At 45.2% G+C, this 115,343-nt stretch carries 113 protein-coding genes, 5 pseudogenes and 1 riboswitch (2 of these 119 cut by a window edge); of the genes and pseudogenes, 80 read left to right on the top strand and 38 right to left on the bottom strand.

What is annotated here, in order from left to right:
* The 11 genes from mrdA to AC08OG_RS11535 form a co-directional block, all read left to right on the top strand.
* Positions 1-1,354: the 3' portion of a penicillin-binding protein 2 gene (mrdA, locus tag AC08OG_RS11585; protein ID WP_482929577.1), read on the top strand. It extends 515 nt beyond the left edge of the window; 1,354 of the gene's 1,869 nt are visible here — the last part of the coding sequence; the start codon falls outside the window, past its left edge; its stop codon occupies positions 1,352-1,354.
* A 22-nt stretch (positions 1,355-1,376) separates the two neighbouring features.
* Entirely contained in the window at positions 1,377-2,507 is a 1,131-nt protein-coding gene (gene rodA / locus AC08OG_RS11580) for a rod shape-determining protein RodA (RefSeq protein WP_292354105.1), read from the top strand.
* Entirely contained in the window at positions 2,504-3,484 is a 981-nt protein-coding gene (mltB, locus tag AC08OG_RS11575) for a lytic murein transglycosylase B (protein WP_482929576.1), read from the top strand. Before rodA ends, mltB begins: the two co-directional genes overlap by 4 nt.
* The gene (locus tag AC08OG_RS11570) at positions 3,481-4,329 is read left to right on the top strand and encodes a septal ring lytic transglycosylase RlpA family protein (protein WP_292353768.1); all 849 of its coding nucleotides are present in this window, start codon (positions 3,481-3,483) and stop codon (positions 4,327-4,329) included. Before mltB ends, AC08OG_RS11570 begins: the two co-directional genes overlap by 4 nt.
* 24 nt (positions 4,330-4,353) lie before the next feature.
* Complete coding sequence (locus AC08OG_RS11565) at positions 4,354-5,502, top strand: D-alanyl-D-alanine carboxypeptidase family protein (RefSeq protein ID WP_292399979.1); 1,149 nt, start codon at positions 4,354-4,356, stop codon at positions 5,500-5,502.
* Between the two features lie 6 nt (positions 5,503-5,508).
* Positions 5,509-6,354, top strand: coding sequence for a D-amino-acid transaminase (gene dat, locus AC08OG_RS11560; RefSeq protein ID WP_482929575.1), 846 nt, complete (start codon positions 5,509-5,511; stop codon positions 6,352-6,354).
* Positions 6,354-6,629, top strand: coding sequence for an HP0495 family protein (locus AC08OG_RS11555; RefSeq protein ID WP_292353773.1), 276 nt, complete (start codon positions 6,354-6,356; stop codon positions 6,627-6,629). Before dat ends, AC08OG_RS11555 begins: the two co-directional genes overlap by 1 nt.
* Positions 6,629-7,243, top strand: coding sequence for a lipoyl(octanoyl) transferase LipB (gene lipB, locus AC08OG_RS11550; protein WP_482929574.1), 615 nt, complete (start codon positions 6,629-6,631; stop codon positions 7,241-7,243). The genes AC08OG_RS11555 and lipB overlap by 1 nt, the downstream gene beginning before the upstream one ends.
* Positions 7,240-8,199 (top strand): lipoyl synthase, encoded by a 960-nt coding sequence (gene lipA / locus AC08OG_RS11545; RefSeq protein ID WP_482929573.1) that lies wholly within the window; start codon positions 7,240-7,242, stop codon positions 8,197-8,199. Before lipB ends, lipA begins: the two co-directional genes overlap by 4 nt.
* Positions 8,200-8,231: 32 nt before the next feature.
* Positions 8,232-9,503 (top strand): FCSD flavin-binding domain-containing protein, encoded by a 1,272-nt coding sequence (locus AC08OG_RS11540; protein ID WP_482929572.1) that lies wholly within the window; start codon positions 8,232-8,234, stop codon positions 9,501-9,503.
* A gap of 112 nt (positions 9,504-9,615) precedes the next feature.
* Complete coding sequence (locus AC08OG_RS11535) at positions 9,616-10,791, top strand: citrate synthase (RefSeq protein WP_292399967.1); 1,176 nt, start codon at positions 9,616-9,618, stop codon at positions 10,789-10,791.
* Here the strand turns inward: AC08OG_RS11535 and epmB are convergent.
* Positions 10,781-11,788 carry an EF-P beta-lysylation protein EpmB gene (epmB, locus tag AC08OG_RS11530; RefSeq protein ID WP_482929571.1) on the bottom strand — a complete coding sequence of 336 codons (1,008 nt, stop codon included), beginning with the start codon at positions 11,786-11,788 and terminating at the stop codon, positions 10,781-10,783. The two genes, AC08OG_RS11535 and epmB, sit on opposite strands and share 11 nt — an antisense overlap.
* Positions 11,789-11,841: 53 nt before the next feature.
* Here epmB and efp point away from each other — a divergent pair, with 53 nt between their 5' ends.
* Together efp and epmA are read left to right on the top strand one after the other, a co-directional pair.
* On the top strand, positions 11,842-12,414 hold the full coding sequence (gene efp, locus AC08OG_RS11525) for an elongation factor P (protein ID WP_041354687.1): 573 nt from the start codon (positions 11,842-11,844) through the stop codon (positions 12,412-12,414).
* A gap of 89 nt (positions 12,415-12,503) precedes the next feature.
* Positions 12,504-13,451, top strand: coding sequence for an EF-P lysine aminoacylase EpmA (gene epmA, locus AC08OG_RS11520; protein ID WP_482930551.1), 948 nt, complete (start codon positions 12,504-12,506; stop codon positions 13,449-13,451).
* 56 nt (positions 13,452-13,507) lie between these two features.
* Here epmA and AC08OG_RS11515 read toward each other — a convergent pair whose 3' ends face one another.
* The 3 genes from AC08OG_RS11515 to AC08OG_RS11505 all read right to left on the bottom strand — a co-directional run bounded on the left by AC08OG_RS11515 (position 13,508) and on the right by AC08OG_RS11505 (position 16,575).
* Positions 13,508-14,611 (bottom strand): choice-of-anchor A family protein, encoded by a 1,104-nt coding sequence (locus tag AC08OG_RS11515; RefSeq protein WP_482929570.1) that lies wholly within the window; start codon positions 14,609-14,611, stop codon positions 13,508-13,510.
* 132 nt (positions 14,612-14,743) lie between these two features.
* Positions 14,744-16,048, bottom strand: coding sequence for a TRAP transporter large permease (locus AC08OG_RS11510; protein WP_292399956.1), 1,305 nt, complete (start codon positions 16,046-16,048; stop codon positions 14,744-14,746).
* Positions 16,048-16,575: a TRAP transporter small permease subunit gene (locus AC08OG_RS11505; protein ID WP_292399953.1), complete on the bottom strand. Its 528-nt coding sequence runs from the start codon at positions 16,573-16,575 to the stop codon at positions 16,048-16,050. The genes AC08OG_RS11510 and AC08OG_RS11505 overlap by 1 nt, the downstream gene beginning before the upstream one ends.
* Positions 16,576-16,742: 167 nt before the next feature.
* Between AC08OG_RS11505 and AC08OG_RS11500 the strand changes: the two genes are divergently transcribed.
* From AC08OG_RS11500 to ccoG, 7 genes are all read left to right on the top strand, one after another.
* Entirely contained in the window at positions 16,743-17,108 is a 366-nt protein-coding gene (locus AC08OG_RS11500; protein WP_292399950.1) for a DUF4389 domain-containing protein, read from the top strand.
* Between the two features lie 28 nt (positions 17,109-17,136).
* The gene (yaaA, locus tag AC08OG_RS11495) at positions 17,137-17,907 is read left to right on the top strand and encodes a peroxide stress protein YaaA (protein WP_292399947.1); all 771 of its coding nucleotides are present in this window, start codon (positions 17,137-17,139) and stop codon (positions 17,905-17,907) included.
* Positions 17,908-17,941: 34 nt separating this feature from the next.
* Entirely contained in the window at positions 17,942-19,351 is a 1,410-nt protein-coding gene (locus tag AC08OG_RS11490) for a diguanylate cyclase (protein WP_482929569.1), read from the top strand.
* A 1-nt stretch (position 19,352) separates the two neighbouring features.
* Positions 19,353-19,901 (top strand): RNA 2',3'-cyclic phosphodiesterase, encoded by a 549-nt coding sequence (gene thpR / locus AC08OG_RS11485; RefSeq protein WP_318989398.1) that lies wholly within the window; start codon positions 19,353-19,355, stop codon positions 19,899-19,901.
* A gap of 73 nt (positions 19,902-19,974) precedes the next feature.
* The gene (locus AC08OG_RS11480) at positions 19,975-22,569 is read left to right on the top strand and encodes an EAL domain-containing protein (RefSeq protein ID WP_482929568.1); all 2,595 of its coding nucleotides are present in this window, start codon (positions 19,975-19,977) and stop codon (positions 22,567-22,569) included.
* Positions 22,570-22,867: 298 nt separating this feature from the next.
* The gene (locus tag AC08OG_RS11475; RefSeq protein WP_482929567.1) at positions 22,868-24,259 is read left to right on the top strand and encodes an aminotransferase-like domain-containing protein; all 1,392 of its coding nucleotides are present in this window, start codon (positions 22,868-22,870) and stop codon (positions 24,257-24,259) included.
* Between the two features lie 19 nt (positions 24,260-24,278).
* Complete coding sequence (gene ccoG, locus AC08OG_RS11470; protein WP_482929566.1) at positions 24,279-25,700, top strand: cytochrome c oxidase accessory protein CcoG; 1,422 nt, start codon at positions 24,279-24,281, stop codon at positions 25,698-25,700.
* Positions 25,701-25,718: 18 nt separating this feature from the next.
* Here ccoG and AC08OG_RS11465 read toward each other — a convergent pair whose 3' ends face one another.
* Positions 25,719-27,248 (bottom strand): bifunctional GNAT family N-acetyltransferase/carbon-nitrogen hydrolase family protein, encoded by a 1,530-nt coding sequence (locus AC08OG_RS11465; RefSeq protein WP_292353805.1) that lies wholly within the window; start codon positions 27,246-27,248, stop codon positions 25,719-25,721.
* A 159-nt stretch (positions 27,249-27,407) separates the two neighbouring features.
* Between AC08OG_RS11465 and AC08OG_RS11460 the strand changes: the two genes are divergently transcribed.
* The 5 genes and pseudogenes from AC08OG_RS11460 (at position 27,408) to AC08OG_RS11440 (ending at position 34,279) form a co-directional block, all read left to right on the top strand.
* Positions 27,408-29,213 carry an SLC13 family permease gene (locus tag AC08OG_RS11460; protein WP_292399933.1) on the top strand — a complete coding sequence of 602 codons (1,806 nt, stop codon included), beginning with the start codon at positions 27,408-27,410 and terminating at the stop codon, positions 29,211-29,213.
* 49 nt (positions 29,214-29,262) lie between these two features.
* Positions 29,263-31,475 (top strand): annotated as a pseudogene (locus AC08OG_RS11455) (heavy metal translocating P-type ATPase).
* A gap of 248 nt (positions 31,476-31,723) precedes the next feature.
* The gene (locus AC08OG_RS11450; protein WP_482929565.1) at positions 31,724-33,307 is read left to right on the top strand and encodes a GGDEF domain-containing protein; all 1,584 of its coding nucleotides are present in this window, start codon (positions 31,724-31,726) and stop codon (positions 33,305-33,307) included.
* A gap of 33 nt (positions 33,308-33,340) precedes the next feature.
* Positions 33,341-33,745, top strand: coding sequence for a lysozyme inhibitor LprI family protein (locus AC08OG_RS11445; protein ID WP_292353812.1), 405 nt, complete (start codon positions 33,341-33,343; stop codon positions 33,743-33,745).
* A gap of 24 nt (positions 33,746-33,769) precedes the next feature.
* A complete protein-coding gene (locus tag AC08OG_RS11440) occupies positions 33,770-34,279 on the top strand; it encodes a hypothetical protein (protein ID WP_292353814.1) in 510 nt (169 codons plus the stop codon).
* 9 nt (positions 34,280-34,288) lie between these two features.
* On the opposite strand, the gene gluQRS is transcribed toward AC08OG_RS11440, so the two are convergent.
* Positions 34,289-35,218 (bottom strand): tRNA glutamyl-Q(34) synthetase GluQRS, encoded by a 930-nt coding sequence (gene gluQRS, locus AC08OG_RS11435; protein ID WP_482929564.1) that lies wholly within the window; start codon positions 35,216-35,218, stop codon positions 34,289-34,291.
* Between the two features lie 67 nt (positions 35,219-35,285).
* Between gluQRS and AC08OG_RS11430 the strand changes: the two genes are divergently transcribed.
* The 3 genes from AC08OG_RS11430 to AC08OG_RS11420 all read left to right on the top strand — a co-directional run bounded on the left by AC08OG_RS11430 (position 35,286) and on the right by AC08OG_RS11420 (position 36,688).
* The gene (locus AC08OG_RS11430; protein ID WP_292353818.1) at positions 35,286-35,678 is read left to right on the top strand and encodes a gamma-glutamylcyclotransferase family protein; all 393 of its coding nucleotides are present in this window, start codon (positions 35,286-35,288) and stop codon (positions 35,676-35,678) included.
* 88 nt (positions 35,679-35,766) lie between these two features.
* The gene (locus AC08OG_RS11425) at positions 35,767-36,090 is read left to right on the top strand and encodes a hypothetical protein (RefSeq protein WP_482929563.1); all 324 of its coding nucleotides are present in this window, start codon (positions 35,767-35,769) and stop codon (positions 36,088-36,090) included.
* Positions 36,091-36,139: 49 nt separating this feature from the next.
* On the top strand, positions 36,140-36,688 hold the full coding sequence (locus tag AC08OG_RS11420; protein ID WP_292353822.1) for a hypothetical protein: 549 nt from the start codon (positions 36,140-36,142) through the stop codon (positions 36,686-36,688).
* A gap of 134 nt (positions 36,689-36,822) precedes the next feature.
* Here AC08OG_RS11420 and AC08OG_RS11415 read toward each other — a convergent pair whose 3' ends face one another.
* Together AC08OG_RS11415 and AC08OG_RS11410 are read right to left on the bottom strand one after the other, a co-directional pair.
* Positions 36,823-36,972: a DUF3096 domain-containing protein gene (locus AC08OG_RS11415; protein ID WP_014707945.1), complete on the bottom strand. Its 150-nt coding sequence runs from the start codon at positions 36,970-36,972 to the stop codon at positions 36,823-36,825.
* Between the two features lie 84 nt (positions 36,973-37,056).
* Entirely contained in the window at positions 37,057-37,599 is a 543-nt protein-coding gene (locus AC08OG_RS11410) for an SgcJ/EcaC family oxidoreductase (RefSeq protein ID WP_292399914.1), read from the bottom strand.
* Between the two features lie 236 nt (positions 37,600-37,835).
* Here AC08OG_RS11410 and AC08OG_RS11405 point away from each other — a divergent pair, with 236 nt between their 5' ends.
* Positions 37,836-38,534 carry a glutamine amidotransferase-related protein gene (locus AC08OG_RS11405; RefSeq protein ID WP_292399910.1) on the top strand — a complete coding sequence of 233 codons (699 nt, stop codon included), beginning with the start codon at positions 37,836-37,838 and terminating at the stop codon, positions 38,532-38,534.
* Positions 38,535-38,549: 15 nt separating this feature from the next.
* Positions 38,550-38,999 carry a thioesterase domain-containing protein gene (locus AC08OG_RS11400; protein WP_318989402.1) on the top strand — a complete coding sequence of 150 codons (450 nt, stop codon included), beginning with the start codon at positions 38,550-38,552 and terminating at the stop codon, positions 38,997-38,999.
* A gap of 31 nt (positions 39,000-39,030) precedes the next feature.
* Here the strand turns inward: AC08OG_RS11400 and AC08OG_RS11395 are convergent, their stop codons facing one another.
* The 3 genes from AC08OG_RS11395 to AC08OG_RS11385 form a co-directional block, all read right to left on the bottom strand.
* The gene (locus AC08OG_RS11395) at positions 39,031-39,360 is read right to left on the bottom strand and encodes a cold shock domain-containing protein (RefSeq protein WP_292353831.1); all 330 of its coding nucleotides are present in this window, start codon (positions 39,358-39,360) and stop codon (positions 39,031-39,033) included.
* 118 nt (positions 39,361-39,478) lie between these two features.
* The gene (locus AC08OG_RS11390) at positions 39,479-40,030 is read right to left on the bottom strand and encodes a DUF421 domain-containing protein (RefSeq protein ID WP_439503908.1); all 552 of its coding nucleotides are present in this window, start codon (positions 40,028-40,030) and stop codon (positions 39,479-39,481) included.
* Positions 40,031-40,142: 112 nt separating this feature from the next.
* Positions 40,143-41,054 carry a cation diffusion facilitator family transporter gene (locus AC08OG_RS11385; protein WP_482929562.1) on the bottom strand — a complete coding sequence of 304 codons (912 nt, stop codon included), beginning with the start codon at positions 41,052-41,054 and terminating at the stop codon, positions 40,143-40,145.
* A 181-nt stretch (positions 41,055-41,235) separates the two neighbouring features.
* Here AC08OG_RS11385 and AC08OG_RS11380 point away from each other — a divergent pair, with 181 nt between their 5' ends.
* The 5 genes from AC08OG_RS11380 (at position 41,236) to AC08OG_RS11360 (ending at position 45,035) form a co-directional block, all read left to right on the top strand.
* Positions 41,236-41,583, top strand: a complete 348-nt coding sequence (locus AC08OG_RS11380; RefSeq protein WP_292353837.1) for a winged helix-turn-helix domain-containing protein — start codon at positions 41,236-41,238, stop codon at positions 41,581-41,583.
* A gap of 80 nt (positions 41,584-41,663) precedes the next feature.
* Positions 41,664-42,419: a hypothetical protein gene (locus AC08OG_RS11375; RefSeq protein WP_482929561.1), complete on the top strand. Its 756-nt coding sequence runs from the start codon at positions 41,664-41,666 to the stop codon at positions 42,417-42,419.
* The gene (locus AC08OG_RS11370) at positions 42,376-42,936 is read left to right on the top strand and encodes a hypothetical protein (protein WP_482929560.1); all 561 of its coding nucleotides are present in this window, start codon (positions 42,376-42,378) and stop codon (positions 42,934-42,936) included. The genes AC08OG_RS11375 and AC08OG_RS11370 overlap by 44 nt, the downstream gene beginning before the upstream one ends.
* A gap of 15 nt (positions 42,937-42,951) precedes the next feature.
* The gene (locus tag AC08OG_RS11365; RefSeq protein ID WP_482929559.1) at positions 42,952-43,560 is read left to right on the top strand and encodes a TonB-dependent receptor; all 609 of its coding nucleotides are present in this window, start codon (positions 42,952-42,954) and stop codon (positions 43,558-43,560) included.
* Positions 43,557-45,035 carry a TonB-dependent receptor domain-containing protein gene (locus AC08OG_RS11360; protein ID WP_482929558.1) on the top strand — a complete coding sequence of 493 codons (1,479 nt, stop codon included), beginning with the start codon at positions 43,557-43,559 and terminating at the stop codon, positions 45,033-45,035. Before AC08OG_RS11365 ends, AC08OG_RS11360 begins: the two co-directional genes overlap by 4 nt.
* 48 nt (positions 45,036-45,083) lie before the next feature.
* Here the strand turns inward: AC08OG_RS11360 and AC08OG_RS11355 are convergent, their stop codons facing one another.
* The 4 genes from AC08OG_RS11355 to AC08OG_RS11340 all read right to left on the bottom strand — a co-directional run bounded on the left by AC08OG_RS11355 (position 45,084) and on the right by AC08OG_RS11340 (position 49,144).
* Complete coding sequence (locus tag AC08OG_RS11355; RefSeq protein WP_292353845.1) at positions 45,084-46,394, bottom strand: MFS transporter; 1,311 nt, start codon at positions 46,392-46,394, stop codon at positions 45,084-45,086.
* Between the two features lie 255 nt (positions 46,395-46,649).
* On the bottom strand, positions 46,650-47,585 hold the full coding sequence (locus AC08OG_RS11350) for a sodium-dependent bicarbonate transport family permease (protein WP_482929557.1): 936 nt from the start codon (positions 47,583-47,585) through the stop codon (positions 46,650-46,652).
* Between the two features lie 108 nt (positions 47,586-47,693).
* On the bottom strand, positions 47,694-48,446 hold the full coding sequence (locus AC08OG_RS11345) for an endonuclease/exonuclease/phosphatase family protein (protein ID WP_292399882.1): 753 nt from the start codon (positions 48,444-48,446) through the stop codon (positions 47,694-47,696).
* 155 nt (positions 48,447-48,601) lie between these two features.
* Positions 48,602-49,144, bottom strand: a complete 543-nt coding sequence (locus AC08OG_RS11340; protein ID WP_482929556.1) for an ATP-dependent zinc protease family protein — start codon at positions 49,142-49,144, stop codon at positions 48,602-48,604.
* Positions 49,145-49,356: 212 nt separating this feature from the next.
* Between AC08OG_RS11340 and htpG the strand changes: the two genes are divergently transcribed.
* From htpG to AC08OG_RS11325, 3 genes are all read left to right on the top strand, one after another.
* Entirely contained in the window at positions 49,357-51,264 is a 1,908-nt protein-coding gene (gene htpG / locus AC08OG_RS11335) for a molecular chaperone HtpG (RefSeq protein WP_482930550.1), read from the top strand.
* 480 nt (positions 51,265-51,744) lie between these two features.
* Entirely contained in the window at positions 51,745-52,641 is an 897-nt protein-coding gene (gene hslO, locus AC08OG_RS11330) for an Hsp33 family molecular chaperone HslO (protein ID WP_292399875.1), read from the top strand.
* Positions 52,642-52,653: 12 nt separating this feature from the next.
* A complete protein-coding gene (locus AC08OG_RS11325) occupies positions 52,654-53,925 on the top strand; it encodes an NAD(P)/FAD-dependent oxidoreductase (protein ID WP_482929555.1) in 1,272 nt (423 codons plus the stop codon).
* Between the two features lie 25 nt (positions 53,926-53,950).
* Here the strand turns inward: AC08OG_RS11325 and AC08OG_RS11320 are convergent, their stop codons facing one another.
* Complete coding sequence (locus tag AC08OG_RS11320; RefSeq protein WP_292399869.1) at positions 53,951-54,850, bottom strand: mechanosensitive ion channel family protein; 900 nt, start codon at positions 54,848-54,850, stop codon at positions 53,951-53,953.
* A gap of 207 nt (positions 54,851-55,057) precedes the next feature.
* Between AC08OG_RS11320 and AC08OG_RS11315 the strand changes: the two genes are divergently transcribed.
* Positions 55,058-55,462, top strand: a complete 405-nt coding sequence (locus AC08OG_RS11315) for a phosphate-starvation-inducible PsiE family protein (RefSeq protein ID WP_292353860.1) — start codon at positions 55,058-55,060, stop codon at positions 55,460-55,462.
* Positions 55,463-55,476: 14 nt separating this feature from the next.
* Here AC08OG_RS11315 and AC08OG_RS11310 read toward each other — a convergent pair whose 3' ends face one another.
* From AC08OG_RS11310 to AC08OG_RS11300, 3 genes are read right to left on the bottom strand one after another with little or no spacing between them, the layout of a single operon-like run.
* Positions 55,477-55,812: a DUF3325 domain-containing protein gene (locus AC08OG_RS11310; protein WP_292353862.1), complete on the bottom strand. Its 336-nt coding sequence runs from the start codon at positions 55,810-55,812 to the stop codon at positions 55,477-55,479.
* A complete protein-coding gene (locus tag AC08OG_RS11305) occupies positions 55,805-57,505 on the bottom strand; it encodes a PepSY-associated TM helix domain-containing protein (protein WP_482929554.1) in 1,701 nt (566 codons plus the stop codon). The genes AC08OG_RS11310 and AC08OG_RS11305 overlap by 8 nt, the downstream gene beginning before the upstream one ends.
* 3 nt (positions 57,506-57,508) lie before the next feature.
* Positions 57,509-57,814 (bottom strand): iron uptake protein, encoded by a 306-nt coding sequence (locus AC08OG_RS11300; protein WP_292353866.1) that lies wholly within the window; start codon positions 57,812-57,814, stop codon positions 57,509-57,511.
* Positions 57,815-58,080: 266 nt separating this feature from the next.
* Between AC08OG_RS11300 and AC08OG_RS11295 the strand changes: the two genes are divergently transcribed.
* The 6 genes from AC08OG_RS11295 (at position 58,081) to AC08OG_RS11270 (ending at position 62,674) form a co-directional block, all read left to right on the top strand.
* Positions 58,081-59,013 (top strand): aldo/keto reductase, encoded by a 933-nt coding sequence (locus AC08OG_RS11295; RefSeq protein WP_482929553.1) that lies wholly within the window; start codon positions 58,081-58,083, stop codon positions 59,011-59,013.
* Entirely contained in the window at positions 59,010-59,681 is a 672-nt protein-coding gene (locus AC08OG_RS11290) for a DUF6064 family protein (RefSeq protein WP_482929552.1), read from the top strand. The genes AC08OG_RS11295 and AC08OG_RS11290 overlap by 4 nt, the downstream gene beginning before the upstream one ends.
* 16 nt (positions 59,682-59,697) lie before the next feature.
* Positions 59,698-60,168: a GNAT family N-acetyltransferase gene (locus tag AC08OG_RS11285; protein ID WP_482929551.1), complete on the top strand. Its 471-nt coding sequence runs from the start codon at positions 59,698-59,700 to the stop codon at positions 60,166-60,168.
* Positions 60,169-60,577: 409 nt separating this feature from the next.
* Entirely contained in the window at positions 60,578-61,759 is a 1,182-nt protein-coding gene (locus tag AC08OG_RS11280; RefSeq protein ID WP_482929550.1) for a hypothetical protein, read from the top strand.
* A complete protein-coding gene (locus tag AC08OG_RS11275) occupies positions 61,750-62,454 on the top strand; it encodes an EamA family transporter (RefSeq protein ID WP_482929549.1) in 705 nt (234 codons plus the stop codon). Before AC08OG_RS11280 ends, AC08OG_RS11275 begins: the two co-directional genes overlap by 10 nt.
* On the top strand, positions 62,438-62,674 hold the full coding sequence (locus AC08OG_RS11270) for a hypothetical protein (RefSeq protein WP_482930549.1): 237 nt from the start codon (positions 62,438-62,440) through the stop codon (positions 62,672-62,674). Before AC08OG_RS11275 ends, AC08OG_RS11270 begins: the two co-directional genes overlap by 17 nt.
* A gap of 163 nt (positions 62,675-62,837) precedes the next feature.
* Here the strand turns inward: AC08OG_RS11270 and AC08OG_RS11265 are convergent, their stop codons facing one another.
* Positions 62,838-63,785: a PRC-barrel domain-containing protein gene (locus AC08OG_RS11265; RefSeq protein WP_482929548.1), complete on the bottom strand. Its 948-nt coding sequence runs from the start codon at positions 63,783-63,785 to the stop codon at positions 62,838-62,840.
* 352 nt (positions 63,786-64,137) lie between these two features.
* On the opposite strand from AC08OG_RS11265, the gene trhA reads away from it, so the two are divergent.
* The 11 genes from trhA to AC08OG_RS11210 all read left to right on the top strand — a co-directional run bounded on the left by trhA (position 64,138) and on the right by AC08OG_RS11210 (position 75,829).
* Complete coding sequence (gene trhA / locus AC08OG_RS11260; RefSeq protein ID WP_292399851.1) at positions 64,138-64,794, top strand: PAQR family membrane homeostasis protein TrhA; 657 nt, start codon at positions 64,138-64,140, stop codon at positions 64,792-64,794.
* Between the two features lie 225 nt (positions 64,795-65,019).
* Positions 65,020-66,750: a DUF4153 domain-containing protein gene (locus AC08OG_RS11255; RefSeq protein WP_482929547.1), complete on the top strand. Its 1,731-nt coding sequence runs from the start codon at positions 65,020-65,022 to the stop codon at positions 66,748-66,750.
* Between the two features lie 255 nt (positions 66,751-67,005).
* Positions 67,006-67,908 (top strand): lipid kinase, encoded by a 903-nt coding sequence (locus AC08OG_RS11250; RefSeq protein WP_482929546.1) that lies wholly within the window; start codon positions 67,006-67,008, stop codon positions 67,906-67,908.
* A gap of 1 nt (position 67,909) precedes the next feature.
* A complete protein-coding gene (locus tag AC08OG_RS11245) occupies positions 67,910-68,344 on the top strand; it encodes a hypothetical protein (RefSeq protein WP_482929544.1) in 435 nt (144 codons plus the stop codon).
* Between the two features lie 367 nt (positions 68,345-68,711).
* Positions 68,712-69,071, top strand: a complete 360-nt coding sequence (locus AC08OG_RS11240) for a DoxX family protein (RefSeq protein ID WP_482929543.1) — start codon at positions 68,712-68,714, stop codon at positions 69,069-69,071.
* A gap of 102 nt (positions 69,072-69,173) precedes the next feature.
* Positions 69,174-69,878, top strand: a complete 705-nt coding sequence (locus AC08OG_RS11235; RefSeq protein WP_482929542.1) for a M90 family metallopeptidase — start codon at positions 69,174-69,176, stop codon at positions 69,876-69,878.
* Between the two features lie 319 nt (positions 69,879-70,197).
* The gene (locus AC08OG_RS11230) at positions 70,198-70,731 is read left to right on the top strand and encodes a YqhA family protein (protein WP_292399835.1); all 534 of its coding nucleotides are present in this window, start codon (positions 70,198-70,200) and stop codon (positions 70,729-70,731) included.
* A gap of 265 nt (positions 70,732-70,996) precedes the next feature.
* Positions 70,997-71,983 carry a GGDEF domain-containing protein gene (locus AC08OG_RS11225; protein ID WP_482929541.1) on the top strand — a complete coding sequence of 329 codons (987 nt, stop codon included), beginning with the start codon at positions 70,997-70,999 and terminating at the stop codon, positions 71,981-71,983.
* 436 nt (positions 71,984-72,419) lie between these two features.
* Positions 72,420-72,893 carry a hypothetical protein gene (locus AC08OG_RS11220; protein ID WP_482929540.1) on the top strand — a complete coding sequence of 158 codons (474 nt, stop codon included), beginning with the start codon at positions 72,420-72,422 and terminating at the stop codon, positions 72,891-72,893.
* A gap of 191 nt (positions 72,894-73,084) precedes the next feature.
* On the top strand, positions 73,085-75,085 hold the full coding sequence (locus AC08OG_RS11215) for a primary-amine oxidase (protein WP_482929539.1): 2,001 nt from the start codon (positions 73,085-73,087) through the stop codon (positions 75,083-75,085).
* Between the two features lie 6 nt (positions 75,086-75,091).
* Complete coding sequence (locus AC08OG_RS11210) at positions 75,092-75,829, top strand: cytochrome c oxidase assembly protein (protein ID WP_482929538.1); 738 nt, start codon at positions 75,092-75,094, stop codon at positions 75,827-75,829.
* On the opposite strand, the gene AC08OG_RS11205 is transcribed toward AC08OG_RS11210, so the two are convergent.
* The 5 genes and pseudogenes from AC08OG_RS11205 to AC08OG_RS11185 form a co-directional block, all read right to left on the bottom strand.
* Entirely contained in the window at positions 75,785-76,741 is a 957-nt protein-coding gene (locus tag AC08OG_RS11205; RefSeq protein ID WP_482929537.1) for a helix-turn-helix domain-containing protein, read from the bottom strand. The two genes, AC08OG_RS11210 and AC08OG_RS11205, sit on opposite strands and share 45 nt — an antisense overlap.
* A 299-nt stretch (positions 76,742-77,040) precedes the next feature.
* Positions 77,041-77,769: pseudogene (locus tag AC08OG_RS11200) on the bottom strand (copper resistance protein B).
* Positions 77,756-78,454, bottom strand: coding sequence for a multicopper oxidase domain-containing protein (locus AC08OG_RS11195; protein ID WP_482930548.1), 699 nt, complete (start codon positions 78,452-78,454; stop codon positions 77,756-77,758). The pseudogene AC08OG_RS11200 and the gene AC08OG_RS11195 overlap by 14 nt, the downstream one beginning before the upstream one ends.
* Positions 78,455-78,574: 120 nt before the next feature.
* Positions 78,575-79,452, bottom strand: a pseudogene (locus tag AC08OG_RS11190) (multicopper oxidase domain-containing protein); the annotation flags it as partial.
* A 60-nt stretch (positions 79,453-79,512) separates the two neighbouring features.
* Entirely contained in the window at positions 79,513-79,863 is a 351-nt protein-coding gene (locus AC08OG_RS11185) for a hypothetical protein (protein ID WP_482929536.1), read from the bottom strand.
* A gap of 102 nt (positions 79,864-79,965) precedes the next feature.
* Here AC08OG_RS11185 and AC08OG_RS11180 point away from each other — a divergent pair, with 102 nt between their 5' ends.
* From AC08OG_RS11180 to AC08OG_RS11145, 8 genes are all read left to right on the top strand, one after another.
* A complete protein-coding gene (locus AC08OG_RS11180; protein WP_482929535.1) occupies positions 79,966-80,286 on the top strand; it encodes a type II toxin-antitoxin system RelE/ParE family toxin in 321 nt (106 codons plus the stop codon).
* On the top strand, positions 80,286-80,579 hold the full coding sequence (locus tag AC08OG_RS11175; RefSeq protein WP_439503884.1) for a HigA family addiction module antitoxin: 294 nt from the start codon (positions 80,286-80,288) through the stop codon (positions 80,577-80,579). The genes AC08OG_RS11180 and AC08OG_RS11175 overlap by 1 nt, the downstream gene beginning before the upstream one ends.
* Positions 80,580-80,736: 157 nt before the next feature.
* Positions 80,737-81,423 carry a hypothetical protein gene (locus tag AC08OG_RS11170; protein WP_482929534.1) on the top strand — a complete coding sequence of 229 codons (687 nt, stop codon included), beginning with the start codon at positions 80,737-80,739 and terminating at the stop codon, positions 81,421-81,423.
* A complete protein-coding gene (locus AC08OG_RS11165; protein WP_482929533.1) occupies positions 81,390-81,824 on the top strand; it encodes a M23 family metallopeptidase in 435 nt (144 codons plus the stop codon). Before AC08OG_RS11170 ends, AC08OG_RS11165 begins: the two co-directional genes overlap by 34 nt.
* A 154-nt stretch (positions 81,825-81,978) precedes the next feature.
* The gene (locus tag AC08OG_RS11160; RefSeq protein ID WP_482929532.1) at positions 81,979-82,311 is read left to right on the top strand and encodes a YobI family P-loop NTPase; all 333 of its coding nucleotides are present in this window, start codon (positions 81,979-81,981) and stop codon (positions 82,309-82,311) included.
* Positions 82,308-85,589 carry a YobI family P-loop NTPase gene (locus AC08OG_RS11155; protein WP_482929531.1) on the top strand — a complete coding sequence of 1,094 codons (3,282 nt, stop codon included), beginning with the start codon at positions 82,308-82,310 and terminating at the stop codon, positions 85,587-85,589. Before AC08OG_RS11160 ends, AC08OG_RS11155 begins: the two co-directional genes overlap by 4 nt.
* Before the next feature lie 238 nt (positions 85,590-85,827).
* Complete coding sequence (locus AC08OG_RS11150) at positions 85,828-86,532, top strand: NYN domain-containing protein (protein WP_439503876.1); 705 nt, start codon at positions 85,828-85,830, stop codon at positions 86,530-86,532.
* A 67-nt stretch (positions 86,533-86,599) separates the two neighbouring features.
* On the top strand, positions 86,600-87,487 hold the full coding sequence (locus AC08OG_RS11145) for an MBL fold metallo-hydrolase (protein WP_482929530.1): 888 nt from the start codon (positions 86,600-86,602) through the stop codon (positions 87,485-87,487).
* A 146-nt stretch (positions 87,488-87,633) separates the two neighbouring features.
* On the opposite strand, the gene AC08OG_RS11140 is transcribed toward AC08OG_RS11145, so the two are convergent.
* Together AC08OG_RS11140 and AC08OG_RS11135 are read right to left on the bottom strand one after the other, a co-directional pair.
* A complete protein-coding gene (locus AC08OG_RS11140) occupies positions 87,634-89,016 on the bottom strand; it encodes a hypothetical protein (RefSeq protein ID WP_482929529.1) in 1,383 nt (460 codons plus the stop codon).
* Between the two features lie 18 nt (positions 89,017-89,034).
* A riboswitch (cyclic di-GMP riboswitch) is annotated at positions 89,035-89,118 on the bottom strand.
* Positions 89,119-89,398: 280 nt separating this feature from the next.
* Positions 89,399-90,370 (bottom strand): helix-turn-helix domain-containing protein, encoded by a 972-nt coding sequence (locus AC08OG_RS11135; protein ID WP_482929528.1) that lies wholly within the window; start codon positions 90,368-90,370, stop codon positions 89,399-89,401.
* 310 nt (positions 90,371-90,680) lie between these two features.
* Between AC08OG_RS11135 and AC08OG_RS11130 the strand changes: the two genes are divergently transcribed.
* The 4 genes from AC08OG_RS11130 (at position 90,681) to AC08OG_RS11115 (ending at position 93,368) form a co-directional block, all read left to right on the top strand.
* Positions 90,681-91,256, top strand: coding sequence for an antibiotic biosynthesis monooxygenase (locus AC08OG_RS11130; protein WP_292399787.1), 576 nt, complete (start codon positions 90,681-90,683; stop codon positions 91,254-91,256).
* Between the two features lie 74 nt (positions 91,257-91,330).
* Positions 91,331-91,840: a DUF6653 family protein gene (locus AC08OG_RS11125; RefSeq protein ID WP_482929527.1), complete on the top strand. Its 510-nt coding sequence runs from the start codon at positions 91,331-91,333 to the stop codon at positions 91,838-91,840.
* 409 nt (positions 91,841-92,249) lie between these two features.
* Complete coding sequence (locus tag AC08OG_RS11120) at positions 92,250-92,450, top strand: hypothetical protein (protein WP_482929526.1); 201 nt, start codon at positions 92,250-92,252, stop codon at positions 92,448-92,450.
* 48 nt (positions 92,451-92,498) lie between these two features.
* Positions 92,499-93,368, top strand: a complete 870-nt coding sequence (locus AC08OG_RS11115) for a phosphoribulokinase (protein ID WP_292399778.1) — start codon at positions 92,499-92,501, stop codon at positions 93,366-93,368.
* 84 nt (positions 93,369-93,452) lie between these two features.
* Here the strand turns inward: AC08OG_RS11115 and AC08OG_RS11110 are convergent.
* The 3 genes and pseudogenes from AC08OG_RS11110 to AC08OG_RS11100 form a co-directional block, all read right to left on the bottom strand.
* Positions 93,453-94,381, bottom strand: a pseudogene (locus tag AC08OG_RS11110) (5-oxoprolinase subunit C family protein).
* The gene (pxpB, locus tag AC08OG_RS11105; RefSeq protein WP_482929525.1) at positions 94,378-95,070 is read right to left on the bottom strand and encodes a 5-oxoprolinase subunit PxpB; all 693 of its coding nucleotides are present in this window, start codon (positions 95,068-95,070) and stop codon (positions 94,378-94,380) included. Before pxpB ends, AC08OG_RS11110 begins: the two are co-directional and overlap by 4 nt.
* The gene (locus tag AC08OG_RS11100) at positions 95,070-95,843 is read right to left on the bottom strand and encodes a 5-oxoprolinase subunit PxpA (protein WP_292399768.1); all 774 of its coding nucleotides are present in this window, start codon (positions 95,841-95,843) and stop codon (positions 95,070-95,072) included. Before AC08OG_RS11100 ends, pxpB begins: the two co-directional genes overlap by 1 nt.
* Positions 95,844-96,201: 358 nt before the next feature.
* On the opposite strand from AC08OG_RS11100, the gene AC08OG_RS11095 reads away from it, so the two are divergent.
* Both AC08OG_RS11095 and AC08OG_RS11090 read left to right on the top strand, forming a co-directional pair.
* Positions 96,202-96,762: a hypothetical protein gene (locus AC08OG_RS11095; protein WP_292399765.1), complete on the top strand. Its 561-nt coding sequence runs from the start codon at positions 96,202-96,204 to the stop codon at positions 96,760-96,762.
* Positions 96,763-96,791: 29 nt separating this feature from the next.
* Positions 96,792-97,334: a cytochrome b gene (locus tag AC08OG_RS11090; protein ID WP_292399762.1), complete on the top strand. Its 543-nt coding sequence runs from the start codon at positions 96,792-96,794 to the stop codon at positions 97,332-97,334.
* Positions 97,335-97,403: 69 nt separating this feature from the next.
* Here AC08OG_RS11090 and AC08OG_RS11085 read toward each other — a convergent pair whose 3' ends face one another.
* The 3 genes from AC08OG_RS11085 to AC08OG_RS11075 all read right to left on the bottom strand — a co-directional run bounded on the left by AC08OG_RS11085 (position 97,404) and on the right by AC08OG_RS11075 (position 99,996).
* Entirely contained in the window at positions 97,404-98,396 is a 993-nt protein-coding gene (locus tag AC08OG_RS11085) for an alpha/beta fold hydrolase (RefSeq protein ID WP_292399759.1), read from the bottom strand.
* A 70-nt stretch (positions 98,397-98,466) separates the two neighbouring features.
* On the bottom strand, positions 98,467-98,922 hold the full coding sequence (locus AC08OG_RS11080) for a DUF4112 domain-containing protein (RefSeq protein WP_439503865.1): 456 nt from the start codon (positions 98,920-98,922) through the stop codon (positions 98,467-98,469).
* Between the two features lie 279 nt (positions 98,923-99,201).
* On the bottom strand, positions 99,202-99,996 hold the full coding sequence (locus AC08OG_RS11075; protein WP_292399753.1) for a metallophosphoesterase family protein: 795 nt from the start codon (positions 99,994-99,996) through the stop codon (positions 99,202-99,204).
* A gap of 199 nt (positions 99,997-100,195) precedes the next feature.
* Here AC08OG_RS11075 and AC08OG_RS11070 point away from each other — a divergent pair, with 199 nt between their 5' ends.
* Both AC08OG_RS11070 and AC08OG_RS11065 read left to right on the top strand, forming a co-directional pair.
* Positions 100,196-100,978, top strand: a complete 783-nt coding sequence (locus AC08OG_RS11070) for a hypothetical protein (RefSeq protein ID WP_482929524.1) — start codon at positions 100,196-100,198, stop codon at positions 100,976-100,978.
* 11 nt (positions 100,979-100,989) lie between these two features.
* Positions 100,990-101,280 carry a hypothetical protein gene (locus AC08OG_RS11065; RefSeq protein WP_292399748.1) on the top strand — a complete coding sequence of 97 codons (291 nt, stop codon included), beginning with the start codon at positions 100,990-100,992 and terminating at the stop codon, positions 101,278-101,280.
* A gap of 183 nt (positions 101,281-101,463) precedes the next feature.
* Here the strand turns inward: AC08OG_RS11065 and AC08OG_RS11060 are convergent, their stop codons facing one another.
* The 4 genes and pseudogenes from AC08OG_RS11060 to AC08OG_RS11045 all read right to left on the bottom strand — a co-directional run bounded on the left by AC08OG_RS11060 (position 101,464) and on the right by AC08OG_RS11045 (position 107,163).
* Entirely contained in the window at positions 101,464-101,745 is a 282-nt protein-coding gene (locus AC08OG_RS11060) for a DUF3240 family protein (protein WP_482929523.1), read from the bottom strand.
* A gap of 43 nt (positions 101,746-101,788) precedes the next feature.
* Positions 101,789-104,874: pseudogene (locus AC08OG_RS11055) on the bottom strand (efflux RND transporter permease subunit).
* Entirely contained in the window at positions 104,874-105,935 is a 1,062-nt protein-coding gene (locus AC08OG_RS11050) for an efflux RND transporter periplasmic adaptor subunit (protein WP_482929522.1), read from the bottom strand. Before AC08OG_RS11050 ends, AC08OG_RS11055 begins: the two are co-directional and overlap by 1 nt.
* 25 nt (positions 105,936-105,960) lie before the next feature.
* Positions 105,961-107,163, bottom strand: a complete 1,203-nt coding sequence (locus tag AC08OG_RS11045; RefSeq protein ID WP_482929521.1) for a TolC family protein — start codon at positions 107,161-107,163, stop codon at positions 105,961-105,963.
* Between the two features lie 195 nt (positions 107,164-107,358).
* Between AC08OG_RS11045 and AC08OG_RS11040 the strand changes: the two genes are divergently transcribed.
* Positions 107,359-108,042 carry a response regulator transcription factor gene (locus AC08OG_RS11040; RefSeq protein WP_482929520.1) on the top strand — a complete coding sequence of 228 codons (684 nt, stop codon included), beginning with the start codon at positions 107,359-107,361 and terminating at the stop codon, positions 108,040-108,042.
* 86 nt (positions 108,043-108,128) lie between these two features.
* Positions 108,129-109,322, top strand: a complete 1,194-nt coding sequence (locus tag AC08OG_RS11035) for a sensor histidine kinase (protein WP_482929519.1) — start codon at positions 108,129-108,131, stop codon at positions 109,320-109,322.
* A gap of 89 nt (positions 109,323-109,411) precedes the next feature.
* On the opposite strand, the gene AC08OG_RS11030 is transcribed toward AC08OG_RS11035, so the two are convergent.
* On the bottom strand, positions 109,412-110,053 hold the full coding sequence (locus AC08OG_RS11030; RefSeq protein ID WP_482929518.1) for a VIT1/CCC1 transporter family protein: 642 nt from the start codon (positions 110,051-110,053) through the stop codon (positions 109,412-109,414).
* Between the two features lie 229 nt (positions 110,054-110,282).
* Here AC08OG_RS11030 and AC08OG_RS11025 point away from each other — a divergent pair, with 229 nt between their 5' ends.
* The 6 genes from AC08OG_RS11025 to recC all read left to right on the top strand — a co-directional run.
* A complete protein-coding gene (locus tag AC08OG_RS11025; protein ID WP_482929517.1) occupies positions 110,283-110,972 on the top strand; it encodes a class I SAM-dependent methyltransferase in 690 nt (229 codons plus the stop codon).
* Positions 110,966-111,568, top strand: coding sequence for a lipopolysaccharide kinase InaA family protein (locus AC08OG_RS11020; protein WP_482929516.1), 603 nt, complete (start codon positions 110,966-110,968; stop codon positions 111,566-111,568). Before AC08OG_RS11025 ends, AC08OG_RS11020 begins: the two co-directional genes overlap by 7 nt.
* A 471-nt stretch (positions 111,569-112,039) precedes the next feature.
* Complete coding sequence (gene blaOXA, locus AC08OG_RS11015) at positions 112,040-112,843, top strand: class D beta-lactamase (protein WP_482929515.1); 804 nt, start codon at positions 112,040-112,042, stop codon at positions 112,841-112,843.
* An 11-nt stretch (positions 112,844-112,854) separates the two neighbouring features.
* Positions 112,855-113,457 (top strand): HD domain-containing protein, encoded by a 603-nt coding sequence (locus AC08OG_RS11010; RefSeq protein ID WP_482929514.1) that lies wholly within the window; start codon positions 112,855-112,857, stop codon positions 113,455-113,457.
* A gap of 65 nt (positions 113,458-113,522) precedes the next feature.
* Positions 113,523-114,110 (top strand): DUF2238 domain-containing protein, encoded by a 588-nt coding sequence (locus AC08OG_RS11005; protein ID WP_482930547.1) that lies wholly within the window; start codon positions 113,523-113,525, stop codon positions 114,108-114,110.
* Between the two features lie 90 nt (positions 114,111-114,200).
* Positions 114,201-115,343, top strand: the 5' portion of a protein-coding gene (gene recC / locus AC08OG_RS11000; protein WP_482929513.1) for an exodeoxyribonuclease V subunit gamma. 2,061 nt of this gene lie beyond the right edge of the window; the window shows 1,143 of its 3,204 coding nt (coding positions 1-1,143); it begins with the start codon at positions 114,201-114,203; its stop codon lies off the right edge, out of view.

The following is a 115,343-nucleotide window of genomic DNA, read 5'->3' as shown; positions in this document are numbered from 1 at the left end:
TTTTGCTCATGCGGTGGGTTATGTCGGTCGTATCAATCAGCAGGAAACACAGGTTATTGATCGACAAAATTACAAAGGTACACTGCAGATAGGTAAAACCGGTGTTGAAAAACAATACGAAGATTTTCTGCATGGCACAGTAGGGTATCGTCAGGTTGAAACCAATGTGCAGGGGCGCACCGTTAGAGAACTTTTCAGTGAACCGGCCACTGCAGGACAGGATCTGTATTTGCATCTTGATATTAACCTGCAGCAGGCGGCCGCAGAAGCATTGGGTGAATATAATGGCTCTGTTGTCGTACTCGATACAAAAAACGGTGGTGTGTTAGCCTTGGTCAGCAAACCGGATTACGATCCAAACTCTTTCGTGAACGGCATTAGCGTCAAAGAGTATGCAGAATTGCGTGACTCCATCGATCAACCCCTGTTTAATCGTGCATTGCGCGGTCATTATCCCCCGGGATCGACATTCAAACCCTTTGTTGCTCTGGCGGGTTTGGAGTTAAATGTCGTGACCCAACAAAGCCGAACATTTTGCCCTGGTTTTTATTCATTACCAGGCAATTCTCATCGGTACCGCTGCTGGAAACGCATAGGACATGGTCACGTTGATCTGAAAAGTGCGATGGCCGAATCCTGTGACGTGTATTTTTATGATTTAGCACATGCAATTGGGATTGATCGGTTACATGGCTTTCTGGATTTGTTTGGTTTTGGTCATCAGACAGGTGTCGATATTCCTGGTGAGAGTAAAGGTTTGTCTCCTTCCAGAGAGTGGAAGCGTAATCAGCGCAATCAGGCCTGGTATCCCGGTGAAACGCTGATATCGGGGATAGGGCAGGGATTTAATCAGATGACGCCAATTCAACTGGCTCATGCAACCGCAACGCTTGGAATGATGGGAACGGTTTATACCCCCCAACTGGTTCGCGCTACCAAAGCGGATAATGACGAAGGTATGCAGTTGTTGGGTGTGCAACAGGCTGACAGTTTACCGATACAAAATTCCAGTCATTGGCAGTCGGTAATCGAAGCGATGGTTGAAGTGGTCCACGGCAAACGTGGTACGGCAAGACATATTGGAACAGATTTACCATTCCAGATTGCAGGGAAAACAGGCACAGCACAAGTATTCGGAATAGCCCAGGATGCTAAGTATGATGCGGAGTTACTGGCCAAAAAATTACATGATCATGCGCTTTTTGTGGCTTTTGCCCCGGCGGATGATCCTGAAATAGCGATTGCAGTAGTCGTAGAAAATGGGGGAAGTGGCAGTGCCACAGCCGCTCCAATTGCACGTAAGCTTATCGATGTATATTTTGGAATTGAGACTGATGAGCCAGTTACGGAATGAGGTAAGACAGTCGCCCAGAGCGATGAGCGGTTTGCTGCAGGACAGACGACGGGTGCCCGGATTTCAGTGGCGCTCAGGATTGCAACGTGTGCACCTGGATGGCTTATTAATATTGGGCATCCTGACGCTGCTGCTGTTCAGTTCTGTCGTGCTATATAGCAGTGGCGGTGAAGACATTGGTTTATTGCTACGTCAGGGAGTCAGAATGGCAATCGCCATAACGGTGATGATTCTTCTGGCGCAGATACATCCCGATCGATTCAAAGATGTTGCGTTTTGGATTTATGCAGTCGGACTGCTAATGCTGATTGCTGTTTTATTGTTTGGCACGATAGGAAAAGGCGCTCAGCGTTGGCTTGATTTGGGTTTTTTCCGCTTTCAACCATCTGAGATTATGAAGCTGGCGGTGCCTTTGGTAGTAGCCGTTTATCTGGCAGATAGACCATTACCGCCCAGCTTTGTCAGAATGTTTTTTGCACTGGTGATGATTGCTGTTCCAGCCTTGTTAATTGCCAAACAGCCAGATCTGGGAACGGCATTGTTAATTGCCAGTTCGGGGTTGATAGTGGTTTTTCTGTCGGGTGTTTCCTGGCGATTGATCATGAGTTTTCTGGCTCTGGCCGCTGCAGCTGCGCCGGTATTATGGTACTTCATGCATGACTATCAGCGACGCCGGGTGATGACCTTATTTAACCCTGAGTCGGACCCACTAGGTGCCGGCTATCATATTATTCAATCGAAGATTGCGATTGGATCGGGTGGGTTACAAGGTCGTGGCTGGCTACAGGGGACGCAGTCGCATCTGGAGTTTTTACCGGAACGCTCCACCGATTTTATTTTTGCGGTGATTGCAGAAGAATTTGGTCTGATTGGTTTGACACTGTTGATTACAGTTTATCTGTTAATTACTGCGAGAGGCCTCTATATAGCTGCTCAAGCGCAATTGAGTTACATGAAATTATTGGCGGGCAGTATTGCCATTACATTTCTGGTCTATGTTTTTGTAAATGTAGGAATGGTTACTGGTCTTTTACCTGTTGTCGGGGTGCCGCTGCCACTGATCAGCTATGGAGGTACATCCATGGTGACCTTGCTGGCAGGCTTCGGTATCCTGATGTCCATACACACTCATCGGAGGATGATGTCACCGTGAAGAAACACATTACCGCTACACTGTTAAGCCTGATAATGACGCCAGCATTTGCCAATCCTGAACTACCGGATGTGGATAAATTTATTGATGAAATGGTTGAAGAACATGCGTTTGACAGAGCCGAACTGGAAAACCTGTTTGCTGAGGTTGAAGTCAAAGATAGCATTCTTAAAGCTATTTCCAGACCTGCTGAGAAAAGTAAGCCGTGGTATGAATATCGCGAGATTTTCCTCGATCAGGCACGTATTAATGCGGGTGTAGCTTATTGGAAAAAACATGCCGATACGTTAGAAAGAGCTGAAAAAGAATTGGGTGTACCTGCTGAAATAATCCTGGCTATTCTCGGTGTAGAAACCCGTTTTGGCGGCAACATGGGCAGTTTCCGGGTTCTGGATGCCTTATCTACTCTGGCCTTTCGTTACCCTCCGCGTAGCACTTTTTTCCGCTCGGAATTGAAAAACTTTTTAATCCTGACTCGCGAAGAGGAGATGTCTCAACTGGAACCGATTGGTTCTTATGCCGGGGCCATGGGGCTGGGACAATTTATGCCTAGCAGTTTTCGTGAATATGCTGTCGATTTTGATAATGATGGCCACCGTGATATCTGGAATAATCCAACGGATGCTATCGGCAGTATCGCGAATTATCTGCGTCGTCACGGCTGGCAGCCAGGCGAAAGCATTGTGCATGCTACAAAGTACGAAGGTAATGATCTGCCACAGGATTTGATTGATCGCGGATTGAAGCCTACCGTAACGCGTGAAGAGTTAAGAAAATCCGGTTTGAGCACCGATAAATTACCCGAGGGTGAAGATGCGATTACCGTTTTCAGCCTGACCCAGCCCGATGGTGAAGAGCTATGGTTAGGCCGGCAAAATTTTTATGCGATAACCCGTTACAATCACAGCCGTATGTATGCCATGGCTGTTATCCAATTGGCAGAAGCGATTCGTGATGGTTATGAGTCTGTAAAATGAAACAGCGTGTAGTTAAGTATTTAACTTTATCGATAATGCTGACGGGGCTTTGGTCCTGTGGAACCGTGACTGAACAACAGGATTCTGCACCAAAAGTAAAACCGGATGTTTCGAAAATCCCGGATGCAGTCCCACGTGATGAACCAAGAAGTAAATATGGTAATCCAGCTTCATATGAAGTGTTCGGCAGAAGATATTACACACTTGCCAGTAGTGAAAATTATGTAGAGCGTGGCAAAGCATCCTGGTACGGTACAAAGTTTCATGGCAGACGCACCTCCAGTGGTGAGCCTTACGATATGTATGCGATGACGGCTGCTCATAAAACATTACCTTTACCAAGTTATGCTGAAGTCATCAACCTGGAGAATGGACGCAAGGTCGTGGTAAAAATTAATGATCGTGGACCGTTTCATGATGATCGATTGATAGATTTATCCTATAGCGCCGCAACCAAGCTGGGTATTATTGATAAAGGTACTGGCCAGGTTGAAGTAAGGGCAATCAGCAGTAAGAATGTCGTTGCGTCTACTACCGCTAAAAAAGATGTAGTCGCCAATGTAACACCCACAGCAAATGCTGTTTCAACCCAAACCACAACAATGGGGAAAGTCGGACTGTTTCTGCAAATAGGAGCATTCAGCACATTAAGCAGGGCAGAACAGATAAAGCAACAAGTTCAACAACAGATTCAAGAGCGAGTTCATATTTCATCTGTTGAACGTGTTCAAACTCCCTTATACCGGGTTCGGATTGGCCCACTTGAAAGTGTTGAATATAGCGATAGGATCGCTAATCAACTAATGGGATTAGGTTTTTCTGATACCCGGCTTATCAAGGAATAACTGTTTTTTATTGAGAGTAACTAAATGATTAAAATTTTCAAAATGAGCCTGGCAGGGCTACTTTTCAGTGTCGCCACTATCAGTTCGGCGGGAATGATCACGCCGAATCCTACAGCACCCTCAATTGCGGGTACTGCCCATATTTTGCAGGATTACGATAGCGGACATATTTTAATGTCCGAAAATGCAGATGAGCGTCTGCCACCGGCCAGCATTACCAAATTAATGACCTCTTATGTGGTTTCCCAGGAAATCCACGATGGCAATATTAAACTTGATGATGAAGTATTAATCAGTGAAAAAGCCTGGCGCATGATTGGCTCACGCAGCTTTATTGAGGTGAACACTAAGGTAACCGTGGAAGCCCTGTTGCGAGGCATGATCGTGCAATCAGGTAATGATGCTGCTGTAGCGCTGGCTGAACATGTTGCGGGTAGCGAAGAAGTGTTTGCCCAGATGATGAATCAATATGCTCAGAAACTGGGTATGGTCAATACCAACTATCAAAATGCCACCGGTTTGCCGGGACCAGAGCATTACACCACGGCGCATGATATTGCGATCCTTTCAGCAGCCTTAATCCGGGATTTTCCCGAACATTACCAATGGTATGCAGAAAAGGAATATACCTACAACGGTATTACTCAGCACAATCGTAATAAATTGTTATGGCGTGATAATACGGTTGATGGATTGAAAACCGGTCACACCGAAGAGGCTGGATACTGCTTATCTGCATCAGCAAAGCGTGATGGTATGCGCCTGATTGCTGTGGTTCTTGGCACGGCAAGTGAAAATGCACGAGCCCAGGAAATCCAAAAAATGTTTAATTTTGGTTTCCGTTTCTTTGAAACGCATCAGCTTTATGCGGCAGATGAGGCGATTACTCAAACCAAGGTTTGGAAGGGGCAAACTGATCAGTTGAATCTGGGTCTGGCACAGCCATTATCTATTACGGTTCCTCGCGGACGTTATAAAGACTTGCAGGCCTCAACCAATATCCAACAGCCTGTTGTCGCTCCAGTTGCCAAAGGCACTGAGCTGGGAGAGGTGGAAATCCGTTTGGGCGATGAAGTGGTTGCCACTCGTAAACTGGTGGCTGTGGAAGAGGTTGAAAAAGGCAGCTGGTGGAGACGAATCCTCGACAGTTTGTTGATGCTTATCTGGGGTTAATGTTTCGTGGCAATAGTTTATCTTAACGGCGAATTTATCCCCGCTGATAAAGCTCAGGTCTCTGTGTATGACCGCGGATATTTATTAGGTGATGGCATTTATGAAGTGATTCCGGTGTATGCCGGAAGCGCTTTTTTACTCGATAGGCACCTGCAGCGATTGCAGAATAGTCTGGACGGCGTACGGATCGAAAACCCGTTTTCAGATGCGCAATGGACCGGCATTATTAATGATTTGATCGCCCGGAATAATGCGGGCGATCAGTCGTTGTATTTGCAGGTCACCCGGGGCGTAGCACCAAGAGATCATATCTTTCCGATTGGTGTGGCACCTAGTGTGTTTCTGATGAGTAATCCGCTGCATCCGGTTGCCGATAGCTGGAAGACGGATGGTATCAAGGCCATTACCACAGCCGATATTCGCTGGATGCGTTGCGATATTAAAGCAATTACCTTGCTGGCAAACAGTCTGATGAAACAGTTGGCGCAGGATGCTGGTGCACAGGAAGCGTTATTGCTCCGCGATAATTATCTGACCGAGGGTTCAGCCAGTAATGCGTATGTGGTCATCGACGGTGTCATCTTTACTGCGCCAAAAGATGAAAAAGTATTGCCTGGCATTACCCGTGATCTGATTATTGAGCTGGCGGCGCAAAATGATATGCCGCTACATGAAAGAGCCGTCAGTGAATCAGCTCTGCGAAATGCGGATGAGATCTGGATCAGCAGTTCAACCAAAGAAGTGGTGCCAGTGACCTTATTGGATGGTGAAATCGTTGGTAATGGTAAACCCGGCCCCGTGTGGCAACAAATGGACATCTTGTTTCAGCGCTATAAACAAGAGGTAATCTGATGAGTGAATCAAACGGCGAAGAGACGTTACTGGAATTTCCCTGTGAATATCCGGTAAAGGCAATGGGAGAAACCCACCCGCAGTTGGATAATATTGTGGTGGAAATCGTCCGCAAGCATGCTGGTGATATTACTGAAGGAGCTGTCACCAGTAGACAGAGCTCAGGGGGCAAATATACTTCCATCACCGTGGTTATTGAGGCGACCAGTAAAAAACAACTGGACGCTATCTATCAGGAACTCAGTAGTCACGATGCCGTTAAATACGTGCTCTGATGAAGATACAGGATCTCGGCCTACGGGATTATCAACCAACCCTGCTAGCCATGCAGCAGTTCACGCAGCAACGTGATAATCACACCGAAGATGAACTGTGGTTATTAGAACATTATCCTGTTTACACTCAGGGGTTTAATGGTCAGGACGGTCATCTGCTGAGACAAAATACAATTCCGATGGTACGAACTGATCGTGGTGGTCAAATAACCTACCATGGTCCGGGACAATTAATCGTTTATCCATTAATTGATTTACGTCGTTTCGGCATGGGCGTACGCAATATGATCAGTTGTATGGAAAACACGGTTATTGCCATGCTGGACGAGCATAAGATTGACGCATATGCTCGTAAAGATGCCCCTGGAGTGTACTGTGGCGAAGCGAAAATTGCTTCACTGGGATTACGGGTCAAACGCGGCGCCTGTTATCATGGCCTGAGTTTAAACATTGATATGGATTTACAGCCATTTGCCGATATCAATCCCTGTGGTTACGCAGGCATGCAAATGACCGATATGAAAACATTAGGTGCAACGGTCGATATGGCCTCAGTAAAACAACAATTTGTGTCTGTTTTTCTCGCACACATGCAACAAGGTAGCAACACATGACTGACACGGTTGAACCGGTAAAACGTGATGTAAAAGCGCTTAAAGGTGCCTCTAAAGTCGCGCGTATTCCCATAAAAATCGTTCCTAGTGATCCTAAGCGCAAACCGGAATGGATTCGTGCCAAATCACAAGGTGCACCTGAAGTACAGCGCATCAAACAAATGTTGCGTGATCATGATTTGCACACCGTGTGTGAAGAAGCGTCCTGTCCAAATCTTGGGGAGTGTTTTGCCCACGGTACGGCGACATTTCTGATCATGGGCAATATTTGTACCCGACGTTGCCCTTTCTGTGATGTGGCGCATGGCCGTCCTGATGCATTAGATGATAATGAACCGAATCATCTGGCAAAAACCATTGCCGCCATGCAGCTCAAACATGTAGTGGTGACCTCGGTCGATCGTGATGATTTACGTGATGGTGGCGCTGCCCATTTCAGCCGCTGCATCAGTGAAATTCGTCAGCAATCGCCACAAACCCGTATTGAAGTGCTGGTGCCTGATTTTCGTGGTCGTATGGATGTGGCGCTGGAGATACTGGCGGATAATCCACCGGATATTTTTAATCACAATCTGGAAAGTATCCCCAGACTCTACAAAGCCGTTCGACCTGGCTCGGATTATCAATGGTCATTAGATCTGATTCAGCGCTTTCAGCAAATGCATCCTGAAGTGCCCACTAAATCTGGCCTGATGCTCGGTTTGGGTGAAAGCATCGATGAAGTTAAACAGGTGATGCAGGATTTACGCGATCATGGTTGTCGGATGCTGACGCTGGGTCAGTATCTGCAACCTAGCAGGCATCATCTGGCAGTTGAGCGTTTTGTCACTCCAGCAGAGTTCGACGAGCTGGCAGTAGCAGGTAAGGAAATGGGCTTTGAACATGTGGCCAGTGGACCAATGGTGCGATCGTCTTATCATGCCGATCTGCAGGCTCAGGGTGAAAAAGTCTCTTGAGTCAATAATTATTAACAGCTGAGTGCTCTGATATGACTATCAAGCGTCGACAAGTGTTAAAAAATGCAGCTTATTTATCGGCTATGGCAGCCCTGCCATTGGGATTATCTACTGCTTGTTTTCGTAATCAAAAACAGAAAGTCGTAGTTATTGGTGGTGGGTTTGCTGGAGCCACTGCAGCGCGATATCTGGCAATGTGGGCGCCAGAACTTGAAATCACATTGATAGAAAAAAACAGTCAGTTTATATCCTGTCCACAGAGTAATCTGGTGCTTAGCGGCAATCGCAGTCTGTCACAGCTTACTCGCAAGTACACTGCTTTACAGACAGATAAAGCTATTCGCTTTGTACAATCGGAAGTTATTGCTGTTGATACTGAAAACCGTCAACTGTGGCTTGCAGATAAAAGTCGAGTTGACTATGACCGGTTGATTATTGCCCCGGGCGTCAGTTTCATTTATGACCAGTTGCCTATCCTTGCTACGGCTGAAGCTCAGGAACATGTTCCCCATGCCTGGAAAGCAGGTGAGCAGACTTTGTTATTAGCCAATCAGCTTAAGTCGATGCGGCAGGGTGGAGTCGTGATAATGACTGTCCCGGCTGCACCTTTTCGCTGTCCTCCTGGGCCTTATGAACGTGCTTGTCAGATCGCATTGCATCTTAAACAACACAATCCCACTGGTAAACTACTGATATTAGATGCCAACCCGGATATTGTCTCTAAAAAAGCCTTATTTACCGAAGCGTGGCAACAGCAATATGCTGGTTTAATCGAGTATCAGCCAATGAACCCAATTGAATCGGTCAATGTCGCCAATCTGGAGGTTGAAAGTTTTTTTGATCACTACCAAGCCGATGTTTTAAACGTCATTCCTCCGCAAAAGGCCGGGGCGGTGGCTGCAATGGCTGGCGTGGTTAATGTAGATAATCGCTGGTGTGATGTAGACTTTCTGACCTATGAGTCGACAGCAGTTGAACGAGTGCATGTGATAGGGGATTCGGTGGCGGCGAAGGTGCCCAAATCTGCTCATATAGCTAACCAGCAAGCCAAGGTCTGTGCTGCTGCGGTCATCGCTCTATTGCGTGAAGAAATACCTGAGCAGCAACCCATTTTCAGCAATACCTGTTACAGTTTTGTCGATGGACAACAGGCAGGGCATGTTGCCGCGGTTTATCGTTATGATAAAAGCAGTCAGGATATGGTTCCTCACCCCAGTGGTGGGGTTTCCGAGACGGCAAGTGAAGAGGAAGGTCGCTATGCTCAGGGCTGGGCCGAAAACATCTGGGCTGATTCGTTAGGCTGATTTTCAACTTTCTTTACGCTGGTCTGCTCGGGGTTTCGGTCTTTCCCCATTGCAGTATAATGACCCCCAATTTCAATAACTCCACCAGCTGGATTTAAACACGAGGTAGTAGATGAGCGATTTTTTACCCGGCCTGGAAGGTGTGCCTGCCACGAAGTCAGCCATTTCATTTATTGATGGCGAAAAAGGCATCCTTAGTTACCGTGGTTATCCACTGGAAACACTGGCAACCAACAGTACTTTTGAAGAAACTACGCTATTGCTACTGGATGGCGAATTACCCACTAAAGCTGCATTAAATCGCTTTTCCAAACAGCTGCGCAGCAGTTATCGTATTAAATATCATATTCGTGAAATGATGCGTCATTTCCCACATACCGGTCATCCGATGGATATGTTGCAAACAGCGGTTTGCAGTTTAGGTATGTTCTATCCGGGCACCGAATGTCTGACCGATGCTGAAAGTTGTAAAGATATCGACTATGTCCGCAATATGACGGTCAATATTATCGCGCAGATGGCACCTTTGGTCGCGATGTGGGAACACATGCGTCAGGGCTATGATCCGATCAATCCACGTGATGATTTGTCAGTTGCGGAAAATCTGTTGTATATGTTTACCGGTAAAGAACCGGATAGTCTGATGGCGCGCATTATGGATGTTTGCCTGATTCTGCATGCCGAACATACCCTGAACGCCTCAACGTTTGCAGCTTTGGTTGCCGGTTCAACATTAGCATCGCCTTACAGCGTTATCTCAGCAGCAATTGGAACCTTATCTGGTCCATTACATGGTGGTGCTAACCAACGTGTGGTAGGCATGCTGCAGGAAATCGGTTCACCCGATAATGTTGAAGCCTGGGTTGACAAGAAACTGGCCAACAAAGAAGTTATCTGGGGCATGGGACATCGTGAATATAAGGTCAAAGACCCTCGAGCCACTATCCTGCATAAGCTGGTGACCAAGCTGGTGGAAGAACGTGGTGGTTCACTGGATAAAATGTTTGCCACGGCGATGAAGCTGGAAGAAGTCTGTGTCGATCGTCTGGGACATAAAGGCGTTTATCCGAATGTGGATTTCTATTCGGGTATTTTGTATTCCGAAATGGGCATTCCGGAAGATCAATTCACCGCGTTGTTTGCAGTAGCACGCTCAGCGGGTTGGCTGGCACATTGGCGTGAACAGATTTCCAATAACCGTATTTATCGTCCGACACAGATTTATGTCGGTCATGAACAGCGTGAATATATTCCGATGTCGGAACGGAAAAAAGCGCCTAAGCAATAATGGTTTTACTGGCTTCACCTTGTTGCTCGCGTACTAGGCGCGGCACAAGGTAGCCAGGTAATTCGCGACGCATGGCAGCAATGAGCTCTATTCCTTGCTGTTCATCCACATCAAAATGACTGGCGCCTTTTACTTTATCGAGTAAATGCAGGTAATAAGGCACTACCTGAACCTCGCTTAATCTCTCACTAAGAGCGATTAAGCTGTCCGCATCATCATTAACTCCCCGTAACAACACAGCCTGGTTCAATAACTCACATCCAGCATTACGTAACTCTGATAGCGTCTCAGCAGTTTCAGCATCAATTTCATTGGCATGATTGGCATGGATGACCATCACCACCCGTAAGGAAGTGCTGCTGATCCAGTTCAATAAGCTGTTGCAAATCCGTTTTGGCAGCACTAATGGCAGCCGTGTATGAATTCGCAAACGTTTGATATGTGCGATTTTTTGTAAGTCCTCTACCATGGCGGCTAATTTTGTATCGGTTAATGCCAATGGATCGCCGCCACTGAAAATTACTTCACGAATACTGTTATCACTTTGCAGTGCAGCTACCGATTGTTGCCACTGACTCGCTAATGGATTGCTTTCGCTATAAGGGAAATGTCGGCGAAAACAATAACGACAATGAATGGCACAGGCACCGGTGGTCAGCAATAATGCACGGCCCTGATATTTATGCAAAATGCCGGGTGAGCTGATCGCCAAATGATCCCCCACAGGATCCGCTGAAAAACCTTCGACCTCAATAGTTTCATCAATCAGCGGGAAAACCTGACGTAAAAGCGGATCGCTGGCGTCGCCATAATGCATTTTATTAATGTAACTTTGCGTTACTCGCAGCGGGAATTTTTTTAAGCTCTCCGCATCAATCGTTTGCAGATGATTCTCCAGTCCGAGCATTTGCAGCAAGACTGTTGGGTTTTTAATGGCATGACTTAATTCATCCTGCCAATCAGCAAAGATTACGTCAGCTTGCGATTGCGGTATCATAGTGGGCTTTGATTTTGTGAACAGGCGACGATCGTCCCCCAAAAGAGGTAAGCATGGCAAGTTATAGTACAAATGAGTTTAAAGCCGGACTGAAATTCATGATGGATGGCGATCCTTGCAGCATCATCGAAAATGAATTTGTGAAACCAGGTAAAGGTCAGGCATTTAACCGCGTTAAATTCCGTAACCTTAAAACCGGTCGCGTTAATGAACGTACTTTCAAAACTAACGAATCTGTAGAAAGCGCTGACGTTGTCGAAATCGATCTGGAATTTTCCTACAGTGACGGTGAATTCTGGCACTTTATGGATCCCAGTAGTTTTGAACAATATGCTGCCGATGCCAATGCGATTGCTGACAGTAAAGACTGGCTGAAAGAACAATATGTTTATACAGTCACACTATGGAATGGCACACCACTGCTGGTGACGCCACCTAATTTCGTTAATCTGGCAGTAGTTGAAACTGATCCGGGGGTGCGTGGTGATACTTCTGGTGGTGGTGGTAAACCGGCAACGCTGGAAACTGGTGCAGTAGTGCGAGTCCCGTTATTTATCGAAATTGGTGAAGTGTTGCGTGTTGATACTCGTTCAGCATCATACGTCGAACGTGCTAAAAAAGATTAAACTCATTATCAGTTTTTGTGTTTTTAGTGGTGCATGTAGCAAGCTTACATGCCTTAAACCTAAGTCTGAATAATGCTTCACAATGAGCAATTACAGAACATATTAAAACGGCGGGCAAAGCTTCTGGCAAATGTCCGCCGTTTTTTTCAGTCCGCAATGTTCTGGAAGTGAATACTCCCATTTTATCTTCGGCAGCACCTACCGCGCCTTATCTTGACAATTTCTCTACCCGGTTCGAGGCTGGCAGCGACTCCAAAGTCCTGTATTTGCATACTTCACCTGAATTTGCGATGAAACGCTTGCTGGCGGCTGGTAGCGGCGCGATTTATCAAATTGCCACGGTGTTTCGTAATGGTGAGTTGGGTCGCCAGCATGCGCCCGAATTTTCCATGCTGGAGTGGTATCGACCAGGGTTTTCACTGACAGAGTTAATGGCAGAAGTCGATGCTTTGATGCAACAGGTGATCGGCTTACCTGCTGCAATCATTTTTCCTTATCGTGATTTATTCGCGAAATATCTGCAGCTGGATATTTATCAGGCTGATGATGTTTTGTTGAAGCAAATTGCATTGGATCGCATACCCGGGCTTACTGCTGATTGGCAAACTGATCGGGATGGCTGGCTGGAAATGCTGATGAGCGAAGTAATTGAACCACAGCTTAAAGCGCTGGAAATGCCGGTGATGGTTACAGAGTTTCCTGCTTCTCAGGCGCAGTTGGCGAAAATCAAAATAAATGCTGAAGGATATCAGGTCGCCAGTCGTTTTGAGTTATATGCTGGTGGAATAGAGCTGGCCAATGGCTATGACGAATTGTGTGATGCCACCGAATTACGTCAACGTTTTGAACACGATAATCAATTGCGTCTGCAACAAGGCAAACCTCAAATGCCGATAGATGAAAACCTGCTGACAGCGATGCAGTCTGGTTTACCGCAATGCAGTGGCGTGGCATTGGGGCTGGATCGTTTAATGATGTTAGAGCTTGATGAGAATAATATCAGCCAGGTACAAGGCATTGCATTTATTGAAAGCTGAGAAATCTAGAAGCCACCAACGATGTCGTTGGTGGCTTTTTGGTTTTATAACTTAAATTAAAGTGATTTTTTGCGATTACGACGAAGTGAGAAAAATCCAATCAAACCACTCAGAAACAAGGGCAATGCGGCTGGGACAGGAACTGCTGCCGGTGGGACGAAATTAGTAGGTTGAGAATGAATCTCACCATATTGTGTCAGGCTTTTAGCGGCTAGCGTGCCCTCAATATTATTACTATTCGTCACAGCTGCATTCAATGCCAGAATACTACCGCCGAATTGGCTGGCCAGATTGAGCTCGGTAGCATCAACAAAATTCCATAAAAACATCGAGCCGTAAAGGGTCGCTGCACTGGCCAGGAAGTTCGCTTTGATATCAAACTCGGTATTACCCCCACCAAATACATTAAACAGAATGCTTTGCGTGTTGGTCATGCTGAAATCAAACTCAAAGGCTTTATCGAAAAAACTACTTGCATCCGTGATGCTGAAGATTGCCAGCCCACTATTGTTACCGACGGCGTTAAAAGTGACTTTTCCCCCATTAATTCTATAGCCACTGTTTGCGTCAAGCCCGGATAACTGGTTAGAAAAATTGCTTAATACATTCATCGCATTTAAAGCTTGAGTTGCAGGTTCGAAGGGTGCGGTAACCGGTTGGTTTGATACGGTTCCGCCGCCATTGGCATTTGCCGAACCTGTCAGATTTCCGCCATAAATCGTATTACCGCCATTGGTGTTTACATTACCTGAAATATCACCAACAACTGAGGTGGAGCCGCTGCCGTTTGCATTATTTTGTAAGGATCCAGATACCGAACCAACAAAGGCATCGCCACCATCATTCAGTGTGACATTCCCGGCAATATTTCCACCTACATTAAGGCCTTTGCCTTTGGTTTGAACGTTGCCACTAACGTTTCCACCCACCGTCAGTGAGGGCACAGCAGCATTTGATGATTGATGCATGTTGTAAAGGCCGCCATTTACATTGCCCCCAATAAGAGCGTTTCCTTCGACCTCTGAGGTACTTGAGACATTGCCTGAAGTAATGAGGTTATATTGGTTGAGTAATGAAGTGGCGTCGACAGGGCTGGCATTTGCCATCTGACTGAAACTGATAAAAAAGAGACTGGCAAGGGTTAATTTAGAGACATGCACTTGGCTTATTCCTTTAAAGGATACATGGGAGTCGATTGTATGATATGGATATACAAAAAAATAAACAATTGGACTTTGGTACACCCTTAAAAGAGATAGCGTGAAAGATCAACAGGCCCTAGCAGTCAGGCTTTACCCCATCAAGTTTGGCAACCAAAGTGAGATGGCCGGGAAACTGATAAGCAGTGCAAGCACAATAATCTGAATACCGACAAACGGCATGATGCCTCTATAGATATCCATCAATTTCAAGGTGGGTGGTGCACTGGCTTTCAGATAAAACAGTGAAAAACCAAACGGCGGTGTCAGAAATGATGTTTGCAGGTTAATTGCAATTAGCAGAGCAAACCACAATGGGTCAATATTCAAATGGATTGCTACCGGTGCAATGATTGGCACCACAATAAAGCAGATTTCAATAAAATCGAGAAAAAAGCCCAGTATGAATATCAGTAACATACTGAGAACTAAAAACGTCCATTTACCTCCCGGCAGACCTGAAAAAATATCCAGAATCAATCCATCCCCACCCATGCCGACGAACACCAGCCCAAAAGCGGTGGCACCAATAAAGATTAAGAACACCATGCTGGTCAGACGAGCTGTTTTCTCCATAGCATCGCGAAGATTAGGCAGCGTCAATCGACGATGCAGAGCAGCCAGTATCAATGACCCCAGTGCACCCACCGCAGCGGATTCTGTGGGGGAGGCAATACCATAAAAAATGGAACCTAATACCGCTATTATGAGCAATAAGGGGGGTAGCAGACTCTTTAATACACTGATCCACAGCGCGGCCAGTTCCGGGTTATCATCCCGTACCGCTGGTGCCAGGTGTGGATGGCGCCATGCGACATAGACTATATATAAAATGTAAGCCAGAATCAGCATTATGCCTGGCACTACCGCACCGATAAATAATTCACCCACCGGTACGCCGATAACATCACCTAACAGGATCAGAATGATACTGGGCGGAATAATTTGTCCTAAGGTGCCGGAAGCGGCAATAGTGCCACTGGCTAAAGACGGGGCATAACCTCGTTTCAGCATCGATGGCAAAGCAATGACGGTCATGGTGACTACTGATGCGCCTACTACCCCGGTGGTAGCGGCTAACAAAGCACCCACCATGACAACGGATATTGCCAGCCCTCCGCGGATTCTCCCAAACACCCGGCCCATGGTATCGAGTAGTTCTTCTGCCACCCCGGATTTTTCCAGTATTACTCCCATAAAGACAAACAATGGCACCGCCAACAAGGTGAAGTTGGTCATGATGCCCCAGATGCGAAATGGCAACAGCTGGAAGAAGTCAAAACCCAGATAAATACTACCAAATAACAGCGAGATGGCACCGAGCACAAAGGCGACCGGATAGCCGGTCAGCAGTAACAGGATCAACAAGCCAAACATCAGTAATGCAATATATTCCATTACTTTTGCTCCTGATGATGTTGAATAATGCGGATATTACGAATTAACTCCGCCACAGCCTGAATCATTATCAATAGAAACCCCAGTAACAAAGCTGCTTTGAGAAGAAAACGATAGGGCAGGCCGCCTGGGTCAGGCGACCCCTCCTGATAGAGATAGGCATTGTAGGCAAATGGCCAGCTGCTGATCAGAATCAGCAGACAAAACGGCATCAGAAATAATATGATGCCTATGACATCAATCCAGGCGCGATGTATATCACTAAGCCGTTGACTGCGATAAAGGATATCTACCCGCACATGCGCATCGTGTTTGAGCGTATAAGCGCTACCAAGCAGGAATATCAATGCAAACAGATGCCATTCCAGTTCCTGTAAACCGACCGATCCCTGTTGAAACAGATAACGCATCATTACGTCGTAGCAGGTTAACAATACCAGCAGCAAAACCAACCAGCTGCAAAGTTTGCCAGTGTATTCAGTAAAACAGTTTATCGATGTTTCCAACGAGGCAAAGAATCGGTCCATGGTAGTCTGTCATCAACAAAATAAACGTTGAAGTTTCCCATAAAGCGGCCAATTGCTCCAGTAATTCGGCATTTGCAACATTAATTGAAATTTATTGCTCGACTTTCCGCAACAAGTTATGGAAGTGTTAAAGTGATATTGACCTATCCTCTACCAGGAGAAATGAAATGGATAATACGGAATTTAAAAACAGTGATGAAAAAAACCAACTGATACGCCTTTTATATATGTTGCTTTACGGTTTTGTGCTCTATCTGACGATGTCAGTATTAGCGATTGTGGTTATTGTACAGTTTGTCTTTGCATTATTTAGTGGCAGCGCCAATGATGCTATTCGAGGGTTTTCAAAAGACTTGTCACGCTTTATACAGCAAATTGTTTTATTCCTGACATACAATGATGAGAAAAAACCGTTCCCATTCAACCCACTATATGACGAGGTGGAAGTTGAAGCGGTGTATGATAACGACGATTATATTGCTGACTATGAAGACATCACTGACCGTGATGATCCTGATGCCCCTAAAAAATAAAATTGATTGATGGAATACTGAATTTCTTATGCTGACTGTAATTTCTCCGGCCAAGACACTTGATTTTGATACGCCTGTGTCTACTAATAAATACTCTGAACCTCGCTTTCTGGATCAATCACAACAATTGATTGAGCAACTGAAAAAGCTGTCTTCTCAGGAAATTGCCAATTTGATGAAGATCAGCGACAAACTTGCCGGTTTGAATATGGCGCGGTTTCAGCAATGGCAAACACCCTTTACCGAAGAAAATGCCAAACAGGCGATTCTGGCATTTAAAGGCGATGTATATACTGGACTGGCTGCTGAGACCCTGGATGAAAAGGGGCTGGACTTTGCACAGCAGCATTTACGAATACTCTCTGGTTTATATGGGGTGTTAAGACCCCTGGATTTAATGCAACCCTATCGTCTGGAAATGGGAACCCCGTTTCAGAATGATGCCGGCAGGGATCTTTACAGTTTTTGGGGAGATCAAATACGTCACTCTCTGGAGGCTGAACCAGCACTGAAAGATGGCGTGTTGATCAATTTAGCGTCAAATGAATACTTTAAGGCCGTCGATGCCAAAAAGCTCAAGGCGACTATTATTACCCCGGTTTTTAAAGATTGGAAAAACGGGCAGTACAAAATCATCAGTTTTTATGCCAAAAAGGCGCGTGGACTGATGAGTCGTTTTATTATTGACCAGCAAATTAACTCTCCGGAAAAACTCAAGCAATTTGACTCGGATGGCTATCGTTACAGTGAAGAAATGAGTCAAAAAAATGATTGGGTGTTTATCCGGGATAATAATTAACTAAAGTGAACTAAGGTCGGCAATGAAGCCAGGGATGGTTAAGAGAAACATACATACAATACTGATCTTGATTGGCTTTATGGCGGGGCATATTTCAGCCAACGCAGAAGTCGTTTTGACGAAAGCAGAACAGGCTTATCTCACCCAAAAACAAGTCATCAAGCTGTGTGTTGATCCTGACTGGCTGCCTTATGAAGGCATTGATGAGCGCGATAAGTTCACCGGTATCATGTCTGACTTTTATGCTTTATGGTCTGACAAAATCAATATGCCCATCCAACTGGTCAACACGGAAAGCTGGGAGCAATCCTTGCAATTTATACAGGATGGCAATTGCGATATTCTTGCCAGCGCGCAGGATGTGCCCAGTCGACGTGACTGGCTCAATGTCAGCAATCCCTTTATTTTTTATCCATTGGCTGTAGCCACTCAGCCCGATCATCAGTTTGTGGTGAAGTTTGAACAAATCCAACATCGTGATTTTGTGATGGTGGGGGGTTATGCGGGGGTCGAATTGTTGCGTAATCGTTATCCAGATATCAATATCACCACCGTAAGCACCTCACGAGAAGGGCTGAAAATGGTCGAAACCGGTAATGCCTATGGATTTATCGATACGGTACCGACCATTAATTATCAGATGCTTCGCTGGGGAATATCGCATCTGAAGATCAGCAATGTGCTGGATCTGCAATATGCAATGTCGGTGGGAGTGAGCACCCGTGAACCCCAGTTACTCGAAATTTTCAACAAGGCCATTGATGATACTTCAGAAGTTGAACGACAGCGTGTATTGAACAATTGGTTATCAATAGAGTTTCAGCAACATAATACGGCGTTATTCTGGCAATTACTGGTGGGCGTGTCGTTAGTGTTGTTAGTATTGGTTTATCGTTATCGGCAGGTCCATCACCATAATCGAAACCTGCGTAATCTGAATAATCAGTTAGAACAAATCTCGCGCCACGATCACCTGACCGGGTTAGCGAACCGTTATGCGTTACATGAACGGTTTAACGTGGAAATGGAAACTTCCAGCCAGACCAGACAGGTCTTTTCAATCATTTTGCTGGACGTTGATTTTTTTAAAACCATTAATGACGAGTACGGTCATGATATAGGCGATGAGGTTATCAAACAATTTGCTTCTCTGTTAATGTCCATGGTGCGTGAGAACGATATCGTTGGTCGTTGGGGCGGCGAGGAATTTCTCATTCTCTGCTCACAAACAACCAAAAATGGCGCTTTTCAGTTAGCTGATCAGATGCGGCATCAGGTGCAAAATTACAATTTCCCGGTAAATCAGCAAATTACTGCCAGTTTTGGATTAAGTGAGTATAGTCATGGCGAAACTATTGGTGATACGATTAAGCGAGCTGATGATGCGTTATATGATGCCAAGAAAAATGGTCGAAATCAGATTGTAATGGCGGACTCTGATTAATATGAATTCACAACAAAACACCCCGTTAACACCAGGCAGATATTTTTTCGCCTTGTCTCCAGATACTAGTTCACGGATGCAGATTCAGCACATTATGAAACGTCTGCCGGAAGATCCCTCGCTGAAATTACAAACCACCGCCAATTTACATCAGACATTGTTATTTCTCGGCCAACTAGACCAACAACAATTAGATGCACTGTTAAAACAGACTGACTCAATACGTTTCCCGGCAATAGATATGCAGTTTGATCACCTGTCATACTGGGATGGTCCAAAGATATTTTGCCTGACTAGTCGTGCTCCAAGCAGTGAATTGTATAACCTGGTGAACCAACTGGAGCATATCGCCAGTCAGGCAGATATTAAAGTCGATGTAAAACCTTACCTACCCCATATTACATTGGCGCGAAAAGCCAGTGAATCTCTAGACGTGCCCATTGCCCCAGTTAATTTTAAAGCAGAACAGCTGGTATTAATGAAATCAGTTTCCACCGATCATGGGCCGCAATACCAACCCGTAATGCATTGGCCTGTCACTGCAGATTGATTAATTATATTTGCTCAATGAGAGCACTATAATCTGGTATAAATGGTGCTCTATCCCGGCGGCTATTCCCATAATGAGTTCAAACACAAAACTAGCCAATTTATTCAGGTTTTTGGTGGTGTTATCTGCCATCCTATCCAGCGGCAAATTGTGGGCTGAGGAAACTGTTTTACGGGTGGGTGTTTATGAAAACCCACCCAAATTGGTGATGGACCCAAACGGACAGGTGAGTGGCATTCTGGGGGATCTTTTACAGGTTATTGCGTTAGAGGAAAACTGGAAGCTGGTTGCTGTACCCTGCTACTGGAATGATTGTCTGGAGCTTCTTGCTAAAGGGGAAATTGATTTATTACCTGATGTGGCAACCAGCTCAGAGCGAACTGAGTTTTATGATTTTCATAATACGGCTGCATTACTCAGCTGGTCGCAGATCTACGTAAATCGTGAACATAACCTCAGCAGTCTGTTGGAACTGGATGGTAAACGCCTGGCACTGCTCAAGGGCTCCATTCAATACGATTACCTTAGACAATTAGCTGAAAATTTCAATATTGATGTCACCTTTGTTGTTGTTGATACCCAACAGGCAGCATTCGCTGCTTTATCGGATGGCATTGCCGATGCTGTCACCGCTAATAATTTTATCAGTGAGCTTAAAGCGGCAGAACTGAATTTAAGACCAACGCCAGTGGTATTTCAACCGAGTCGATTATTTTTTGCTGTCCCCAAAAATAAACATGGAGAGGTGTTAAAAGCAATTGATAGCTACTTACAACAATGGCAGGCAGATGCCAATTCGCCGTACTTTACGGTCTTAAAAAAATGGAACAGCTCTACTAGCAAGATGACGATTCCAAAAGAAATCTGGTGGTTGCTTATTGCTTTGGTAGTCGGTTTTCTCAGTGCTTTAATGTTTTTGCTGTTGATGCGTCGCCGTGTAAAGGAAAAAAATATTTCTCTGCGTCAGACCCAACAAAATCTCAACGTGATTCTTGATAGTGTGGATGCTCATATTTACATCAAAGATCTGCAGTTACGCTATCAATATGTAAATAAAAATGTCTGCAAACTGATTGGGCTGGACGAAAAAGAGATTCTGGGTAAAACCGATGCCATTCTATTTGATCGGGATACCTGTAAAACGTTGCAGGAACATGATTTAAGGGTTATCAAACAAGGCGAACGGATTGTTGAAGAAGAAATAAATACCGTCCTTGGTTCAGATAAGCCCCAAACATTTTTATCGGTCAAACTACCATTGCGTCAGGAAGATGGCAGTATTTACGCTTTATGTGGGATTTCCACTGATATTACCGATTATCTGTTAATTCAAAAACAGCTTCGTAAACTGGCGTTATATGATTCTCTGACCGGTCTGGCCAACCGCCGATTGTTAATGGAGTTTCTGGAGGATTCGCTGGCAGAAGGCCACCAATCGGAAATGGAAGGTGCTTTACTAATTGTCGATCTGGACTCATTTAAAACCCTGAATGATACCTTGGGACATCACGCTGGAGATTTATTATTACAAGGCGTCGCAAAACGACTTCAGTCTCGATTATTGCCACATGATCTGGCTGCTCGATTGGGGTCGGATGAGTTTGTAATCGTCAAACCTAAAATGGGTAAAGCGCGGGGAGAAGTAGAAGCGCTTGTACAACAATACGCCGAGGAAATTCTGCTGGATTTTGTCATGCCATTTGCACTTGAACAAACTCAGTACATTGCTTCCGCAAGTCTGGGTATAGCATTGTTCTCCGATGCCGAGGGAGATGTTGAGCGTCTTTTACAGGAAGCTGATATGGCTTTGTACCGAGCCAAAGCCTCGGGCCGAAACAGTCTGAGATTCTTTGATCCGGTTATGCAGATGGAAGTTAATCGTCGCAGTCAATTGGAACGCAAATTAAGAGAAGCCATTGCTTCTCAGCAACTTGAATTGTATGTACAGCCTCAAATCAGCAGTGACCAGCAGTATGTTGGCATGGAGGCCCTACTTCGCTGGCATGATCCGGTTGAGGGCTTTATTTCACCGGTCGACTTTATCCCGGTTGCCGAATCCAGCGGCCTGATAATTCCTCTGGGCGCCTGGGTGTTAAGAGAGGCTTGTCAGATTTTGGCGCAGTGGGCGAAGCTACCTGAAATGCAAAATCTTACTTTATCGGTCAATATCAGCCCACGGCAGTTCCGACATATGCAGTTTATTGACTATATCGACAGTTGTCTGAAAGAGTTAGATGTCAATCCAAATCATTTGGAGCTTGAAATCACCGAGAGCCTTTTAATTGAAGATATTGATCAGACAATCGAGAGGATGAATGCCTTGCGCCAACGTGGTTTGCGTTTTGCACTTGATGATTTTGGCACCGGCTATGCGTCGTTAAGTTATCTAAAATTACTGCCACTGAATAAACTGAAAATCGATCAGTCATTTGTCCGGGATGTGCTGACCGATCCAAACGATGAAGCAATTGTCAGCACCATCATTGCGTTGGGACAAAGCCTGGATTTGGCGGTGATCGCTGAAGGAGTGGAAACCGAAGAGCAGGCAGTTCTGTTGGAAAAATTTGGCTGCCATGTTTATCAGGGCTATCACTTTGGCAGGCCTGCACCAGTGGCCGAGTGGCAACAAACTATTTCCGAAAAGCGTTTGGCCCTTAAACCTCATTAACTTTTTTAATCAATTGAGTTTCTTGCGCAACGCAAACTTATAAAATTCAAATCCGCTAACGGTGTTGTAAAAAATTGTATGGGTATTTTCGACAAATTTAGCGTTAACACGCTATTTTTCCATACAATATCATTTTTCCGTTCAATATTCCCATACATTGTCTTTTTTTGTATGTAAATAAAATTGTTTTTGTCCGGGAAAGTGCTTAGCCTGTAGCTTAAATGTTAGGGGCTGTTTATCTTTCATAGCCTCCAGCAGTGGTGGTGATGAAAGATAAATAGCCCCTAGGAATTTACCTATGCACTTGTGGAAAGCCCGAATCGAAACCGATGCTAAATCCAAATATCTTGGTATTGTGGAAGCGTTGGAAGCCGATATCTATTCTGGTTATGTCAAAGCCGGTGATCGTTTACCACCGCAACGCGCTGTGGCCGAAAGCTTAAATGTGGATCTGACCACCGTCACCCGTGCATTTAACGAAGCGCGCCGGCGTGGATTGATTGATGCGACCACCGGGCGTGGCAGTTATGTTCGACAGCATGTCGAAAGCAAACTTATTTCCCATATCTCTGAGTCTCGTCCATTGCTGGATTTGAGCATGAATAATCCCCCGCAGCCTGAGTCAGCCGGTTTACAGCAACATATTCCACAAGGTATTGCCCAGCTGATTTCCGGAGCCGACCGGGTATTACAGATGCATTATCAGGATAGTGCCGGGAACCCACATGATCGAAGTGCTGCCTCGGGCTGGCTAAATCAAACCATAACGAATGTCTCGGCAGAACGCACACTGATCACCGGTGGAGCACAGTCAGCTTTGTATGCCATTTTGCATTGTATGGCAAAACCCGGTGATATCATTGCTTGTGGTGAGTTTGTCTATCCCGGCCTGAAATCGGCTGCTGAACAGCTTGAACTGGTATTGCAGCCTTTAGCTATGGATGAACAAGGGGTACTTCCAGCGTCATTTGAAAAGGCATGTCGGGATCACAGAATCAAGGCAATTTATCTGGTGCCGACGATGGATAACCCGACAACTGCCACCATGTCATTAACCCGTCGGCAGCAAATCGTTGCCGTTGCCAACGAATATGACATCACGATTATTGAAGATGATCCTTATTCGCCGCTGCAGACGGAGGCCGTTAAAGCCTTAGTCGATTTAGCAGCTGATCGTACCTGGTATGTACGGACACTTTCCAAATGTATCACGCCCGCTTTGCGGCTGGCCTATGTGATTGCTCCCAGTAACTCACAGGCACTGGGCCTCGCTAATGTATTAAGAGCGATTAGCGTTATGGCATCTCCATTGATGGCTGCGCTGGTGACACGTTGGATTTACGATGGACGTATTAACCGGTTTGCTGAAGCCATTCGGGAAGAAAACCGTCTGCGTCAACAGATTGCCAGCCAATTATTAGCGGGAATGGACTTTTACAGTCATCAGGAAGGCCATCATATCTGGCTACAGCTCCCCAGTTGCTGGCAGGCCCAGGCCTTTGCTGAACAAGCCACCGTGCTGGGCGTATCGGTGGTGGCATGTAACAGTTTTGGTTTCACTGACAATCAGCGACAGGCCGTGCGCCTGTCGCTGGGATTGTCGCCGGATCATGCGACTTTGTCACAGGCATTAAGTATCTTGCGCGGATTATTAATTCAGCCCGCCACCACATCACATCACATCATTTGACCCCAGAGGTGAAATAATTATGACTGAACAACCTATTCACTTTATGGAAAAAAATGGCGATATCTATGAGGAAATGGCCGATTGGGATGTGAATGCCGGCGGCGAGAAAATTGTCGCAAAACGTATGTCAGGCCGGTTTCGTAACCTGAAATGGTTTGGTATGTCGGTTTGGCTGTTTTATTTTCTGGTGCCGTATATCCGCTGGGATGATAAACAGGCGGTATTACTGGATATTCCCAATCGTCAGTTTCATTTTTTTGAGCTGACGATTTTTCCGCAGGATATCTGGATGCTCTCACTGACGTTGTTGTTTTTTGCCATTTTGCTGGCGGCAGTTACCAGCGTTGCCGGACGGGTTTTCTGTGGTTACTTTTGTTTCCAGACAGTGTGGACCGATATCTATACATGGATTGAAGGCAAACTCGAAGGCAATACTCCTCAAAAACAATTACGTTTCAAACAAGCGCCATGGTCGGTCAGTAAACTACTGAGAAAAATCAGTAAACACACGCTATGGTTGGCTATCGCCTTGTTAACCGGGCTGACTTTTTCAGCCTGGTTCACTGATGCGTTTGAGTTGTGGCGTGATGTATTTAGTTTCCAGGCGCATATTGCGGTGTGGATTGCGATGGCAATCTTTACCACTTTTACCTATGTTTTTGCCGGGTTTATGCGTGAGCAGGTTTGTTTCTGGTTGTGTCCTTATGCCCGTTTACAGGGGGTTATGTATGACCAGAATACAATTTTGCCCGCTTATGATGCTGAGCGGGGCGAGCCACGAGGCAAACTGAAAAAAGGTGAGACCGACCCGAGTAAAGGCAGCTGCATAGATTGCAAACTTTGTGTCAATGTCTGTCCGACCGGCATTGATATTCGTAAAGGTCAGCAGGAAGGTTGTATTACCTGTGGTTTGTGTATTGATGCCTGCGATTCGGTAATGGATAAGATTAATGAACCCCGTGGTTTGATTCGTTATGCTTCCTATGCCGAGCTGCAAGGTCACAGCAAACCACAACCCTTGTACAAGCGTCCACGGGTGATTATTTACAGCTTGATCCTGCTGGCGTCACTGGGCGGTATAGCCTACGGCTTTTTATCCTTATCGGCCACCGACTTCAGTGTCAGACCGGACCGTCAGCCTTTATTTGTGCGCCTCAGTGATGGCTCGATACAGAACCGCTATACGGTGAAATTGCTCAACAAGCAGAATGTGCCGATTGAAGTGCAATATCAGATTGAAGGTCTGGAGGGGGCCAGTCTGCATGGGGTGCATGACTCTTATGTTTTAGAGCCCGCCAAAGTACTAACCGTGACTGCGCTGGTCCGGGTGCCGGAATCAGAGCTGCAAAGCGGCATCAGCCCGTTGACTTTTAATGTCGAGGTTATCGACGGACCGCAGTCCGATATTTCTTACCAGACTATCTTTATCGCACCCAAATAAAAGGGTGCGATAAGGTATTTAATCTTTTGGTTTGATAAACAGTTCGTAAAGATCGGCCCGGCGATCTTTCAGATTATTGACGGCACCTTCATTGCGTACCAGTTTGAGTTTTTCCAGATCCAGATCGGAAAACATGATCATCTCACTGTTAGGCGTGGTTTCAGCCATTATTGCATCATGGGGGAAGGCGAAGTCAGACGGTGAGAATACCGAGGATTGGGCATATTGGACATCCAGGTTTTCCACTTTCGGTAAGTTGCCAACACTACCGGTAATCGCAACATAACATTCATTTTCAATCGCTCTGGCGCGTGCACAATGGCGAACCCGCAAATAACTGTTTTTGGTATCAGTCCAGAATGGAACAAAAATAATATCAACTTCCTGATCAGCAGCAATACGGCCCAGTTCAGGAAATTCAATGTCATAGCAGATCATGATGGCAACACGACCGGCATCGGTTTCAAAAACCTGAAATTTATTGCCTCCTTCAATTACCCAGTCACGGCGCTCATGCGGGGTAATGTGAATTTTACGCTGTTCATCGACCCGGCCATCACGATGGCAAAGATAAGACACATTGTAGACCCGATCATTTTCCAGTAATGGCATTGAGCCGGTAATGATATTAATGTTGTAGCTGACCGCCATTTCCGACATTTCGTCGCGGAACTGTTCGGTAAAACTCGCCAGGTATCGGATTGCCCGAGTCTGATCCATTTGATCGGTCAGTCCCATTAATGGGGCATTGAAAAACTCGGGAAACAGGGCAAAGTCGCTTTTGTAATCCGACAATGCATCAACAAAGTATTCAACCTGTTTAAGCACTTCCTCAACCGAATGAAACTCACGCATCTGCCACTGCACGGCGCCCAGACGAACCTGAGTTTTTTTGACATCCAATAACGAAGTGGGTGGGGTGTAAAGAATATTGTTCCAATCCAGCAATGTGGCATGGCCCAGAGATTTCTCATCTTCCGGCAGATACTTATGCATCAACCGCATGACCTGAAAATCATTGGATAACTGGAAAGTCAGGATCGGATCATAAATCTCTTTTCGTGAAACTTGATCGATGTACTCTGCAGGTGAAAGCTTGTCAGCAAATTTATGGTAATTAGGGATCCGTCCACCGGCCAGAATAGCGCGTAAATTCATTGAACGGCATAATTCCTTACGCGCTTCATATAAACGACGCCCTAACCGATAACCCCGATATTCCGGATGAATAAATACATCCAGACCATACAACGAATCTCCTTTCGGGTTATGCCAGATTTTGTCATTTTTCAAGATTAAATCATCGTAGGTATGCGGATTGCTGAATCGCTCATAACTGACCATAACGGTTAATGCCACAGCAATCAGTTCACCCGAATCTTCAATGCAGATCTGTCCATCCTGAAACTGATTAATTAATCCTTCAATCGTGGGTTGCGGCCAGGCACCGCCGATGTCGTCGTATACTGTGTCCATCAGAATTTTGAGCTGATCGTAATCCTCCAGGGTCAGATTACGTAAATTCAGGTGCAGCTCTTCATGGGCCATAAATGCTCCGGGGTTCAATTTGTTTCAATGATGAAATATCGCATTGAGTCTAGCAGATGCAGACAGGCATGATCAGGGCTTAAGACTTTATTTTTACATTAACCCGTACTAACGTCGTTCTCGGCACAAGCTGTTATATTGCGGTTTAAAAGGAATCTTATGACCACTGATCAAATCATTATTTTTGCCGTGCTGGCAGCAACACTGGGCCTGTTTATCTGGGATAAGCTGCGCTATGACGTGGTGGCGGTGTTGGCCCTGTTAGCTGTTGCGTTAACCGGTCTGATTCCCGCAGATGATGTCTTTTCCGGCTTAGGACATCCAGCGGTGGTGACGGTGGCTGCGGTATTAATTCTTGGTCAGGCACTGGTTAATGCCGGTGTGGTCGATGTCATTGCTCGCCAGTTGACCCGAGTGGGCAGTCATCCAACCATTCAGATGGCCGCGCTTACCGTGACCGTGGCAGTTTGCTCCGGATTTATGAATAACGTCGGTGCATTGGCCTTACTAATGCCCGTGGCGATCTGGATGTCCCGGCAGAGCGGACATTCGCCATCAATGTTTTTGATGCCTCTGGCGTTTGGTTCGTTATTGGGTGGTTGTTTGACCCTGATTGGTACACCACCGAATATTATTATTGCCAGTTATCGTGCTCAAACAGATTCACCCGCATTCGGCATGTTTGATTTTTTACCTGTTGGCGCAGCAGTTACGATTGTCGGCGTGATTTTTTTGGTGCTATTTGGCCGTTTACTGACGCCTAAGCGTGAGGCCAGTAACAGTGAAGAAGAATTATTCGAGATCAGCAGTTATCTCTCAGAACTCACCGTGCCGGAACAATCTGATTATAGCGGACGCAGTCTGATGGATTTGGTCGCTGCAGTAGAAGATGAGGCTGATATCACGGTGTTGGCATTATTACGTGGTGAAGAGCGCTTTAATACACCTTCCATGTATAAAGTGTTACAGCAGGACGATGTGTTGTTGGTTGAAGCGGATTCCGACAGCCTGAAAGCGCTTACCGATGTCACGGGACTGAAGCTTATCGGCGATAAAACCAATGAGCAAACTGAAGAGCAAGCCGACGAGGCAGATTCGAGCAAAACCAAAGCTCTGGATTTGGCCGAAGCTATTCTGGCGCATGATTCGATTTTGGTTGGAAATACCTTAAGCAGTCTGTCAATCCGCCAACGTTACGGCGTCAATATTCTTGCTGTGGCACGTCGAGGTCATCAGCTCAAACAACGTTTGCATCAAATCCGCTTTGTCGCTGGCGATATTTTGCTGATGCAAGGTAATGAGGACGTGCTCAAATCAGTTATGGGAGAGCTGGGTTGTCTGCCCTTGGCATCGCGAGGCTTACGTCTTGGGCAACCGCGGAAAGTGGCCATAGCTTCGCTCATTTTTATCGGCGTAATTCTGTTGATTATGTTTGATGCTGTTTCCACTGCAACGGCAATGGTGGCAGGGGTGGTGGCGATGTTTTTTGCGGGTTTATTGCCGATTGCAAAGTTATACAAAAGTCTGGATTTGCCGGTGATTGTGCTGCTGGCGGCGATGTTGCCAGTGGGTCAGGCATTGGAAACAACGGGGGGATCAGAGTTAATTGCCACTTTATTACTTAATATGTCGGAGTCCACGCCACCGGCAATGACGTTGGTGATCCTGATGGTGGCAACAATGTTACTGTCGAATATTATCAATAATGCCGCGGCGGCGATATTGGCCGCACCAATTGCCTTGAGTGTGGCCAGCGGCATGGATGTTTCGGCAGACCCGTTATTGATGGCCGTGGCGATTGGTGCCTCTTGTGCTTTTTTGACTCCGATTGCTCATCAATCCAACACATTGGTCATGGAGCCCGGTGGTTATAACTTTACTGACTACTGGAAGCTTGGTTTACCGTTATCTATTTTGGTGATTCTGACAGCCTTACCGGTAATATTGTGGGTTTGGCCCCTGTAAACTTGTTTTAATAGAACGCTCCACTAATTTTTCAGCAACAGGACATTAAATGGCTCAGCAAATTGTGCAATTGCAACTCAGCGGCATGCGGTGTGCTGCCTGTGCGAACACCATCGAAAAAGCCCTGAAAAAAACGCCTTCGGTGAAGTCGGCGCAGGTGAATTACGCCAATGAAAAGGCCACGATTCGTGGCGAACAGCTTGAAGCAGATGTGTTGATAAAAGCCATTGAACAAGCCGGTTATCAAGCGCAATTAATTGATATTGAGCACCAGCAGGATAATCGGCAGGATTTGCAGAAAATCCAGCTATATAAATTTATTGCCGCAGCAATTTTATCTCTGCCGCTGCTTTACAGCATGATCGGTCATTTCAGTTGGACCCGTGATCTGCCGATTCCAACAGTTTTGATGAATGCATGGGTACAAATGGCCTTGGCCACGCCAGTGCAGTTTATTATCGGCTGGCAATTTTATCGTGGTAGTTATTACGCTTTAAAAAATCTCAGTGCCAATATGGATGTGTTGGTAGCGTTGGGCACATCAGCTGCCTATTTTTACAGTGTCTGGCTTACCTTCAAATTTGGTGCGATAGCAGCGCATGATGGTCTGTATTTTGAAACCAGTGCGGTATTGATCACGTTAATTTTATTAGGCAAATGGTTTGAAGCAAGAGCCAAAGGCCATACTTCTGAGGCTATTCGCAAACTATTAAAACTGCAGCCTCAACAGGCATCACGCGAATCACCAGATGGTCAGACCTTATTGGTTTCGGTAAAAGAGTTGCAACAGGGCGATATTGTGCAGATTAAACCCGGTCAACAGATCCCCGTTGATGGAGTGATAGTCGAAGGTCAGTCGGCTGTAGATGAATCCATGTTGACCGGTGAAAGCATGCCAGTGGAAAAAAACGTCAATGACAAAGTGGTGGGTGCCACCTTTAACAAAAATGGTTTTTTACGGGTTCGCGCTACCCATTTGGGCGAAGAAGCGGCACTGGCCCGAATTGTTCGGGTAGTTGAACAGGCTCAGGGCTCCAAAGCGCCGATACAGCGTCTGGCGGATAAAGTTTCGGGTGTATTTGTTCCGGTGGTTGTGGTGATAGCTCTGATTACATTTTTACTGTGGTGGTTTTGGTTTACCCCCGGTGATAGTGGCAGAGCTTTGGAAACCATGGTGGCCGTGCTGGTTATCGCCTGTCCGTGTGCTTTGGGGCTGGCTACACCAACCTCGATTATGGCCGGGTCAGGGCGGGCGGCTGAAGCTGGCATTTTATTCAAACAAGCCGACACGCTCGAATTAACTCAATCATTGACAGCGATTGTTTTTGATAAAACGGGTACGTTGACCCAGGGCAAACCGGCATTAACGGATTTTTTGTTGGCAGAAGATTATGAAAAATCGGTTATCGCTGGCATCGTCATCGCTATTGAAAGCAAATCAGAACATCCGCTGGCACAGGCTATTGTTGATGGGTTAAAACCCCAAAAAACTCAGAGTGTATTGATTGAGAACTTTACCGCCCTGAGTGGTCATGGGGTGATGGGTAATGCTGAGGTGAACGGCAAAACTTCCCAGATCCGTTTGGGAACCAAAAAACTGATGCAGGATCACGATATCGATATGGGTGATTGGCAAACTCAGCAACAGCAACTGGAAAAACAGGGGAAAACCGCCATGCTGATTGCAGTAGATCAGCAGGTAATCGGCTTACTGGCTGTGGCTGATACGATTCGGGATTCCGCCAAATCAGCTGTTACCGCTTTAAAAAACGCGGTTTACAGATCATTATGTTGACCGGAGATAATCAGCTTACAGCGGATGCCATTGCTCTTGAGCTGGGTATTGATAAGGTAATTGCCGAAGTCTTGCCAGAACACAAAGCCGATAAAATCCGTGAATTACGTCAGCAGGGACAAGTCGTGGCAATGGTGGGGGATGGTATCAATGATGCCCCGGCAATGGCTGAAGCAGATGTTGGTATTGCAATGGGAAGTGGTACCGATGTGGCGATTGAAACAGCGGATATCGCGTTGATGCGGGCTGATTTGAATACCGTTGATACTGCCATTCAGTTAAGTCATCTGACCGTGCGAAATATTCGACAAAACCTGTTTTGGGCATTTGGCTACAATTCTTTGGGTATTCCTATTGCAGCAGCAGGTTTACTGGCCCCGTGGCTGGCTGGTGCAGCAATGGCGTTCAGTTCTATTTCTGTTGTGTTAAATGCATTAAGGCTGCAACGGGTTAAAAATATCCACTAGGGTTTGATGAGCTCTCATCTCCACTTTGTCAGACACAAAAATAACCTCCTGCAGTGGTGGATATGAACGACACAACAGATTCTGGTTCATTACATGGGATAGTCATTATCAATATTTCTCAGCTTGATGCTGTTTCAGGGCTCTCAAACTTGTTAAAGCGTTCTTGGCTTGCATCACATTGCGGAAAATTATGAGTTCAGATCCATGCACAGCTGATGTAAGATTCCTGAAAAGGAATAAATCCTACATTGCCTATAACAAAGGTCGGACCAATGGCGGCAGAAGAGCTGGAAAGTAAACTCGAACAATGGAAGCACAAATATCTCGAGCTGCTTGCACGTGAAGAAAAACAGACAACTTATACCGAACTTCTGGAACGCAGTCTTGGACGACTTGCCCTGGTCTCTGAAGGGATTAATCCTGTCCTGGATAAACAGCTGCATTCACTGCGAAAGGAATTACGCAGTAATAAAGATGTTGGTCGGATCAGCGATATCCTCGAAAAAATACAGCAATTTATCAACCAAATGGATGAAAGTCCGCAGAGTTCCGATGCTTCAGAATTATTACGTCATCTGCTGTTATCGTTAACCATACCAGCAGAATCAAAGCCAGCTGTTGATAATCTGCTAATTCAGCTGAAAGATGCTACCAACCAACAAACCCGTGAATTGTTACCGGATTTTGTGTCTTTACTGGAAGCGATTAACGTTAAGGTATCTGCTTCACCGGACCAGGAAAAACCTCGTTCAGGGCTGTTGCAGAAAATCGGCTTTAAGAAACGTACTATTGAAGTCACTCAGTTGCTGTGCAGTATGATTGATAATCTGCAGTTGCCAGAAATGTTCAACGAACAACTCCGTGAGATCCATGCGCAATTGCAATCCCAGCCGGATAAAAAGAACTTACCGCAAATTATTGATGCCCTGACTGCGCTGATTAATTCGCTGGGAGCTCAAGCTCAGCTTCAACAACTTGAATACCGGGCTTTTCTTGCCACGTTAAGTGAGCGCATTAATGAGCTTGATGATTTGCTGCGGGTGACAGTGAAAGACGAAGAAGAAGCCTTTAATCAACGACAGAAAATTGGTCAAAAGGTTGATGCCGGACTGGATGATATTTACAAACAAATTGATGTTGCCAGTGAACCGCGTGAGTTGAAGACGATTATTCGTGAACGTTTGACAGCACTGAGCGGAGCGGTAGATGAATATCGAAACGCTGATCAGACACGCTATTATCAATCACAATTAGAAATCAAAAAGCTGACAGATCGGTTACAGGAACTGGAATCTGAGACCAAATCCTTACAGGATGGTATTCGCAAAGCCCATGAAATGGTACGCAAAGATACGTTGACTGGGATCGGTAATCGTCAGGCTCTGATGGATGCTTTGGAAACAGAATACATTCGCTGGCAGCGTTACAAACATCCGCTTAGCCTGGTGGTCTGGGACATTGATAACTTCAAACAGATAAATGACAATCTTGGCCATCTGGCAGGCGATAAGATATTAATTCGTATTGCCGAGATTTTATCGACTTCTACCCGTGAAATTGATTTTGTTGCTCGATTTGGTGGAGAGGAATTTGTCGGGATATTTCCTGCGACCGCATTAGCTGAAACCATGGTTCTGGCCAATAAAATTCGCGAAGAAATCAGCAACACACGTTTTCTATATGATGGCAAACCTGTGCCCATTACCGTTTCTGCTGGCGTAGCTACTTTTCATCAGGGTGATAATACCGAAAAAGTATTTAAACGTGCTGATGCTGCGATGTTTAAAGCCAAAAAGCAGGGGCGTAATGTCTGTGTTGTTGAAGAGATATAAGTTTTTTTTTGCCTGATTCACCCAGGAGTCGTGATGAGAATCATTGGGTTGTTTTTATTGTGTGTTTCAGCTCCTGTAGTAGCTGCAGAAAATTGCCAAAATGCCAACACAACCTATGAGATTGGTGTTTGCATGGCTGAGCAATTAGAGCAGCAAGAGGTTGAAATGCAACATTATCTTGCCGAAGCCAGAGCCCGTTATGCTGATGATATAGTGATTGTAGAATCGATTGAAAAGGCCCAGCAAAATTGGCTCGGCTATCGTCAGGAACAATGCGGTTCCATCTATAATATTTGGAGAGATGGGACTATCCGTAGCATCATGGGATTAAGCTGTTCTATTCGGATGACAAAATTACGAACGCATCAGATATGGCACAGTTACCTTACTTATATGGAAAATAGTCCACCACTTTTGCCTGAGCCAAAGATAGAGTGAATAACGGATTCTGGATGAGTCTCCATGAACAACAGTATTCAGGAAAAAATTCATCTGGAACATGAAGCAGCTAAATTGTTTATGCGGTTGTACGAAAAACAATTTGCTGTACCGATGCGACATATCTGGCATAACCTGCCGCGCAAACCGGATGTTTCATGTTATCTCAATGGCACACAGCTTGATTTGGAGATTGCGCATATCTACGGTAGTGAACCAGAGGCAAAGTTAATCCTTGGAAGAGCAGCAGAAGACAGGATATTAGCTGCCTTACACCAGCTATCAGAATTACCCATTAACAATCGGTTAATTGCATCGCTGAATGCTGTTCTTACTACTAAATCGCAGAAAAAATACCACAGCCAGAGGGTATGGTTGGTGTTACGCAATATGAATTCATTATGGCAACAAAAGAATTTTGAAAAACATCGCCATCAAATAGTGTTACCGGACAAACATCCTTTCGAACAGATCTGGTTAATTTGTGATGCCAAAGGCGATAGTGGTGTTATACGTTTATTTCCATATGAATAGCGAAACAGATTAATCGTTTTCTGCCGGAATTAACGTCACCTGGCGCCGAATTTTGGGGACCAGCTGAACGTTCCAATGCTGAATGGCCCATTCCCATAAGATATCCAGCGGGACATGGGCTAAATCCGTTGGTGGTTGCATCCCCAGAAAATTCAACACACGACACAACACAGCTCCGCTGTCTCTATGCTTTACCGGTTGTGCCCGGGTTTGCTTACTGAGTTTTTCACCATGAAGATTGGTGGCCACTGGTATATGGGCATATTCCGGGGATTTAACCCCCAGCTGCTGTTGCAGATAAATCTGTCTCGGTGTTGAATCGAGCAAATCTGCACCACGCACAATATGTGTGACCCCTTGCAGCCCATCATCAGCCACCACCGCAAGTTGGTAGGCAAATAAGCCATCTGCCCGTTTCAAGACAAAGTCACCGACTTGCTGACCGAGAATTTGAGATTGTTTGCCTTGAACACGATCTTCATAATCAATACTTTCATTATTTACCCGCAACCGCCAGGAAACTGGTTGCTTCCCTTCTGGCAAACCATGACGACAAAACCCAGGATAAACAGGGCCATCAATACCCATTTGGGCAGCAGCGTTAATTTCTTTACGACTGCAACCGCATGGGTAGGCCAATTGTTGTGAGATTAATTTTTCAAGTGCCCGACGATAGATATCATCACGCTGGCTTTGATAAATTATTTCACCGTCCCATTGAAAACCAAAGCTTATCAGCGTATCAATAATATCCTGAGCTGCACCGGGTACCTCACGAGGTTTATCAAGGTCTTCCATTCGCACCAGCCAACTACCATTATGTGCACGTGCATCCAGATAGCTGGCGGTTGCAGCGACCAAAGAGCCAAAATGCAGTGGGCCAGTGGGAGACGGTGCAAAGCGTCCGATATATTTTAGAGATGTTAAGTCTGAATTCATGTTTAGTTGAGATAATCCACCACGTAGAGTGTAATGAGTTTCTGTTGATCTTTCATAGCCTGAATTTATGACTGAAGATTATCTTTTTGTATACGGTACCTTACGTAAAAACACTGAACGCCATGATTTGTTGCAACGCTGCTGTGATTATATCGATACCGGAATGTTGCAGGCTGTCATGTATCTAATTTCTTATTATCCAGGAGTGATATTGACAGATAATCCGCAGCAGCAAGTTGTCGGGGAGGTGTATCGTATCCATAATCCCCAATTGCTGTTTGCCGAGCTTGATGATTATGAAGAATGTTCTTCAAGTTTTGCAGAGCCTCACGAATATGTGCGGCAGCAGCAAATAATTTGTTTGAGTAATGGAAATAAGCTCTCAGCCTGGGTTTATCTTTATAATCAACCTATATCGGGTAAGAAACGTATCATCTCCGGCGACTTTCTTAACCCGTAAACAACCGACCATCATAAAAACTATTTATTTCTATAACGGTTTTTAAAGATCACATCAGCAGTTAAAGTGCTTGAAAAAAAGAGGTTTTATGTTTCGATCAGATGCTTTTCGCCAGCAAGCTCAAAACTGGCAACAACAATTTCGAAAAGTTCAGTCTGCCGGTTTTTTGCAACGTATTTTTGCTTGGATTTTACTGGGAATGGTGATGATGCTCAGCCTGGCGTTGTTGGTGGTGGTCGTGTTGCTAAGCTGGATTCTGATCCCCCTGATGTTGTACCGGGCGCGTAAACAAATGCGTAGAGCTCAGCAAGCAGGTAACCAGCATCAGCCGTTTTCGCAACGATCTTCTCGACAATCTCGTCATGAGACTCATATCATTGAGGGTGAAATTATCAGCCGTAAAGAGGATTAATTTGCCTGATTAATCGCTGGATTATATCAGTCGAACAAGGAGGCCACGATTGTCAGAGACCATTAGCCCGATAGGCTTTAGCGCCAGCGAAGACTGGACGGTAGAAGATTTTTACCGTTTCTTTCACCAACTAAATATATTGTATAACCGTCTTTATGTTCTGGAAAAGATAAAAAATAAAGGCCAAAGCCGTAATCTCAAAAATGCGTTTTACGGTTCATTATCCTCTGTGAGTGAATCCCACCGCCTGATTATCAAATCCATCGAAGTGCATTCGCCTGGAGATTTTAATCTATTGGGAGTGGATAAAATTATTCAGCAATTGCGTGATTTGTGGAAAGATATTTCCTATCAAAACCGGCTGACCAAACAGCGGGTCACTGAACAAAATCGTCACGATAAACAAATGCATCAGTTGAAAGAAGTCGCTGCAATGCAGAAACTGCTGCAAAATCAGATCAAATTGATGCACCAGCTGGGATATAAAGAAGACGAAATTGCACAAGGAGTGAAAGCGTTGGCCGACCCGCTCGAACAGTTAGTGGAACTGGCTAACAGCCGTAAAATTTCGTTGAAAGAGGTAAAGGGTAAAAATTAAGCCTGAAGTCGTTATGGCATTGATAGTAATCATCAAGCGATCGATGCCATTAAGATACAAACATCATAATAAAATCAAAAAACGACGAAAGTTTATTACAACTCCCGTCGTCATTGGTACGTAATCTATTAAGCCTAAGGCGTAATGTTGAGATTGCCGCCAAAGATACCTACCAAACCGATAATAATCAGATAAATTGCCACGATATAGTTCAGTAATCTTGGTACCACCAGGATCAGAATACCGGCTATCAAAGAAATCAGTGGAGTCAGTGCAATAGTCATTTTTTTCCCTCGCTGTTGTAATTAATTTTATTATTGTGCTCAAAAAGCCTGTCAGAAGACGTGAGCAGGAATGATAATACAGAATTACCCCTGTTCTTTAATCAGAATATTTTTCATTAGCTCTGGTTCATCAACCATATCTTCTGGCATCGCTGATGAATGGTGATTGATGATTAACCATTCACCATCATTCTGACGTTCATATACAAAGTTGTAGCGTGCCTGAACTTCCTGTTCCTGCCCATTTTTTGTCAGGGTGAAGGTATAAATTCCGGCATCAATTGCAATATTGCCATTAATGGTAATGTTACTTTCATCAATCCGGCCATTGGGTTGCAGGGCGAGAAAATATCCGAAATATTCACGTATGCCCTCATGGTCAGTACGAACCTGGTTAGAGAGTGTTGGTAACAGAACCGCATCATTTGCATAATAAGCTGCTACCGCGGCTGCGTCGCCGGTTTGCAAAGCATTATTCCAACGGTCAAACAAGTATTCGATTTCTGCTTCAGTTGCCTGAACGTCTTTTACTTCAGGCTCTGGTGCACAGGCTGTCAGCATTAAGCCCAATGCTAAAGTAAATGTCAGTTTGTGGTGTGGTTTAGATAAAAAAATACTTTTTGTCATAATGATTCTCCCTCGGAAAGCACTTATCATTAACAACATAAGGCGAAATAATAGGCTTCTACCGGCCAAGATACTCCAAAATGCTGTTTGATGTGATCAGTTTCCATTAAACCAGATAATACAGTGCCATGACTTAAGCCAGATTAATCAATGCTTAATTTATTGAGCAAACAGGCAAACTTTAAACAGAACGGGGGATAGTCATAGCCCTTTTCAGTAATTTTTCAGGACTCAGAATGCAGGCACATTATTTTCAGCATGTACCGTTTGAAGGTTTAGGCAGTATTGAAGCCTGGTTTCAAAATCATGGCTATCAAATCAATGCTACCCGGTTTTATCAACAAGCTAATTTGCCAGATATTAATGATGTGGATTTTCTGGTGGTGATGGGCGGGCCAATGAGCGTGAATGATGAAGCTCAGTATCCATGGTTAGCAGCAGAAAAGCAGTTTATCCGGCAATTTATAGAGACCGGTAAACCTGTTCTGGGAATTTGTCTCGGTGCACAACTGATCGCCAGCGCGATGGGTGCCAGAGTCTATCCCAATATAGAAAAAGAAATCGGCTGGTGGCCAATTCAGGCGGTGGCTAACAATAATGCAGCTGCTTTCACTTTTCCTGAAATGGCCATGGTGTTTCACTGGCATGGTGAAACCTTTGATTTACCGAAGAATAGCTTGTGGCTGGCAAAAAGTTTTGGCTGTCATAATCAGGCATTTCAATTGGGCCAATCAGTCATTGGTTTGCAATTTCATTTAGAGACCACCGAAGACTCTGCTCAGGCCATTATTGAACACTGTGCCGATGAATTGGTGCCGGCACCTTATGTGCAGGCTGAAGGTGAAATACTGACCGCCGATCTGCAAAAATATCAAAATATCAATCAGCTGATGAATTCAGTACTGGATTACCTTGATAATGCACAGCAACAATAGTAGTGACTAATAGATATGACACATAATCAACTCGAACGCTATCTGTATAAACACATTCCTTTGTCGGCAGCCATGCAGGTAAGTGTGCAGAACATGACTGCAAAATCATTAACTCTGCAGGCACCGCTGGCCCCCAATATTAACCATCAGGAAACAGTATTTGGTGGCAGTGCATCAACGTTGGCGATTCTATCAGCCTGGTCGTTATTGCATACACGATTGGCGGAGGAGGGGATAGCTTCTCAACTGGTGATTCAGCGAAACGAGATGGCCTATCTCAAACCCATGACCGGAGACTTCACTGCTACGGCTGCGCTAGTGGATGAAAATGATTGGACAAGGTTCCTCAAAATCTTACGTCGTAAAGGAAAAGCCCGTATTCGCGTAGCAGCAGTTTTGTATTCCGGTCAACAGCTGGCGGCTAAGTTTTCAGGGGAATATGTGGCGTTATACGACGAGCACTAAATTATTTAATCGGATTTGGATTGCATTGGCGTTATTGAGTTACGCTCGCCACGATCAACCCAATCACCAACAGCACAATTATTCCGCTGAGAATTTTTGTTTTGTTACCCGGCGTTTTACTGAGTTTAATCGTCGAAGCATGCGTTTGCGTTTTTACTGATCCCCCACGGCTAATATTGATGGCTCTGGTTTTACCATCGGCTGTGGTTTCAATGTCAAAATCAAGCAGTTCACCAACTTTGGGACGGGGACTGCTGGATGGGAAGGCTGAAATATGAACAAATACTTGCTGTTGATTATGCTCACAGAGGATGAATCCAAAACCTCTGTCATCTTTCCATTTGATTAACTTTCCGTGCATTTTCATTCAATCTTAATTTAATTAATAACTTGTCAACATAACAAAGCCAGACGCTTTAAGGAAGTTTAATAACGTTCGCCAGAAGGGATTTATGGATCGCTGACAAATTTATTCATCGTTAATGCAGGTCAGATCCATCGAGTTTGCCTTTACCTGGAACAACGATACCTTGCAGGCTCGTAGTTGCTTGGCTATTTTCTTGCTTTACCACACTAAATGAACCATCGGTTTCCAAAACCACGGCTTTGATATGCTCGAATGTTTGACTACCCGAGGAGCGTACAGCCGAATGAATTTCATCTTCAGTGACTCGTGCACGTTTCAGTGCTGACGATAACAGGTTTCCATCATAGACCAGCAGTGCAGGTTCGCCGGTGACAATTTTTCGAACCCAAGGCACCCTGACACTGGACCAGGTCACCAGATATTGCATGCCGATCAGCAAAGCAAACGCCAGGACTCCCTCTGCCAATGCAACATCTCTATTAAGTAAAATAGTCGCCAAAGTAGAACCTAAAGCTACAGTCACAACCATATCAAACGCATTCATTTTGGATAAAGTTCGTCTGCCTGAAATCCGTAATAAGATGACCAGACTGACGTATGCCAGCACCCCGATAATCAGAGTGCGAAATAAGGTTTCCCAATTATCAAAAAATATCTGGCTCATTTGTTTCTCCTGCTTATCCAACACGCCAACATTTTAAATTGATAGGTTAAATCAGGGTAATCTTCTATCAATTAGGCTTGGTTTACTTCTGTGAGCTCACGATGGAGTATGGTTAATGGCATTCATGACTGCTGTTTAGCAGGCAGTTTTCAGTTTCCATTACTGACTCGATTTGAATGGTGGAATGTACGATCCCAAAATGATCATGCAAATGGTTTTGCAACTGATAGAGCAAGACAGTATTCAGATCGGACTCATCAACGACCAGATGAACGGTCAAAGCTGTTTCATTGGTGCTTAAAGGCCAGACATGCAGGTCATGAAAGTGTCTGACCTGTTCAAAGCTTAACAAATAATGCTGGATCTTTTTTATATCGATATTGGCTGGGACAGCATCCATCGCATAGTTGAGGGATTCATTTAATAATCGCCAGGTGCCTACCAGAATAACAGCAACAATGAGCAGGCTGACCACCGGATCAATCCATAACCACCCTTTAAACAAAATAAACAATCCGGCAATCACTACGCCTAATGAGACAGCAGCATCAGCAGCCATATGCAGGAAAGCCCCACGAATATTCAAATCCTGTTTTTGCCCTTTAAAAAACAACAGTGCCGTGATGGTATTAATGACCACACCAATGCTGGCGACAATAATAACGGTCATACCTTGCACTGGCTGAGGGGTCAGCATCCTGTTGATCGATTCCCAGGCAATCCCACCCAAGGCAATTAACAGCATGACAGAACTGATTAATGCCGCCATCACGGTGGCTTTACGAAAACCATAAGTGCGTTTTTCAGTGGCAGCTTTTTTCGCCAGGATACTGGCTCCCCAGGCGAGTAATAAACTGACTACATCACTCAGGTTATGCCCTGCATCAGCCAGCAAAGCCATTGATCCAGACAGAATGCCGTAACTGGCCTCAATGATGACAAATATAATATTCAGGCTGATGCCTATGGCAAATGCCTGATTGTAATTAGCGACGTCGTGATGATGTGTGTGACTATGAGCCATCAGTTGTTCCGTTAGTGAGGTAAAGCAAGTCCCTTCAGGGTAATAAACAATAACCTGTTTGTCTTGTCTTGATGCTTTTTCATTAAAGCTAAAGTGATAAATACAAACGCAGCTATTCAACTGAGAGTAAGTCGACAATGCTATTATTTACCTGTTTGAAATTACTTCATCAGGGTGCTGCATGTCAGATTCAGTCAGTATAAAAATCAGGTTACATAACCAAGACTCGGTCGCGTTGGGGCCTGGGAAAGCCGATTTACTCGATGCCATTTTACAGCATGGTTCAATCTCTGCTGCCGGGCGTGCGATGGGAATGTCTTACAAACGTGCCTGGGATCTGGTGAATACGATGAATCTGAGCTTTTCCAAACCGCTTGTGGTGACAGCAAAAGGTGGTTCACATGGAGGTGGAGCTGAAGTCACCGAGTTTGGGAAATCCATTTTGACTGCTTACCGTGATCTTGAAAAGAAAGCCTACGTTTCGATTGCTGATGATCTTGAAAAAATGACACAGCTGCTGGGCAGCTGAGTTCAGTAAACAGTATTAAAGAAATATTTACCTTAATCGTTATATATGTTGGAATACGTCGATAACAGGTTAGGAAGATTATGCTACCAACTAAAGCACAGCGCTGGTATATCGGCATTGATGATACAGATAATATTGAAAGCCGTGGCACCGGCTTTCATGCGCGTTCACTTGGCGCTGCGATTAATAAGCAGCAATTGGGTAGATGCCGATTTATAACACGCCATCAATTATTGATGAGTCCGCTGGTGCCATTTACTTCCCATAATAGTGCTGCTTGTCTGGTTATTGAGCAGTTCAATGCTCCCGTTAGGGATATTGAAAAATTGTGTGTTGAGTATCTTTTAAACGAGAGTGCCGAGGGGGCTGATGTTGGTTTGTGCATTGCATCGGAGCAACAGCTTTCCATGGCTATGCTGCAGTTCGGTTTTATCTGTAAACAACGATTGGTGACTCAGCAACAAGCCCGTGATCTTGCAAGGCAACACAACGTTATCCTCCATGGCCTGACGGGAACAGAGGATGGTGTAATTGGCGCGCTGGCAGCGGTTAATCTATGTGGTTCGGGAGTGGATGGACGTTTACTGTGGTTGCCTGGCATGCGTGATCATGTTCAGCAAACCTTAAGCCTTTCGAGTTTGTTGGATTTGACCGACATAACAGTGGTACAGGATCGGCAAGGAAAAGTGTTAACCGATCCTGTTATCCAAATTGCAATGGGAAGCTGGCCACGAGCTATCTGGCTGGGTGGAGAAGCCACCTTGATTGTTGAACCTGATGAGGAAACCCCCAATGAGTGGAAAGTTGCTAAAAAGAGCTATCTCAAACAGTTCTGAGGTCTGGCAATCAGATAAATCCCAGCATGCATGGATTTTTATCGCAGGTGCAATGGCGATGCTAATGCATGAAACCTTCCGTTTCGGACTCGATTTGCCAGGTCGTCAGGGACTGACGTTAATGGCAATATTGATATTTGTACGACTGGTTTCGCCATATCACTATTCTGCCACATTGGCTGGAAGTGGTGGTTTAGTGGCGGCTTTAGTGATACGTGACAATCCTGCTGCTGCGATTATCGTTTTGAGCCAAGGGATAGTCCTTGACCTCGCATTTAAACAACTTTCTGTTTCCAACATTACATTATGGTTATTGCCTTTAGCTGCTGGTCTTGCTCATATGTTAAAACCCCTGTTCAAAATGGGATTTCTAACTTGGGCAGGGGTCGAAACGGATTCATTGCGACATGGTTTGGCGTATCCCTTTATGACTCACTTTATCTTTGGTGCAGTGGGTGGGCTGATTGGCTTTCTGGCCTGGCGAACGCTAAAGACATCGCAAAAAAACAATCACTAAACTCAAGGAGACTTTGTGAGCACTTCACATCATAATGCTGCCAACCGATATATATTAAAGAATATATCCAGGTTGGTTTTCAGTGCACTGATAATTCCTGTTTCAGCACAGATCATGGCTGCCGAAATAACAAATGAAAACTACGAGCTTGCTGAAATTAAGGTTGAAAATAATCCGGTGAACAGTTCACAGGTGTTGATTGATCAGCATGATCTGGAATTGTTAGGTGCGAGAAGCCTGGAAGATGCGTTGCGCTTAGTGCCATCAGTCAATACCAGATATGGGGGTGACGGTACTCCTCGTCTGGATATCCGTGGATTACGAACTAGGCAGGTCAAGCTTCTACTGAACGGTATCCCTTTTAATTCCACGTTTGATGGTCAGTTTGACCCCAGTCTGATTCCGGCTTTTGCTATTGGCAAAATTGATTTGAATATCGGTAGTTCATCGGTTTTGTATGGTGATGGCGGTATGGCTGGTGTGATGGATATTAAAACCCGCAATGCGATGAGCGGGTTTCAGGCCAGTTCCAAACTAGAACGTGGCTCAGATGACTTCTGGCTAGCCAATGGGCAGGTTGGTTATGGGGATGCCGATCAGGATTTTTCTTTGGGTATGGTGTGAGAGAGCGTGATGGCTTTTCATTGTCCAATGATTTCACTTCGCCGCTGGAAACTTCTGCAGATAACTTTCAGGATAATGACCAGCGGCGTAACAGTGATGATCGACGGGAAAACCTGATATTTTCATATAATCGAAATTTAACCGAAAAACTCACCATTGGCATGTTTGCCAGCTATCTTGAGGGCCAGTACGGCAAGCCACCGATTGTCTTTGATAACAATGTAGACGATTTTGCTCAACGTGCCAGGTTTGAGCGTGTTGAGTCTCAGCGAGGCTTTTCTCTTCAACTTGGAGGGGATTATCAACTAGCCGATAACTGGTCAACGCGCTTATGGTTTTTTGAAAACCAACTAGAAGAACGCAGCGCCAGTTACGATGATAATTCTTTCTCAACTATCACCACTAATAATACTTTTGCTAGAACAGAGCAGACTAAAACGCATGGTAGCCACGCCCAACTGACAGGTGTATTTCCCACAACCGGATCCAAAGTGGCATTTAGTTTTGATCAGCGTAAAGAAAGCTATGACGAGGCTGGTCTGGAATGCACCATTTCTGGCGGTGGCGGTGGCGGTGGCGGTGGCGGTGGCGGTGGCGGTGGCGGCGCCCAAACTTGCCCATCACGACCTTTTACCCAAACCAGTTCCGATGAATCGATCAGGGTAAAATCCTATGCAGCTGAGTTAACACAGCCATTGGCATTTGATATTACGGCTGTGCTGGGTATTGCGAGACATGAACTAGATAAGTCGGGAAATACTGATGAGTCAACGCACAGCGGGCAATTTTCACTCACTAAACCTATAACAGAGATATCAACCCTTTATGGAACAATTGCACGTAAAGTGGATGCTCCAACCATCCGTCAATTGTTTGAGCAGGGCTCTGGTAACAGTGAGTTGGGTTTTCAAAGGGCCAAACATTATGAAGTGGGTGTGAAAAATCAATGGCAAAAAGGTGCACTAAATATCGCCTTCTGGCAATCAGATATTAAAGATTTTATTGAAAAGGACAACATCACAGATGTATTTGAAAACCGTGATAAATTGCGTTTTAAGGGAGTTGATATTGATGGCGGATATCAGTTTACGGATAAATTAACCATTAACGCTGGGCTAGGCTTTTTAAGTGCTGAAGATAAGTCATCAGATGCCACTACTGAAAGACTGCAGTATCGCCCTTCACATAAAGCCAGCCTGCAGGCCATCTATCAGTTAACACCACAATGGCAATTGAGCGGGGATATTATTCGTATCGGTTCACAAAATTACTTTAACCGAAAGGATTCAGCTATTCGAGATAAACTCGATAGTTTTGAATTAGTAAATACTCGACTTAAATATACGCTTGCCAATCAGAAGGCCGACTTCTATGTTGGTGTTGAAAACCTTTTGGATGAGGATTACTCCACCAGTTATGGTTACCCCCAGGCAGGCAGGTTTGTTTATACCGGTGTGAATTTACGCTGGAAGTAATTTCAAATAGCAAAATCATAGCTACACTTGACGCTAGCTGCCCTAGCGTCAAGAGCCGCTTTGCCGAAGAGCATTGATGATCCGCTTTTGTTCTTCTTCGGCGTAAAAACTCGGATCATCGAATAAATCACGTTGCTGTTGATCAAACATCATATTAAGTGCCTGGGCACTGGTTTGCACCATCGGTTCAAAGTGGGCATTTTGACCACTAACCAGATCCACCACCCGGCGTCGACGGTAAACGATATAACCGCCAAGTAACAGCAAGACCACTCCGATATAAATCGGTAAGCCATGCGACCCCAGTAATGTCATTAAAGAACCGGACAGCACCGGAGCAAACGCACAGCCGGCTCCATGCAATACCAGCATATCGGATGAACCGGAAACAATTTCATCCGGATGCAGTTGATCGATCAGCTGGGCAACCGAGAGTGGATAAATGGAAAACGCCAGGCCACCCCAGATAAAGAACATACTGAGCAGCAATTTTTGTGAGGACGCTATAATCATCATTATCGATATAGCTGCAGCCAGCATCACCACCCATGTCATGACTTTCGGTCGATCATGCTTGTCCGAATAGCGACCAATTGGAATCTGCAACACCGCACCCCCGATAATGGTCAGGCTCATGATCAAAGCAATACCGCTGATATCGTATCCAAGTTGGGTGGCATAAATAGGTGTCATTGACCAGAAAGCGCCCATAGCCAATCCGGATAAAGACGCCCCGGCAACAGACAGTGGAGCGATTCTTAATAAGTTTTTTAAACTGCTTTTTGGTCTTTCAGTCGCGATGTTGGGTTGATTACGCCTGGTAAGGGTTAACGGTAAAATCGCCCAGCTCACCAGAATCGATACCAAAGCAAATAATAAAAAGCCTTCTGGCGAATCAAGATGCAACAATTGTTGTGCAAGAGCGAGCGCGCCCAGGTTGACTACCATGTAAAAGGCAAAGATGCGTCCACGTTCATGACTGGCCGCCTGACTATTGAGCCAACTTTCAATCACAGTCATCAGCGTGATATAGGCCAATCCATAAAAGAAACGAAAGCCCATCCACGCCCATTGGTCGATGAAGATAATGTGTAAAAGCGTGGTGGTGGCGCAGATAGAAGCACAAAATGCAAAAGTACGAATATGCCCCATACGACGAATCAAGCGTCCACTCACCCAGGTGCCACAGATAAATCCGACGAAATAAGCTGACATGATCATGCCCATTACTGCACTGGAAAACCCTTCACTGGTTCCTCGTAAGGTTAACAGTGTGCTGATAAGTCCATTTCCAAGAAGCAGGAGAGCAACGCTCCACAAAATCGACTGAATAGGTTTTAGCAACGCCAATGATTGCATGCATAGCTCCTTATTCGACTGTCCATTTGGTTATTTTTGAACCATCACGCACCAAAACAAAGCCGTGATGGATTCTGCAATGCAAATGCACCTAGCCTGGAAAATGCCATTAAACCTGCATTACTAAAGGGGATGAGGGTTAGCATTGCTGATCAGCATCTTCGCTGCAATTGATTGCTTAAAGTATTATGCAATTGTTGAACCGCATGAAAGCTTGCTGGAAATACTGGCAGAATCAGCCATTGGGAAAACGAATTAACCAATCAGGCTGTGATATAGCGGAATGCCGACAAGCACATTAAATGGAAACGTCAGGCCTAATGCCGCCAGCATAGCTAAACCAATATCAGCTTGTGGAATGGCCGAACGAACGGCAACCGGTGCAGCAATATACGAAGCACTGGCGGTTAAACTTGCCAGGATCAATACGGAGCCGTCTGGCAGTCCGAGCAATTTACCGACAAACAATCCAGCCAAGGCTAAGATACTGGGTGCAACGATGGCAAATAGTACTACGGGAATTTTATCGCGTGATAATTTACTCAATGCTTCGGCGGCGACCAGACCCATTTCCAAAAGAAACAGTGCGAGGACGCCCATAAATGCCCCGGTATATAAATCAGTTACCCCGGCGCCTTGTCTTGGACCATACATCCAGCCAATCACTACCCCGCCAACCAGCAATATAACGCCTCGGTTGGTCAATGATTCATGCAGAATGCTCAACATGCCACCGGAGGAGGCTTGTTTTACCCCGCTGAAATGCCGGTAAAGTATTAACCCAATAACAATAGCTGGTAATTCCAGTAACACCAGATAAAGTGTTACCTGTCCGCCAATCACCAATTGATTGCTTTCAGCATAAGCGAGCGACACAGCAAATGTACCGGCACTGACAGAGCCGTAATGCGCAGCAAAACTGGCACTGTCGGCCAGATTCAGCCGAACAACTTTCAACAGTAATGGGAATAAAATAAGCGGGATCAAAAAGCCCAAAAAAGCCACGGATATCAGTTCTGGCACCAAATTCCAGCCCATATTGCCATGTAATGCCATACCGCCTTTGAGACCAATTGTCAGCATTAATAACAGGCTTAAAACATCGTATGCGGCTTTGGGAATGGCCAGATCGGATTTCACCAGGCCACCCACCAGGCCAAGCAGGAAAAACATTACAACGATGTCAGGCACAGGCAATCCTTGATTCTATATAACAAACAAGAGGCGATAGTGTAACGTTATTGCCGGCTTGCGCCGAGCAATTCTTCGTTAAAGATGGAGCAGACACTGCGTCTTTAGTTAAAATTCAAATGCGGCAATTAATGGGGCATGATCCGACAGCATCTTCCAGGAGGAATGTGGAGGACATTCACAAAATGTTGGCTCCAGGCCACGATAATAAATGCGATCCATCTTGAAAATCGGCATCCATGAGGGCCAGGTTCGTGCGTGTCTTTTATGCAGCGTTCGAAACGCTTCTTTCAAATCCAACCGTTGGGTGAAATGTTTTTCAGCCTGACCATTCCAGTCATTAAAATCTCCGGCAACAACCAAGGGAGCGTCGTGCGGTACGTGCTGATCAATACGCTCGCATAGTGTTTGCAGTTGACGTTTACGTTCGGTGCCCGTCAGACCAAGATGCAGGCAGACAATATGCAGTTCCTGCTGGGTATCGGGAATGTGAATGACGCCATGTAGCAAGCTGCGGCTTGCCCAGGTGTAGGGGGAAACATTGATATTTTCCCAGCTCTGCAACGCATATTTACTGAGGATGGCATTGCCGTGATGACCCACACTGTAAACGGCGTTTTTGGCATAGGCGAAATGTGGCCACATATCTTCAGCAATAAAATCACAGTGTGGGCAATCCGGCCAATGACTGTGTTTCTGCTGATGGCCAGTGTGCTCACCTTGAATTTCCTGTAACAGCATAATATCGGCATCTGCTTCGCGAAGCGCCTCCCGCATTTCATGCAGGATGAACTGCCGATTGCCGGTATTAAAGCCTTTATGCAGGTTGTAAGTCAGGATTCTAAGTGATTGTTTGGACATTCCATCTCTGAAAAAAGCTTAAAGCAATACAGTAACATCTCTTATGCCTAGAAAATATGACCTATATTAAACCTTTAAATCCTAGCCAAAAAAAACGCCGGTTCAACTATGAGCCGGCGTTCTGTAATGTGGCTTTTATAATAGCTTTTACTGAATCAACGTTGTACTTCGGGAAGTTCTTCCGGATCTTTGTTTGCCAGCTTCACCTCACATTCTGGTGATGCGATCATCTTTTCAGAAGAACTCACCAATAGTGAATTTTCTAAAAAGTTACGCCCAACCAGGATAGGGAAGGTCATACGACTGCGATCAGCAAGCGTAAAACGGGTTTCTTCGTAATGGGTGCCAACACACAGCCCCATTTCAACTACATATCGTGTTTGTTTACCGCTGGCCTGTTTAATCGTGACTTTATCCACGATGGGCCGGGTCAAGATATATTCCTGGTCTTGATGATCGATAAAAGTAAAACGCACCATTTCCTCGCCGTTTTCTTCAATGACCTTTGTATCAACTGCATACATCGAATTGGTTGCAGCCCCGGTATCAATCCGTGCTTTAGTTTGGATTTCACCAGGGAATAACGTGACGATTTCCTGATGACCTAAAACCGATTGTTGTTCGATATCAACTTTGCTTTCATTGGCATGTACTGTGAAGCTGAAGGCCAATAACAAGCTCAAAGTGAGTTTACGCATGGTGTCTCTATCCTTTTCTTAATTATTTGAATTGGGTGGGCATCATGGCCAGCAACAGGCTAACACGGGCTTAATGAATTCAAGCTTAATCAAAGTTAAAGTGCTGATTTATCAAATTTTTAGCCTTTTATAGTGATGCACTCTTGATATCTAATATGAACAACCCCATCTGTGAGCTATCGTTAAAACAGCCAGACGGAGGCAACACAGAAATGGGCGTTGATGCACATAAGGAAACAATGGGTTTCCAGACAGAAGTCAAACAACTTCTCAACCTGATGATTAACTCGCTTTACAGCAACAAAGAGATCTTTCTGCGTGAGCTGATTTCCAACGCAGCAGATGCTGCCGACAAATTGCGTTTTGAAGCGTTATCCGATGATGCGTTATACGAAGAAGATGGCGATCTGAAAATCCGTGTCGATTTTGACAAAGAAGCCCGCACCATCACCATCACTGATAACGGTATTGGTATGACCCGTGAAGAAGTCATCAATAATATCGGCACCATTGCTCGTAGTGGTACCAAAGCATTTTTTGGTCAGTTAACCGGTGATCAGGCGAAAGACTCACAACTCATCGGCCAGTTTGGTGTGGGGTTCTACTCTGCCTTTATCGTGGCGGATAAAGTCACCCTGAAAACTCGTCGTGCTGGCACGACCAAAGAACACGGTGTGTTATGGGAATCGGCTGGTGAAGGTGAGTTCAACATTGAAACCATCGAAAAAGCCACTCGTGGTACCGAAGTTACACTGCATTTACGTGAAGATGAAGATGAATTTCTCAATGGCTGGCGTCTGCGTAATGTGATCCGTAAATATTCTGATCACATCAATCTGCCCATCATCATGCAAAAAGAGCCAGTGCCGGACGAAGAAGGCAAGATCGATGAAAGCATTATCGAAGATGAAACCGTCAATAAAGCCACAGCCTTATGGACTTTATCCAAAAACGACATCACTGATGAGCAATACAAAGAGTTCTACAAGCAGATTGCCCACGACTTTCAGGATCCATTGAGCTGGAGCCATAACAAGGTCGAAGGGAATACCGAATACACTTCACTGCTGTATATCCCATCCAAAGCACCGTTTGATCTGTGGGATCGCGACCGCATGCATGGCATCAAGCTGTATGTGAAACGCGTATTTATCATGGAAGACAGCGAACAGCTGATGCCTCGTTATCTGCGCTTTATCCGTGGTGTGATTGATACCAACGATCTGCCATTGAATGTGTCGCGTGAAATCCTGCAAAGCAGCAAAGTCATTGATACCATCCGTGCTGCTTCAGTGAAGAAAATTCTCTCTGAACTGAACAAAATGGCCAATAACGAACCTGAACAATATGCTGAATTCTGGAAAGAATTCGGTCAGGTGATCAAAGAAGGTCCGGGCGAAGACTTTGCCAACAAAGAAGCCTTGGCCAAATTGCTACGCTTTGCCAGCACCGAAACCGGTAATGCTGATCAAACCGTTTCACTAGAAGACTATGTCAGCCGGATGAAAGACAAGCAGGACAAAATCTTTTATATCACTGCCGAAAGCTATGCCGCTGCGAAAAACAGCCCGCATCTGGAAGTATTCCGTAAGAAAGGCATTGAAGTCCTGTTGCTCACCGACCGTGTCGATGAATGGCTGGTCAATTCTCTGACGGACTTTGACGGCAAACACCTGCAATCCGTTGCCAAAGGCGATCTGGATCTGGGTGAGCTTGAAGATGAAGAAGAGAAAAAAGCGCACGAAGAAGTAGAGAAAAACTTCGAAGATCTGGTTGAACGGGTCAAGAAAACGCTGGATGAAAAGGTCAAGGATGTTCGCATCACCCATCGTCTGACCGATTCACCAGCCTGTCTGGTAGCCGATCATTACGATATGAGCGGTAATCTGGAACGCATGCTCAAAGCTGCAGGCCAACAGGTTTCAGCCAGCAAACCAATTCTGGAACTCAATCCTGAGCATCCAATGGTCGCCAAGCTGAAAGATGAACAGAACGATGAACAGTTCAGTGACTGGACATCCATTATCTTCGATCAGGCTTTATTGGCTGAAGGCGGACAGCTGGAAGATCCGGCTAGCTTCGTCAAAAAACTGAACGCAATGTTATTACAACGCGCTTAAACTGAAATCAGCCCATTACTCCATTTTCTCGGGGTAATGGGCTTTTTCATTTTCCCGGAATGCTTAAACTTAGAGCCTAATCTGCGGATCAACACAACATTTGCTCATGGTAGGTTGGGTTGAGGCATGAAACCCAACAATCCACTTTGTTTTAATCATACTTGCCAAAACCCTGCGACCGAATCACAATCTAATTCCTCGAAAAAATCACCACAGCCATCGCGAGGGACAACGCTGATGAATATCAAACGCTGATGAATATCACTAAAAAAAGCTTGATTCAGCTGTGCAAGAATATTCAGTCGCATTTGCCAGCCGCGCTGAGGGAGTTTTTAGCCGCCCGAAGCCGCTGATAGTTTATGGCTTGATCTTCGCAGGGTTAAACCCCACTTGTAATCAGATACGTTAAAATGTCGCTATCATTCGGCAGCTTCATTTGCCATATAACCACCCGCTATAGATGCAGTGTGAGGATTTATCATGCAAGACGACGCCATTCAGGCAGATCATTTACAACGTTTCATCTTTGATAATGCCGCCATCCGTGGTGAATGGGTGCAACTTAAACAAACCTGGCAAACGGTTAAAGTTCAACGGGAATATCCACCTGCAGTCGCTGGTCTGTTGGGAGAAATGCTGGCAGCCGCAGCATTGTTGGCTGAAACAGTCAAAATGTCCGGACGACTGGTATTGCAATGCCGTTCCGATGGGCCGGTATCGTTATTAATGGTTGAATGCACCAGTGATCACACTCTCCGTGGATTAGCGAACTGGGAAGGCGAAATTGCTGATGATGCCACGATGCAGCAAATGCTCGGCGACGGTAATCTGGCTATTACCATTGAAAATGTTGAAGCCAAACAACCTTATCAGGGCATTGTCAGCGTTCAGGGTGAATCAATTGCCGAGATGCTGGAAATGTATTTTGCCCAATCTGAACAATTGAAAACCCGTATCTGGTTATCTACTGATGAACAGACTGCTGGTGGTTTGATGCTGCAACAATTACCTGATCAGGATCCGGAACAGCATGACGAAAACTGGACGAGAATTAATTTTCTAGCCGATACCGTGACCTATGAAGAACTGCTGAACCTTGATGCAGTCTCTTTGTTATATCGATTATTTAACGAAGAAATGGTAAGACTATTGAGCACAACCGTATTGGAATTTGCCTGTACCTGTTCGCGCCAGCGAGTGGCTGATACTATCAAGTTACTGGGGCGGCAGGAAGCAGAAGACATTATTGCCGAACGAGGCTTTGTTGAGCTGGCCTGTGAGTTTTGCAATACCCATTATCAGTTTGATCCAGTGGATGTGGCAGGCTTATTCAGTGACCCGCTTAACATTCAGAATGACTCGGATACGCTGCATTAATTCAGGATAGATATGGCACATATTGTCATTATCGGAGCAAGTACTGGCGGGTTACCCGCTGCTTATGAATGCCGTGCTGCTCTTGATAAAAAACACCATATCAGCGTCGTTTCCAATACGCCAATATTTCACTTTGTACCCAGCAATCCCTGGGTCGCCGTGGGATGGCGCAAACGTGAAGATATCAGCTTTAAACTGGCCTCAGTTTTATCCAGTAAAAACATCGATTTTTATGATTCCGGTGTGGCCAAAATCAAACCGGCTACCAATCAGGTTTTGTTGGGTGATAACACCATTCTTAATTACGATTTTCTGATTGTGGCAACCGGAGCCAAGCTGGCATTTGATGAGATCGAAGGCTTTGGTCCACATGCCCATACCCATTCCATCTGTACCGTGGATCATGCTGAAGACAGCTACCAGGCCTGGCGTGAATTTCTGAAAAATCCAGGTCCGATTGTGGTGGGTGCTGTTCAGGGTGCTTCCTGTTTCGGTCCTGCCTATGAATTTGCTTTGATTATGAATCGGGCTTTACGTAAGGCTAAAGTCCGTGATCGGGTGCCAATGACCTTTGTCACTCCCGAACCCTATATCGGTCATATGGGATTAGGCGGTGTAGGTGATTCAAAAGGGCTATTCGAGTCCGAGTTTCGCAAAAACGATATTAAATGGATCACCAATGCCCGTGTTAAATCCATCGCAAACGGCAAAATGCTGGTCGAGCAGGTGGACGATAACGCTGAGACTTTCAAAACGCATCAACTTGCATTTGATTACAGTATGTTGATTCCCGCGTTTAAAGGGGTTGATTGTGTCGCCAATTTGAATGAAGAACTGGTTAACCCCCGAGGCTTTCTTAAAGTCGATGAATTCCAGCGTAACCCTGTTTATCCCAATATCTATGGTGTCGGTGTCTGCGTTGCGATTCCTCCAGTTGAAGCAACGCCTTTACCCGTTGGCGTGCCGAAAACCGGTTATATGATTGAAAGCATGGCCAAAGCAGCTGTGGCTAATATTCAAGCTGCTATAGAAAATCGCCCGATTCAAACCCGAGCCAGTTTGAATGCGGTTTGTCTGGCAGATATGGGACATACCGGTGCTGCATTTGTGGCTTTACCACAAATTCCGCCACGCAATCTGGCTTGGATGAAAAAAGGCCGCTGGGTACAACTGGCCAAAATCGCATTTGAAAAGTACTTCCTGTTCCGGATGAAACGCGGCCTGCCAGAATCTTTTTATGAGCGCTGTCTGCTGCGTTGTTTTGGCATCAGTAAAACCAAGTAACGCTGAAATAAAGCCCAGCAACAGTTTATTGTTCAATCGATACGGCCAGTTTTCCTGAGCGAATATGTAAATCACGTTGCGGGAATGGAATTTCGATGTCTTTTGCCCGAAGCTGGGTTTCGATTTCCCATAAAAACAATGCTTTGGTACGAGCCGGTCGACTCATTAATTCATTACCAACCCAAATCACTAATTCAAAATTCAGACTGCTATCCCCAAACTCGGTTAACCATACCTCAGCAAGTTTGCCCGGATCACCCGTTATCGCTCCCGGTACATGAGAGGCTGCCTCAAGTGCGGCTTCCCGAACCAGATCTTTATCCACACCATAAGCCACACCAAATGGAACATGGATTCGGCGCAGTTTCTCGCTAAAACTCCAGTTGGTGACCTGTCCGTTAATAAACTCTGAATTTGGCACCAGAATATCGATATTATCGCGCGTGGTAATACGGGTATAACGAAGGCCAATTTCCTGAACTATCCCGGTAGTGGAGTTGGATATTTCAATAAAGTCACCGACTTTCAGCGACTTTTCCAGGATCAAAATAATGCCGGAAATAAAGTTACTGACAATATTCTGCAGACCGAAACCAATGCCGACACCTATTGCCCCACCGATAAAAGCCAGACCGGTAAGATTAAAGCCTATATAAGACAAGCCAACTAATGTGGCACTGATCCAGATGAAGTAACGAAACAGCCGACTGATAAGATAAAAGGTAGAGTCATCGATATGCCGATAGGACTTTCCCAGCGTCATGCGTTGCAGGATTTTCTCGACTTTGGCTGATGCCCACCAGGCAACAAAGACAATCAATACAAATCCAAGCATATTCGAAATGGTGATACCGGAATCCGATCCCATTATGGGCGTTGTCATCCAACGAATAAAAATATCCCAGTAATAATCAAATTCATTCATAAAGCAATTTCTCAAGTGATGTAGATTTCATTCTGTTTCAATCACTTTCGTATGTCGAGGCCAATGATTTCAGTTAGCTTTCCACAATGGTGAATTTTGACCCACAGTCCAGACACATTCGAAATTTTCGGAATAGCAGACAATAAGCTTTACAAATTTGGCTGCTAGGCTACTATCCGCTCTGAAAAATTTATTGAGATAGTCTACATGTCAGAAAAAATTAAAACGGTAGTGAATCAAGGATTGGCAATTGCCCAGGATATCGGGCTGATCATTGTGGCTATCGCCACCCTGGTCGCTGTGGGAATTGAAATCAATTTCATGGTTGAAAACGGTACAGTACTGCTGACAGATTTATTGTTGTTGTTTATCTATCTGGAAGTGTTGACCATGGTCGCGGTCTATTACAAATCAGGTGAGTTACCTATCAAGTTTCCGTTATACATCGCGATTGTCGCGCTGGCACGGTACCTGATTCTGGATATGAAAAACATTGATACCTGGCGGATTCTTGGGATAACCGTGGCAATTCTCTTGTTAGGCTTATCCATCATTGTGATTCATTACTGCAAAACAAATCTGTTTGAGAAAGACGCCAGAGATGAGAACTAACATTCACTACGTCTTTAGTTAAGTTCACTACGATTAAATAGCCAGAGTATCGGCTTAAGCCAATGCTGACGCCAGGTAAGGATGGTCGCAATGCCTTTTGCCGCTAAACTTAATAACATTACCCAGACTAAAACGGCCATCGTAGGATGATCGGCAGCAAGACACAAAAGCAATGCCACCACCAAACTGGAATAACCCAAAATACGCAGGCTAAGTTGTTCGGAACGTGAGGGGAGACTGGTTTCGATACCGGTAACCTGCCGCCAATGATTTGGCAGGCTGAGTGAAAGCGAGGCCATGCCCAACATAGTGGCAAAAATAGCAGCTATCCAACAAACGATCTCAACCACGGCTAGCCTCCAGGTTTTGTGCAGAAAATTCAATGGCCTTATGCACAGCAACATTTTCACGCCTTTTCAGAAATCTGGCTGCATAAATCGCAATCGCACTGCTGACCAGCAAGCTTAAATCCACCCCAGCTACCGGCCAATAATGAAATGCAGTTTTCAACAGATGGTCGCCAGTGGTAATCCAGTTAAGAATCACCGCAGCAACGGCAAGCACAGCAAATAAAATGCTCTGTTCACGCCAGGCAGGTGAAATACGCATATGACGAACGGCAGAGCTGCGCCAGAAAGCATGCAGTAACATCACGCCCCAGCTTCCCCAGAACACCACCTGTTCCCAGTAACCTTTGCCAACCATTTCGGCTGGTAGTAACCGGTTAGCCACTAACATACTTACCGTGGCCACTAACATGCCAGTCACGGTCGTTACCGCTAAAGCATCAACCACCTGACTCCCAGAGCTACCCTGCAGCGTATGCTGGCGTTTACGTTTTTCAACGAAGAAGATAAAACCGGTAGCAATGCAGATGGCGCCAACCAGACCACCAAACACATACAGCCAACGCAGAAACCAATGTTCAAAATGCTGTAAATGCAAACCGGTTAGAAATTCTTCAGTTTCTGCAATAGCGGAGCGGGGAGGTTCTTCACGGATTAATTCGCCCGTAATGCCATTGAAATGCATGCCTTCACCAACCAGTGCCACCCGATCACTGCCAGCTCGATAAATGCTCACATAACTGTTGGCATCATCCACATGATTAATCTGCAAAAAGCCTACTTCACCTGGCATATCCTTTTCAACCCAACGCTGTTTAGCCTTGGCAACCATCGCATCAATGGAAGCCATCTCTGTGGGAACGCCGGCACGATCATGCGGCAGACCGGTTTCATTGGCCTCAACCATTTCGTGATATTTATGTAACGGTTCGAGCTGGGTATGTGTTACCGGAAAGAAGAAGAAACTGGCAAAAATCAGCAAACCGGTAAAGGTGAAGAAGAAATGAAACGGCAACGCCACCATGCCGGTAAGGTTATGTAAATCCAGTACGCTGCGTTGGGTTTGTTTGGTGGGGCGGAAAGTGAAGAACTCACGAAAACGTTTACGGTGAATAATGACGCCACTAACCAGTGCCGCCATCATAATAAATGCGGCGATACCGACGATATAAATCCCAATTCGATTCCAGTTCCAGTTCAGGCTGAAATGCATTGGATAGAAAAATTTACTACCTATTTTTAACTGATCATCAGGCAGGGCTTTACCGGTACGTGGATCAATGGTGATATTGCCATGAATATGATTGTGGCCTTCCGGATCCAAAGGTTGTGGCACCCGAAAACCAACACCCATAATTAATACCGGATCACGATGCGTGGTGTAGGCCCAGAACTCATCAGCAGGTAATTCGGTGCGAGGCGTCATTGGCCCCTGACTTGTATCATGCAACAGGGGCATGTTGGTGTTGTAGTCTTCTTCATTGGGTTCAACCGAACGCAGAATGGGCAACAACATCTCATCAAATGATGGCATTACCTGTGGTTCAAATCGGGTTTCCGGAATCGACCAGCGATCAATCTCGCGATCAAAAACCGACAGGCTTCCAAAAAAGAAGACCACCATCAGAATAAAGCCTAAGGTCAGGCCAAACCACGTATGCAGCCAAGCCATTGCCTGTCGAAAGCTACTGAACATGGATTAAATTCCTTGTAAAAATGACTGTTGCACAACACTGGCCAGTAGGGTCATAGCCACACCACCGCCAAACAGGATTAGCCACAACCAGATTAATTTATCGGTGGCCATGCCCCACAAAAACAAACTCAAATAGACCAGCAAACCCAGCATCAGCATGCCCATCTCAGCATCATGAAACTCCACACCAAGTGGAATTAACGCCGCGATAACGATGGCAATCAAACCCCAGGTGAACAGGTAGCCACCTACAAGACTGGCAAAAATCCGACTGGCAATTGGCCAGGCAGGAGATGAAAAATTTGGCATGAAAACGGACCTGTTTGAAAAACGAAAAAGCATAACCAAGAGTAAGCAAAACCAATGCTCGTAAACGCTAATGCTAAATGATAATAATTAACATTCACATTGTATAGCGTATAGGGGCGTATTTCAAAGTAGAAAATGCGTCTAAAAATGACAAACCCATTAAATTGTCAGTGAGGTATTTGTGCTGGTATGGTTTGATTAAATATTGAGCAGCAACCATTACATGCTGGCAAAGTGCTGAAATGAAATCACAAGGAGCGCTGACCATGACCAATCGCTTCACCCGCAGACAAAGTCTCAAGTTGATCGGTGCCGGTCTTGTCGTGACTATGCTGCCATCGATGCCGAGCTTTGCGGCAAGCAATGAACTGCTTCAGAAATCTTATTCTGGTAACAAAAAGCTACCGGTCATCGGTATGGGAACCTGGCGAACGTTCAATGTCGGCACCGATCCAAAGTTGCTTGATGCTCGAACCGAAGTGGTAAAAACATTTTTCGAGCTTGGTGGTGGCTTGATTGATTCCTCACCCATGTATGGTTCAGCCCCGGATGTCATGGGCTATGCATTGCAACAGTTGGGTATTCCAGACAGTCTTTTTTCAGCAGAAAAAGTCTGGAGTCCTGCGGGCGGTTCAGCGCGTGAGCAGGTTGCTGATCTGCAAGCACGTTGGACTGTTGAGCAATTTGATTTAGTGCAGATACACAACTTGACAGACTGGCGCGAGCATCTGGCAGCACTGCGGGAAATGAAAGCCGAAGGCAAAATCGGCCATATTGGTATTACCACCTCACACGGCCGTCGCCACCAGGAGTTCGAGCAGATCATGGCTAACGAGGATATCGACTTCATTCAGCTGACATACAATATTGCTCAGCGAGAAGCGGAAAACCGTCTGCTACCACTAGCAGAAGAAAAGGGTATTGCTGTTATCGCCAATCGACCCTTTGATGGCGGTAGTCTGATTAAAGGCATGAAACGTCGCGATGAACCACTGCCGGAATGGGCTGAGGCAGAATGCGGCTGCACGACCTGGGCAGATTTTCTGTTGAAATTTATCGTCAGTCATCCGGCGATTACCTGCGCCATTCCCGCGACCACAAAAGTCGAGCATCTGCGTGAAAATATGCATGCGGGTATGAGCCCTATGCCTTCTGCCAGCACCCGGCAAAAGATGGCAGATTATATCGAGTCGTTATGAACACTTGGTCCAGCTACACGTTGCAGGATTTTATTCCCTTTACTGCTGATATCTATTTCCGCCTTCTTGAACGCATGAGTGAAACCTTCTGGCCGTGGCATCTACTGACGCTGGCGTTAGGCGTTGCAGCAGTTTGGTTGGCACTTAAGAACCGCGCTCGGCTGGTCAGTGTTCTAATCGCATCTGTTTGGGGCTTTGTCGGCTTTGCCTTCTTTATTCAACGTTATGCTGAACTCAACTGGGCGGGAGCCTATATTGGTTACTGCTTTCTTGCTCAAGCAACCCTGTTGCTATTAATAGCACTGACTGGAGTTGGGCTTAACAGTAGACCCCGCAAAAGACCTGCTACGGTTATTGGTATAGTCATCGCCCTTGTTGGATTAATTGGTTTGCCGTTTATCGCACCTTACACTGGCGGATCCTGGTTCCAGGCGGAAGTGTTTGGTATCCATGCCGATCCAACTGCCATAACAACGCTGGGGTTGGTATTGATTATGTTCAGAGGTTGGGCCTTGTGGCTTATTGCTATTATTCCAGTACTCTGGTTGCTGGTCTCGGGCTTAACTTTATTGGTTCTAGACGCAACCGCGGCCATTGTTCTGTTTGCCTTATTGGCAATAGGACTAATCGGCCTGGTTTGGAAGAGTGTTGAGTACAGATCTGCTTAAACAGGAACAAAAAAATATGAAGCTCGAGTTTAAATGGTCTCGATTGGAGTTTTTTGCCGCGCTTGAGCTTTACCAGATCATCATGGCTCGCGAATCCGTTTTTGTTGTCGAACAACACTGTCCCTATCAGGAAACAGATGAGTTGGATCTTTATGCATGGCATCTATCTGCTTTGGTAAATGGTGAACTGGCAGCCTATGCCAGAGTGGTTGATCCGGGGATTAATAACAGCCAGCCTTCGATTGGCCGGGTAATGACCCTAAAAAAATTCAGGGGACAAAAGATTGGCCGTGCTCTGATGGAGGAAGCCATAAATTTCACTGAGCGAAAATATCCAGGCAATGACATCAAAATCTCAGCACAGGTTTATCTGCAAAAATTCTATGAGTCGCTTGGATTTCACTCTTCCGGGGAGCCTTATGATGAAGATGGCATACCGCATATTGAGATGATTAAGTCGAGCCAGACACTTTTCGTAAAGTCATAGACAGGAGTAAAGTCAGCCGTCTGGCCAGAAGGAAGTTTTATATCTTTATGTAGGGATCTGTCAGTGGCTGATCCTTGAAACCATGCCAAAGCAGATGTAACTCTGGTCAAGAAAGGTAGAGAACAACAAGTCTAAAATTTAGGATGTAACTGGTTTTCTTGAATTTAGACAAGCAAATAAAATGGGCTAATGCTCTTTTATAGATCTGTCGCAAAATATGGACAGATTTATCTTTGGAGATTTTTCAACTCGCCAAATGCTTTGAATATTTTCATGGATTCTCTATGGCTTTGATTTTGCCTGTCTGGTGGTGGGAGTCGCTCAGCCCTAAACCCTAATATTACTAGTAAAGAGTTTGGTAGTATCAGGTTTGTGTATTTTCCGCAAACACAGAACAGGAGGTTTGATAATGTCGGACGATGATTACCTGGCCTGGTACTACTTTAACGAAAATCGTTGGCATGGGCCCGTAAGTATTAACAAACTCAAATCATTATATTTTGGAAAAGAAATATTTGAGTCAACCAAGGTGGTTAAGCACTCTGATATCACTGATTTATCCAAGGATAAGGTAAAAGAAAGTGATTCGTTAGTCAGAGACCTTGAGCAATGTGAATTCTATCAGGACACAATTGCCAAATTGAATCTGCTTTACAATGAGGATGTTGCGGTCAGAGACTGGTCATCCAATAGTGCCATAGTCCCCATTCTGGGGTATGCCGTACTGGTTTTCTTTCTGATGTACGTTGTAATTACCACGCTGCCGGAGAGTTTCCTACATTTCGAACTGTCTGCCTCAAGAATTGTTTATTTACTGTCTTTGAGTGTGTACATTGGATTTTGGTTAGCTTATTTCTCATCCAGCAAAAAACTGAGATTCCTCAATGTCGCCACGCTCAGAAGAATACTGACGGCCTCCAGCCTGCAGTGGAAAGGCGAAGAGGGGAATGCAGGCGTTGTGGATGATCCCTTTTCTGTTAAGCACCAGCTTGAAGAATCCTATCGCGAGAAGGCGCGTGCTGCGATGACGGTAATCGCTATTATGATTGCTGGCAGTCTGATTCTTCTTGTACAGACTAACCAGTACCTGGTATCAAGAGCGGACTTCCTGACTTTACCTTTCATTTGGGAAAGCACCTTTTTGGCCTTGTCGGCCTTGTCATCATTTATCGCTTTCATTTCCTTTTTGTTATCAGTGGATGCACTGGACTCTATGTTCAACCGTTACCTGACAGATAGAATCGAACTGAAAATGGTTAGAAAATTCTATAGGTTCACTCTGAACCCTAAGTATATGGGGCTCATATTTCTAATATTAGGTATTACCTCTTTTGCAGCAATACATAATGGGTTGATTGCTTCTATTATGCTGTGGATTACTATGTCGATCGGCTATTATCACTGGTTCCCCTACCATGCCACTCTGAATGATCTTTCCTCAGAAGATTACGCTGAAAATAACCACGGCCTGGGAATGAGAATTCTGTATTCGGGTTTTGCCAGAGAGAGACTCAGGCTAATTATTAGAATTCCATTTTTTGGGGTGTTAACACCCTGCTTAATTTATGCGTACCTGGTTCTATGGAACTAACAGATATTTTTTCAAATTGGCCTAGTTATACTTTGCCCGTTATGAGCGCAGTTTTGTGGGCGTTGTCCGCACCAATTGTTAATCTAGGTTTAGATAAAATTCCCCCAAGACTAGGCAGTCATGGCGTTCTGTTGGGCTTGTTTGTTGCCTTGAGTTCCGCTGCGTTGTGCCTTGCCATTTGGGCTTGGCTGAGCGGCGCAGTGATAAATTTAAATTGGCGTCTGGCAGCAGCTGGGGTGTTCACTTTTCCCGTGGCCACTGGCATGTACTACATTACGGCGGTTGCTTTTAAAGGCCAAGCTGAGGTAGCAGCCCAATTCGCAAAACTCAAACCACTGATCTCGATTATCTTTGCAGCGGTCTTTGTAGGTGAGGCGCTGAACGCCGAGATGGTGTTTCCGATTGTGCTGATAGCTGCGGGTATAAGCATTTTTATTGTCACCGCAATACGCGGAAAAATTACCATGCAGGCGGTGTTTTTGGGAGCACTTACCGCGATGGCCTGGTCTGTAGGTGAAACCTTCATGATTCTGGGCCTGACCGGCGGTTCTCCTCTGACTGATAATTTCGTATCTTTAGTGTTTGGTGCCTTAGCTATAGTGCCGGTTATGCTGGTTTTTAGTAAAAAGTTGTATATTGAAAGACACTCCCTGGGGGGGATGGCTGTTGCCTTTTGCAGTGCATGGCATCATTAGTTTCTGTTTAGCTTATGCGTTATTTTTCGCGGCGCTGGAGTCGGTAGGAATGTTAAAGACAGTAGTTATTAATGCCTTTTGGCCAGTGCTGGCACTGCTTTTTACCTATGTTATTAATCGGGTCCGAAGAGTGAAATACAAGGTTCCCTACTATGCATGGTTAGCCGGAATTCTGCTTTGCAGTGGTAGCGCCGTGCAAATATGGAACATGGCAACTTAAAAGGCATACCTGATTAATATGCTCGAACCTGATAGTTCAGATCGGCCAGCTTGATTCCAGGTATCATCATGGCCCAAAAAAAGCCCGATGAAACATGCGTTCCACCGGGCGAATTATGATCATCAGTTGGCTAAGAGGACAAAAAAGCCAATCAGATTATCAATTATTGACGTAATGCAGTGCTGATGGCTGCATCACCTTCCAGTTCAATATAGTCTTCTGAACCGTAATCATTCATCTCTTTAAGCTGAGACTGTGTTGCTTTAACGTGCAATTCATCATTTGTGCGAGTGAACTTTTCAAGCGGTATCAAAATGGTTTTGCCACCTACGCCGAGCAAACCACCAACTGTAACAACGGCATGAACGTTTTGGTTATCAGGGCTCATAACGATTTTTTCAATACCGCCGATATCTTCGCCATCACTGGTAATGACGTCCATGCCATTCAATTCATTGGCTGACATATCGTACAGTCCACCTCTGTTAGCTGGTGTGCCTGCACCGGTTGGGCCATGAGGTTGTTCATTCATTTCAACATCATTGTTTCTATCCATTTGGCCTTTCATCTCAACATCAGTGTCGGTTTCGATTTCTGTATTACCGATTTCTTCTTCCTCTTCTTCTTCCTCGGTTACATTACTTTGATGCTCGGATAATGGACGATCAGTGTTTGCTGGATCAGCTCTATTGCCTGCGCTAGGGCCTTCATCATCTAGAGTATGGTTAAATTCGGCCTCATCGGCATTTTGACCATCAGATGATTTTTGCTTCTGCTGATCAGCTTTATTGCCCGCACTGGGACCTTCAGCATCGATGGTTTGGTTAAACTCTTCTTCATTGGCATTTGGGCTGTCAGTAGATTGTTGCATCTCTTTATCAGCGCTATTACCTGCTCTGGGCACATCAGCATCAATGGTTTTATTAAACTCATCTTCGTGATTCGGCATTGCTGGATGCGTTGAAGATGAGTCATTCTGTTGCATCTCACCTTGTTTACTCGCATCAGATCCATCGATAGTTTTCGAGTAATCATCTGCTGCAATGGCCCCTGAGCTAAAAATCGCGGTAAGGGCGCTGGCTATTAATGTTTTACGAAAAATAGAATTCATAAAAAGTACTCCTATTCGTACTATGAGCATTTTAAATCTTCGATCCAATCCGGCGGATTGATATCAGACTTGCCATAGCGTGAAGACAGTATTGGCTACATTGAAAGCAGTGTCTGTGCGTTGTCGAACCAAGGGAAGTGAGTTGTAAAATGTAGATATGTCCCCAAAGATTGCCGCAAACAAAGCTTTGCTATACACCGATGATTTTGGACATGGCTCTTAGTCAGGAGTTAACTCAGTCTTTGTTGAAATGTGTGCCATAAGCGCATGAGCTTAGAGTAATTATTTTGGTCATGTTCACAGCTCATAATTTACAGAAAGTTGCTGATCAACATTCCCAGAGGAGGGTCGTATGCAAAAATCACATAGCAGATTCAAGCGGGAGCAATCTGGTGGGGAAGAGATTGCCAATGCGATCAGCCATGGATTCGGGCTTGTGGGTGCACTGATTGGTACGCCTTTTTTAATCACACAAGCTGTTCGTCAAGCTGATACGGCTTTTGTGGTCGGGGTCAGTATATTTTGCGCGACGATGATAATTCTTTACCTGGGTTCTTCGTTGTATCATGCATTGCCTGCGGGGAAGGCGAAGCAGCTTTTCCGGCGTATTGAACATTCTGCAATTTATCTGTTGATCGCTGGGACGTATACACCTTTCACCTTTGGTGTGTTGTATGGCGCATGGGGCTGGACACTCTTTGGCATTATCTGGGGGCTGGCAGCTATTGGTATTGTTCTTAAAATAGTTGAAAAACAACAACATCCGATCTTCTCTACCAGTCTTTATTTATTAATGGGATGGGTGATGTTGGTTGCTATCAAGCCTTTGCTGGAAAACTTACCCACTACTGGTTTTTTATGGTTAGTGGCAGGTGGTTTGTCTTATACCTTGGGGGTTGTGTTTTTTGCCACCGATTCAAAACTGAAATATGGTCACTTTATCTGGCATTTATTTGTTCTGGGGGGTACCACATGCCATTTTTTTGCCGTGTTGTGGTATGCCGCTTAGCTGAATAAATAGGGTTAATGTTGCAGTTATATACCTGGTTTAGGTGTTAGGGGCAGTTTACTCCCAAGTAAAGATGATTAACCCACCATTAGGCTTGTTTAACTTTTAGGGTGAGAGCAACTCAGCTATTTTTTCTCAATTTGACTATCGTATTCCAGAAAATTTGGATTCTGTCGTGTTAAAACTATTCACTAAACCAAAACGAAACTAAGGACGGCTTTACCCATGGAATTGAATCAACAGGATAAATCCACGCAATTACCATCAAAACTGATGATTCTGATATCACTATTGCAGGGGCTCGGTTTGCTGTACCTGCATCAAGCCATTGAACTTCATTACTGGCCACATGGACAGCCAGAGTGGTTATTCGCTTTCTATAGCGTGATGTTTATTTGGCCGATCATGCTTTTGCTTGGGCTGGATCAGAACAATGGACGTGCAATGGTCAAAGTTACCTTGCCATTCGCGCTGGTCAGCGGCCTGTTGGGGTACTACGTTGGCCATCAGGCCACACCCATCGAACACATTCGCTTCAGTGCATTGCTGTTCAGCTTTGTGCTGACGATGGCCATCGCTACTTTTAAAGCTTTGATGTATGGCCAACTTTGGGCGAGAGGCGAACGCATTACCTATAGCGCATTGTTTCTCTGGTCATGGCGTAATTTCCTGACTTTGTCATTGGCAGTGCTTTTTGCCGGAAGCTTCTGGCTGTTGCTTATGTTGTGGGCCGCGCTGTTTAAAGCTATCAATATCGATTTCTTCAGTGACCTGTTTGAGCAACGCTGGTTTTATTATCCTGCTATTGCGCTTGCCAATGGCTTCGGCATTATCATTTTTCGTAAACTCACATATATCATCGATACCATTACCCGTCTTCAGCAGGCGTTGATTAAATTTCTGCTTGTGCTGTTGTCGCTGGTCTCACTGCTATTTCTTGGTGCTTTACCCTTTACCGGTCTCGAACCATTGTGGGAAAGCGGGGGTAGCAGTCTTATTTTATGGATGCAGGCGTTGATTCTGTTTTTCGTCAATGCCGTGTATCAGGATGAGCCGGACAACTGGCCTTACTCGGTGTGGCTACACCGCTTTATTTATATCAGTATCGCGATACTGCCTGTTTACAGTCTGATCAGCTTCTATGGTTTGAGCTTGCGTATCGATCAATACGGTTGGAGTCTCAGTCGTTTTTGGGCTTACCTGATCTGGTTTTTACTGGCATTGTTCGCGATCGGCTACCTATGGGGTATTGCCAAATACCGGGATAGTTGGACACATCAGCTCAGCCGGACGAATGTTGCCATTGGTCTGGTCGTATTGGTTGTAATGCTATTGGTTAATTCTCCACTGCTGGATTTCAGAAAAATGGTGGTGGCTGATCAATTGCAACGGCTGGCTGAGAACAAAGTCACTGTTGAAGACTTCGACCTCAGCTATTTTCGTCGCCACTTGGCACGACCAGGCTATGAGGGATTGCAAACCCTCAAAGCACAATATGGCGAAACCCATCCAAGTCTGCTGGTCAGAATCAACGCTCTGTATGCCAACGGTAACAATGAGCGTCCCAGCTCTACCCGCGACGAGTTTATCGCTGCCATCACCCTGTTATCCGATAATCCACCTGAGACGTTGCTGACGACCATTTATCAACAGGAAACAAAAAATCACTGGAACATCCAGCAGACACAGCAATATTTTTTACAGGCACTGGATCTGGATAATGATGGCGACCAGGAATATCTTTGGATTGAAAAAAAACATGAACACACCGTAATAAAATTATTTTTCCAACAGGATGAGCAATGGAAATCCTCTTATCTTGGGAGCTTTCGAAAAGATAAGGATAACGTTGACCAGTTTTATCAGGCGTTATTAGCGGGTGAAATTAAGGTGGCACCATCACGCTGGAATGATGTGATTATTGGTGGCCAACGATTTAGGGCGGGACTGGAGTAGGGAAGAGGTGCCTTATCTCGCAAAAGGCCTTCTCGTGCCTTGATTGACGCTTTTTCAGCTCACAACAGAGGTGGATAAGTAAGATAAACACGCCATAGAATCATGAGACTGCAGCAAGATTTTGCGACCCCTTTTGGTACATGGAGTATCTTGATTAGGGTTAACGACCTGGTCGTATTAAGTACTTATAGTCCTCATGAAGCGTCTTTTCATTTTCTTGAATAATTAAAGCTATCTTAACAAGGGAATAAATACTTGCAGCACGCATTGTTAATTATTAATCCGCATAGCCGCAATGGGCAAGTTGAAGCCTTAGATGAAGCCGTGCAACTGCTTGAAGCCTCGGGCATCGAGGTAAACGTTTGTGAGTCTGAAAGCGAATCCCATTTGGTTTCGCTAATTGAAGAGTATGAACGTGAAGACGGCATCGTCATTATCGGCGGTGGCGATGGAACCATTAGTTCAGCTTTGCAGCCCTTACATAACTGTAAACGTACATTGGCAATTTTCCCTATGGGAACGGCCAATGATCTTGCACGATCACTTGGTGTTCCAGAAAATTTGTCAGAAGCGGCACAGGTCATCGTTGATGGAAGACGCGAACAGATCAGTTTAGCTAAGGTCAATAATGAACATTATTTCATCAATGTGGCGCACATTGGTTTAGGTGTTGATGTGACTCGTGAACTCACTTCAGATAGCAAAAAGTTCTTTGGTATTTTTGCCTATCTGGGCGCTTTTTTAAAAGCGATAAAGCGTAATAAAAGCTTTAAAGTACACATTAAAACGGATGACTGGCAGATCTCCACCCGGGTGATTCACCTGGCGGTAGGGAATGGTCGGTTTTATGGCGGAGGCAATATCGTTGATCAACGATCAACTTTGCTGGATGGACAGCTGAATTTGTTTTTTATCAAGCCGCAACGATGGTGGCAACTGTTGTTGCTTGGGCCGAGTTTACGAAATGGCGCTTTGGATACGACCGACCGCATCGTCCGTAAAGCATCTGAAAAATTCAGTATCCAGACCTCTAAACCAAAAGAATTGGAAGCCGATGGTGAATTTAAAACGACAACGCCTGTAGAATTTGAAGTCATCCCTAAAGCAATCGAAGCCATTGTTGGTGATATTCCAACATCAACCACAGGAAACGTTTGATATGTCGATACTACGCACCGATGACCAGGCAGATGCTCTGGAAATTTTAAAATTAATCATTGAAACAGCCGACTTTTACCGGGCAATGGGTGAGTTATTAACCGAAGAAAATGTTCATCATCAGCTGTTTGACATTGCCAACGAACGGGAAGGGTATATAGAGCCGTTTCGAGAGGTCGTTAAAGCGCTGCACGAACTTCCGGCGACACCTGATTCCGATAAAGAATTGGTCGAGCAGCTTGGTGGCAAATTGACCCAATTGCTTTCTGCTGATTCAACAAATGCTATTTTGGATAAATGTCTCAAAAAAGATGAAGCGCTGGTAAATCTTATCAGTAAGACGGCATTAGGTGAGCAATCGACGGAGTTCAAAAGATTACTTTATTCTCTGGATCAGCATCTCGCCAATACCAAAAAAATCCTGTTAAATAACTAACTGACGGGGTTCAGAAACGGACCATGGTCAGGCCACATAGCCATTGATATATCTATAGACTGAAAGAAGTTATGGAAAAAAAGCTGAAAGACAAATTGCAACGGATATACGTTTATATCATGGTAATAGCCGCCCTCTTTGTGATTGCCATGACGTTTTATCACGGATTTTTAAAGTTCAAAGAGATCCTAAGCCTTTAATTCGATTCAAACCGCATTTTGCATCATTTTCTGGCGCACTCATCCGACTGGTGTTGCCATCCTTTGATAGGCCGTTTAATCACTTTCCGAGGATTTTAATCCACGCTCTGTAACAGTCTTTGATTTCATTTGTATTTGAGCTATAAACAGTCTGAGGGATTTTGATTATGAATGCTTTTTCAAAACATGCCAGTTTGCTTCTGGCCGCGATTTTTTTCCTCACGGGACTAGCAAAGCTCGCTGGCCTGGAGTTTGAGATTCAGGCTTTCGAACGTTGGGGATATCCACTCTGGTTTATGTATCTGGTGGGTTTTATTGAAGTGTCAGGTGCAGTGGCATTGCTGTTCAAACAGCTGCGATCCCTAGCAGCAGCGGGTTTGGGGTTATTTATGATTGGGCCTGTGGTGACACACGTTTTACATGCAGAATGGGCCATGTTGATGGCTGCCTTGATCATCATGCTGTTTTCAGTTTGGATTGCCTGGCAATGGCGCAAAATGGTCTCACTGCCATTTTTAATTAAGTAAACCGCTTTTTATGTTTGAATGTTTCCCCTGACTCTCTGGATATCAGGTGATTGAACTCTGATCCGTTCGAAGATTTTGAAGTAGTTGAGGGGTACCTGAAACATGTTTAAGCGATTACATGACTGGCTCGAAGGTCGTCGGATTAAAAAAATGGGGTTTACCGCCGACCAGTGGGAGTCGGCGATTGCCGACTGGCCGGTAATGGAGCGTTATCAGGGGGCGGAGCGTGATGATCTACGCGAGATGACCTTTCGTTTGCTGGCTCGGAAAAATGTGCTTTCCGGAGCTGAGTTTCAATTCACAGATGCGATGTGCCTGAAACTCGCCACTATGGCTTGTGTTCCCATTCTGCATCTTGGTCTTCATTGGTATGACCATTGGAAGACCATCATTCTCTATGAGGGAGATTTTGTGCCCAACCGGCCTTATCGCACGGATGATGGTGTAGTGCATCCCAGAAGCCCTGGCCTGAGTGGTGAAGCCTGGGAGCGTGGACCGGTGATTTTATCGTGGCAGGCAATTACTGAAAGCGGCGGCAATACTCGTCACGGCAAGGCCAGTAATGTGGTTATTCACGAATTGGCACATAAGATCGATATGTTGCGTGATGGCGCCAATGGGGCACCGCCGATGCACCCCGATATGCGCCCTGGAGAATGGCACGATATTTTTACCGCCGCATGGGATCGCTTGGAAAATGACATGCAACATCATCGGTCGTTGCCACTTGATGAGTATGCGTTAAACAGCCCCGCAGAATTCTTTGCAGTCTGCAGTGAGGCTTTTTTGAGTCACCGGAAACCATGAAGGAAAAAATGCCCAAGGTTTATGGTTTGTTGTGCCAGTTTTATCGTCAGCAACCCTAGTATCCAACGATAATGACATTAAAGTATCGGCTGAGGAATCTTGGAACACCTTGCTTAACCAGGCTATTCTGGCTATTAAGCATTTTTCAGGGAGAGATAGTTGTACTGGATTCGGTTAGCTGTCTGCCATCAAATATCAGGATCGATTTTGATGCAAAACATCCGAAGTGATCTATTGAATTAAAAATGCAAAACCAAACCGTTAACGTCATTATTATAGATGAACGAACATCTTTATTATTTTCAAGAGTAAGCATCAAATGAAAAAAATCGAATATTATTTCGAGCAATTTTTGTGGAAATCCCGCTTTTTAGTTTTAATCGCGGTGGTTTCAAGCTTAATAGGATCATTGGTCCTGTTTGTAGTTGGTACGCTGGATATCTTCAAAGTAGGAATTTCAACAATTAACTATTACCTGGGACGAAGTGAGCAGGACATTCATGAGTTTATTGTCAAAGATATCATTCTTGCTGTTGATATTTACCTAGTAGCAGTCGTGCTGCTTATGTTTGGTGCTGGTGTTTACAGGCTGTTTATTTCTCCAATCGATCAGTCTGAGGAAAGTGATATTGCTCATCCATTCAATATACAGACCTTTGATGAGTTGAAAGATAAAATTGTCAGAGTGGTTATACTTGCAGTGATAATTGAATTCTTCAGGGCAGTAGTGGACATCCAATTTATCACTCCGCTGGATGCAATTTATTTAGCCTTGTCCGTTCTGGCTTTGGCAGCATCTGTATATCTCATGAATATGAATCAGGGAAAGAAAACCGAGGTTGGGAAAAAGTAGCTTTTAAGTTCATCAATCAAATCCGATCCGTCTATGCCAGTTGTCTGGCATGGCGGATCTGTAGTTCTCCAAATATGTCATATTATGTAGCAATTACTCGATCCGGTACTTTATGCACCGCAAATGTTTCAGTTTGTATTAGAAAAAGGACATTCCCACGCTTTTATCAGTAGAATCAGAAGCTAGATGATTCGGAGTAGACGTAATGTGGACAACAAATCTTTTGTTGGTCTTAAGACATCCTAAATATGTCGAGTTGCGTTAAGTGACAGCATATTCAAAGATCGTGCAACGGGAGTCACCAGTTCGAGTGAAAACCATTGTCGGGGTAGCGGTGGTGGTCTTTGTTTTTCTGATGCCTTTTTCACTCTATAACTTTTTTCAGGGAAGATATATTTTAGGAACGGGATCATTGTCCGTGGTCTTGCTTATGGCCATCAATGCCTGGAACTGTTGGCATGGTCGTTATTATCCTTTTTTGATATTGGTTGGCTTGGCACCAATCATCATTATCTTCCTCGGCTTCACTATTTATCAGCAGGGCCTTATTGGTTTGTTATGGTGCTACCCGGCGGTGATTTCCTTTTATTTCATGCTGCCGGAACGCTACGCCTGGGGAGCCAATATTGTTTTACTGGCGATGTCATTGCCAATGTCATGGCTGTTTTTAGATGCCGAACTGGCATCAAGGGCTACCGCCACCTTGCTGTGTGTCAGTGCCTTTGCCGTGATTTTTGTTCGGGTGATCAGTCTCCAGCAACATGAATTACATGACCTGGCCATGACTGACTCGTTAACGGGGCTGTCAAACCGTGTGCAGTTACACGACTCGCTGGAACAAGCTGTGCAAATGTTTGAGCGTCATGCGGTGCCAATGACGCTGATTTCATTGGATCTGGATAATTTCAAAAAGATTAATGACACCTTGGGGCATGATGCCGGTGATGACGTTCTGCGTGGTATTGGAAAACTACTGCAAAAGCGTATTCGGCGCTCTGACAAAGTATTTCGTCTGGGCGGGGAGGAGTTTCTGATCCTGCTCTATGAGACTGATTCAGCACAGGGTTTGCTGGTTGCTGAGGAGTTGCGCAAGAAGATTGAATCCATGCGGTTATTACCGGATCGAAGCGTAACAACCAGTGTTGGTGTCGCCACATTGCAGCCAAAAGAAGATTGGCGGGATTGGATGAAACGTAGTGATGACAATCTATATCGTGCCAAAAAGGAAGGCCGCAACCGCGTGGTGGCCTGATCATTCCTCAGCGTTTAGGTTTGTTCAAAGAGTTTTGAAGTAGTTTTCCCATGCAGAACATTGGAACGAGTAAAAAGGAGCAAAGATAATATCTTTGCTCCTTTTTCCGTTATTGATATTCAGTCAGTTTTAAATTTATCGGATATGTTTCGAAAGATGTGGTTGATTGGCTCGACTCAGGAGGGGGGGGGCAAATTTTATTTATTAAAATCAAAATAGGAGTAAATGTGTGGACTGCTACCGCGACCTGAAATATTTAGCCAAATATGATGAAGCTTATTATTGAAGTCACTTTGTGGTGTGTAGATAAAGTCGTAAAGAATTTATTTGAGCAAAGATAACAAATTTTTAAAGCGACAGATTTCCCTTAGTTGTTACATATCCCGCATCAAAGTTTTGCGGTTTGTAGCATTATTTTTCTTAGGATGGAGAGCTGATGAGATATTCAGACGGGTATAATGCAGGGAGCGTCATTGGGGCTTTAATTGGCACCTTTTTTAAGGTGATTTGGTTATCTTTTGTCTATAGCCCTTTTGTTTTTGTAGGTGGATATGTTTTTTTCGTGCTTTGGGAAAACTTCTCAGTCCATGGTTTAGTTTCAGCAATAGTAGGCATAACTTCAGCGGCTATACTCTATTTTTTGATTTTTTTCTTTGAAGAACTAAAACTGAAAATGAAATCAAAAGGCAACAATTTATGGATTTTGCTGAAGGCGATCAATGTATTAATCGTTTGTGGCTTACCATTCATTCTTGGTGGAAGCTTAGCAACCTCCTTCATGTATGATCAGGATGTGAGTAGTATTGAGGTTTGGATAGTTTTTTGTTTTTTTGGCCTTTTTCTTTCTTTTATTGCTTATTCAGGTGTCTTTGGCCAAGGTATTTCCCAGAGAAACAAAAAGGAAGCATAAAAAATTGATACTTAGAATCAGGTAAAAAATATCTGACTTAGAACTATATTCCTACACATGGCATGCCATCTAGCTGAATAATTGGTTTTAATTTTTCATAATTAACATAATCGACTATTGCCAGTTTGTGATATTGCGGATTGTTGAAGTGACTAGTATGGAGTGAGAAATGTTATTCCATCGAGGTCACCATGAATACGCCAATCCACACTGCTTACAAACCAGAAACCACACCCGGCATTAAACCTACCCATCCGTTAGATCCATTGACCCTTGAAGAATTGGCCGAAGCCACTTTGCTGCTCAGAAAACAGAAACAGCTCAGTCCGTCATGCCGTTTTCCCTATTTGCAACTGGATGAACCTGCCAAAGATGAAGTACTGGCCTTTGAGGCGGGTAAACCCATTTCTCGTAAAGCCTTTGCGGTGGTGCTGGATAAATCGACGGGATTGATTCACGAAGCCAAAATCGATCTGATTGCTGAGCAGATTATCGAGTGGAAACAACTGGACCCGGAAGTCAGCGGTCAGCCGCCGATAATGATTGAAGAGTTCTTCAGCTGTGTGGATATTGTGCAAGCCGATGAAGGCTTCAGGGCAGCGGTGAAGCGTCGTGGTTTAACCGACAAAGATATTGAAAATATTCAAATCGATCCCTGGTCATTTGGTTATTACGGTGATGATGAAAAATATCGTGGTCGCCGGTTGATGCGTGGGGTGGCGTTTGTGCGGGATGAGATTGTCGATAATGGCTATGCCCGTCCGATTGAAGGGCTGATGGCGATTATTGATCTCAATGAAGAGAAGGTTATTGAGATCATTGATGACGGTATGAATACACCCGTCCCCAAAACCAAACGCAATTACGATACACCGTCATTAGGCAAACCCCGTGAAGGCCTTAAACCGTTACATATCGTGCAACCGGAAGGAGTCAGCTTTACGGTGGATGGCTGGAAGGTGGATTGGCAGAACTGGTCATTCCGAGTGGGCTATACCCCACGTGAGGGACTGGTGCTAAATCAAATCAGCTATAAAGATGGTGAGCGAATTCGTCCCATCATCTATCGGGCGAGTATCAATGATATGGCGGTGCCGTATTCTGATACCGCGCTCAATCATTACTGGAAATGTGCTTTTGACGGTGGAGAATACGGGCTGGGTCGTATGGCCAACCAACTGGAACTCGGTTGTGATTGTCTGGGTTCTATTCGTTATTTTGATATACCTGCCGTCGATGATCAGGGGCTGCCGTTTCTGATGAAAAATGCGGTGTGTATGCATGAAGAAGACTACGGCACCTTATGGAAGCATTACGAGTTTCGTAGTGAAACCTATGAAATGCGTCGTTCACGCCGCCTGGTCATCAGCTTTTTCTGCACCGTGGGTAATTATGATTATGGTTTTTACTGGTATTTGTATCAGGACGGCACGATTCAGCAGGAAACCAAACTGACCGGCATTATCCAGACCAGCGGCATGTTGCCTGGTGATAAACCCAAATTCGGTGGAATTGTGACGCCGGAGATTTACGGTCCCACGCACCAGCATTTCTTTAATGCAAGGCTGCATATGATGTTGGATGGCGAAAACAACTCGGTGGTGGAAACCAACTTCTCACCAGCAGATCAGGATGTCGAAACCAATCCCTGGGGCAATGTTTTCAAGACCGAAACAACCTTATTCAAAACAGAACTCGAAGCAACCCGTGAAGCCAATGGAGCGACAGGACGTTTCTGGAAAATCATTAATCCGAATCTGAAAAATTCAGTGGGTAACCCGCCGAGTTATAAATTGGTGGCAGAGCATAATCCGGTGATGCTGGCGGGCCCCAATAGTTACATTGGCAAACGTGCCGGTTTTGCCAGCAGGCATTTATGGGTCACGCCGTATGATCCCAATGAGATGTTTTGCTCAGGTATGTATCCCAACCAGAATAAAGGCGATGGTCTGCAATATTATGTGGAGAAAAATAGACCAATAGAAAACACCGATATTGTGGTCTGGCATACCTATGGCCACACCCATGTCTGCAAACCGGAAGATTTTCCAATCATGCCGGTAGAGTACGTTGGCTTTTCGTTAAAACCCAATAACTTTTTTGATGGCAATCCGGCGATGGATCTGCCTAAGGATGTGGATAGTTATAGTGTTGATACCGCATCTGCATCCAGCAGTTGCTGCTCAAAATAAGCCGATATGATGTTATTGACCACGGTCGATCTGTTATGCAGCGTGATCTTTGTGATCACGCTGCATCAGTGGGCTGTTGCTAATAAATTACTCAGCCGGCCATTACTATTTATTGTCGGCAACGTAGTGTTTTTGAGCGGTATGCTGCCGTGGTTTGACGCTTTGGCGCACTATTCAGTCTGGTTGCATAGTGCTCAGAGTGTAATGGTGCATCATCTGGCCCCGTTATTATGGATCAGTGCGTTGCAACATCAATCAGCACGAACACCGTCTAATGCGGTTCCTTCTTCACATTGGCCGTTTACATTGTTGATGAGTGGCTTTGCCGTATTAACCTGGGTTTGGATGTTACCGGCTTTGCATCCGCTGTTTATGCAAAGTGCCTTGTTATATAGCGTAATGAAATGGCTGATGGCGCTAAGCGGAATAGCCTTGTGTTTGATGATGATTCAAAACAATCAGCAGACAAGTTATTGGCAAAACTTAACGCTGTTAACTGTGATCATGCCGTTAGTGGTGTGGGGATTGTTGATGCTGGTGTTCCCCAATATGTACAGCGAGACTCATTTAGGGCCACACCATCATCATATGATGATGAACAACTTTCCGGACTGGCTGCAGCTTTCTGCGGTGGCCGATCAATATTTGGGTGATCTGATATTTATAGTAGCCGGATTAGCCTACTGGCAGGCCGTAGCATCAGGCATAAAGCTTACGGGTCATGCTCGGCGTTTCGCCAAATAAACGACGATATTCCTGTGAAAAATACCCCATGTGAAAAAAGCCGTAATTGGCAGCAATATCGGTAATCGAAAAGCCTGTCTGCAATAACTCTCGCCGTGCGGCATTCAGTTTTACGGCCCGCAGATATTGCATCGGCGAGGTGCCAGTGGCTTTATGAAAACTGTAATTCAGTGTGCGATGTGGAATATGTAACGATTCACAAATATCCACCACGCTGGCACAGCTGCCTTCGCTTGATGTCACATAATCATGGCAGCGTTGCACAATATAGTTATGTTGATTGCCGAGTCTTTTTGGATGACTGATGCCGGTTTCTTTAGCGTCATATATGACCAACACCATTAATATAATCTTATCTTCAATGGCTTTTAGCTGTTGCTGGATTTGGCTCTCTGATAATGCCGGGTCTTCGGGAATAGACGTTAACTGCTGCAGCAGTGCGGCAAGATGATGACGAAGCCGGGTTAACGTGGCAGAGTCCGTTTTTACACCATGACTTTTGTTAAACCCGATAAGATTTGAATAGGTTTCAGGACTGAGCAATTGACTTAGGCGTTGCTGATCAACGGCTATGACGCTGTAATCCAATTCCGCGGGCCCCACAAAAGCAAAATCACTTTCGTAAGGGAGCAGAGTCACCCCATCGGCCATGATCTGCCGGGCCTGATCAGAAGTATCACTGGCATCCATATGATGAGGAATCATTAAACTGATTTTGCCGGTGGGCGTGTGGGTGTTCTGCACCACTTTTTGTTTCATTCGTTCACGAAATACCCGAACGGAATCCAGCTGAATATCTTCCAGAAACCCTTCAAACCTTCCGGAGCTTAACTGGGTATATTCCTGCGGCCAGTTCTGTAACGAATGTGCATGCTGATTCACATCATCAAATACAGCAGATTGACTGAACATAATGCTGACACCTGTTAAGTCTAATAATCTGATGTATAAGCAAAAAATGCACCGTGTCAGTTTGAGAGTGGCTTTACCAGTTCTCTGAAAAACTTAACCAAGCAAAACCAATAGCTTTAAGAGGAAAACGAGAATTTTTGTCATTAAAACGATTTTGAGAGAATTCGATAATTTTGCCCAAATTTAGAGCAAATTTATTAATCAGGCTTCAATTTAGGTCAATCAGTGAGTAATGGTGTGCTGAGTAATGGAGTTCCCACGCAGCGCGTGGGAACCAGTTTTCTGACTTACTAACCAAATTAAAAAAGCAGTTTGATACCTACTGAAGCAATCCAGTCTTCTTCGCTTTCATCAGCATTTCGGGCGATAGACGCAGTACGGCCGAATTTGCGTTCGTATTTCAGATCCAGATAAGGCACGACTTTACGGGTGATTTCATAAAACAGTTTGAAGCCGATTTCACCCTCGCTTAAGCCCCGGCCTAATTCCTGACGTTCAACATTCTGGGCAGTAAAGTCCAGTTGATAGTAGGGTTCAAAGCCAAACCGCTGGGTGAACAGCAGATGGTTTTTCTGTTTCAGCCGGGCACTGACATCACCATAATCACTGATGAACAGATGCGCCTGCGTTTCAAACAGATAGGGTGCCAGACCATTAAAGCCCAAGGTTAGATAGCGGGTCGATTCTGGTTGGGTATCCACACGCAGACCAAGCTGTGCATCCTAGAAGTCGTGCACATTTCGGCTGTACAACGCCCAGACTTCGCTTTGTTCCAGCTTGCCTTTGTGGCCTTCCAGTTCACCTTTGAGCCAGAGCTTGTGATAGTCCCCGCCGATCCAGCCATCCCATTCAACATGGGTTTTATCACCTTCACTGCCACCGCCATGTTGGGCTTCAAACCATAAGGCATGAAAGATTTGCGATTCATGCTCGTGCCCATGCCCATCATAATTTTCATCGGCATGGCTGCTAGAGATAAACAGGCTCAACACGAGGGTGAAAAATAGATTGGATTTAGTGATGATCATGATGACCTCCCATATCGTGTTGTGCTGGTTGAGCAGCTGGTAAATCATCTTCGTCATACTCAGCAACCACTACGGAAGACATCATGCCGGCTGACATATGAAACAATAGGTGACAGTGAAACGCCCATTCACCGGGTTCATCCGCTGTCAGTAATACCGAATACTCTGTGCCAGGTGCGACATTTACCGTGTGTTTGTTGGGTAGTTTTTCACCGGGTTGACCGTTTTCCAGCTGCACAAACATGCCATGTAAATGCATTGGATGCGCCATCATGGTTTCGTTTTTAAAGATCAGCCTGACCCGTTCACCATAGTTAAGTTTGATCGGTTCAAAACCCGGATCGCCATATTTATGGCCATTTAATGTCCAGATAAAGCGTTCCATGGTGCCGCCTAATTTGACCACAATTTCCCTTTCGGCAGGACGCAGATCATCTTGAGTGCCCAGTGCTCTTAAATCACTATATTGCAACGCTTTGTGACCTTCTGGCGTACTGGCATCGGCCCAGCCACTTTGCATTTCAGCGGGTTCATCTTCCTGCATCGCCTGATGATCATCGCCGTGCATATCGTGTCCACTATGATCCATCGAATCAGTTTGGCTCATCTGATGATCGCCGTGATCCATATCGTGGCCCATATCAGCCATGGTTAATAATGAACGGGGCCGGTGTGCTGGCACCATTCCTTTCATGCCTGCTCGTGGGGCGAGCGTACCTAAAGCAAATCCGGTACGGTCTATAGATTCCGCTGCAATGGTGTAAGCCTGATCCGCCTCCGGCGTCACAATCACATCATAGGTTTCGGCCACGGCAAAGCGGAATTCATCCACGGTGACCGGCTCGATGTACTGTCCATCAGCTTGAATCACGGTCATTTGCAAACCCGGAATCCTTACGTCATACATCGACATGGCCGAAGCATTGATAAAGCGCAATCGCACACGTTCACCGGGTTTGAAAAGTCCCGTCCAGTTTTGTTCGTTGGTTTGACCATTGACCAGAAACGCATCGTAACGCACATCGGCCAGATCGGTGGGTGACATCCGCATCTCTCCCCAAGGGCGAACATCTTGCCAGGCGGAAGCTAAACCTTGCTCGCGAACTTCACTGAAAAAGTCGCCGACAGTACGTTGTGAATAATTGTAGTAGTGCGGGCTTTTTTTCAGATTGTTGAAAATCTGCTGACCGATTTCATTGCTGAAATCCGACAATAACACCACATAATCCCGATCAGCTTGAACCACCGGTTCATCTTTGGGGTAAATCACCAACGCCCCGTAATGCCCATCCTGTTCTTGTGTACCGCTGTGGGCGTGATACCAGTAAGTGCCGTTTTGACGCAGGGTGAAACGATAGGTAAGCGTTTCACCGGCTTTGATGGCTTCATAACCACCCAGGCCAGGTACACCATCCATTTCGGGGGGAGCAGTAAGCCATGCCAATGGACCGAAGTTGGCTCATCCAGTTTATTTACCACATGGATAACCGCTTCATCACCTTCGGTGAATTCCAGTATCGGGCCGGGAATACCACCGTTAATAGTGATTCTTTCGACGGTTTTGCCCGTAATATTGACCGGTTCACGATCAATGACCAAGGTATATTCGGTCACATCCGCTATGGCGGAGAAGGGTAATAATACGGCTGAAATAGCGATCAGCCAGCGTGTAAATTGTTTCATGAGATCTATCCTCAACGTGTTTCGATTGGGTATCGGACGATACCCGCTACAACGGGAGGATTAGCTGCGGGGAGGGCGTTCTAGTTTGGTAGGAGATTGACGAACAAGCTGCTCGGCAGCAATGGCCAAGCGACTTTGTGAATAGAGTGAAGCAGTAAAAACAGATTGAAAACCTAACACACCGGATGCATGACAATTGGCTGCTGCACAATGACAATGATCACTGGCGCAATGCGAATTGGCATCGTGTTTTGCTTGAGGTTCAGCATCGGAATCACAATCATGCTGTTGCTGACTCATTTCATGATGCACAGCCATATCATTATTTTCTGCATGCGCAGCAGGCATCAGCATCGACAGCATAAACAAGCCGATAAGCAAATAATGAAAAAAAGACTGTGGTTTTGTCATTAACTAAATACCAATAAGTAACGTTTGGTTAGACACAGAATAAGCGAAAAGTTTTTTTGATGCCAAAATTCTAGAGAGAAAAAAGCAGAGGTTAACTTCTTAATGCAGCTTGACTCCGTTGCGCAACGCGCTACACTATGGCGAATGATCAAGTCTTTTAAGCACAAGGGATTGAAGCGCTACTACGAGACAGGGAGCATGCGTGGTATTCAGGTGAATCATGCCAAGCGGCTCAGAATGCAGGTGGCAGCTTTGGATACGGCAATGGAGATTGATGATCTCGATATACCTGGGTACGGGTTACACCAACTTAAGGGCGATAGAAAAGGGATATGGGCCATAACCGTCAGCGGTAATTGGCGACTGACTTTTGAGTTCTCGGATGGAAATGCGTACCTACTTGATTATGAGGATTACCACTAATGACTATGCACAACCCTCCACATCCTGGTGAGTTCATCATGGCAACCTATATGGAGCCTTATGGGCTAAGTTGTCGCTATCTAGCAGAGCAACTGGACGTCTCTCCCTCTACTTTAAATCGAGTTTTAAAGCAGCAGAGCGGAGTAAGCCCCGAAATGGCACTGCGCCTTTCAAAATCGCTTGGCCGAACTCCCCAGAGTTGGCTTGCCATGCAAGATGCCTATGACCTTTGGCAGGCAGGCAAAAAAATTAAGTTGGATAGAGTTCACAAGGTCGAACTAACTGCAGCATAACCATCAAAACCAAGTAAATATATCTTATTGGTTTCAAACCCTTTTACGAGCCGTGTAAAGGATAATCGTTTTAACCTCAATCATATCGCCTACGACAATTACGCCTTAGAGTTTGTCCTAACAAGTAATTCACGACAACAATAGGTTGAATGTTGGTATGAGTGACCCGATAAAAACAACTGATAGCGAGCAAACGTCAGATCCTGACATTGTCCAGACAGAAGGCGAGAGCGTTGATCAATCTCCAATAAACCCAAAGAAACGAATCATACGATCGTGGTTACTTTTTGGTTTGTTAGCTTTATTAGTTGTTGTTCTGATTGTGCGTGATGACTTAAGACAAAACGCAGTAAAAAGCAGCGAAAATGCACTCCATTACATTGCCTTTGATGTATTGGGCTGGTCTCCAAGAGATCTGTTTATCTGGCGTTTACGAATGGCGGGGTTGTTGGATAGCCCATTGGGGCAGCGTTGGATAGAGGCTGTAGATCGGGCGGGTGAGCAGCCAGTGCAAGCTGCTGGTCAATACCGCACAACAGAATCTTTTGCGAGTGATGAAGTTGAGGCACATGTTTATCAGGTATCGCTTGAGCGAGGCGAAAAGCTGATATGGCAATTTTCACGTCTGGATACTGCTGAAACTCGGTTATACGCCAGCCTGGAGCGACGCGAAAAAACGACCAACAATGGTCAACCATCACGGAACTGGATGCAGATGACACAACCAACAGTCAGGTGGTATCCAAAGCGGGTGACTATCGCATCGTTCTGCAACCCGAGTTATTTGCCAATGCAGAATATTCATTGGCAATGGCTAATGGCGGTTCATTACCATTCCCTGTAGAGGGAGCAGGCCAACGGGATATTGGTAGTGCCTTCGGTGTGGAGCGCGATGGCGGTGCCCGAAAACATCACGGCGTGGATATCTTTGCAGAAAAGGGAACACCGGTTACAGCGGTGATTGATGGCTATGTCAGAACCGGCACAGGTGCCAGAGGCGGCGAACATGTCTGGCTATCGGGCAGTATGATTGGATTCGGCAGTGCCCGTTATTATTACGCCCATCTGGATTCATTCGCCGTTGAATCCGGCGACAAGGTTAAAAAAGGCGACATACTGGGGTATGTCGGCAACACCGGCAACGCCATCACCACGCCACCGCATCTTCACTTTGGCATTTACTCAGGCGGACCGGTTGATCCAGCACCTTTTCTGAAACCAGAGCCCGTTTTACCTGATAGTTAAGCACCTGAATTGGCAGTTAAACCGATAAATTAATCCAAAATAAGTTATTGAATTTGCAAGTATTTGAAAACTGTGGAATATTCAAGCCACTACATATGCAATGGATTGGACAAATGGAAATCAGGTTGGCTGACCCTTTGAACTGCAGCATCAAATGAAAAAGACCATTACCTCCTTTAAATGCTGGTTTGCCAAAAGCCTCTATAACATCGCTGCCTTGATAGAAAACAAAGACTCCACCGCCTCTATTCAATCAAAGTTCGTGGATCTTGCACCAACTGATGAAGCAGACAAGACTGGTGTATATGCCGAAGCGATTATGTTCGCGACTAACAATGCGAGGGTTTCCAATATTGCCCTAACTGGTCCTTATGGATCAGGAAAGAGCAGTATCATCCAATCCTTCTTGAAGAAGTATCGGCGACCTGCGCTTCATATTTCTCTTGCTGCGTTCGTTCCCGAGGCCGATTCGGGGGCGAGAAGGTGAGCCGTCAAGAGATTGAGAGAAGCATCCTGCAGCAGATGTTGTATGGTGCTGACGCAAATAAGCTTCCGCTATCACGGTTCAAAAGAATTCAGTCGCCCGGTTATTGGTCGATTTTTAAGTCTCTTTTTATACTGCTCGGAACTCTCGCGCTTGGGTACGTTTTCTCACAACGAGAAGACATCATCAGCGGCCACTTTTTTCATCCGTTCGCATTCGGCAATTGGCTCAATCTAATGATCCTCACCGTCGCGGCTGTATTTCTGTGGGTGGCATTTCATCATTTTTATGTCGCAAGCTTCGGACTTTCACTCAAGGGAATCTCGCTGAAAGATGTTGAGATAAAGCCTGCACAAGATGATCAGGGGTCCATATTAAACCGTCATCTAGATGAAATAGTCTACTTCTTCCAATCAACCAGTTACGACCTTGTGGTCATTGAGGATATTGATCGATTTGAAGATCCCGAAATTTTCGTCACGCTGCGCGAAATTAATAGCCTAGTGAACGAGAATGCAGGTGTGAAACGCATCATCAGATTTCTTTACGCCCTGCGCGACGATATGTTTATCAACACCGATCGAACCAAGTTCTTCGAATTCATCATTCCTGTCATTCCTATCATCAACACGTCGAATTCGATCGACATGGTATTGAAGCAGGGGAAGAGACTTGGGCTCGATGAGCGCCTTGATCGGCAATTTTTGAGAGAGGCCTCACGATACCTGAACGACCTGAGATTGATTCAGAACATCTTTAATGAATACGCCATTTATGTAGCTAACTTGGAAACTGATGGAGAGAATCTGCTTGACGCCAATAAGCTCCTCGCGATCCTGATCTATAAGAATGTCTATCCAAGTGACTTTGAGCGACTGCACCTCGGCGCGGGGACTCTCGCCGAAATATTGAACTGCCAAAATGAGCTCATTCAGTCTGGTGAGGCCAAGTATAGGATCGAAATCGCGGACGTCGAAAAGCGGCTTGAAGCCGCCGAGCGTCAGACTCCTTCGGACCTGAGAGAGTTGCGGCAAATCTACGCTATGGCTCTGATTGAGAAGCTTCCAGCGAGTGTTAACAACATTAGAATTGATATGACACAATGGATCCCAATTCCACAGCTGGCCAGTCACGATGCGTTTGATCAACTTGTAGAGGCTTCCCAACTTATCGGCCGCAGCGTCAATGGTCAACAACATCAGATTGATGTTTCCAAAATTCAAAGCGAGGTGGACTCCCAGAAATCCTACCTGCAACGCAAGGAGGAGATCGAAAGCAAGGCGGCTGATAATAAGAGCAAGAGCTTGCGCCAAATACGCGAGTTGAGATCAAAGATCGCAGCGCTTCGCACGACCAAGCTCAACGAGCTGTTGCGTTTGAACCCCGACCATGTGGAAGACCTTTTCGGGCACTTTGGGGGAAATGGAGAGCTTGCCCGTTTTCTGATTCTGGAAGGCCATCTCGACGACACCTACTACCAATATACTTCACTCTTTCACTCAGGTCGTTTGTCACCCAATGACAATAAGTTTCTGATCCAGATAAGGGCATTCGTCACGCCCGAGCCGGGTTTTCCGATCGATAATCCAAAAGAGGTCATCGCTGCGATGAGGGATGAAGACTTCCGGCAAAGCTATGTCTTGAACGTCAAGCTTGTCGATAGTCTTCTAGGTGAACGGAGCAGTTACGTCGCTCAAACGCAGAAGCTTTTCGAGTTTCTTTCGTCCCATTTCGAGAGCTGCGAGGATTTCTTTGATACCTATTACAACAGCGGACGCTATGTTCAGGGACTTCTTTCGGGACTAGTTAAAGCCAAGGAAAATCTAGTCCCTATGGTTATTGGTAGTTCTAACAATATTTCTCATATCATCCAACTGGTATCGAACTTACCGGCAACTTCGCTCAAAACGCTGGCAAGGGATTTTGAGGAGTTACCCGAATTTGTTTCGGCGAACCTTCCAGAAATTTTGATTAATTCACCCGAACTAGAACCAGAACGCCTTGCATTTCTCGACTTTGAGATAAAAGATCTGGCTGCAATAAAAGAACACTCTGAAGTTGTACGCTTCATGTTTGAGAAGGGGCTTTTTGAACTCACGATAGCGAATCTGGAATACGTCTACCAAGCGATTTTGGGAGAGAACGATTTCGAGCCAATGCGCGAGCGGAACTTCACGGCCATACGTTCTATGAATAACACAACCTTGATAAATCGGATCGAACGCGATTTCGAGCATTACTTTATTGATGTACTTTTGGAGCTTGAAGGAAATACTAAAGAGGATGCTCCTGCTATTCTTGCCGTGATTCGCCACGATACGCTTGATGAAGATGATATCCAGTTGTTTCTTGAACGGCAGACGTCCTTGCTGCCAAGCCTAGAAGATGTGCCTGAGAGGGTGTGCTCAATGCTGTTCAAGTTAGGCAAGATCGAACCAGCTTGGGAAAACTGTCTTGATTTTATTGAGTGTGAAAGGTTCGAAGAGGAGAGCCTGGTTAGCTATCTTGATCGAGATGTTGTCCGTGCGACTATCCTGAAACATCCCATACCAAATGACTCTAATTCATTAAAGCTTCGTCAATTCCTCTTCAATGCGGATTCGCTGTCTGATGCCGCTTACAGAGAATATGCTCACGCCCTGCCGAATTCGTTCAAGAACCCACCAATAGGGCTCGAACCAACCAAGCTTGGAATCCTGATAGACGAAGGAAAAATCGCCTTCACCAAGGAGAGTCTTGACGCGCTCGAAGACAAGAGGGAGTTGCAGATACTATTCGTCGCAGCCAACATCGACATATATCTGGCGGATCCAGACAACTTTGAGCTCGACGATGGCTTCCTAGAGGAGCTTCTTCGACCTGAAGTTGATCATGCAGCCAAACTCCGGATAGTTGAGTTAATGGACCTAGGTGAGCTTGTGAGCCTTCCCGAGCGAGCAGCACTTATCGGCCCAATTATTAACAACGCCGACACCAACATCTCCAACCTTGATGGGAGTATTGTACAATCCTTGGTACTTCACTCTAAGCCCATTGAAACGCAAATTTCACTCTTTAATAAATGCCATTCGTATATGACGGATGACGAAGTCCATCATGTCTTGGATAATCTACCGAAACCATTTTCCGAAATAAAAACTGGGCACAAAACGCCGAAACTACAAAATACTCCCGAGAACCAGGATTTGGTCAGATGGCTTGATTCAAGAAACATTATTTCTTCATGGAGTGAAAGTAAATTGTTGAGTAATAATATAAGAGTCAATCTTTATAGGCGCTGATAAACGGTTTCCAGAAAATCAATGGGGATAACCAATAGGTCAGCCAAATCTATATCGACATAGGGTGCAAACATGCGTCAAATCAAGGGTACAGCGAACTTGATTTTGCGATGTTAAGGACCAAAAGGGTCAGAGTCAATTGAAATCCATCCGGCCATCAGTGATAAAGTCGTCATAAAAAACTAGTATCAACATATAGCTAACCATCGACATATCTAAATTGGCTTGAGGTGCAACCATGGATGAATTAAAACAGAAAATCGCATTATTTATTGATGCTGATAATGCGCCCGCGAGTAAGTTTGAAGATGTTCTGAGCGAGGTCGCAAACTATGGTGTGGTCACTATTCGTAAGGCTTATGGCAATTGGAAGTCGCCAACGCTAAAGGCCTGGGAAGATCTGTTGCATGAATATGCCATTCAACCCATCCAGCAATATGATTTAACCAAGGGGAAAAATGCGTCTGATATCGCATTGGTGATTGATGCAATGGATGTGATGTATACCAAGCAGATTGATGTGATGTGTTTTGTGTCATCGGATTGTGATTTTACGCCGATGGTAACCAGAGCCTTAGCGGAAGGGAAGGTGGTGTTGGGGTTCGGTGAGCGGAAAACACCGTCAGCATTTGTAAACGCCTGCTCTAAGTTTCTGTTTCTGGATCAGGAAAAAGAAAAAACCAAAACAACGGTTAAACCCAAAAACATAAAATCCGATACCAAATTAATACATTTGCTACGGCAGGCCATCGAGGCAACCGAAGACGAAGACGGCTGGGCGGCGCTTGGGCCGGTTGGTTCAAATATCTCAAACAAGACCTCGTTTGATACTCGAAACTATGGCTTTAAAAACCTCAGCAGCCTGTTTAAAGCGATTGATTTATTTGAATTAAAACGTGGCCCAGGTAATTCGTTTTTAGTACGCAATGTTCGCAATAAATAAATGCCATTTGTGGCTATGGCCTGAATAAGACCAGGTTTCTTTTATGTTGTTTTTCCAAAAAATGTTTATGAAATTGATGATCCCAATTGTTCTCTCTCTGGGGTTATGGGGAGTGATATTGCCTTCCCAGGCGGATGAGACCACCGAGTACAAAATCGAGCAGATGAAAGACAATGTGTATCGTTTTTCGGCGGGTCATTATCATTCGATATTTGTGGTAACCGATGCGGGGATTCTCGTCACCGACCCAATTAATGATGCCGCGGCGAGCTATTTGAAAGAGGAATTGGCTAAGCGGTTTACTGTGCCGATTCGCTATCTGGTATACAGCCATAATCACATTGACCATACCATGGGCGGCCATATTCTTGCCGACGGGGATATTCGGGTGGTGGCACATGAATTTGCTGCAGAAGATTTGCAATGGACAAAAGCGCCAACCGCGTTACCGGATATCACGTTTCAGGATGCTATGACCTTGCAATTGGGAGACAGTGAAATCCACCTGCAATATCACGGCCCAAACAATGGTCGTGGCTCAGTCAGTATGCGAGTTATGCCAGCCAATGTGCTCTTTGTGGTGGATTGGATTGTGCTTGGCCGGATGCCTTATCAGAATCTTTTAGGCTATGACATTCATGGCATGATTCATTCCACCCGGGAAGTGCTGGCGGCTGAACCGTTTGATTTATTTATCGGTGGACATGCTGATACCGGCACGCGCGAGGATGTGGAGCATTATCTTGGTTATCTGGAAGCGCTTTATGCAGCTGTGCGTGAGGGCATGCTGGCGGGGAAAACGCTTGAAACGCTTCAGGCTGAAATTCGCTTACCGGAATATGCGCATTTACGGATGTATGATGAATGGCTGCCAATGAATATTGCCGGTGTTTATCAAACCCTGGTGGAGCAATCCTACTTTAATTTTCGACCGGATCTGAACGTTGAATTCTAGATCAGGAATATCTGAGTAAACATTACGAACTAAGGAACGTAACGAAATCAAAAGAGTAGGATGGCCACCACCCGTTATTTCATTTCTTTCACGGCAAGCCAGCATCAATTTTTATACTTTCTTTGAGATTAACACTCTGCATATTTTTAAGCTGTCATTGCCTTTTTACGGCGTAAACCTAAGAAGCCTAATAATGCCGGGCCAAATAAGAATAATGACGCTGGAACAGGCACTTCACTCACCGATTGACTGATTTCTAAATTGGCAAAGGTATCACCAAACACCACATCAAAATTAAAGCCCATGAGGGATGGATAAATGATGCTATCAAAGCTGCCTACAATGCTGGCAAACGTTAAGAACTGAAATGTTCCTACTTGCACATTATCACCAATAAACTCAAAGGTTAGTAAACCGGCCAGAGAAGCCTCATGTGAAATATTAAAGATATCTGAACTGGTTTCATTAAACTCCACCACCATTGAACCTAATTCACCTTGAGTGTAATTGCCATTAATGGTCATCGTACCAATCGAGTTACCTGCATTTATGCTGGCATGGTTGTCAGAACTGGTGCCATTCACCGTTACATTGCTGTTAATGATGCCTGTACCAGATAAACTACCGCCGTTGATATTGACACTGGTTTGAGTGATGACGCCGTTATTTATGGTTTGCCCAGCGGTTTGGGTGTAATTACCCACTGAACTGCCATTACCTCTTATGGTTGCTTTTTCATTGTTAATAAACACGCCCGTATTAATAATCTCGTTCATATTCTCAAGAGTACTATTATTGGTCATGACGCCATTATTGGTCACGGTGTCATTAATTGCATTGGAGAATACGTATTTATTCGTAAAGGAACCATTATTAATCAACTTACCGGCATTAGTGAAGCGACCCTCATTGTTCATCGTGCCATCATTAATTAAAGTGGAATCGATATAGTTATTGAATCTACCCGCACTGGTATTAGTTAAGGTTCCCGTATTGGTCAGGGTTGCTCCTCTATAACTTGATAAAACACCTCTATTCGTGAGGGTATCTTGATTGGTTAACTGCCCGTAATTAGTCAATGTGCCTGAATTGTTAAACTCAGCCTGATTATCAATGAAGCCATCATTTTTCAAGCTACCGCCGTTGTTGTATATATAACCGGTGTTGGTGATGTGACCGCTTGCTGCATTATTTAAACCACTGACATGAGTAGTCAGACTGCCTGTATTTAACAGCACCCCATCATTTTTTAAATCACTGAATTTACCGTAAAAGGTACCATTATTTATAAAAGTGCCTTCGTTTGCTAAAACAGGATCTTTAACAAATGGCTGACCAATAACGGATAACTCATTATCATTTTGAAATTGTGTGCCCGTCACAATGGTTGTGGTGGCATCATCATTAATCGTTAAAGGTGATGTATTGACTCCAATTAAAACACTATCGGCACTTGCCGCAGTACTTAAAACGATTGATGAAATAAAAAATGTGCTGAATACAGAACGTTTTAAAGATTGAGTTTGCATGTTCAAAGTCTCTTAAATCTATGCAACTCAGCCACCTTAACAACATCATCAAGGTCTGTAGCTTTCCGTCCTTAGTTCACACCAAGTTTGGCAATAATAAAATGGGCTATAGTCCAACCCAACCGAAATATGATGATATAGAGACGGATGACATGGCACTATCCGATTTTCGCAAAGAGATAAATTAATCATTTATCGAGAAAACGGATAATCTTTATTAATTTTTTTGGATTAGAATCAGTCGGTTTTTATAAACCTAAGCCTGAATGATTAAAGGGGAGATTATGTTTACTTTTCGTTGCCTGCTTATATGACATTACAAGTCTGATATTCGATATCGGCCACATAAAGCCGTATCAATCACAACTAAAAAGTAATGATTTTAATTAAAGGCTCGATGTAATGTGGTGGAAGGCAACTCGCCAAATAATTGCAGATAATCCTTGGAAAAACGACCTAGATGCCAAAAATGCCAATCACTGGCTAACTGCGTGACTGTCACACCGATATCAGCTGGTTTTAGAAGTTGTGCACGAACCCGGTTTAACCTTAATCGATACAAGTACGCATTGGGTGTGATTCCCATTATTTTTTTAAAGTTATATTGCAGGTTACGCTGGCTGATATGTAAATCTTTACAAATATCGATAATGGACGGACAAGTATGTCTCTCCAGGTTGGCGTGCATATAGTCTATTGCCTGCCTTACTGATTTAGCCGCCCGACGCCGAGACAGTACATCGGATGATTGTTCATCAAACACTAAAGATGAATCGAGAGAGAGCAAGACATATTCCATTACTGATAAATTAATATTTTTCTGCTGCTCACGCAGACTATCATCCGAACTCAGTGCCGAAAGCTGATATAGATAATCAGTAAAATCCTCTAGGGGTTGTCGGTTAATACCATCAAATACCAAAATATGGTCTGTCGGCATTTCCCAATATTTTGGGTTAATGACTCTTGCTGCTTCAATTAATTTAGACTGTTCGAATCTAAAATAGACCGTTTCAACACCGCTCGCTGCCTGAATATCGACTTCAACATTTGAAGGCAGAAAAAATAATGAATTATCGAAAGCATCGTACTCAGAGACCCGTACCTGATTTGCAATGCGTGCAAAAGAAACCGTACAGAAGTCCCGCTCAATAATGGCACGTTTGTGTATGACCTGATTTTGTTGTTCAAACACAACTCTGACATCATCATTACCCACTTCACGATAATGCCCACGGAAATTCCCCGCGGATAATTGCATTATCTCAATGGGTAACCAGTCTTGTGCCATCTGCTGTTCATAAGCATCGAACAAAGGCTGATCACGATAGACGGTGTGGTGTGTTGACGTCATTTTTATTGCATCAGCAAAGATATGAGAATGACCATGACAGTAAAACCATAAAATAATCAGTGAAAATGACTATACCTTATTCATTAACGTATTGGCATCTAAACAAAAATGAGCTTACTGGCTTGGTATTTGTTATCAAACAAACAAGCCCAATAGTTACCTACGGAGTCTTTTGAATACTATCTACATAAGGTTTTCGTACCTTGTCTCTATAAGCTTCAACTGCAATAAAGTTTTAAAATAAACGTATGACTTGATATTTTGTTTGTGAAACATGTATCCGACAACTTGGTATTTTAGGAAAAATCTTATGCAACAAAATCGTGTGGATCCGTTAACCAATGGTGCGACGGCAGTTATTACCCATCAGGTTGCCAAGGATAAACATCCCGAATACGAAGCATGGTTAAATGAAATTGCTCCACATTGTAAAAGCTCGCCGGGGCATCTGGATCTGAACGTGATTCGGCCAATCGCAGGATTGACTGAAACGTATACGATTATTATTCGCTTTGATAACCAATCACATTTACGGGGCTGGATGGAATCGGCCAAACGCAGTGAGCTGATAGCCCAAGTTTCACCATTACTGGTGAAAGGCGATGATTTTTATATTAACAGCGGGCTGGATTTCTGGTTTACCCCTGAGCAGGCGAATACCAAAATTCCTATTCGTTGGAAACAGGCTTTGGTCACCTGGTCAGCTATCTATCCGCTGGTACTGATGTTGCCATTTTTGTTGCCACCCATTCACAGGTTGGGACTGCCTGATAATCATTATCTCGACACCTTGATCATTACCGGTATTGCGGTTTTGCTAATGGTGTATGTGGTGATGCCGCGCTACACCAAATTAATTCACGCATGGCTGTTTCGAGGTTGTTAGGTTTAGAAAAAGGATCTTGAGATCAAGAGGCTTCAAATGCTGGCTATTTTTCATTACCCCATCGGTACTATGAAATGACTTTAGAACGGAAGATTGCTGGGCTTTTTAAGCTTGATGATGACAACTGGATGAGGCACTCAAACCCCATTAGTGTTTGGACCCGATACTCTGTGCTTCCTGTTATCGTTCTCGCGTTCTGGAGTAGAGAGTGGATAGGCTGGTGGTGTTTGGTGCCAGGGCTGGCATCGCTTCTCTGGTTATTTTTCAATCCAATTCTTTTCAAAAAACCGAAATCTACCAAAAACTGGGCATCAAAGGCTGTTCTGGGCGAGCGTGTTTATTTAAACCGGGATATTGTTCCAATACCGGATAACCATAACACTCCGCTACACGCGATTCTTAATGGAATTTCGTTGGTCGGAGTACTGGTATCGGTCTGGGCGACTGTTTATTTCTCACTATGGGGCGCTGTATTAGGTGTTGCATTGGCTTATCTTGGCAAGAGCTGGTATCTGGACCGAATGGTCTGGCTATACGAAGATATGAAGGATAAAAACGAGCTTTATCGTAGCTGGGAGTATTAGGGCTTGAATCAAGTCACGAGGGACACATTCTAGCTCCCTCATAAATCCTATTATGAGGATTATCAATAACGCCAAAAACAGAATAAAACGAAATCTTCACTGCAAAAAAAAGATAGAGATATCGCTTTTTTTCCTCAGCTCCATCTCATCGAATATTATTAAATCTCACTTTGGCTAATCTAATAAAAAAGCCATCCAACCCAAACTGGCTACCTAGCTGATCACTCCATCCTGTGCCGTTATGAAATAGTCGTTAAGACTTAAGTCATAAATTTTATTTATACCGAACATAAATATTTATGCCTTTTATTTATTGCCTCTCTGGTCTAGATTAAAAAAACCAGAAATGACTGGTCATCAGTGACACGCTTTTCCGCCTATGGAATTGCAAATCGAAAGGATGAATATTTTGGCATTACTAGATCTGGCAACAGCATGTAAACACATTTCTTTTACGGTTGGTCGAGGCGTCATTACTGGCATGTTGGACGCCTCGAACTCAACCAATGTAAAGGGTAAACCCCAACATCAGCCCGATATCATTACCAATGATATCCTGGTCGATGCCTTCTCGTGGACCGGCTACCTAGCCCGGAAATTGATTTCGTAACAAATACAAATTCGTTTCCCAATGTTCACCACCAAGGAGAAGGCTTAAATGTCGATTTCCCATCCGATTATTGCCGTTACCGGTTCGTCAGGAGCCGGTACTTCAACCGTAAAACATGCTTTTGAAGATATTTTTCGCCGGGCTAATATCAAACCCGTCGTTATTGAAGGCGATAGCTTTCACAAATATACCCGTGAAGAAATGCGTGCTGAAGTCATCAATGCTGAAGCAGAAGGCCGCTCGCTGACCCACTTTGGGCCGGAAGCAAACTGTCTGGATAAATTGGAAAAACTATTCCAAACCTACTCTGAAACGGGTCGTGGCGAAAAACGTCATTACATTCATGATCAGTGTGAAGCCACCAGATATAACCAACCTCCCGGCACTTTCACCAAGTGGAAAGAAATCGATAATGACAGTGATTTACTGTTCTATGAGGGGTTGCATGGCGGTGTGGTGACTGATGAAGTCAATATTGCCCAGTATGCCGATCTGTTGATTGGTGTGGTGCCGGTTATCAATATCGAATGGATTCAGAAAATCAAACGTGACTGTGCCAACCGTGGCTATTCACAAGATGCCGTAGTAGACGTCATCCTCAAACGGATGCCAGATTATATTCACCATATAACACCACAATTTTCCCGCACCCATATCAACTTCCAGCGGGTGCCTCTCATTGATACGTCCAACCCTTTTGTGATGCGTGAAATACCGACCGCGGATGAAAGCCTGTGTGTTATCCGTTTCAAGAACCCGCAAGTGGCGGATTTTCCCTATTACCTGTCGATGCTGAAAGACTCGTTCATGTCTCGTCCCAACAATATCGTGGTGCCTGGCGTCAAGATGGGCCTGGCGATGGAAATCATTCTGACACCGTTTGTCGAAAGGATAATGGAGAAACGCAAGCGAGGTTAAAGATGCTGTAACGGTCATTGAGAGAACGTCTCAGGTGGGAATGTTCTGATTATGAAACGTTATGAATTTTTATCGACTGGATACTTACACACCAAAAAACCGATAGAAATAACGCAGTTTTTCCTGAGCTTCTTCCAGCGAAATCTGGGTAAATCTCACTTCGGTATAGGCTTGTTGCTGGGCCAGTAAAAAGGCATCAAGTACAAACAAGGTGCCAACTTTGGGATAGCCGCCCATGGTCTGACGATCTTTCAGCAAGATGATTGGCTGACCATCAGGGGGCAGTTGAATGGTGCCGTAAGGGATGCCTTCGGAAATAATGCCTTGCACATTAGGAATAATCGGTTCGCCTTCCAGTCTTATCCCCATGCGATCGCTTTGCGTCGAAATCCGATAGGTCCAGTGATAAAGCTTTTCCAGTTCGGCTTCGTCAAATTGATCAGTTTGTTCGTTGGGAATGACGCTGAGAATTAAAGAGCGCTGGTAATCGGGAATAAATAAGGGGGTACATGCGTTGTCAGTTTTGGTTTGTGTTGACTGCATGGCAAAAAGTCATCGGCTTTTAACGGATTGCCGTAACCGTCAATGCCGCCGATTTTTTCTCGCATGACCGTCGCGACAGAGCCAAAGCTGGGTTGTAACTCAAAACCATCCTGTATTGCCAGATAGCTGCGTATTCCTGAAGAGGCATGGGCAAAACTCAGTTTATCGCCCACCTTGAGGGTATGCGTCTGCCAGTTTTCAATGCGTTGGTTATTGAGAGTGGCGGTCATCTCGGCGCCGGTTATGGCAATATTGGTATTAGCTAATACTTCAAGTTGTAAACCACCAAAACATATCTCCAACGCAGGACTGTTAGACCGGTTATTAAGTAAGCGGTTTGCCCATAAAAAAGCATGTTCATCGGCAGCACCGCCGGGGGAGAGTCCGATATGTTGATAGGCAAAGCGACCCAAATCCTGTACCAGCGTTAAAATGCCGGGTTTGAGCACTTTTAAACCCGGCTGCGTCATTCCAGCTGGCCTCCTGCCAACAGAAATTCGGCTTTGCTGACAGAAACAAATTTCACTCTGTCACCGGGACGCACCGGGCATAATTTCGGGCTGTGACGATCAAACATTTTCATCGTCGTACGACCCAGAATATTCCAGCCACCGGGTGTACTGATCGGATAAACCGCTGTTTGTTGATCGGCAATGGCAACTGAACCAGCTGCAACATGAGGCCGTGGTGTTGTCAGTCTTGGTGTGGCGAGTTGATCCGAGACATTGCCCATATAAGCAAAGCCAGGTGCAAAGCCAATGGCAAAGATTTGATAAATGGTTTCACTATGTCGGTGAATAACGTCATCAATGCTGATTTGATGATACTCGGCAACATGTTGTAAATCAGGCCCCACCTCGGGGTGATACCACACCGGAATCTCAACAAGATTACCCATTTCGGTCGGGCTGATATTCAAGTTGGCGAGATGCTGCTGAATTTTATCCTGAATACTGGGGAAGTCATTTTTTCGTGGATCATAACAAAGCATCAGGGTGGTATAGCTTGGCACCAAGCCACGAATTTCTTCCTGAAATTCTTTTTGTAGCCGTTTGGTGGCAGCACGAATGATGGGTACCAGATCCGTATTTATCTGATCACCAAACCGGATTAACACGGCATCCGGTCCAGCATGTTCAATATGAAACTCGAGTTTCATCAGCAGCGATATAGTTTGTTGAAGGAGTTGCGGATATGTCGAACAGCCTTAACCGATTCAGCGTTATCACCATGTACACATAAGGTGTCGGCATCAAGCTTTAATCGCTGACCATTTCGGCTGATGACGCTACCTTCGGTGGCCAAGAGTAACGCCTGTTCAAGGATTTGCTGTTCTGAATGATAGACCGCGCCTTCCTGAGTGCGGGGGCGCAGTTGGCCATTATTCTCATAGGCACGATCAGCATAGGCTTCGAATAGTAATTTGATACCAAACTCTGCAGCAATCGATTCGGTTTTACGATTATCAGTGGAGGCCAGCACCATCAAGGGCAAGTTGCTATCGTAAGAGGTAATGGCCTCAAGTACTGCACGCAGAATATCGGGATCTCGCATCATATCGTTGTAGAGCGCGCCATGTGGTTTGACATATTCAACACGAGAATCATGTGCCCGGCAGATGCCATCTAAAGCGCCAATCTGATATTGCACCATGGAAATAATTTCCAATGGTGTGCATTGCATGCTGCGACGGCCAAAGCCAATCAAATCAGGATAACTTGGATGGGCGCCAATTTGTGTTTTGGCTTGTTTCGCCAACAGGACGGTTCGGGTCATGGTGACGGGATCAGAAGCATGAAAACCACAAGCGATATTGGCCATATCCACCAGGGGCATAATCTGTTCATCCATCCCCATAGACCAAGGCCCGAGACTCTCGCCCATATCACAGTTCAATAGCAGTTTTTTGATTGGGAGTTGGCGTTGGTTCATGGTTCAGTTGGTTCAGTAAATGAAACGGTAGGTAAAGGATACACCCTTATTTTAACGACAGTAATTTGTCTTGGTTAGCAGTAACATTCAATAGCAGGTATGCTTATTTAGAGGAATGGTTCCTGTGACACGAACTTATAAAAACCTTACATGTCACAGGTTTTATTCGTTTGGCAGCAGCCTCAAATAATAAGACTAAACCAGCGTGAGTGAGTGCTGTGTGTATGTTAGCCAAACGTTTGCAGACCCTAAGCAGCGAAATAGCAAAGGGTTATTTAAATGGAGAGAGTAGTAGACGTCCACCAGACGGTACTGTTTTCTGTTCGAAATAATTAATAATAATTGAGGGCAGGTGCTTATGGTATCTAACGATCTAAATAATAGCTCGACGCCTAACTGGGCCAGTATTCTTGGCGTAGTGGCGATCATGCTTGGTGTCTTTCTGACAGCAATGCATGGCACAGAGCTGATGAAACAATCTGTATTGACTTCAAATATGCCGGCATCGGGCGAAATGCCTGCGGCTGATTGTCCTTTAGGCGAACTTGATGAAGAAGGTATCACGCTGGAGCAGTGTGAATTCCTTGTTGATTACGTTCAAGGTGTTGCACAGGCGACCCCAGAGGGATTCCCGGGCACGATGATGACTCTGGCATTAATCGGTACCTTACTTGCGTTTGCATCAGTGATTATCGGTGGCGCTTTAGTGAACTATACCTCATGGTCTTCCATGGCAGCAGTGGTGGTATTTGCAGGACTGGCAATAGTTGATCTGCTGCAGTTTGCAACTGTGGTGAACGCGGGACCTATTTTGCGAGGCATGTATCTTTGGAGCATCCTGCTGTGGTTCATTCTGCATTTGATGTTACTGGTCGGAGCTCTTGCTGGTCGACATACCGAAGCGGCACGAATTGCCTGATTCTCACAAATAATTAATTGGAAGACATTATGCAAAGACAAGGTTTTAACAGAGCGGTCGTCGTCCTTCACTGGTTGCTGGCCGTATCCATCTTTTTTCTCTTCATTTCCAGTTGGTGGATGATGGGGCTACCTTTACCGTCTGAGGAGCTTCAATTCCGGGCTTTCCCGTTTCAATTGCACAAAAACATCGGCTTGACGCTGGTGGTACTGCTGATTGTGATGCTTTACATGCGATTTAAATATCCACCGGCTCCACCGTCTGCACAGGATATGACGCCGTGGATGCATAAATCAGCGATTCTGGCGCACATTGCCATTTACGGTCTGATCTTTTTTGTCTGTATCAGTGGTTATCTCTCTTCGGCGCATACCAAGTGGGATACCGTAGTGTGGTGGTCATTTACCTTGCCACGCATTGCTGAAGCCAACGAAGATATGAATGAATTCTGGGGTGAGTTACACACTTATTCAGCATGGATTCTGTTGGCATTAGTTGCTGTGCATGTCAGTGGAGCGATTTACCATTCGTACCGAAATGACGGCATTATCAGACGCATGATGCGTTGGTAAGAATTGCTGTAATGCAAAAATTGAAGGGCCGCTTTGCGGCCCTTTTTTTGTATCCGCCAACAGGGATTTTCATTGTCGGCGTAAGTTTTCAAGCAATGTCTGGTGAAATTTATCAGGCGCCTGAATTTGTGGCGAATGCCCCAACTCTTTAAAAGTGATCAAAGTGGCATTCGGTATTTGATCAGCCACTTGCTGGCTGATTTTTGGGTAGTTACCCAGCTCAGATTGTTTGTCTTTTGGTGCCAGGTTTTTACCAACCGCTGTATTATCCTGTTCGCCTATCAGCAATAAAGTTGGCACCTGCAGATTTTTAAATTCATACACTACTGGCTGAGTCAGAATCATGTCGTAGGTCAACGCTGAGTTCCAGGCGACAATTTCCTTTCCCGGGCCACGAAACATGCCGGCCTGCATTTCCACCCACTGATCGTATTCAGGCTGCCAGGTCCCTGCGTAATAGGTATTTTTTTGATAATTACGAATGCTCTCTGCATTGGTTTTCAGAGCATTTTGATACCAGCCATCAATTTCACGGTAGGGCACCCCTTTAGCCAGCCAGTCCTCAAGGCCTATGGGATTTACCATCACTAACTGCTGAACCTTGTCAGGATTTAGCAAAGCATGACGAGTGGCCAGCATACCGCCCATTGAATGGCCCATAACCGAGTAACGCTCAACAGCTAAATAATCAAGTAAAGCGCTGGTGTTGGCGGATAATTGATGAAAGCTGAATTGATAGTGCTCAGGTTTACTCGATTTACAGAAGCCGACTTGATCCGGTGCGATAACACGATAGCCATTCTCTGTCAGAAATTGAATAGTGCCTTCCCAAGTGGCTGCGCAGAAGTTTTTACCATGCAGCAGCACCATTGTCTGACCATTGGGTGTTTCAGGCTGAATATCCAGAAAGGCCATCTCAAGTGACTGACCTTGTGAATCAAACTGGAAATAGTCAACGGCAAACGGATACTCAAAACCTTCCAGCCTCGGACCGTAATTATGTTCCGTGGCCAGAACCGGCAGGGTGAACATCATCAAAGCGATGCAAAGCAGGCGAGACATAAACATTTTCTCCATAAACAGGATCGAGATCGATAATGGGTATCGATGCGAATACCCTCAGTTTTTGACTCTAGCTGTTTATAGCTGCTGCAATCAAACCAATTATCCAGCCAATCAATGCGATCATCAGAATCAGGATGCCCAGTAACACGGCAATAAAGACAATGTTCTCCAGCAGCGATTTTCGATAAACCTTTTGTGGCTGTTGCTGATAATCGTTCAGCAGCGTCGCATTGCGTTTATTCGCTTTCCAGACAAAATCAAATATGTCACCAGCAAACGGAATAGCACCCAGAACGGTGTCGATCATCATATTGATGATCATTCTGCCCAGAATCATTCGTGGTACGCCTATTTGGTGAGCTTTGTAGATGATAACGCTGGATAACAGCCCGCCTATAAAATCGCCGATGCCAGGAATCAGACCAATAAAGCCGTCTAGCCCGATTTTATAGCCACCCGGAAGGGTAATGCTCTCATCGAGAAACCAACTTAAACGTTCGACAAAGCGACTTTTTGTTTTCATGATTCGATATCCTTATTTTAGTCTTGTTGATAATACGCATATTTTAACGGGGGTTTAAGCTTGACCAGTTCACCATCAACTTCTGCTACTTCAACAAAGGCTGCTGTTCTCATGCAGTAAAGTGGTTAGCATACTGTAATTCAATTGCCAGTCTGCCATCTTTTCCGACCGCCGCAATCTGGGAAAGAACTTGTTATTTCAGGCACTCACGCGGTAATTACCTTATCTGCACAGCCAGCTTATTTATTAACAAACTCTGTCAATGAGTCGGGCCACTGATTACTGTTCATACCAACCATCGCTCTGTTTAATAAATGATTGCTTGGTGAGATAGGTAAAATCACCCTTTGACCAGTGATAGCGAGAAATCAGTATATTGCTCGGATCACCCTCTAGTAGATTAAAACTGTTGGGGAATCCCGGTAATAAACGGTCGGAAGTCGTTGTTCCGGCATGAGAGACAATAATGCCACCGTGAACATGGCAATAATCCAGATGTACATGGCCACTAAGAATGATATCCGGGCCATTGGCCTGAAACGCTTGGATAGCTTGTTCAGATCGACCAATCAAGCCACGATGTTGATGCCCGGTAGGTAACCAGAAAGGATGATGTGCCACCAGAATCTTGATTTGCTGGGGTGAGGCGGATTCAAAAAACGCAGCGATCCGTTTGATTTGCTGGGCATTGATACGTCCTTGGGACCAATCCAGCGAATTGCCTACTCTTCTGGCCGTGTTGATACCGATGACTTTATATGTCTCTGTTTCAGTTGTTGGTTCCAAATCTGCAGCAATAAAGCGTTGCCATTTTTTCCAGGGGTAGAGAAACCGTTCATGCAGTCGGTATGTACTTAAATCATGATTGCCGGGGATAATTAAATAAGGGGCAGAAAGCCTTTCAAGAAAATTAGCGGCCTGAATAAACTCGCTGGTTTTAGCTCGCTGTGTCAGATCCCCACTGATGATAATCAGCTCTGGGGACAATTCAGTTATTTTCTTTTCGAGTGCCGATATCACTTCGGGTATCAACCGGCCAAAATGTAAATCCGAAATATGTAAAATTCGTTTCATACACAACCTCTGGCTGGTGGCGGGGGGCTATTAAGACATTGCTTAACACCTGACATTTTTAATTGTCCTGACTTCTGCCTTCCTAAGCCTTAATGTAAAGCAATATCATCGCAAGAAGTAATTTAAGTACTTGTCTTTTATGGAAAAGTAACTTAAAAGGAAAGTTGGAATTATTTCCAGCGAATTTCAAGGAGGGGGGATGAAACAGCTTAAAAGGGTTATTTTCACCGTTTTTTGTTTTAGTTTTATGACGACAGTTCAGGCCAATGATTTCGATATCGTCGGCCTGAAATTAGGTATGACCTTTGAAGAAGTAGAAAAGACGCTGCTTGGTTATGGCGCGAAACAGGAAAGTATCCAGCAGCAACATCAATATTTTCAATACCACGACGGCGCTGAACTCCACAAAACAGAGACTTTTCTGCATAGCGTAACGGCTGGAAAAGAGGTGATGGGGGAAAAAGGCCGGGATCAGGATAGCTTCATTGTGAATTTTTCGCCGCCACCGGAACAGTCTCGGGTTGTGGCGATTACTCGAATTGTCACAACACGTAATAATCCCACGACAGTAGGCCAATACATGGCGGCCCTTAACGATAAATATGGAGAAGCTCAGACGATAGGGAGTCGTCTTGTCTGGTGGTTTCCAGAGGGGAAGCAGAGTTGTTATTCCGCCACCAATCTGGTGATGTCGCCAGATATTGACCAGATTATGAAAAGTATCTTTTTATCGAGTGGGAACCAGTATTTTCTGGATCGGTTTCAAAATACCAAGCTCACCAGTATTGATGACTGTGCTGGTTATCTCGTATATGAAATGGGCATGTTACAACCAGATGCGCCTGCCAATAGAGTCACTGCCACCATGATAGATGCACCGACGTGGGTGAAAGCTAACCTGAAATCGATGGAATGGGTTGAGAAGCTAAAAACCGAAGCAACTGAAGCAAGGTTGGCGGGTAGTAGTAAACCTACTTTATAAGGAACAAGCAGATGAAAAAAATACTTATTATTAGCCTACTTTCTCTTTGGATGACAGCCTGTGGTTCAGGGCTGGAAGGCACTTATGCTGATGATATTGGCATCTATAACTACACCTTTGAACCGAATGGCAAAGTGATGATTCGTGAAAAAGGACAGATGCAGGAATATGAATATCACGTTGATGGTGACCAGGTATTCATTGAGTTGAGCGAAGAGGATGAGGAAGTCCTGGTGATTAACGATGATGGTTCGCTGTCACCTAAAGGCTTGAAAAATGTTTATTTGATCAAGCAGGAATGACTTCGGTCATTTAATATTGCACTCTTAAAAAGGCGCTTTTTTGCGCCTTTTTCTGTTTAATCATCTGGAGTTTTTTATCAATTTCCGTTTAGCTAAACTGCTTGGTTTTATTCTTTTAAGTTGGATAAATTGATATTGACTCTCAACCATAGTGACGAAACATTTTTTGTTTAATAAATTTTATTAGCCTTCTATCCTGCCGAAATTACTGACAGCTTGCTGCCAATAGATGATGTCACGGCCCACTGCCTCGGCCAATCCAGCGAGAATGAGAGGTATGAACGACTCATTGACAATCAATTCGTATTGAGAACGCTTGCGCCTTCCCGAAACCTGCTCAGCTACACTGAGTCCTTGATGCTGGCCATGACCGTAAACTGTATAGGAGGTGAAACCGACTATCTGCTCAATGGAAAGCAGGTAATCAACCAGATCTTCCTCTAGTTCCGGCGCAACATTGAGCATCAGTATGCTGATTTCCTCTTTGATATGTTCAGGGGGGACGTGTTCATACGCGGTCTCCAGGGTTGTTAAGAGGACGATGAAATGCCTTATAAATAATTGGAAGCATGAAAAGGGTGAGCAGGGTGGAACTGATTAGTCCACTGATGACCACGATCGCCAATGGGCGTTGAATCTCTGATCCTGGACCGGTAGCAAGCAGCAGTGGTACCAGGCCGAAAGCACAGATCGTAGCAGTCATCATCACCGGACGTAGCCGTCGCAGTGCGCCTTCCGTTACCACCGTGGCAATATCCAGTCCTTTGGCTCGTAATTGATTGAAGTAGGTCATCATCACCACGCCGTTCAATACTGCAATACCCAGCAGGGCGATGAAGCCCACCGATGCTGGTACAGAAAGGAACTCACCTGTCACCCACAAACCGATCAGTCCGCCTGTCAGGGCAAAGGGAATATTGGACAAAATGATCAGCGTCTGTTTGATGGAATGAAAAGTCAGAAACAGCAACAATGCGATCAATGCAAGTGCAAGCGGCACCACAAGCATTAGTCGCGCGGCTGCTCGTTGCTGATTTTCGAACTCACCGCCCCATTCCAGACGATATCCATCCGGCATCTCGAAATTATCTGCGATCAGCTTCTGTGCCTCTTCTACAAAGCCCACCAGATCCCGTTCTGCCACATCGGTGCGGATAACGCTGAAACGCTGACCGGATTCACGGGAAATCAGAATAGGTCCTTCGACACGTACCACACGTGCTATCTCTGAAAGCGGAATCTTGCCGCCTTCAGGCAAGTCAATGAAACTATCATTTAAATGTGCCAGACCATCACCTTCAATGGCTCCATAACGCAGCATGAGAGGAATGCGTGCACTTCCTTCAATGACATTGCCAATGTTGACACCTTCAATCTCAGCACGCAGCCGGAGCTGCAGTGCATCAGCATCTAATCCCAGCCGCCCTGCCATAATGCGATCGATGCTCACCTGCAGATATTGAGATCCCTCATTGAGTGTGGCAAAAGTATCAATGGCACCCGGAATGGTTTCTACCTGCGTGGCGATCTGTTGCGCAAGGGTGTTAAGGGTAGACAGGTCGGGGCCAAACAATTTGATAGCGACATCACCCCGCGAGCCGGTGAGCATCTCGGATACACGCATGTCGATCGGTTGTGTAAATCCATAATTGAGGCCGACGAAACGTTCCATTACCTCCCGAAGACGCTGTTCAAGTTCTGTCTTGGTGGCGACACCCCATTCTTCAACGGGTCGCAACTGCAGGAATATATCAGTCTCGTTCAGTCCCATAGGATCCATGCCCATCTCATCAGAACCGATACGAGAGACGATGCGTGCAACCTCCGGTACCTCTTTAAGAATCGCACGTTCAACCTGACGCACGATGCGAGTGTTCGCTTCGAGGCTGATCGAAGGAATTGTCTCCAGCTGGATGAGGATATCGCCTTCATCCATGGTGGGCATAAAGGTTTTGCCTACCAGTGGAAACACCACAAAGCTGGCTGCCAGCAAAACGCCTGCGGCACTTAAAACCAGGACGGGGTGCAGCAGTGCTTTGTGCAACAAAGGCTTATAGGTTTTTGCCAGAGTCCGGCTCAGCCAAGGCTCAGCATGGGCATCAGAGCGGACAAGGAATGATGCAATGACGGGAATCAGAGTCAGGGATAACAGCAGCGATCCCAGTAGGGCAAAGACGATGGTTAAGGTTACCGGACCGAAAAGCTTTCCTTCCAGCCCTTCCAGTGTCAGTAGCGGCAGGAACACGATGACAATGATGATAATACCGGAAGCCACAGGTGCCGCTACATCACGCACTGCACGGTAGATAATATGCAGGTGTGGCAGTCGGCGTGTGCCGCGCTGATGCGCGAGGGATGACACAATGTTTTCGACGATCACGATGGATGAGTCGACCAGCATGCCGATGGCGATAACCAGCCCCCCAGGCTCATCAAATTGGCTGACATTCCCATCTTTCCCATCATGAGAAAAGTGAACAAGGCGGATAAGGGCAGGATGATAGCCACAGTGAGAGCGGCACGCACATTGCCAAGGAACAAACCAAGCAGAATGATAACCAAAACTACAGCTTCCAGAAGGGCAGAGGATACCGTACCTACGGCACTTTCAATTAGTACAGTACGGTCATAAAAAACGCTGATCTGTGTGCCTTCTGGTAAGGTGTCTTGCAACGCCTGAAGCCTGGATTTAACGCCTTGTACAACTTCACGGGAATTGGCGCCACGCAACCCGATAACCAGGCCCTGCACAGCTTCTGCTCCACCATCCGCCGTAACTGCGCCATAGCGCTCCATACTCCCAGTGGTGATACGTGCCACTTCGGCTAGCGGAATGCGATCACCCTCAGCGTTGACGACGTAGGTATTGCTGATGTCTTCAAAGCCGTTAATCGCCCCTTCTACACGAACCAGAATGACTTCCTCTCCCTGGTCGATCCGTCCGGCACCATCATTTTTGTTGTTGGCCCTGAGTGCGTCGGCGATATCCTGCAAGTTAACACCCATTGCTCTCATGGCTTCACGAATAGGTTTGACTTCATAGGTGCGCACAAAGCCGCCGAGCGAGTTTACATCAGCAACTCCGGGCACGTTACGCAGCGCCGGACGAATGGTCCAGTCGAGCAGGAAGCGCTTTTCCTCCAGTGTCATGGATGGATTGTCGATGGTAAACATAAACATGTCGCCCAGTGGTGTGCTCATCGGTGCCAGTCCACCGCTGATGCCTCCGGGGAGATTGTCCCAGACATTGCTGAGCCGTTCGCTAACCTGCTGGCGCGCCCAGTAAATATCCGTACCGTCCTCAAAATCCAGTGTGATTGAGGTGAGTGCATACTTGGATATAGAGCGCAGCATGGTTTGGTATGGAATACCCAGTAATTCTACTTCCACAGGTTGTGTGATAAGCGACTCAACTTCCTCCGGAGTCATACCCGGCGCCTTGATGATGATCTTGACTTGTGTTGGCGAAATATCGGGGAAGGCATCAATAGGTATATTGAGCAGTGCACGACCACCAAAACCAATCAACAATATTGACAGCAATAAAACCAGCAGACGCTGACTGAGGGACCATTGAATAAGTGAAGACAGCATTATTCAGCTCCACCCAAACCGAGTTGAATCCCCTTGAGAACAGCGGTGCCCTGAATGGCGATCTCCTCGCCAACCGCAATGCCTTCGGATGCCAGATAGTTAGCGCCGATGGATTGTAGTTCCAGAGTACGTGCTTCAATCCCTGCAGCTGTTCGTACATAAATTATCGTTTCACCGCCGGTATGCACGACCGCACGGTCAGGAATGAGCACACCATTGTCGACCGGTGGCAGCACAATAGATAAGACCTGCCCCGTGGTGAAAGAAGTATTGGTGTTAAACTCCGCCAGCAATTTAATCGTCTGATTACTGCTGTCGATGACCAGATCCTTCTGGCGCAACGTCAACGTCTCGCCACTATTGGCAATACTCAGCTGATGGCCAATCTCCAATGCTTCTGCTGCTTTGGCAGGAATATGAGTGCTGACCCAACGGCGAGTACCTGCATTCAGCGTAGCGATGATTTGTCCAGCCTCTACATAGCTGCCGACGTTATACATGCGCTGTGAAAGGACGCCATCCTCCTGCGCCACCAAATAGAATTCTCCCAGGCCCGAACCCTGATTGCGCAGCGCCTCTAGTTTTGCGCTATCGAAACCGCCTTGTGCCAGATGTGATCGCGCAGTACGTTCAGCGAACGCGGCTTGTTGCTTTAGCAGGCGGGTTTTTGTCAAACGCTGTTTGGAGATAATGCCATCTTTGTATAGAGACTCGTCTTTGCGCAGTTCGAAGTCGGCTCCTTTCAGAGCGGAGACGGCATCTATCCAGGTATTTTGCAGGGGCAAGATGGAAGGGCTACTGAAGGTGGCGAGAATAGTGCCCGCACTTGCACTCTGCCCAGGTATGAGATTCCATGAAACAAGTGTACCGGCCCAAGGAGTTGTCAGGCTTGCTGCACTGTCCGGTGAGTTGACGACTGTCGCGGCATATCGTGCGCCGGAGCTCGTGTCCACTGGTATGGCTGGAGCAAAGACAATCCCCATCCTGGTTACATCTTCACTGTTAATAGGCACGATCTCCTGAGCACTCAGAGATGCGGAAAAAATTGCCAAAACAACCACAATGAATTTCTTGCGGAAAAAAAGCTCATGGCAGGACTCCAACGATTTGGTTAAATTCTGTAATCAGGCGGGCGTGTAGCAGAGTAATCACTTCAAGCTCACGGGCACTCCGGCGCGACTGCTGCATGGCGATGACTACCTGACTTATATCGGTCTCGCCGGTAACGAAAGCGGTTTTTGCCATCTCCCACTGCTGACGTGCCAGCTGGGCCTGCTCCTTGCTGAGTGGCAGAGATTCATTCAATGTGAAAAGCTCGTGTGCAACCTCGTGAAGTTGCAGGTTCAACTCACGATAAGTATTGAGGTAGCGCACATCAGCGTCGACCTTGTTGCGGCGCGCCGAACTTGTTGAAGCATTGACATGTGCGCGACCGCCAAAGGGGATTGTTACCGAGAGTGCCAAGGCATCTTGATAATCGTTCTGGTTACCGGCTCTTTGACGCCGTGACCCGATGCTGAGAGTGGGGCTGCCTAGTGCATCCAATTCTGTCTTGTCGATTTCGGCGGTTGCCAGATCAATATCGCTTCTTAACAGTCGCAACAAAGGATGTTCTGGGCTGACTTCTTCAGCTGTTTGGAGGGATTCGATATGTGGCTTTGCTGGTCGCCTATTCAGACCAGTCAGCATCTGATATTTACGTTCAGCATCAACACGAGCAGCTTCTAGTGCCAGTTCATTTCGTTGCTGGGCCAGCAGCAATGTTTGAGCCTGTAAAACATCACGCCGTGCGGTTTCGCCTGAAGCATGTAAGGACTCAGCGATTGACAATAGTTGCCGAGCATCTGCTGTAGCCTGTTTTTCTGTGGCTAACAGAGTATCTGCATCCTGCATGTCTGCCAGTACCTGGCGTAGTTTTCCTGCCATAGTCAAAGTAAAAGCTTCTTGCCACGCTGCTACCTGGGCATTGTATTGTTGTCCCCGGGCCTGCATGGCATTTCTCTCTCCCGATCGCCACAGCGGTAGAGCTATGCCATAAGTGAGCTCGCGTTCACCGAGGTTACTGAGCATTTGATCATCGATATAGTCCAGTTGCGCGCTTGGCCGGCCAGCAATCCAGCTTTCACCAACATCTACCATGGCCTGCGCCTGCTCTGTCCGTACTTCGGTTTCCAAAGCTTCAGGGGCATGGGCTAACGTCTGTTCCAGCAGGGTAGTAAAATTTAAATCTTGAGCCTTGATAAGTGGCGCATGATCGAGTTCCTGAGCGTGCAGATTTGGCGTGGTCATGAGCGCAACTAAAATGGTTAATGCTCTAAGGCGTTGTATGTGTGTTTTTTTCACTTTGTCAGTTGGGATAGGGTGAAAGCTTTTACGTCAGCCTAAGTCAGAAGTTGTAAATAAATTGTCAACCCGTTGAGTTGACTTTTTTTGACATGGGCCGATGGACACTGACAAAGTTATTGATTGGTGTAGGGGGTGGCAGTGAAAGTGCTGGTAATCGAAGACAATCGCGACATTGCAGCAAACATTGCTGACTATCTCGAACCTAAGGGACATGTGCTCGATTTTGCTGCGACTGGACCACATGGTTTGAAGCTCGCGCTGAGCGAGCGTTATGACGTGATTGTCCTTGATATTATGTTGCCAGGACTTAATGGCATGGAGGTATGCAGGCGTCTGCGGAGTGAAGGCAGCAACGATGTGCCGGTGCTGATGCTGACAGCACGTGATCAGCTTGACGATAAATTAGAGGGATTTCAGGCAGGGGCCGATGATTATCTTGTGAAACCCTTTTCCGTGAAGGAGCTCGAGGTGCGGCTGCAGGCACTGATAAAACGTGGCAGCTCTCACACACCACGAACCTTGATAGTGGGTGATTTACACTACGATCCCCAGACACTTGCTGCGACAAGAGCTGGTCAGCTTTTGGAACTCAATCCTGTTCAACGCAAAGTGCTGGAGCTATTGATGAGAAATACTCATCGTGTTGTCACCCGTGAAGAACTGGAGCAGCACATTTGGGGAGATATGCTGCCCGATAATGATGTGTTGCGGATGCACATCTACAGCCTGCGCAATGTGGTTGATAAACCGTTCGACACCAAACTGATTCACACTATTCATGGATCGGGCTACCGACTGGTTGCCGAGCCATCACTTCCATGAAATCTAACGCATCCCTTAAATTTCGAATACTCACTGCACTTGTACTCATCGTCAGCATCACTAGTTTTTTGTTTGCAGGAGGGGTGTTGCTGATCAAGTCACAACTGGAGGCAAGAGTTTTCGGTGACATGGTCGCTGAGCAGTTGCGAGTGCTAACGGCGCAACTGGATGATGGCAGTTATCATGAAAATGCATTATTCACCGGCTGGGAATTTCTTATTGGTGATAAAAACACCAATATTGCCCCAGAGTTCGCTGAGTTGGAGCCAGGATCTCATCACACGGTCTCAATGGGGGATTCGGTTTATCAGGTTGAAGTGGGCGAATGGAATGGGAGTCCTGTTTATTTGACCTACGATATTACCGAGTGGGAAGCACAGGAACATGCTGTATTACGCATGCTTCTCTATGGACTTTTTCTGGTATTGATCGTGGCGATTGTCATGGGTTTGAGTGCTACAAGGGCAATATTAGCACCGGTGCAGAATCTGTCGCGACGACTCATAGATATTGAGCCGGGACAAACCGGCTTACGTATTGCTGATGATTATATCGGCACGGAGATCGGTCAGATTGCTTCCTCGTTTGACAAATATCAGGAACGTTTAGAGAAATTTGTCGAAAGGGAGCGATCTTTTACTGCAGCGGCAAGTCACGAGCTACGCACGCCGCTGACCGTGATGATGGGGGCCCTGGATGTACTCTCGGCCGATACGCATAGCCCTGCGTCGCAGCGAGCATTGGAACGTATAAACCGAGCCTGTACTGAAATGCTTGCCTTCATCGAAGCGACGCTTCTTTTATCACGCGAAGAAAGCAGCCAGATCCATCAGGACAGCTCCATCGACCTCGCGGCCCTGGTAGAGCAATGTCTGGAAGATTATGCCGGACAGATAGCTGACCAATCATTGCTGATTGAACGTGATTACGTTGGCACGCCGCAATTATTTCTACCCGTTAATCTGGTGCAGATAACCGTTAGCAATCTGTTGCGAAATGCTATCGAGCATACTCAGGGAGGAATCATACGGATTCACATTAGCGACAATGAATTTTCGATTAGCGACACGGGTGAAGGTATCCCAGCCGACAAGCTAAATCAGGTGTTTGAACGTAGTTACAGTACCAAGGTTGGTGGGACAGGGCTGGGATTGAATCTCGTTAGAAGAATTTGTGATCGATTGCACTGGACGATGACATTAGATAGCACGCTCGGTCACGGAACAATAGTTAAAGTGATTTTCCAGCAAAAAGATAAGCAAAAACCTAAACCTTTTTAAGGAGATTATCGGCAAGCTATTGCAGAAACACTCTCTAAGAGGGGCTTACACTCCGAATAAACGACCAACCAAAGCCGTCAGTCCCATTGCTAACGCCCCCAAAACACCACACGTGAGACGGCTTTTGCAACGGGCGCTCCCCCAATCATTGATGATAATGCGCCCAAAATCGCTAATGCTATTAAAGCACTGATGGAAACACTTAGTATCAATCGATTACTGGAGACCAGCAGCACCACCATCAAGGGTAGCAGCGCGCCAACTGTAAAGGTAATAGCAGATGATAATGCGGCCTGTACTGGACGAGCGGTAAATTCCTCAGAAATTCCCAGCTCATCTCGAGTATGAGCAACCAAAGCATCCTTATCCGTCAGCTGTTTTGCTACTTGCTGAGCAAGAGATTTATCCAGACCGCGATGAATGTAAATCGCGGTCAATTCTTCATACTCATGAAGCGGATCAGTTGCTAACTCGACGCGTTCACGCTCAATATCGGCTTTTTCAGTATCAGCCTGTGAACTAACGGAGACATACTCTCCTGCGGCCATGGACATAGCACCTGCAACCAGGCCTGCTACGCCTGTCATAAAGATGATCTCCGTTGATGCACCTGCCGCCGCCACACCAACAATAAGGCTTGCTGTGGAAACAATGCCATCATTTGCTCCCATTACCGCGGCACGAAGCCAACCAACATGTTGCGTTTTATGAGATTCAGTATGTTTTATCATTAAGGATCTTCCGATGTTGATTGTTTATATGCATATGTTTGAAAGCAGATATATGGGGCAGACTTTTACTGTTTTATAAACATAAACTTATTTTTAATAAGATGCATGGAAAACACTTTCACAGTATTCATGATTTCGATCCAATAGTCGTCCAAAAAACTTAAGTTTCTCTTAAGCATGAAGACAGACAATGCCACTTCCTTTCCTTATCAGAGTGAGCATGTCATATATGTCAAACCTGGATACCACTCAACTTGAATTTTCAGAAAAATATAATGAACTTCATGCCAAAGCCTACTTTTATAAGCATGCAGATGGTTTAGCAAGAAAATTGTCAAACTGGCGAGATCAACAGATCGCCAGAAAAGCCTTAAAAATTGCGGGTGATCCGCTGAGTGTGCTTGATGTCCCTTGTGGAACAGGACGCTTTTGGAAGGTACTGACGGAAAACCCTGAAAGAATAGTCTACGCCAGCGACAATAGTCAGAAGATGATTGATATTGGGTTGCAATATCGTGAAAAACATCTCTCAAAGAAAATACATACCTTTAAAGCGTCTGCTTTTTCGTTACCAGTTAGTGACGGTTATGTAGATAATATTTTCTGCATCCGTTTGTTACATCATATTGGTCAATCTGAAGACCGTCTTAAGCTGTTAAAAGAATTTCACCGCGTCACCAAATCAACAGTGATTGTCTCGTTGTGGGTGGATGGCAATGTGAAAGCATGGAAACGTAAAAAACTCGAATCCAACAGAACTAAACGATCATATCAAAACCGCTTTGTCATTCCCCAGCATATTATTGAAAAAGAATTTCAGGAAGCTGGTTTTTGTATAAAAAACCATCTGGATTTCCTGCCGAAATATGCGATGTGGCGGACTTATATTCTCAAAAAAGATGAGAATATGTCATGCTGAAAAGCATCAATCAAAGCAGTTTATTAGGCTCTGCTGCAAACAACAACAGCGATACTTTCGATGTGCTTTGGCGTAACAATGCACCATGGTTTGAAGCTCCCAATATTCGTCGCGGAGGCTGGAGTGGCGTTGTTAAATGTGTAGTTGATCGCTTGGGCAAACCCGAAAAAGTCTTTATCAAGCGCCAAGAAAACCACATGACAAGAACACTGAAGCATCCAATTAAAGGTATTCCAACCTTTCTGCGCGAATACCATAATATTCAATCACTGCATGCCAAAAGTATCCCAACGCTGGATGTTTTATATTTTGGTGTCAGGTCGTCCAAAGCTATTTTGGTTACAAAAGCTTTAGAAGGATACGCCAGCCTTGATGAAATTGACTTTCAGACGCTTAATGGACGGGAGAGGAAAGCGCTAATTATTCGTATTGCCGAATTGATTCATCATCTACACCGATTTCATTACCAGCATAATTGTCTCTATCCAAAACATATTATGGTTAGGCATCAAGACAATGAATGGGATGTAAAACTTATCGATCTTGAGAAGTTAAAATATCGATTATTTAAAAAAATGCGGTCATTCATGATCTGACAACCTTTATCCGACATCTAAATGGGCTTTGGACGGCTAGAGATATCGTGGTTTTTTTTCAAGCATATTTCGGTCAACAGAAAATTTCGTTAACGTCTAAAAAAATGATTCATCAGATGTGCAAAAAAATTCAACAGAAAGCGAATTCCAGGAAACAGTTTCAATCAGTATTTATGCCTTGATTCAGGTACAAAAGCAGATCTAGCCAGGCTAATGAATTAAGGCCATTAGATTAATATATCTCGATATAAGAACGGCTCTAGCTAAGTACAATTTATCCAGATAAAAAGCGTCATGAAGCAGGTTAAAGCTGATGACATCAGTCAGAATCTTGTCTAGGATATGGCCATGTTTGCCTCTCAGGTATCCGTCCTCCCCTGGCGAAATGGCAACGCTTAATTTTCAAATTACATCACTTTCATACAAGGCGCTTAGGCGCCTTTTTTATATTGAAACGTCAACGGAGTGTTTATGAAGATCCCTGTGGTTAGCTTGCTTGGTTTTATTCTTCTAGGGTGTAGCAATGCGTTTGCTCAATTGAATAGTGAAGAGCGACCTGACTGGCAGACAATTTTTGATAACTATGCTGCGCAAGGCACAATTGTGGTGCTGGATGAGCGTAAAGACAACGTCAAATTGATGGTATTTAATGAACCGAGATCCAAGCAACGTCTGCCACCTGCATCAACCTTCAAGATACCGCATGCGTTGTTTGCTCTGGATGCTGGCGTGGTAAAGGATGAGTTTCAGGTGTTTCCATGGGATGGGGTTGAACGTAGTTTCGCAATACATAATCAGGATCAGGACTTGCGTTCTTCCATGCGCAATTCTGCCGTGTGGGTATATGAGTTATTTGGTAAACAGATCGGTGAGGATAAAGCTCGGGAATATCTGACCAAAATCCACTATGGCAATGCCGATCCATCAGGAGACACCAGTACCTACTGGATAGATGGTAATTTGCGAATTACCGCTCAGGAGCAGGTTCAGTTTCTGAAAAAACTCTATTTAAATGAGTTGCCGTTTGACGAAGCGGATCAGCGTCTGGTCAAAGATATTATGATCGTTGAAGCTGGAAAAGAGTGGATACTCCGGGCCAAAAGCGGGTGGGAAGGACAAATTGGCTGGTGGGTAGGCTGGGTTCAATGGCCGACTGGACCAGTGTTTTTTGCGTTGAACATTGATACACCCAATCGGCTGGAGGACTTGCACAAACGCGAAGCGCTCGTTCGCAAAGTGCTGCAATCCATCGAAGCTCTGCCCCAAAGTAAATAAATGGACAAATAATGTTGCCTGAGAATAAAACAGACACAAAGCTCAACGAAATCACAGACTTTTTACTTGAGTTGGATGCGCTTAAACATGTGGAACGGCGTAGTTTTATTACCGGCGGTGAACGTCGTGAGAACTCGGCAGAACATTCCTGGCATTTGGCGATGGCTTGTTGGTCCATCGCTAATCATTTCAAGCTTCAACTCAATATGGAAACATTATTAAAGTTGGCGCTCGTCCATGATTTGGGTGAAATTGATGCGGGCGATACGTTTCTATATGCCAAGGATCGTAGTGCAGCTCACCATGCTGAACGCTCTTGTCTGCAACGGTTAAGCGATCATCCGGGAAACAGTATTAACGATCTTAGCGATTTATGGGAAGAGCAGGAGTTGGGTAACAGCAGGGAGGCGATGTTACTTAAGGTTGTTGATCGATTACTGCCATTTTTATTGAATATTAATAATGATGGCAAACCGTGGAAAGAGCACAGTGTGAGAAAGTCGCAGGTCGCAGGAGCACATGCTTTCATTGCTGAGTTGTTTCCGGAGATTCATCAGTGGATAACCGAAAATATCGAACGGGCAGAGGCAAAAGGCTGGTTAGTGAATGACTGAGCAAGCATAATGCCGTTGAGTTAGTTGATATTAAACGGATAACGATGTGGTGAGAGGACTGACCTATTAAAATACTTTGGATAGTAGTGTTTGTGAGCACACTGGTTTGGTCAGGTATTGAACCAAAAGATCAGTTAACGTGGTTTCTTGAGGTATTGCCAGCGCTAATCGGTGGTGCCGCTTTGTTATTCACGTATCAGCAATTTCGATTAACGCCGTTGCTATACCTGCTCATATTGCTACATTGCATCGTGTTGATGGTTGGTGGCCACTATACCTACGCCGAAGTCCCCTTATTTGATAATTTGCTGGGCTTTGAGCGAAATAATTATGACAAGGTTGGCCACTTCTTTCAGGGCTTTGTGCCGGCATTACTGGCAAGAGAAATATTAAAGCGAAAACATGTCGTCAATGGCGAAGTTTGGCTGGTAGTGTTTATTTTATCGATTTGTCTGGCTTTCAGCGCTTTTTATGAACTTATTGAGTGGTGGGTTGCTTTACTGAGCAATGAAGCAGCCGAAGCATTTTTAGGGACGCAAGGCTATATATGGGACACCCAGTCAGATATGGCAATGGCTCTGGTTGGTGCCATCGTGGCGCTGGTATTCCTTTCAGGTATGCATAATCGCCAATTGAGCAAATTACCATCCTGATTAAACTGGACCCGAAAGGATGCAGTGTAATGAATATTCGAGCATTAAAAATGATGATGGACATACCGGCTTGGTCAGGAAAAAACTAATATGCTGAAAGTGGTCTACAGCAATTCGATGTCGCAGCTGGCTGCACATCTGGCGGAAACCCAGCAACAGAATCCTTTGCCACCTCTGCAGGCTGAAACCGTGATGGTGCAGAGTAACGAGCTGGCGCGCTGGCTTAATTTATTCCTGGCCTCAAACCAATCGATTGCTGCACATATTGAATTTCCGTTTCCATCTGCCTGGTTGTGGAAGTTATTTCGCCAGGTCTGGCCGGATATTCCCCGCGAATCGCCGTATTCAACCGATGCGATGAGCCTGAAAATCTTCGAATTGCTGCCAACGATCAAAAACCAGCCGGAATTTGAGGCGATCAGTCGTTATCTTGGCGAAGCAGATGATGCTCGAAAAATGCTGGATTTGTCACAACGCATTGCTGACAGTTTTGACCAGTATCTAATGTATCGTCCTGACTGGATTGCCAATTGGGAAGCAGGTAAAACAACTAACTGGCAAGGTGCTTTATGGCAGTTGTTAACCAGGGATGATCCTGAGCCGATGCACCGGGCGCGTTTACTGCAGAAGATGCAACAGGCACTTAAAAGCAAACAGTTTCCAACTTCAATATTACCCCCGCGGATTGCCATTTTCGGGCTGACAGCGATGCCACCCATCTATCTGGATTTGCTGGCAGAAATTGCTCAACTCACCGAGGTTTCAATTTACTTTCTGTCTCCCAGTGAAGGTTATTGGGGTGATCTGCTGAATCAGAAGTCACAGGCTAAACAACGACTTTTGTTTGATGATGAAGATGACTTCACTGATAACGGCCATCCTTTACTGGCCAGTCTGGGCAAACTTGGCCAGACATTTTTTGAGCAGCTACAGGCGATTCCTCATGAAGCGGAGATGCTGTACCTGCAACCCCAGGCTACTGACATCCTGAGCCAGCTTAAGCAGGATATCTATCAGCTGGATAATGCAGATGAGCTGGTGGCCGTGGCCAGTGATGACGATTCCGTCCAGATCCATAGTTGCCACAGCGCCATGCGTGAAGCCGAAGTATTACATGATCAATTATTAAACTTATTTGAAAAACACCCCAATTTATCGCCCACCGATGTGGTGGTGATGACACCGGATATCGAAGTGTATGCTCCGGCGATAGAAGCCGTTTTCAGTAGCCAG

This window comes from Methylophaga sp. F7, assembly GCF_056863975.1.
Note: the sequence above shows the minus strand (reverse complement) of the source record. Positions and strands in the feature narration are given on the sequence as shown.

Excerpts from the sequence above, each read along its gene's own strand:
- AC08OG_RS11355 (WP_292353845.1), bottom strand. The coding sequence starts at position 46,394 with ATGCAATCATTGGCGTTGCTAAAACCTATTCAGTCGATTTTGTGGAGC.
- AC08OG_RS11430 (WP_292353818.1), top strand. The coding sequence starts at position 35,286 with ATGACTGAAGATTATCTTTTTGTATACGGTACCTTACGTAAAAACACT.
- AC08OG_RS11280 (WP_482929550.1), top strand. The coding sequence starts at position 60,578 with ATGTCGGACGATGATTACCTGGCCTGGTACTACTTTAACGAAAATCGT.
- AC08OG_RS11385 (WP_482929562.1), bottom strand. The coding sequence starts at position 41,054 with ATGGCTCATAGTCACACACATCATCACGACGTCGCTAATTACAATCAG.
- AC08OG_RS11245 (WP_482929544.1), top strand. The coding sequence starts at position 67,910 with ATGTCGATACTACGCACCGATGACCAGGCAGATGCTCTGGAAATTTTA.
- AC08OG_RS11020 (WP_482929516.1), top strand. The coding sequence starts at position 110,966 with ATGCTGAAAAGCATCAATCAAAGCAGTTTATTAGGCTCTGCTGCAAAC.
- AC08OG_RS11235 (WP_482929542.1), top strand. The coding sequence starts at position 69,174 with ATGTTTAAGCGATTACATGACTGGCTCGAAGGTCGTCGGATTAAAAAA.
- AC08OG_RS11085 (WP_292399759.1), bottom strand. The coding sequence starts at position 98,396 with ATGTCTCGCCTGCTTTGCATCGCTTTGATGATGTTCACCCTGCCGGTT.
- AC08OG_RS11490 (WP_482929569.1), top strand. The coding sequence starts at position 17,942 with ATGGTTAAGAGAAACATACATACAATACTGATCTTGATTGGCTTTATG.
- AC08OG_RS11440 (WP_292353814.1), top strand. The coding sequence starts at position 33,770 with ATGAACAACAGTATTCAGGAAAAAATTCATCTGGAACATGAAGCAGCT.
- AC08OG_RS11380 (WP_292353837.1), top strand. The coding sequence starts at position 41,236 with ATGTCAGATTCAGTCAGTATAAAAATCAGGTTACATAACCAAGACTCG.
- AC08OG_RS11465 (WP_292353805.1), bottom strand. The coding sequence starts at position 27,248 with ATGGCCCATGAAGAGCTGCACCTGAATTTACGTAATCTGACCCTGGAG.
- AC08OG_RS11180 (WP_482929535.1), top strand. The coding sequence starts at position 79,966 with ATGCAGCTTGACTCCGTTGCGCAACGCGCTACACTATGGCGAATGATC.
- AC08OG_RS11070 (WP_482929524.1), top strand. The coding sequence starts at position 100,196 with ATGAAACAGCTTAAAAGGGTTATTTTCACCGTTTTTTGTTTTAGTTTT.
- AC08OG_RS11265 (WP_482929548.1), bottom strand. The coding sequence starts at position 63,785 with ATGAATTCTATTTTTCGTAAAACATTAATAGCCAGCGCCCTTACCGCG.
- AC08OG_RS11080 (WP_439503865.1), bottom strand. The coding sequence starts at position 98,922 with ATGAAAACAAAAAGTCGCTTTGTCGAACGTTTAAGTTGGTTTCTCGAT.
- AC08OG_RS11210 (WP_482929538.1), top strand. The coding sequence starts at position 75,092 with ATGATGTTATTGACCACGGTCGATCTGTTATGCAGCGTGATCTTTGTG.
- AC08OG_RS11165 (WP_482929533.1), top strand. The coding sequence starts at position 81,390 with ATGGCTAATGGCGGTTCATTACCATTCCCTGTAGAGGGAGCAGGCCAA.
- AC08OG_RS11125 (WP_482929527.1), top strand. The coding sequence starts at position 91,331 with ATGACTTTAGAACGGAAGATTGCTGGGCTTTTTAAGCTTGATGATGAC.
- AC08OG_RS11100 (WP_292399768.1), bottom strand. The coding sequence starts at position 95,843 with ATGAACCAACGCCAACTCCCAATCAAAAAACTGCTATTGAACTGTGAT.
- AC08OG_RS11130 (WP_292399787.1), top strand. The coding sequence starts at position 90,681 with ATGCAACAAAATCGTGTGGATCCGTTAACCAATGGTGCGACGGCAGTT.
- AC08OG_RS11030 (WP_482929518.1), bottom strand. The coding sequence starts at position 110,053 with ATGATAAAACATACTGAATCTCATAAAACGCAACATGTTGGTTGGCTT.
- AC08OG_RS11150 (WP_439503876.1), top strand. The coding sequence starts at position 85,828 with ATGGATGAATTAAAACAGAAAATCGCATTATTTATTGATGCTGATAAT.
- AC08OG_RS11555 (WP_292353773.1), top strand. The coding sequence starts at position 6,354 with ATGAGTGAATCAAACGGCGAAGAGACGTTACTGGAATTTCCCTGTGAA.
- AC08OG_RS11095 (WP_292399765.1), top strand. The coding sequence starts at position 96,202 with ATGGTATCTAACGATCTAAATAATAGCTCGACGCCTAACTGGGCCAGT.
- AC08OG_RS11405 (WP_292399910.1), top strand. The coding sequence starts at position 37,836 with ATGCAGGCACATTATTTTCAGCATGTACCGTTTGAAGGTTTAGGCAGT.
- yaaA (WP_292399947.1), top strand. The coding sequence starts at position 17,137 with ATGCTGACTGTAATTTCTCCGGCCAAGACACTTGATTTTGATACGCCT.
- AC08OG_RS11115 (WP_292399778.1), top strand. The coding sequence starts at position 92,499 with ATGTCGATTTCCCATCCGATTATTGCCGTTACCGGTTCGTCAGGAGCC.
- rodA (WP_292354105.1), top strand. The coding sequence starts at position 1,377 with ATGAGCGGTTTGCTGCAGGACAGACGACGGGTGCCCGGATTTCAGTGG.
- gluQRS (WP_482929564.1), bottom strand. The coding sequence starts at position 35,218 with ATGAATTCAGACTTAACATCTCTAAAATATATCGGACGCTTTGCACCG.
- blaOXA (WP_482929515.1), top strand. The coding sequence starts at position 112,040 with ATGAAGATCCCTGTGGTTAGCTTGCTTGGTTTTATTCTTCTAGGGTGT.
- AC08OG_RS11195 (WP_482930548.1), bottom strand. The coding sequence starts at position 78,454 with ATGGTGCCAGCACACCGGCCCCGTTCATTATTAACCATGGCTGATATG.
- efp (WP_041354687.1), top strand. The coding sequence starts at position 11,842 with ATGGCAAGTTATAGTACAAATGAGTTTAAAGCCGGACTGAAATTCATG.
- AC08OG_RS11305 (WP_482929554.1), bottom strand. The coding sequence starts at position 57,505 with ATGTTCAGTAGCTTTCGACAGGCAATGGCTTGGCTGCATACGTGGTTT.
- AC08OG_RS11275 (WP_482929549.1), top strand. The coding sequence starts at position 61,750 with ATGGAACTAACAGATATTTTTTCAAATTGGCCTAGTTATACTTTGCCC.
- htpG (WP_482930550.1), top strand. The coding sequence starts at position 49,357 with ATGGGCGTTGATGCACATAAGGAAACAATGGGTTTCCAGACAGAAGTC.
- AC08OG_RS11025 (WP_482929517.1), top strand. The coding sequence starts at position 110,283 with ATGTCAAACCTGGATACCACTCAACTTGAATTTTCAGAAAAATATAAT.
- AC08OG_RS11075 (WP_292399753.1), bottom strand. The coding sequence starts at position 99,996 with ATGAAACGAATTTTACATATTTCGGATTTACATTTTGGCCGGTTGATA.
- AC08OG_RS11290 (WP_482929552.1), top strand. The coding sequence starts at position 59,010 with ATGAACACTTGGTCCAGCTACACGTTGCAGGATTTTATTCCCTTTACT.
- AC08OG_RS11375 (WP_482929561.1), top strand. The coding sequence starts at position 41,664 with ATGCTACCAACTAAAGCACAGCGCTGGTATATCGGCATTGATGATACA.
- lipB (WP_482929574.1), top strand. The coding sequence starts at position 6,629 with ATGAAGATACAGGATCTCGGCCTACGGGATTATCAACCAACCCTGCTA.
- AC08OG_RS11140 (WP_482929529.1), bottom strand. The coding sequence starts at position 89,016 with ATGCAAACTCAATCTTTAAAACGTTCTGTATTCAGCACATTTTTTATT.
- pxpB (WP_482929525.1), bottom strand. The coding sequence starts at position 95,070 with ATGAAACTCGAGTTTCATATTGAACATGCTGGACCGGATGCCGTGTTA.
- AC08OG_RS11370 (WP_482929560.1), top strand. The coding sequence starts at position 42,376 with ATGAGTGGAAAGTTGCTAAAAAGAGCTATCTCAAACAGTTCTGAGGTC.
- AC08OG_RS11390 (WP_439503908.1), bottom strand. The coding sequence starts at position 40,030 with ATGAGCCAGATATTTTTTGATAATTGGGAAACCTTATTTCGCACTCTG.
- AC08OG_RS11160 (WP_482929532.1), top strand. The coding sequence starts at position 81,979 with ATGAAAAAGACCATTACCTCCTTTAAATGCTGGTTTGCCAAAAGCCTC.
- AC08OG_RS11325 (WP_482929555.1), top strand. The coding sequence starts at position 52,654 with ATGGCACATATTGTCATTATCGGAGCAAGTACTGGCGGGTTACCCGCT.
- AC08OG_RS11240 (WP_482929543.1), top strand. The coding sequence starts at position 68,712 with ATGAATGCTTTTTCAAAACATGCCAGTTTGCTTCTGGCCGCGATTTTT.
- AC08OG_RS11230 (WP_292399835.1), top strand. The coding sequence starts at position 70,198 with ATGAAAAAAATCGAATATTATTTCGAGCAATTTTTGTGGAAATCCCGC.
- AC08OG_RS11570 (WP_292353768.1), top strand. The coding sequence starts at position 3,481 with ATGAAACAGCGTGTAGTTAAGTATTTAACTTTATCGATAATGCTGACG.
- ccoG (WP_482929566.1), top strand. The coding sequence starts at position 24,279 with ATGACTGAACAACCTATTCACTTTATGGAAAAAAATGGCGATATCTAT.
- AC08OG_RS11410 (WP_292399914.1), bottom strand. The coding sequence starts at position 37,599 with ATGACAAAAAGTATTTTTTTATCTAAACCACACCACAAACTGACATTT.
- AC08OG_RS11285 (WP_482929551.1), top strand. The coding sequence starts at position 59,698 with ATGAAGCTCGAGTTTAAATGGTCTCGATTGGAGTTTTTTGCCGCGCTT.
- thpR (WP_318989398.1), top strand. The coding sequence starts at position 19,353 with ATGAATTCACAACAAAACACCCCGTTAACACCAGGCAGATATTTTTTC.
- AC08OG_RS11185 (WP_482929536.1), bottom strand. The coding sequence starts at position 79,863 with ATGACAAAACCACAGTCTTTTTTTCATTATTTGCTTATCGGCTTGTTT.
- AC08OG_RS11460 (WP_292399933.1), top strand. The coding sequence starts at position 27,408 with ATGACCACTGATCAAATCATTATTTTTGCCGTGCTGGCAGCAACACTG.
- AC08OG_RS11255 (WP_482929547.1), top strand. The coding sequence starts at position 65,020 with ATGGAATTGAATCAACAGGATAAATCCACGCAATTACCATCAAAACTG.
- AC08OG_RS11480 (WP_482929568.1), top strand. The coding sequence starts at position 19,975 with ATGAGTTCAAACACAAAACTAGCCAATTTATTCAGGTTTTTGGTGGTG.
- epmB (WP_482929571.1), bottom strand. The coding sequence starts at position 11,788 with ATGATACCGCAATCGCAAGCTGACGTAATCTTTGCTGATTGGCAGGAT.
- AC08OG_RS11045 (WP_482929521.1), bottom strand. The coding sequence starts at position 107,163 with ATGACCACGCCAAATCTGCACGCTCAGGAACTCGATCATGCGCCACTT.
- AC08OG_RS11090 (WP_292399762.1), top strand. The coding sequence starts at position 96,792 with ATGCAAAGACAAGGTTTTAACAGAGCGGTCGTCGTCCTTCACTGGTTG.
- AC08OG_RS11145 (WP_482929530.1), top strand. The coding sequence starts at position 86,600 with ATGAAATTGATGATCCCAATTGTTCTCTCTCTGGGGTTATGGGGAGTG.
- AC08OG_RS11060 (WP_482929523.1), bottom strand. The coding sequence starts at position 101,745 with ATGCTCAATGTTGCGCCGGAACTAGAGGAAGATCTGGTTGATTACCTG.
- AC08OG_RS11345 (WP_292399882.1), bottom strand. The coding sequence starts at position 48,446 with ATGTCCAAACAATCACTTAGAATCCTGACTTACAACCTGCATAAAGGC.
- lipA (WP_482929573.1), top strand. The coding sequence starts at position 7,240 with ATGACTGACACGGTTGAACCGGTAAAACGTGATGTAAAAGCGCTTAAA.
- AC08OG_RS11215 (WP_482929539.1), top strand. The coding sequence starts at position 73,085 with ATGAATACGCCAATCCACACTGCTTACAAACCAGAAACCACACCCGGC.
- hslO (WP_292399875.1), top strand. The coding sequence starts at position 51,745 with ATGCAAGACGACGCCATTCAGGCAGATCATTTACAACGTTTCATCTTT.
- AC08OG_RS11505 (WP_292399953.1), bottom strand. The coding sequence starts at position 16,575 with ATGGACCGATTCTTTGCCTCGTTGGAAACATCGATAAACTGTTTTACT.
- AC08OG_RS11340 (WP_482929556.1), bottom strand. The coding sequence starts at position 49,144 with ATGCGTAAACTCACTTTGAGCTTGTTATTGGCCTTCAGCTTCACAGTA.
- AC08OG_RS11135 (WP_482929528.1), bottom strand. The coding sequence starts at position 90,370 with ATGACGTCAACACACCACACCGTCTATCGTGATCAGCCTTTGTTCGAT.
- AC08OG_RS11565 (WP_292399979.1), top strand. The coding sequence starts at position 4,354 with ATGATTAAAATTTTCAAAATGAGCCTGGCAGGGCTACTTTTCAGTGTC.
- AC08OG_RS11500 (WP_292399950.1), top strand. The coding sequence starts at position 16,743 with ATGGATAATACGGAATTTAAAAACAGTGATGAAAAAAACCAACTGATA.
- AC08OG_RS11400 (WP_318989402.1), top strand. The coding sequence starts at position 38,550 with ATGACACATAATCAACTCGAACGCTATCTGTATAAACACATTCCTTTG.
- AC08OG_RS11220 (WP_482929540.1), top strand. The coding sequence starts at position 72,420 with ATGAGATATTCAGACGGGTATAATGCAGGGAGCGTCATTGGGGCTTTA.
- AC08OG_RS11510 (WP_292399956.1), bottom strand. The coding sequence starts at position 16,048 with ATGGAATATATTGCATTACTGATGTTTGGCTTGTTGATCCTGTTACTG.
- AC08OG_RS11300 (WP_292353866.1), bottom strand. The coding sequence starts at position 57,814 with ATGCCAAATTTTTCATCTCCTGCCTGGCCAATTGCCAGTCGGATTTTT.
- AC08OG_RS11535 (WP_292399967.1), top strand. The coding sequence starts at position 9,616 with ATGAGCGATTTTTTACCCGGCCTGGAAGGTGTGCCTGCCACGAAGTCA.
- AC08OG_RS11540 (WP_482929572.1), top strand. The coding sequence starts at position 8,232 with ATGACTATCAAGCGTCGACAAGTGTTAAAAAATGCAGCTTATTTATCG.
- AC08OG_RS11295 (WP_482929553.1), top strand. The coding sequence starts at position 58,081 with ATGACCAATCGCTTCACCCGCAGACAAAGTCTCAAGTTGATCGGTGCC.
- AC08OG_RS11205 (WP_482929537.1), bottom strand. The coding sequence starts at position 76,741 with ATGTTCAGTCAATCTGCTGTATTTGATGATGTGAATCAGCATGCACAT.
- AC08OG_RS11065 (WP_292399748.1), top strand. The coding sequence starts at position 100,990 with ATGAAAAAAATACTTATTATTAGCCTACTTTCTCTTTGGATGACAGCC.
- AC08OG_RS11320 (WP_292399869.1), bottom strand. The coding sequence starts at position 54,850 with ATGAATGAATTTGATTATTACTGGGATATTTTTATTCGTTGGATGACA.
- AC08OG_RS11425 (WP_482929563.1), top strand. The coding sequence starts at position 35,767 with ATGTTTCGATCAGATGCTTTTCGCCAGCAAGCTCAAAACTGGCAACAA.
- AC08OG_RS11415 (WP_014707945.1), bottom strand. The coding sequence starts at position 36,972 with ATGACTATTGCACTGACTCCACTGATTTCTTTGATAGCCGGTATTCTG.
- AC08OG_RS11315 (WP_292353860.1), top strand. The coding sequence starts at position 55,058 with ATGTCAGAAAAAATTAAAACGGTAGTGAATCAAGGATTGGCAATTGCC.
- trhA (WP_292399851.1), top strand. The coding sequence starts at position 64,138 with ATGCAAAAATCACATAGCAGATTCAAGCGGGAGCAATCTGGTGGGGAA.
- AC08OG_RS11395 (WP_292353831.1), bottom strand. The coding sequence starts at position 39,360 with ATGCACGGAAAGTTAATCAAATGGAAAGATGACAGAGGTTTTGGATTC.
- AC08OG_RS11010 (WP_482929514.1), top strand. The coding sequence starts at position 112,855 with ATGTTGCCTGAGAATAAAACAGACACAAAGCTCAACGAAATCACAGAC.
- AC08OG_RS11445 (WP_292353812.1), top strand. The coding sequence starts at position 33,341 with ATGAGAATCATTGGGTTGTTTTTATTGTGTGTTTCAGCTCCTGTAGTA.
- AC08OG_RS11475 (WP_482929567.1), top strand. The coding sequence starts at position 22,868 with ATGCACTTGTGGAAAGCCCGAATCGAAACCGATGCTAAATCCAAATAT.
- AC08OG_RS11175 (WP_439503884.1), top strand. The coding sequence starts at position 80,286 with ATGACTATGCACAACCCTCCACATCCTGGTGAGTTCATCATGGCAACC.
- AC08OG_RS11170 (WP_482929534.1), top strand. The coding sequence starts at position 80,737 with ATGAGTGACCCGATAAAAACAACTGATAGCGAGCAAACGTCAGATCCT.